General features: G+C 38.1%; 102 protein-coding genes and 1 tRNA gene (2 of these 103 cut by a window edge). 41 read left to right on the top strand and 62 right to left on the bottom strand.

Annotated elements, in window-relative coordinates:
• On the top strand, positions 1-271 hold the 3' end of the coding sequence (locus MKL38_RS06215; RefSeq protein ID WP_209831227.1) for a L,D-transpeptidase family protein. 971 nt of this gene lie to the left of the window's left edge; only the last 271 of its 1,242 coding nucleotides appear in the window; its start codon lies beyond the left edge, outside the window; the stop codon is at positions 269-271.
• A 188-nt stretch (positions 272-459) separates the two neighbouring features.
• On the top strand, positions 460-1,146 hold the full coding sequence (locus MKL38_RS06210; RefSeq protein WP_151743315.1) for a pirin family protein: 687 nt from the start codon (positions 460-462) through the stop codon (positions 1,144-1,146).
• Between the two features lie 34 nt (positions 1,147-1,180).
• Here the strand turns inward: MKL38_RS06210 and MKL38_RS06205 are convergent, their stop codons facing one another.
• Positions 1,181-1,420, bottom strand: coding sequence for a hypothetical protein (locus MKL38_RS06205; protein WP_270902882.1), 240 nt, complete (start codon positions 1,418-1,420; stop codon positions 1,181-1,183).
• Positions 1,421-1,467: 47 nt separating this feature from the next.
• Entirely contained in the window at positions 1,468-2,091 is a 624-nt protein-coding gene (locus tag MKL38_RS06200; RefSeq protein WP_198079685.1) for a helix-turn-helix transcriptional regulator, read from the bottom strand.
• A 255-nt stretch (positions 2,092-2,346) separates the two neighbouring features.
• On the opposite strand from MKL38_RS06200, the gene MKL38_RS06195 reads away from it, so the two are divergent.
• Positions 2,347-3,315: a threo-3-hydroxy-L-aspartate ammonia-lyase gene (locus MKL38_RS06195; RefSeq protein ID WP_270902821.1), complete on the top strand. Its 969-nt coding sequence runs from the start codon at positions 2,347-2,349 to the stop codon at positions 3,313-3,315.
• 113 nt (positions 3,316-3,428) lie between these two features.
• Entirely contained in the window at positions 3,429-4,340 is a 912-nt protein-coding gene (locus MKL38_RS06190) for an ornithine cyclodeaminase family protein (protein ID WP_270902820.1), read from the top strand.
• 95 nt (positions 4,341-4,435) lie between these two features.
• Here the strand turns inward: MKL38_RS06190 and MKL38_RS06185 are convergent, their stop codons facing one another.
• The 4 genes from MKL38_RS06185 to MKL38_RS06170 form a co-directional block, all read right to left on the bottom strand.
• Positions 4,436-5,050 carry a M17 family peptidase N-terminal domain-containing protein gene (locus tag MKL38_RS06185; RefSeq protein ID WP_270902819.1) on the bottom strand — a complete coding sequence of 205 codons (615 nt, stop codon included), beginning with the start codon at positions 5,048-5,050 and terminating at the stop codon, positions 4,436-4,438.
• A gap of 18 nt (positions 5,051-5,068) precedes the next feature.
• Positions 5,069-6,529, bottom strand: a complete 1,461-nt coding sequence (locus tag MKL38_RS06180) for an alginate export family protein (RefSeq protein ID WP_333724201.1) — start codon at positions 6,527-6,529, stop codon at positions 5,069-5,071.
• Positions 6,530-6,638: 109 nt separating this feature from the next.
• On the bottom strand, positions 6,639-7,553 hold the full coding sequence (locus tag MKL38_RS06175) for a glyoxalase (RefSeq protein ID WP_270902817.1): 915 nt from the start codon (positions 7,551-7,553) through the stop codon (positions 6,639-6,641).
• Positions 7,554-7,585: 32 nt separating this feature from the next.
• A complete protein-coding gene (locus MKL38_RS06170) occupies positions 7,586-8,017 on the bottom strand; it encodes a DoxX family protein (RefSeq protein ID WP_270902816.1) in 432 nt (143 codons plus the stop codon).
• A 333-nt stretch (positions 8,018-8,350) separates the two neighbouring features.
• On the opposite strand from MKL38_RS06170, the gene MKL38_RS06165 reads away from it, so the two are divergent.
• Positions 8,351-9,208, top strand: coding sequence for a LysR family transcriptional regulator (locus tag MKL38_RS06165; protein WP_270902815.1), 858 nt, complete (start codon positions 8,351-8,353; stop codon positions 9,206-9,208).
• Positions 9,209-9,241: 33 nt separating this feature from the next.
• On the opposite strand, the gene MKL38_RS06160 is transcribed toward MKL38_RS06165, so the two are convergent.
• The 10 genes from MKL38_RS06160 to efp all read right to left on the bottom strand — a co-directional run bounded on the left by MKL38_RS06160 (position 9,242) and on the right by efp (position 17,467).
• Positions 9,242-9,802, bottom strand: coding sequence for a TetR/AcrR family transcriptional regulator (locus MKL38_RS06160; RefSeq protein WP_270902814.1), 561 nt, complete (start codon positions 9,800-9,802; stop codon positions 9,242-9,244).
• 789 nt (positions 9,803-10,591) lie between these two features.
• The gene (locus MKL38_RS06155; protein WP_004643550.1) at positions 10,592-10,798 is read right to left on the bottom strand and encodes a hypothetical protein; all 207 of its coding nucleotides are present in this window, start codon (positions 10,796-10,798) and stop codon (positions 10,592-10,594) included.
• A 68-nt stretch (positions 10,799-10,866) separates the two neighbouring features.
• Positions 10,867-11,094: a hypothetical protein gene (locus MKL38_RS06150; RefSeq protein WP_003650533.1), complete on the bottom strand. Its 228-nt coding sequence runs from the start codon at positions 11,092-11,094 to the stop codon at positions 10,867-10,869.
• A gap of 107 nt (positions 11,095-11,201) precedes the next feature.
• Positions 11,202-11,417, bottom strand: coding sequence for a cold-shock protein (locus tag MKL38_RS06145; protein ID WP_003650532.1), 216 nt, complete (start codon positions 11,415-11,417; stop codon positions 11,202-11,204).
• A gap of 660 nt (positions 11,418-12,077) precedes the next feature.
• Positions 12,078-12,680 carry a DUF6714 family protein gene (locus MKL38_RS06140; protein ID WP_270902813.1) on the bottom strand — a complete coding sequence of 201 codons (603 nt, stop codon included), beginning with the start codon at positions 12,678-12,680 and terminating at the stop codon, positions 12,078-12,080.
• Position 12,681: 1 nt separating this feature from the next.
• Positions 12,682-13,851, bottom strand: a complete 1,170-nt coding sequence (locus tag MKL38_RS06135; RefSeq protein ID WP_270902812.1) for a hypothetical protein — start codon at positions 13,849-13,851, stop codon at positions 12,682-12,684.
• Between the two features lie 235 nt (positions 13,852-14,086).
• A tRNA-Val gene (locus tag MKL38_RS06130) sits at positions 14,087-14,163 on the bottom strand.
• A 168-nt stretch (positions 14,164-14,331) separates the two neighbouring features.
• Entirely contained in the window at positions 14,332-14,637 is a 306-nt protein-coding gene (locus tag MKL38_RS06125) for a YbdD/YjiX family protein (RefSeq protein WP_005045994.1), read from the bottom strand.
• Complete coding sequence (locus MKL38_RS06120; RefSeq protein ID WP_270902811.1) at positions 14,637-16,733, bottom strand: carbon starvation CstA family protein; 2,097 nt, start codon at positions 16,731-16,733, stop codon at positions 14,637-14,639. Before MKL38_RS06120 ends, MKL38_RS06125 begins: the two co-directional genes overlap by 1 nt.
• A 164-nt stretch (positions 16,734-16,897) precedes the next feature.
• Complete coding sequence (gene efp / locus MKL38_RS06115) at positions 16,898-17,467, bottom strand: elongation factor P (RefSeq protein ID WP_004643557.1); 570 nt, start codon at positions 17,465-17,467, stop codon at positions 16,898-16,900.
• A 73-nt stretch (positions 17,468-17,540) separates the two neighbouring features.
• Here efp and epmB point away from each other — a divergent pair, with 73 nt between their 5' ends.
• Genes epmB through MKL38_RS06100 form a run of 3 tightly spaced genes read left to right on the top strand, consistent with a single transcriptional unit; the run spans position 17,541 to position 22,426 of the window.
• Positions 17,541-18,557 carry an EF-P beta-lysylation protein EpmB gene (gene epmB / locus MKL38_RS06110; protein WP_270902810.1) on the top strand — a complete coding sequence of 339 codons (1,017 nt, stop codon included), beginning with the start codon at positions 17,541-17,543 and terminating at the stop codon, positions 18,555-18,557.
• 15 nt (positions 18,558-18,572) lie between these two features.
• A complete protein-coding gene (locus tag MKL38_RS06105; RefSeq protein ID WP_151744674.1) occupies positions 18,573-20,318 on the top strand; it encodes a GTPase in 1,746 nt (581 codons plus the stop codon).
• Positions 20,315-22,426: an EAL domain-containing protein gene (locus MKL38_RS06100; RefSeq protein WP_270902809.1), complete on the top strand. Its 2,112-nt coding sequence runs from the start codon at positions 20,315-20,317 to the stop codon at positions 22,424-22,426. The genes MKL38_RS06105 and MKL38_RS06100 overlap by 4 nt, the downstream gene beginning before the upstream one ends.
• Positions 22,427-22,489: 63 nt before the next feature.
• Here MKL38_RS06100 and rpmE read toward each other — a convergent pair whose 3' ends face one another.
• The 4 genes from rpmE to MKL38_RS06080 all read right to left on the bottom strand — a co-directional run bounded on the left by rpmE (position 22,490) and on the right by MKL38_RS06080 (position 26,604).
• The gene (rpmE, locus tag MKL38_RS06095) at positions 22,490-22,714 is read right to left on the bottom strand and encodes a 50S ribosomal protein L31 (RefSeq protein WP_003650476.1); all 225 of its coding nucleotides are present in this window, start codon (positions 22,712-22,714) and stop codon (positions 22,490-22,492) included.
• A 193-nt stretch (positions 22,715-22,907) separates the two neighbouring features.
• Positions 22,908-23,879 (bottom strand): bile acid:sodium symporter family protein, encoded by a 972-nt coding sequence (locus MKL38_RS06090; RefSeq protein WP_171252330.1) that lies wholly within the window; start codon positions 23,877-23,879, stop codon positions 22,908-22,910.
• Between the two features lie 134 nt (positions 23,880-24,013).
• Positions 24,014-24,415 carry a lactoylglutathione lyase gene (gloA, locus tag MKL38_RS06085; protein ID WP_003650472.1) on the bottom strand — a complete coding sequence of 134 codons (402 nt, stop codon included), beginning with the start codon at positions 24,413-24,415 and terminating at the stop codon, positions 24,014-24,016.
• A 2-nt stretch (positions 24,416-24,417) separates the two neighbouring features.
• Positions 24,418-26,604 carry an AmpG family muropeptide MFS transporter gene (locus MKL38_RS06080; RefSeq protein ID WP_270902808.1) on the bottom strand — a complete coding sequence of 729 codons (2,187 nt, stop codon included), beginning with the start codon at positions 26,602-26,604 and terminating at the stop codon, positions 24,418-24,420.
• 165 nt (positions 26,605-26,769) lie between these two features.
• On the opposite strand from MKL38_RS06080, the gene MKL38_RS06075 reads away from it, so the two are divergent.
• Positions 26,770-29,388, top strand: coding sequence for a Lon protease family protein (locus MKL38_RS06075; protein ID WP_270902807.1), 2,619 nt, complete (start codon positions 26,770-26,772; stop codon positions 29,386-29,388).
• 51 nt (positions 29,389-29,439) lie between these two features.
• Here MKL38_RS06075 and MKL38_RS06070 read toward each other — a convergent pair whose 3' ends face one another.
• The 3 genes from MKL38_RS06070 to surE all read right to left on the bottom strand — a co-directional run bounded on the left by MKL38_RS06070 (position 29,440) and on the right by surE (position 32,180).
• On the bottom strand, positions 29,440-30,369 hold the full coding sequence (locus tag MKL38_RS06070; protein ID WP_003650468.1) for a LysR family transcriptional regulator: 930 nt from the start codon (positions 30,367-30,369) through the stop codon (positions 29,440-29,442).
• 101 nt (positions 30,370-30,470) lie between these two features.
• Positions 30,471-31,298, bottom strand: coding sequence for a peptidoglycan DD-metalloendopeptidase family protein (locus tag MKL38_RS06065; RefSeq protein ID WP_017391904.1), 828 nt, complete (start codon positions 31,296-31,298; stop codon positions 30,471-30,473).
• A gap of 111 nt (positions 31,299-31,409) precedes the next feature.
• Complete coding sequence (gene surE / locus MKL38_RS06060) at positions 31,410-32,180, bottom strand: 5'/3'-nucleotidase SurE (RefSeq protein ID WP_004643567.1); 771 nt, start codon at positions 32,178-32,180, stop codon at positions 31,410-31,412.
• Positions 32,181-32,281: 101 nt separating this feature from the next.
• On the opposite strand from surE, the gene MKL38_RS06055 reads away from it, so the two are divergent.
• The 9 genes from MKL38_RS06055 (at position 32,282) to MKL38_RS06015 (ending at position 39,819) form a co-directional block, all read left to right on the top strand.
• On the top strand, positions 32,282-32,653 hold the full coding sequence (locus MKL38_RS06055; protein WP_270902806.1) for an MCR_0457 family protein: 372 nt from the start codon (positions 32,282-32,284) through the stop codon (positions 32,651-32,653).
• Between the two features lie 153 nt (positions 32,654-32,806).
• A complete protein-coding gene (locus MKL38_RS06050) occupies positions 32,807-33,229 on the top strand; it encodes an MCR_0457 family protein (RefSeq protein WP_270902805.1) in 423 nt (140 codons plus the stop codon).
• 126 nt (positions 33,230-33,355) lie between these two features.
• Complete coding sequence (gene dacC / locus MKL38_RS06045) at positions 33,356-34,504, top strand: D-alanyl-D-alanine carboxypeptidase PBP5/6 (protein ID WP_003650463.1); 1,149 nt, start codon at positions 33,356-33,358, stop codon at positions 34,502-34,504.
• 90 nt (positions 34,505-34,594) lie between these two features.
• Positions 34,595-35,137 carry a gamma carbonic anhydrase family protein gene (locus MKL38_RS06040; RefSeq protein ID WP_270902804.1) on the top strand — a complete coding sequence of 181 codons (543 nt, stop codon included), beginning with the start codon at positions 34,595-34,597 and terminating at the stop codon, positions 35,135-35,137.
• A 145-nt stretch (positions 35,138-35,282) separates the two neighbouring features.
• Complete coding sequence (locus MKL38_RS06035) at positions 35,283-35,771, top strand: NUDIX hydrolase (protein ID WP_003650461.1); 489 nt, start codon at positions 35,283-35,285, stop codon at positions 35,769-35,771.
• Between the two features lie 4 nt (positions 35,772-35,775).
• On the top strand, positions 35,776-36,909 hold the full coding sequence (mnmA, locus tag MKL38_RS06030; RefSeq protein ID WP_270902803.1) for a tRNA 2-thiouridine(34) synthase MnmA: 1,134 nt from the start codon (positions 35,776-35,778) through the stop codon (positions 36,907-36,909).
• A 13-nt stretch (positions 36,910-36,922) separates the two neighbouring features.
• The gene (gene hflD, locus MKL38_RS06025) at positions 36,923-37,654 is read left to right on the top strand and encodes a high frequency lysogenization protein HflD (protein ID WP_270902802.1); all 732 of its coding nucleotides are present in this window, start codon (positions 36,923-36,925) and stop codon (positions 37,652-37,654) included.
• 56 nt (positions 37,655-37,710) lie between these two features.
• A complete protein-coding gene (gene purB, locus MKL38_RS06020; protein WP_003650458.1) occupies positions 37,711-39,099 on the top strand; it encodes an adenylosuccinate lyase in 1,389 nt (462 codons plus the stop codon).
• Between the two features lie 81 nt (positions 39,100-39,180).
• Positions 39,181-39,819 carry a DUF2238 domain-containing protein gene (locus MKL38_RS06015; protein ID WP_080027556.1) on the top strand — a complete coding sequence of 213 codons (639 nt, stop codon included), beginning with the start codon at positions 39,181-39,183 and terminating at the stop codon, positions 39,817-39,819.
• 41 nt (positions 39,820-39,860) lie between these two features.
• Here the strand turns inward: MKL38_RS06015 and blp2 are convergent, their stop codons facing one another.
• The 8 genes from blp2 to MKL38_RS05975 all read right to left on the bottom strand — a co-directional run bounded on the left by blp2 (position 39,861) and on the right by MKL38_RS05975 (position 51,953).
• Positions 39,861-42,047, bottom strand: coding sequence for an Ig-like repeat protein Blp2 (gene blp2 / locus MKL38_RS06010; RefSeq protein ID WP_270902801.1), 2,187 nt, complete (start codon positions 42,045-42,047; stop codon positions 39,861-39,863).
• 254 nt (positions 42,048-42,301) lie between these two features.
• The gene (sohB, locus tag MKL38_RS06005) at positions 42,302-43,264 is read right to left on the bottom strand and encodes a protease SohB (RefSeq protein WP_270902800.1); all 963 of its coding nucleotides are present in this window, start codon (positions 43,262-43,264) and stop codon (positions 42,302-42,304) included.
• A gap of 148 nt (positions 43,265-43,412) precedes the next feature.
• Complete coding sequence (pstB, locus tag MKL38_RS06000; RefSeq protein ID WP_003650451.1) at positions 43,413-44,315, bottom strand: phosphate ABC transporter ATP-binding protein PstB; 903 nt, start codon at positions 44,313-44,315, stop codon at positions 43,413-43,415.
• Positions 44,316-44,328: 13 nt separating this feature from the next.
• Complete coding sequence (gene pstA / locus MKL38_RS05995; RefSeq protein WP_270902799.1) at positions 44,329-45,726, bottom strand: phosphate ABC transporter permease PstA; 1,398 nt, start codon at positions 45,724-45,726, stop codon at positions 44,329-44,331.
• Complete coding sequence (pstC, locus tag MKL38_RS05990; protein WP_209831251.1) at positions 45,723-47,102, bottom strand: phosphate ABC transporter permease subunit PstC; 1,380 nt, start codon at positions 47,100-47,102, stop codon at positions 45,723-45,725. The genes pstA and pstC overlap by 4 nt, the downstream gene beginning before the upstream one ends.
• A gap of 100 nt (positions 47,103-47,202) precedes the next feature.
• The gene (locus MKL38_RS05985; protein ID WP_209831252.1) at positions 47,203-48,234 is read right to left on the bottom strand and encodes a substrate-binding domain-containing protein; all 1,032 of its coding nucleotides are present in this window, start codon (positions 48,232-48,234) and stop codon (positions 47,203-47,205) included.
• Positions 48,235-48,710: 476 nt separating this feature from the next.
• On the bottom strand, positions 48,711-50,090 hold the full coding sequence (locus tag MKL38_RS05980) for an amino acid permease (protein ID WP_004643586.1): 1,380 nt from the start codon (positions 50,088-50,090) through the stop codon (positions 48,711-48,713).
• A gap of 141 nt (positions 50,091-50,231) precedes the next feature.
• Positions 50,232-51,953 (bottom strand): alpha-keto acid decarboxylase family protein, encoded by a 1,722-nt coding sequence (locus tag MKL38_RS05975; protein WP_270902798.1) that lies wholly within the window; start codon positions 51,951-51,953, stop codon positions 50,232-50,234.
• Positions 51,954-52,087: 134 nt separating this feature from the next.
• Between MKL38_RS05975 and MKL38_RS05970 the strand changes: the two genes are divergently transcribed.
• Positions 52,088-52,573, top strand: a complete 486-nt coding sequence (locus MKL38_RS05970) for an Lrp/AsnC family transcriptional regulator (RefSeq protein WP_004643588.1) — start codon at positions 52,088-52,090, stop codon at positions 52,571-52,573.
• A 69-nt stretch (positions 52,574-52,642) separates the two neighbouring features.
• Here the strand turns inward: MKL38_RS05970 and MKL38_RS05965 are convergent, their stop codons facing one another.
• The 3 genes from MKL38_RS05965 to MKL38_RS05955 all read right to left on the bottom strand — a co-directional run bounded on the left by MKL38_RS05965 (position 52,643) and on the right by MKL38_RS05955 (position 57,270).
• Positions 52,643-54,073: an aldehyde dehydrogenase family protein gene (locus MKL38_RS05965; protein WP_270902797.1), complete on the bottom strand. Its 1,431-nt coding sequence runs from the start codon at positions 54,071-54,073 to the stop codon at positions 52,643-52,645.
• A gap of 288 nt (positions 54,074-54,361) precedes the next feature.
• A complete protein-coding gene (locus MKL38_RS05960; protein ID WP_005039003.1) occupies positions 54,362-55,894 on the bottom strand; it encodes a pyridoxal phosphate-dependent decarboxylase family protein in 1,533 nt (510 codons plus the stop codon).
• 2 nt (positions 55,895-55,896) lie between these two features.
• Positions 55,897-57,270, bottom strand: a complete 1,374-nt coding sequence (locus MKL38_RS05955) for a diaminobutyrate--2-oxoglutarate transaminase (RefSeq protein WP_004643593.1) — start codon at positions 57,268-57,270, stop codon at positions 55,897-55,899.
• 466 nt (positions 57,271-57,736) lie between these two features.
• On the opposite strand from MKL38_RS05955, the gene MKL38_RS05950 reads away from it, so the two are divergent.
• Positions 57,737-58,438: an SIMPL domain-containing protein gene (locus tag MKL38_RS05950; protein ID WP_004643594.1), complete on the top strand. Its 702-nt coding sequence runs from the start codon at positions 57,737-57,739 to the stop codon at positions 58,436-58,438.
• A 61-nt stretch (positions 58,439-58,499) separates the two neighbouring features.
• Here MKL38_RS05950 and MKL38_RS05945 read toward each other — a convergent pair whose 3' ends face one another.
• The gene (locus MKL38_RS05945) at positions 58,500-59,123 is read right to left on the bottom strand and encodes a TetR/AcrR family transcriptional regulator (protein ID WP_004643595.1); all 624 of its coding nucleotides are present in this window, start codon (positions 59,121-59,123) and stop codon (positions 58,500-58,502) included.
• A 119-nt stretch (positions 59,124-59,242) separates the two neighbouring features.
• Here MKL38_RS05945 and MKL38_RS05940 point away from each other — a divergent pair, with 119 nt between their 5' ends.
• Positions 59,243-59,707, top strand: coding sequence for a hotdog fold domain-containing protein (locus MKL38_RS05940; protein WP_080027561.1), 465 nt, complete (start codon positions 59,243-59,245; stop codon positions 59,705-59,707).
• 35 nt (positions 59,708-59,742) lie between these two features.
• Here MKL38_RS05940 and MKL38_RS05935 read toward each other — a convergent pair whose 3' ends face one another.
• Together MKL38_RS05935 and MKL38_RS05930 are read right to left on the bottom strand one after the other, a co-directional pair.
• The gene (locus MKL38_RS05935; RefSeq protein WP_005038996.1) at positions 59,743-60,837 is read right to left on the bottom strand and encodes a fatty acid desaturase family protein; all 1,095 of its coding nucleotides are present in this window, start codon (positions 60,835-60,837) and stop codon (positions 59,743-59,745) included.
• Between the two features lie 12 nt (positions 60,838-60,849).
• A complete protein-coding gene (locus MKL38_RS05930) occupies positions 60,850-61,917 on the bottom strand; it encodes a ferredoxin reductase (protein ID WP_270902796.1) in 1,068 nt (355 codons plus the stop codon).
• A 141-nt stretch (positions 61,918-62,058) separates the two neighbouring features.
• On the opposite strand from MKL38_RS05930, the gene fabR reads away from it, so the two are divergent.
• Together fabR and MKL38_RS05920 are read left to right on the top strand one after the other, a co-directional pair.
• Positions 62,059-62,754, top strand: coding sequence for an HTH-type transcriptional repressor FabR (gene fabR, locus MKL38_RS05925; RefSeq protein WP_005038992.1), 696 nt, complete (start codon positions 62,059-62,061; stop codon positions 62,752-62,754).
• A gap of 166 nt (positions 62,755-62,920) precedes the next feature.
• The gene (locus MKL38_RS05920; RefSeq protein ID WP_005038990.1) at positions 62,921-63,937 is read left to right on the top strand and encodes an AI-2E family transporter; all 1,017 of its coding nucleotides are present in this window, start codon (positions 62,921-62,923) and stop codon (positions 63,935-63,937) included.
• Between the two features lie 58 nt (positions 63,938-63,995).
• Here MKL38_RS05920 and rapA read toward each other — a convergent pair whose 3' ends face one another.
• From rapA to MKL38_RS05890, 6 genes are all read right to left on the bottom strand, one after another.
• On the bottom strand, positions 63,996-66,833 hold the full coding sequence (gene rapA, locus MKL38_RS05915; RefSeq protein ID WP_270902795.1) for an RNA polymerase-associated protein RapA: 2,838 nt from the start codon (positions 66,831-66,833) through the stop codon (positions 63,996-63,998).
• Positions 66,834-66,978: 145 nt separating this feature from the next.
• The gene (locus MKL38_RS05910; protein WP_003650418.1) at positions 66,979-67,617 is read right to left on the bottom strand and encodes an RluA family pseudouridine synthase; all 639 of its coding nucleotides are present in this window, start codon (positions 67,615-67,617) and stop codon (positions 66,979-66,981) included.
• Between the two features lie 132 nt (positions 67,618-67,749).
• On the bottom strand, positions 67,750-68,454 hold the full coding sequence (locus MKL38_RS05905; protein ID WP_270902794.1) for an acyl carrier protein: 705 nt from the start codon (positions 68,452-68,454) through the stop codon (positions 67,750-67,752).
• A 61-nt stretch (positions 68,455-68,515) separates the two neighbouring features.
• Positions 68,516-69,814 (bottom strand): glutamate-1-semialdehyde 2,1-aminomutase, encoded by a 1,299-nt coding sequence (gene hemL / locus MKL38_RS05900; RefSeq protein WP_004643606.1) that lies wholly within the window; start codon positions 69,812-69,814, stop codon positions 68,516-68,518.
• A 42-nt stretch (positions 69,815-69,856) separates the two neighbouring features.
• Positions 69,857-70,468: a thiamine phosphate synthase gene (gene thiE, locus MKL38_RS05895; RefSeq protein WP_270902793.1), complete on the bottom strand. Its 612-nt coding sequence runs from the start codon at positions 70,466-70,468 to the stop codon at positions 69,857-69,859.
• Positions 70,469-70,584: 116 nt separating this feature from the next.
• The gene (locus MKL38_RS05890) at positions 70,585-70,968 is read right to left on the bottom strand and encodes a DUF962 domain-containing protein (protein WP_017387907.1); all 384 of its coding nucleotides are present in this window, start codon (positions 70,966-70,968) and stop codon (positions 70,585-70,587) included.
• 165 nt (positions 70,969-71,133) lie between these two features.
• Here MKL38_RS05890 and MKL38_RS05885 point away from each other — a divergent pair, with 165 nt between their 5' ends.
• Positions 71,134-72,597 carry a CYTH and CHAD domain-containing protein gene (locus tag MKL38_RS05885; RefSeq protein ID WP_270902792.1) on the top strand — a complete coding sequence of 488 codons (1,464 nt, stop codon included), beginning with the start codon at positions 71,134-71,136 and terminating at the stop codon, positions 72,595-72,597.
• A gap of 35 nt (positions 72,598-72,632) precedes the next feature.
• On the opposite strand, the gene MKL38_RS05880 is transcribed toward MKL38_RS05885, so the two are convergent.
• On the bottom strand, positions 72,633-73,265 hold the full coding sequence (locus MKL38_RS05880; protein WP_003650404.1) for a hypothetical protein: 633 nt from the start codon (positions 73,263-73,265) through the stop codon (positions 72,633-72,635).
• A 103-nt stretch (positions 73,266-73,368) separates the two neighbouring features.
• Here MKL38_RS05880 and MKL38_RS05875 point away from each other — a divergent pair, with 103 nt between their 5' ends.
• The gene (locus tag MKL38_RS05875; RefSeq protein WP_003650402.1) at positions 73,369-73,752 is read left to right on the top strand and encodes a DUF3144 domain-containing protein; all 384 of its coding nucleotides are present in this window, start codon (positions 73,369-73,371) and stop codon (positions 73,750-73,752) included.
• Positions 73,753-73,813: 61 nt separating this feature from the next.
• Here MKL38_RS05875 and MKL38_RS05870 read toward each other — a convergent pair whose 3' ends face one another.
• The 4 genes from MKL38_RS05870 to MKL38_RS05855 all read right to left on the bottom strand — a co-directional run bounded on the left by MKL38_RS05870 (position 73,814) and on the right by MKL38_RS05855 (position 80,146).
• Entirely contained in the window at positions 73,814-76,576 is a 2,763-nt protein-coding gene (locus MKL38_RS05870) for a M16 family metallopeptidase (RefSeq protein ID WP_270902791.1), read from the bottom strand.
• Between the two features lie 122 nt (positions 76,577-76,698).
• Entirely contained in the window at positions 76,699-77,517 is an 819-nt protein-coding gene (locus MKL38_RS05865) for a PhzF family phenazine biosynthesis protein (protein WP_270902790.1), read from the bottom strand.
• Between the two features lie 147 nt (positions 77,518-77,664).
• Complete coding sequence (locus tag MKL38_RS05860; protein ID WP_004643616.1) at positions 77,665-79,056, bottom strand: L-cystine transporter; 1,392 nt, start codon at positions 79,054-79,056, stop codon at positions 77,665-77,667.
• 208 nt (positions 79,057-79,264) lie between these two features.
• Positions 79,265-80,146, bottom strand: a complete 882-nt coding sequence (locus tag MKL38_RS05855) for a LysR family transcriptional regulator (protein WP_270902789.1) — start codon at positions 80,144-80,146, stop codon at positions 79,265-79,267.
• 95 nt (positions 80,147-80,241) lie between these two features.
• On the opposite strand from MKL38_RS05855, the gene MKL38_RS05850 reads away from it, so the two are divergent.
• On the top strand, positions 80,242-81,420 hold the full coding sequence (locus MKL38_RS05850) for a YbfB/YjiJ family MFS transporter (protein ID WP_270902788.1): 1,179 nt from the start codon (positions 80,242-80,244) through the stop codon (positions 81,418-81,420).
• Complete coding sequence (locus tag MKL38_RS05845) at positions 81,417-81,542, top strand: hypothetical protein (RefSeq protein ID WP_004643619.1); 126 nt, start codon at positions 81,417-81,419, stop codon at positions 81,540-81,542. Before MKL38_RS05850 ends, MKL38_RS05845 begins: the two co-directional genes overlap by 4 nt.
• 35 nt (positions 81,543-81,577) lie before the next feature.
• Here the strand turns inward: MKL38_RS05845 and icd are convergent, their stop codons facing one another.
• On the bottom strand, positions 81,578-82,834 hold the full coding sequence (gene icd, locus MKL38_RS05840) for an NADP-dependent isocitrate dehydrogenase (protein WP_270902787.1): 1,257 nt from the start codon (positions 82,832-82,834) through the stop codon (positions 81,578-81,580).
• Between the two features lie 196 nt (positions 82,835-83,030).
• On the opposite strand from icd, the gene MKL38_RS05835 reads away from it, so the two are divergent.
• Positions 83,031-83,819: an rRNA large subunit pseudouridine synthase E gene (locus tag MKL38_RS05835; RefSeq protein WP_005038961.1), complete on the top strand. Its 789-nt coding sequence runs from the start codon at positions 83,031-83,033 to the stop codon at positions 83,817-83,819.
• A 118-nt stretch (positions 83,820-83,937) separates the two neighbouring features.
• Here MKL38_RS05835 and MKL38_RS05830 read toward each other — a convergent pair whose 3' ends face one another.
• Together MKL38_RS05830 and MKL38_RS05825 are read right to left on the bottom strand one after the other, a co-directional pair.
• Positions 83,938-86,175 carry an NADP-dependent isocitrate dehydrogenase gene (locus MKL38_RS05830; protein ID WP_270902786.1) on the bottom strand — a complete coding sequence of 746 codons (2,238 nt, stop codon included), beginning with the start codon at positions 86,173-86,175 and terminating at the stop codon, positions 83,938-83,940.
• Positions 86,176-86,573: 398 nt separating this feature from the next.
• On the bottom strand, positions 86,574-88,277 hold the full coding sequence (locus tag MKL38_RS05825) for a M61 family metallopeptidase (RefSeq protein WP_270902785.1): 1,704 nt from the start codon (positions 88,275-88,277) through the stop codon (positions 86,574-86,576).
• Between the two features lie 171 nt (positions 88,278-88,448).
• Between MKL38_RS05825 and MKL38_RS05820 the strand changes: the two genes are divergently transcribed.
• From MKL38_RS05820 to MKL38_RS05780, 9 genes are all read left to right on the top strand, one after another.
• Complete coding sequence (locus MKL38_RS05820; protein ID WP_045429688.1) at positions 88,449-89,768, top strand: D-alanyl-D-alanine carboxypeptidase PBP6B; 1,320 nt, start codon at positions 88,449-88,451, stop codon at positions 89,766-89,768.
• A gap of 98 nt (positions 89,769-89,866) precedes the next feature.
• Positions 89,867-91,153, top strand: a complete 1,287-nt coding sequence (locus MKL38_RS05815) for an NAD(P)/FAD-dependent oxidoreductase (RefSeq protein WP_270902784.1) — start codon at positions 89,867-89,869, stop codon at positions 91,151-91,153.
• A gap of 136 nt (positions 91,154-91,289) precedes the next feature.
• Positions 91,290-91,772, top strand: a complete 483-nt coding sequence (locus MKL38_RS05810; protein ID WP_003650377.1) for an FKBP-type peptidyl-prolyl cis-trans isomerase — start codon at positions 91,290-91,292, stop codon at positions 91,770-91,772.
• A gap of 117 nt (positions 91,773-91,889) precedes the next feature.
• Complete coding sequence (locus MKL38_RS05805; RefSeq protein ID WP_270902783.1) at positions 91,890-93,332, top strand: cryptochrome/photolyase family protein; 1,443 nt, start codon at positions 91,890-91,892, stop codon at positions 93,330-93,332.
• 192 nt (positions 93,333-93,524) lie between these two features.
• On the top strand, positions 93,525-94,268 hold the full coding sequence (locus tag MKL38_RS05800; protein ID WP_270902782.1) for a hypothetical protein: 744 nt from the start codon (positions 93,525-93,527) through the stop codon (positions 94,266-94,268).
• Complete coding sequence (locus tag MKL38_RS05795) at positions 94,268-95,164, top strand: hypothetical protein (RefSeq protein ID WP_209831274.1); 897 nt, start codon at positions 94,268-94,270, stop codon at positions 95,162-95,164. Before MKL38_RS05800 ends, MKL38_RS05795 begins: the two co-directional genes overlap by 1 nt.
• Positions 95,151-96,404, top strand: a complete 1,254-nt coding sequence (locus MKL38_RS05790; protein ID WP_209831275.1) for a glycosyltransferase family 2 protein — start codon at positions 95,151-95,153, stop codon at positions 96,402-96,404. Before MKL38_RS05795 ends, MKL38_RS05790 begins: the two co-directional genes overlap by 14 nt.
• A complete protein-coding gene (locus MKL38_RS05785) occupies positions 96,401-98,245 on the top strand; it encodes a hypothetical protein (RefSeq protein WP_270902781.1) in 1,845 nt (614 codons plus the stop codon). The genes MKL38_RS05790 and MKL38_RS05785 overlap by 4 nt, the downstream gene beginning before the upstream one ends.
• Positions 98,223-99,143 (top strand): hypothetical protein, encoded by a 921-nt coding sequence (locus MKL38_RS05780; RefSeq protein ID WP_270902780.1) that lies wholly within the window; start codon positions 98,223-98,225, stop codon positions 99,141-99,143. Before MKL38_RS05785 ends, MKL38_RS05780 begins: the two co-directional genes overlap by 23 nt.
• Here the strand turns inward: MKL38_RS05780 and wecB are convergent.
• On the bottom strand, positions 99,128-100,270 hold the full coding sequence (gene wecB / locus MKL38_RS05775; RefSeq protein ID WP_270902779.1) for a non-hydrolyzing UDP-N-acetylglucosamine 2-epimerase: 1,143 nt from the start codon (positions 100,268-100,270) through the stop codon (positions 99,128-99,130). The genes MKL38_RS05780 and wecB overlap by 16 nt on opposite strands.
• A gap of 1 nt (position 100,271) precedes the next feature.
• Positions 100,272-101,492 (bottom strand): tetratricopeptide repeat protein, encoded by a 1,221-nt coding sequence (locus MKL38_RS05770; protein ID WP_270902778.1) that lies wholly within the window; start codon positions 101,490-101,492, stop codon positions 100,272-100,274.
• Positions 101,493-101,741: 249 nt separating this feature from the next.
• On the opposite strand from MKL38_RS05770, the gene MKL38_RS05765 reads away from it, so the two are divergent.
• Both MKL38_RS05765 and MKL38_RS05760 read left to right on the top strand, forming a co-directional pair.
• Positions 101,742-102,443, top strand: a complete 702-nt coding sequence (locus MKL38_RS05765; RefSeq protein WP_270902777.1) for a VIT1/CCC1 transporter family protein — start codon at positions 101,742-101,744, stop codon at positions 102,441-102,443.
• 117 nt (positions 102,444-102,560) lie between these two features.
• On the top strand, positions 102,561-103,607 hold the full coding sequence (locus MKL38_RS05760; protein WP_270902776.1) for an NAD(P)H-dependent flavin oxidoreductase: 1,047 nt from the start codon (positions 102,561-102,563) through the stop codon (positions 103,605-103,607).
• A 37-nt stretch (positions 103,608-103,644) separates the two neighbouring features.
• On the opposite strand, the gene dusB is transcribed toward MKL38_RS05760, so the two are convergent.
• Positions 103,645-104,670, bottom strand: coding sequence for a tRNA dihydrouridine synthase DusB (gene dusB, locus MKL38_RS05755; protein ID WP_209831281.1), 1,026 nt, complete (start codon positions 104,668-104,670; stop codon positions 103,645-103,647).
• Positions 104,671-104,753: 83 nt separating this feature from the next.
• Between dusB and MKL38_RS05750 the strand changes: the two genes are divergently transcribed.
• A complete protein-coding gene (locus MKL38_RS05750; protein ID WP_003650354.1) occupies positions 104,754-105,962 on the top strand; it encodes a DUF1615 domain-containing protein in 1,209 nt (402 codons plus the stop codon).
• Positions 105,929-106,585, top strand: coding sequence for an HAD-IB family hydrolase (locus MKL38_RS05745; protein ID WP_003650352.1), 657 nt, complete (start codon positions 105,929-105,931; stop codon positions 106,583-106,585). Before MKL38_RS05750 ends, MKL38_RS05745 begins: the two co-directional genes overlap by 34 nt.
• 27 nt (positions 106,586-106,612) lie before the next feature.
• Here the strand turns inward: MKL38_RS05745 and proB are convergent, their stop codons facing one another.
• The 8 genes from proB to uvrB all read right to left on the bottom strand — a co-directional run.
• A complete protein-coding gene (proB, locus tag MKL38_RS05740; RefSeq protein WP_005038923.1) occupies positions 106,613-107,746 on the bottom strand; it encodes a glutamate 5-kinase in 1,134 nt (377 codons plus the stop codon).
• A 15-nt stretch (positions 107,747-107,761) separates the two neighbouring features.
• Positions 107,762-108,985, bottom strand: coding sequence for an Obg family GTPase CgtA (cgtA, locus tag MKL38_RS05735; protein WP_004643642.1), 1,224 nt, complete (start codon positions 108,983-108,985; stop codon positions 107,762-107,764).
• A 182-nt stretch (positions 108,986-109,167) separates the two neighbouring features.
• Positions 109,168-109,842, bottom strand: coding sequence for a hypothetical protein (locus tag MKL38_RS05730; protein ID WP_004643643.1), 675 nt, complete (start codon positions 109,840-109,842; stop codon positions 109,168-109,170).
• 11 nt (positions 109,843-109,853) lie between these two features.
• On the bottom strand, positions 109,854-110,579 hold the full coding sequence (locus tag MKL38_RS05725; RefSeq protein ID WP_004643644.1) for a hypothetical protein: 726 nt from the start codon (positions 110,577-110,579) through the stop codon (positions 109,854-109,856).
• 149 nt (positions 110,580-110,728) lie between these two features.
• Complete coding sequence (locus tag MKL38_RS05720) at positions 110,729-112,186, bottom strand: glyceraldehyde-3-phosphate dehydrogenase (protein WP_003650341.1); 1,458 nt, start codon at positions 112,184-112,186, stop codon at positions 110,729-110,731.
• 216 nt (positions 112,187-112,402) lie between these two features.
• A complete protein-coding gene (gene rarD, locus MKL38_RS05715; protein WP_270902775.1) occupies positions 112,403-113,350 on the bottom strand; it encodes an EamA family transporter RarD in 948 nt (315 codons plus the stop codon).
• A 110-nt stretch (positions 113,351-113,460) separates the two neighbouring features.
• A complete protein-coding gene (locus MKL38_RS05710) occupies positions 113,461-114,048 on the bottom strand; it encodes a lipocalin family protein (protein WP_005038917.1) in 588 nt (195 codons plus the stop codon).
• A gap of 93 nt (positions 114,049-114,141) precedes the next feature.
• Positions 114,142-115,343, bottom strand: partial view of an excinuclease ABC subunit UvrB gene (gene uvrB, locus MKL38_RS05705; protein ID WP_005038916.1) — the 3' portion only. It continues 820 nt past the right edge of the window; only the last 1,202 of its 2,022 coding nucleotides appear in the window; its start codon lies off the right edge, out of view — the gene reads right to left on this strand; its stop codon occupies positions 114,142-114,144.

The raw sequence follows: 115,343 nt of genomic DNA, 5'->3' as shown, positions 1-115,343 counted from the left end.
TGTGGCTCGTAACCCATGGTACAGCTATTCACCTTCGAACTTCGTACAAGGTAAAAACTTAAAACCTCTTTCTTTACCACCTGGCCCGAATGCTCCAGTAGGTAATATCTGGATTGGTTTAAGTAAAAAATCATTCGGTATTCACGGAACACCAAATCCATCTTTGATTTCTAAAACAGCATCACACGGTTGTATCCGTTTAACAAACTGGGATGCAAACGATTTAGGAAATAAAGTACGTTCTGGCGTAACTGTTAAATTCCTTGAGTAATCAATATATTCTTTAAAAGACCTGCCTCTATGGCAGGTTTTTTATTATTAAAAATGCAACACTAAAATAAAAAACCCAAGAATCATATCAATTTTGAAACGACATGTTGCAGTAATCCTATTTTTCTCCCCCATATAGAGCGTTAATATATTTCTCAAGAGATAAATAAAAATTTGGGAGATTAGATCATGAATGCTTACGTACATCGTGGTGAAGATCGAGGTCATGTAAAAGCGGGTTGGTTAGAGTCATATCATAGCTTTTCATTTGGTAGCTGGTACAACCCTAAATATATGGGTGTCAGTGCTTTACGAGTCATTAATGACGACAGAATTGATGCGCATAATGGTTTCGGTACGCACTCGCATGACAATATGGAAATCTTAACCTGTGTGCTAGATGGTGCAATTTCACACCGTGACACGATGGGAAATGAAGGTCAAATTAAAGCAGGTGAATGGCAACTCATGAGTGCTGGCACAGGTGTTGCCCACAGTGAAGTTAACAACACTGATACGCCTGTACATTTATTACAGATCTGGATTATTCCAGATGTAAGAGATGCAGAGCCTAATTACCAACAAATTAGTCTTGACCCACGTAAAGATCCAAATAAATGGCATTTAATTGCAGGACCTGATGCAAATGCACCGATGCATATTCGCCAAAATGCAGAGATAAAGTCGGCTGTATTGGAAAAAGGACATGAATTAAGTGTTGATCCAGTTAAAAAAGTGAATTATATCCACGTTATTTCAGGTGTAATCCGCATCGGTGATCAAGAAGTTAAAGCAGGCGATGCTTTCGTATTTGAGGATAAAGCGACGATTCAGGCAAACGAAGATAGTCAATTTATTTGGTTCGATTTACCTTAAATTAATCAAAAGCCCTTTGAACAAAAGGGCTTTTTTAATCTCCACCACCACCGCCCCCATCACATCCTCCTGAATCTGAAGACGATGAACAGTCATTTGAATAACTAGAGCTATGATGACTAGGGCTATTATCGTGAAAATGATGTGTTGAAGAAGATGAATAATCATGCTCGCCAGATGACGAAGAATTTTTTAAATTTCTAAGCAGTGCAATTAAACAGATCAGACCAATACTGGAAAAAATTGCAATAAATACAATGATAAATAACTTCAAATAACGACCTCCTTGATCAATCTAAACACACATTAAAATAAACTATTTTAAGTTTCCTTCACATACAAATAGGCACTCGCTCTTGATATACCTAAATGTTGTGCAACAGTCTCTACAGCCTTTTTAATGTCTAATAAACCATTATTCTTTAACTCGTGTATTAATTGTTTTCGCTCATTGAGTTTTAACATACGCGGCGTAGTGGCATGTTTTGATGCAAATTGATCGATATATCTTCGAATTGCTTCAGACCCATTCGGTTCCAAATTTTCAATAATGTTGTCAGTTTCAATTTTAGTAAACTGGTCTAAAGCGCTTTGCATGCCCCTAAATAGGGTTAAATCAATATTCATACATAAAGCGGCCACATATTCGCCCTCTTCATCTTTAATACCAATCGAAGTGCTTTTTGCGGGGCGGCCATCTGCAAACTGGTTTGCATAGTTTGAAATAAGATTTGGAAATTCTGGAGACATAATTCTTGCCAGCCCTAACTCTGTTGCTGGATCTCCAATTTTTCGACCAGATAAATTATTGTGTATTGAGAGTATGGCATGTTCAGGATTTGTTAAGTCATGGACAACAACTTCACAAAAAGGAGATAGCGTTTCACTTAATCCTTTCGCGATTGTATCTAGTTGAGTGAGTAAATGTTTATCACGATTTCCCAATGTATTTCCTCCAAATGACTTAATTACTATTTCAAACCCTAGCGTGAAGTATGTAATAGTAATTTAGACTTTTTATCTAATTTTAAACTTAATGTAAATCAAAATCTTATATCTCATTGTTATAACATCAGAAAATAAAATTAGACATTTTATCTAAATATATATATTTTATCTAAACAAGGTCAATATATTGTGAATTGCTTGAGCAATACGAAATCTTGCATCCGAAAACATTGAATAGAATTAGGTTTAATTATGAAAAATTTAACCCTTCCAACTTATGAAGATGTCGCAGCCGCTGCTGAACGCATAAAAGGTTTTGCAAATAAAACCCCTGTTTTAACTTCACGTACTGTTAACAATGAATTTGAAGCAGAAGTATTCTTTAAATGTGAGAATTTTCAGCGTGTTGGCGCTTTCAAATTTCGTGGTGCAATGAATGCGCTTGCACAGTTCGATGAGGCTCAAAAAAAAGCTGGTGTGGTTGCTTTCTCTTCGGGAAATCATGCTCAAGCGATTGCACTGTCAGCAAAAATCCTTGGTATTCCTGCAACAATCATCATGCCCAAAGATGCTCCTGCTGCAAAAATGGCAGCGACGCGAGAATACGGCGGCAATATTGTTGAATTTGACCGTTATACAGAAGATCGAGAACAAATTGGAAAAGAGATTGCAGAAAAAAATGGTCTGACCTTAATTCCATCTTATGATCATCCGCATGTGATTGCAGGTCAAGGAACGGCTGCAAAAGAACTATTTGAAGAAGTTGGTGAGTTGGATTACCTCTTTGTATGTTTAGGTGGAGGAGGTTTATTAGCTGGCTCTGCCTTATCTGCCCGTCAACTCTCTCCGAACTGTAAAATATATGGTGTTGAACCTGCCCTAGGAAATGATGGGCAAATGTCCTTTAGAAAAGGAGAAATTGTTCATATTGATACGCCCCAAACGATTGCCGACGGTGCTCAAACTCAATATTTAGGCAAACTAACTTTTCCTATTATTCAAAAGAATGTAGATGACATTTTGACTGTAAAAGACGAAGAACTCGTGACTTCTATGAAGTTTTTTGCTGAAAGAATGAAGATGGTGGTTGAACCGACAGGATGTCTCGGATTTGCGGCTGCACGCAATTTAAAACATGAATTAAAAGGCAAACGTATAGGCATCATTATTAGTGGTGGGAATGTCGATATTTCTAAATATGTAGAGTTTTTATCAGCTTAATAAAAGTTGGTGTCTATCTATGATGTCAGTTAAAGCGTCATGGATAGACATTACAAGCTACTCGTCTCTCGACTTGCTCGTGTCTTAATTTAAATAAACTTTTGGAGATGGTTATGAGATTTATTTCTGAGTCTGAATCTTCTGCTCTCATCAATCATGAACTCGCTTATGATGCAATTTACGAAGCTTTAATTGCTGCTACTCAACCCGACACTAAAAGTTTTCCTGTGGTTCATGGTCAAGCGTCTGATACAAAAAATACCTTTAGTATTAAATCATCTGCTAATCAGCACTTAGCTGGTCTTAAAGTCGGTTCTTTTTGGGAAGACAACCCTAAAAATGGATTACCACGCCATAACGCACTCATTTTATTATTTAATCAAGCCAATGGAAAAATGGCAGCAGCCATCGAAGCAGGCAAAGTGAATGCCTTCCGTACAGCGGCTTCTAATGCTGTTGCAACCCATGTACTGGCAAGAAAAGATTCAAAAGTATTAGCCATATTTGGTACAGGAAATCAGGCCAAATATGAATGCGAGGCATTAGCGAGAATTAGAAATTTCGATCAGGTTTTGATTGTAGGACTCGACCAAAATAAAGCTGAAACAATGGCAGAAGACCTAAAACAATTAGGGATTAAGCTTAAAATTGCTGGTGCAAAAGAAGCCTGTGAACAAGCGGATATTATTGTGACTGCAACTTCCTCACACACTCCTCTTTTTAAAGCAGAATGGGTCAAAGCCGGTACTCATATTTCATCTATGGGTTCCGATAAAAAGGGTAAACAAGAACTTCCACCAGAGCTATTTTCACAGAGTGGTTTATTCTGTGATCTTAATACTCAGTCTAAAGTCATCGGTGAATTCCAACATGCGCCTGAATCTGCAATTTTAATGAATATCGGTGATGTGCTTTTAGCAAACACTAAAGGAAGACAGTCTCAGGAACAAATCACAATTTATGATAGTTCAGGGTTATCTATACAAGATTTATATATCGCCCAAAAAATTTTAGAAATTTCTTAATATTTATCATTTAACTGCATCATTCAGGTTGATGCAGTTAAGTTAAAACGTGTTTCTTTTATACCTCTTTACCGAATTCATTTTAAAAACAAGAATTAATCTTCAGTAAAAATTTTGGAAAAAGACGTTCTATATTGTTCAGCCTTAACGTCATAATTTTGAAAACCCGAATCAAATACCCACTTTTCAATTTCAGACTTTTTGACTAAATTTTGCAAATAAAGCTGATTATGTCGGTCTAATTCTTCTTTTAAGCTTCTTAGCATGAGTTCATTTAAACCAGCGGGAGGATTAAGACCTGTATCTAAAATACTAGGCGCAAATGCTACACTTTTGAGTTCCAATTGATGGGCTGTTTTTACAGCAGTTTTTATCGCAGCCCCTATTTTCTCTACAGTAAAATCTTCTGGCGCACCCATTCCTATCAATAAAACTTTAGAGGCTTGTATGGTTGATGGAGTTTGATTTATTAAAAGAGCATCATTCAGTTTTGCGCTGAACCAGTTATTTTTCCGTATTTCATTTAGTCTTCCATTTAGAGCATCATCTAAATGTGCCAAACCGCCCGAAAAAGGACGGTTATTCATTTCATGTTCAAAGATACAAGCACAAGAAAGATCAACCTCTGCCGTCGTGCAATCCCAAGTCACGAGTTCAATGCCTAGATTTTGATAATGTCCAATTTTAGTTTGCTTTAAATCTATGCTCATATTTTTACTCTTTTAGTTTTACCAGCCATATTTAAGTTCAAGACCTAGATAATTTGAGTCTTTGCCTCCTGCTCTCTTAATCGTATCTCCGACTTCAAAGTGAACACCTTCGGCAGCCACAGACAAATTAGAATTTATTTTTTGATCTGCTCTCAGTTGAATATATGCCCCCGTCCAGCTTGAACCTTGTCCTGCGGTGTTCGCCATGCTGTTATTACCTTGGAAATAAACTGCATCGTTAGTTGTTTCACGCCATTGAAAACCTAATGCACTTAATAGAGTGAGTTTATCGGAAGGCTTAAGTGTCAGAGACGGTTTGATATGAATAATATTGCTGTAGCCACTATAACCCGCCAAAGTAAAATATGAACCATTTGCAAACAGCTGGTTAAAGGTATTGAGTTCATTATCGTTGGCACTTTTATCGCCTGTGGCAATATCAAACTGGACGCCTAAACGCGGCGACCACGCTTGCTCAGCAAAAGTGTATCCTGTAATGCTACTAAGTCCCCATGCCTGAATAGATTGCGCTCCAATCCTTCCATGTTGAAGCATCCCCTCAACATCCCAATCGATATTGTTCTGTTTACCCATATGACGAACATCATATAAGTCTCGAATTTCATTACCCTTAACACTTGTAAAAGATGCATTATCTCGTTCATAACGTGAGTAATAACCAGATAACTCGCCTCCCCAGACATTTTGTTTATCTACGCGAAAACCGCTAAAACTTAAATTTCTTTTCGAGTGGTCATTAAAAGTTGAATCTTTTTCAATTTGAACAGGTCTGGTGAGATAGCCTAAAACTCTCCAATCGCCATATTCATAATTCGACCAAATGCCATCAAAGGCTTGTCTAACATTTGGACCTTCTCTGTTCGAAATAAAGCGTTGTAAGTCAAAAGCCATCTCTTGACGGCCCACTCTAAACTTAAAAGTTCCATTGTTTAAAGGGCTCACCCACGCAATGAAAGCTTGCTCTACATCGAGTCTATTTTGATCGGTACTTGCAATATTCTTTTTATCAAACGCTCGTGCATCACTGAACTGAGTAAAGAATTGTAAATGGTCACCAATACGAGCATCTGCATGAACTTGTAATCTTTGAATTAAATAGCGATCTGCTTGATTATTTCCGCTGCCAAATCTCGCATTATTATTGACTTCAAAACGCTCACGAATATTCGCTCCCAATGACAAATAATTATTATTGCCAAAAGGTATATATTTGAAGTCATCTCCTATTTTCTTTGGGACACACGGATTTTTTAAAACATCCCAATTTTCTTGCCAACGATTGTTTGAGATTTTTGGACGAGTTGGACATACATTTGTATTTGAAACTTCTTGTTCTGCATAAGCAAATTCATAAAGAAATAAACTACCCGTTAGCAATAAACTCATTTTAATTATTTTAAGGTAAGTTTCTGAGCACTTAATTCGACTGTTTCTATCATTAGAAATATGCGGGGCCATATTTTTATCCATGGTAATAAATAGATTATTGCAGAGACTTAATTTTTTACGCTCACATTGCCCTTGGACAATATGAACGTTGTTTTTTATCAACATTTAAGGCAATAAATTACTTTATGGGCGCATGAATTTCGGCAATATACCCACCAGGGAACTGTACCATCGCTGCCTCACGACCCTCTGATTTATAGGCATTGACCAGAACTTTCACACCTGCTTTTGTCGCTTTATCTAAAGTCTCAGATAAATTTTTGACTTCATAGCCCGTCATATCATGCCCATATGGATAAGGAAGATGACCATCGGTGACCAACACAGTCATTTTGCCGAAATCAGATTCGACGCGAATACGTCTATAGGTTTCATTTGGTCGTCCAATTTCTACACCAGCAGCCTTTGGATTATCTGAAACCACTTTACCGTGCGAGAAATTGACGAACTTTTTAACAAAAGAGTCTGCACTTTGTTTTGAAATATAAATACGATTTTCTGGAACAGTTTCTAACTTGCTATAGTTAGGTTTAGTCGTGTGCCAATAAAGCTGCATATTCACGCCGCCCGGCCACTGGATGACCGCATCACGCCCGATCGGGTCTGGAAATGCATCCACAATCACATCTGCACCGTTTGCTTTAGCTGACTGTACGGCTGCATCCATATCTTTGACTAAATAGCCTGTTCGCTCCAAACCAAAAGGATATGGAACCGGAGTTTTAAAACCAAATACAGACAGTGTTCCAACTGGAGTTAATACAAGCTGAGACATGGTCTGGCTTGGTGTTGGCGTCACCTGAAAAACACCCTGTTTAGATTTGGTTCCCCCAAATGTCGCCACTAAACTATCGGTAAATTTATCAAAGTCTTCGGGGTTCACATAAACATGCGTTGTATCGTATTGAGGGGCTACACCCGGCGCTTCACTTTTTACACTCGTTGTTGTTTTGGCTAAAACTTGAGGAACAAAGGCAACATTTATGCCCACTAGCATTGTGCTTAAAAGCAAGGCTGATAAGGATTTACGCATAAAAGACTCCTGTTTATTTTGGGTGCTATAACTTATTGTGACTTCGTTTTTTGATTAGAAAGAATGGTGACCATAACCAATGCAGCGATGAGACCAAGGTGTTCAAAGAAACTGTTAAACGTACTAAAGAATGCTGGACCTGTATGATTCCAAAAATCGTTTGCAACAAGCATCGCTATAGCGGTTAGACACCCTAAAGCCCCAGCTCCTAACCAGACAAATCGATTAAAAATAACCAAGAGCGAACCAACAATTTCAATAACAATCGCTGTAGCTGCCCAGAGCCAAGCAGGCTGTAAACCAAAACTTGCTTGCTCCTCAACCGCCAGATGAAACCCTATGAATTTATTAATACCCCCCACTAAATAAGCCGAAACTAATGCAACTCTTAGAAGTGGAAGTAAGCCATAAATTGATAAAATATTTTTTACCCAGACTGGATTATTATTAATCAAGTCACTCATTTGTGTACCTCATTGATATTCTATATTCCTGACATTTAAAAAAACATCCAATCCAGTATTAATAAAAATTATCTATTTAATATAAAAACCAAAATTTAAATTATCTCTCAAAAATTAGATAAAATATTTTTAATCTGAAAGTCATTATTCATATATTTTTATTAATCACCAGATAAAACAAAATCAAAGATGTTATATATAAAATCAAAAATAAACGTAAACTACTAGACACCTATTTAAATACAAACTGTATCCTTAAAAGATACAATGATTGATTAAGTAAAAAATCATAATATAGTTTAGCGACATGCCACCTTAGCCTTTAAAAATTTAATGGATAAACTAGACTGTATTAATACTTTTATCAGCGTTGTCGAAAGTGGAAATTTTAGTAATGCCTCTAGAAATTTAGGAATCAGCAGAGATCAGGTTTCTAAAAGAATTTTTTATTTAGAAAGTCTATTTAGTACATCATTTTTTACGCGTAATACCCGGAAAATGGACCTCACCCGCTCAGGAGAGAAGTTCTATCAACGTTGTAAAGTCATTGTTGAAGAATTAGATTTAGCCGCTAATGACTTTATATATGATCAAAAGTACCCTGAGGGTATATTAAAAATCAACGTTCCTCATGCTTTTATTCAAACTTGCTTTTCAGATATTATTTCTAATTTTCTAATTCAATATCCGAACATAGAAATTGACCTCTTATTTTCAGAAAAAACAATAGATATCAATGAAAGTAAATTTGATATTGTTTTAAAAGTTGAAGAAGACATTAAAGAAGAAAATATTTTTATTTTAGACAGCTATAAAATAAATTTTTATACAACATCTGCTTTTTTAAATAAGCATGGAAAACCTAAAAACATAGAAGAATTAAGAAAACATAATATATTATTATATTCAGGGTTGGATTTAAAAAACAAAATTATTAATTCACGCCCTCAACTGATCTGCAACAACATCGAAATCCTGTTAGATTTATGCAAAAAAAATCAAAGTATTTTATTTATGCCTGATTTTTTAGCAAAGAAATATGAAGATGATGGCGTTATTATTAATTGCTCACAAGACATCTTTTCATCAAAACTTCATTTTTATGCAACCACTCCTTATGGATCAAAAATTCCAAAAAAGGTTGAGCTTTTTTTAGACTCATTAAAGCAACATTTTTCTAACTATCACTGAAGCTTTATAATTTAGTTTTTCAATCACATAGTGCTATGCGTTTTTTACCCCCATCAAAAAACAATCCAGCACCTTCTCTCGCTCGATTGTTACATCTGAGCTTAAAAGCTGAATAATTGCGCCTTCAATCATATATAAAAATAGTTTGGCATCTTGAAATGAAACATCAGTTTTTAGCAATCTAAGCTGGCTATAGATTTCATTGATTAGCCAAGTTCTATACCTCACTGCGGTTTGGTAGGCTTTTGGATAGGTCAGTTTCGTTTCAAAAATTGCTTTAAATAATAAATAGTAGTGCCCCTCTAAATCGGTATGTAAGAAATAAAGTGCCTTGAGTTTATCAATCGCGCTCGTGTGGTTGGCGTACTCAGCAATTGAAATCACTTTTTCTTTTAGCCGTTCTTTTTGTACGGTCAAACAGATTTCAATAAACCGCTCTTTAGAGTGAAAATAATGATAAAAAGTCGCTTTTGGAATTTCAGACTCTTTCACAATTCTGTCGACCCCAACCGTATGAAATCCGTGATGATGAAATAAATGAATCGACGTATGAATGACTTGAATAGCACGCGTTGGGAGAACTAAATTTGGCATAGTTTTACCGTTATAAATTAAGTTTTTGTTGTATATAAATGAGATACAAAAGCCGCTGCCCTTTTTGGGAGAAAAAAAGGCATAGCAAAGCCGTAAAGACGGTACTTGGCACATCTCAAGTTTTATTGTTGAAATAAGTTTTTAGCCGTAATGACTTAAAGTCTGAAAAGCCGATGAGCCTTCAAACTGTTTAAAGATGAATTAAGTGGTGTCGTTATAGCTTTTGGCAAAGGCTGCCAAGAAATTAAGAATGTGCAAAGCCAACTCCTTTTTATTGGGAGTTCTGCCAGAGCATTAATAAGAATTATGGTGGCAGAACGAAAGAGGGTTGACAGACTGGCTCAAGACCCAGCACGCACGAAGGCGTCCCCCTTCCGTCCTACCGCAACAAAAGGGAGACGAACGGGTTTACATTAAAAAAACGAATTTTTTCAATGTACTTGAGCACGGCCTGTCAAAGCCGGCTGGCAATGTGGCCAGCAGGCAAAGGATAAGCTTCACATTTGTTGCAGTCAAGCACACAAAATGACATTTGCTTTAAATTAGATCATTAAAAAGTAATGTTAAATAATGAATAAGTTATTGTTAAATTGGGGTTTATAAAGTTGCGGAATTTTTAGATATAGCGGTTTAGGAAACTAGAAATGCGCTAGTATGGCTTTCACCACCTGCGCTTTATTATTAAAGTTATTGTTTAATTGAGTATTTGAAATGTGCCCTAAAGCTATGAGGTTTTTCTATTTTTAAAAGAACGCTATCCTGCAACGATAAATATACTGCGTTGATAGATTAATTTATTTTATCAATTTTAAAAATTTTACCACTTAGAGTACTTTGAAAAAACATTTCAAAACCCGGTCGTATATCTTCACCTTCAACTGTAATGTATTTTAAATTAGAAAAACATTGAGTATTAGCGAAATAATTATCTACTGTTGCCTGAATGACGTATTTAATTCCAAACTGGTCTTTAACACTGATATTTTGTTTAAGCATGACGATATCCTAATAAAATTATGGCAGAAATAATGGACCCGCCTAAATATCCAATAGTAAACTGAGTTTTAACTAACTCTATAATCTAATTTAAATAGTTGATTTATAGACGCATAAAAGGTGCGACCATCTAAATTTAAATCAACTTCAATTCCAGAGGAAAGAAGAACTCTTTTACCAACTTCAACAGTTTTAAAACCTTCACGTGTATTTTGTATTCTATTTAGAGGAATTAAAGACACTAAAATTTCTGTACCATTTTTAGATTTTGCAATTAAATCATTTATTTTTAACAATTTATATCCTAAATTAAAATTTACTTATAATCTTAAAATAACTTTAAAATTAATTTAAAGTGAAAAGCACTCATTAGTGCTTTTCATTTATGACTGCTTATAATTATTTATAGAGCAACAATATTTACAGCATTTGGGCCTTTTTGGCCTTGTGCAACACTGAATTCAACACGTTGACCTTCAGCAAGAGTTCTGAAACCTGAGTTAGCGATTTCGCTAAAATGAGCAAAAACGTCTGGTCCTGATTCTGGTTGGATAAAACCGAAACCTTTAGCTTCGTTAAACCACTTAACAGTACCTTTCATGATATTTGAATTAGACATAATACATCCTAGTTTTTTTAAAAATTTAAACCATTTTATTGGTTATGAGTAACATCGAAATAATAAAGAATGGAGCTGAAAATCTGAAAAAAACGAAGGATTATGACTAATACTGCGGTACTTAGAGAAGATTTACCAAACATGACTTTTTCTAGTTATGTTCATTGTATACGAAAAATAAAATTAATCAAGTTTTCTAATATATATATTTATTTTATTTATAAAATAAGGTGATGTTCTGGATTCTAAGTGTTTATAAGCGAGTTGTGCTCAATGTAGGCGGGCAAAGGACAGTGCTCTACCCTTTTGCAGTCAAGCAAATGACTTTCGCTTTAAATTAGATCATTAAAAAGTAAGGATAAATAATGAATAAGTGATTGTTAAAGTGGGGGTTTATAAAAGGGTGGGGTTTTAGAACCAGATATTTTTCATAACAGAGGAAGCTAATTTGCCAAAGCCATTTTATGAATAGCTTAATGACCTGCTTCTTGTCGTGATCATTTTTACAACTTGATCTTAATGAGGGCTGATTTGTATCTAGTCCACTACCCGCTTCAATCTTCGCTTTTGATTTTAATTCTAATGGGTTTAATGCAAAAATTAGGTATTAAAAAAGGGCTTACATGTTATTAAAACGATGTAAACCCTTTACCCTTACACTCAGAATCCTAATAAACTTATGTTATTTAAACACTTATCTATTCCTTCTTTTCCTTCTTTCATCTCTAGAGATAGAGTGGAAATAAATAACAGAAAGTCTTTTAACACTTCTATTTGTGCTTTGGTAAAACAATTTAATAACTTAGAAATTTCTTCAAAAGTATTTAAACTTCTTAAACGATAAAACCAAGATAAAAAACTAGGTGAAGATAGAACTTCTGTGTCTTTTAAAACAGAACTCATAATAGCTGGGGTATAAAATAGAAATCCCTGAGGTTCTAAAAAACCAAAACCCGTATGGTAGTTGTCTAAATATGAAACAGGTATTTCAAAAGGATTACTGTACCTATTATTCATTTTCCTCTTTTCTTTAATTGCATTTACAGCCTCCTTAAAGTCCTCTCTAAACCAATTACCAGTCTCAAGAAGGAAAAGTTCCTGCTTTACCCATTCTTCCTCAGTTAAGTTTAAATCGGTGCGCCTTTTATCGAAGTACCAATAACTTGTATCGGCATAGTCTTCCTCAGGTAAGGTATAAGCATCTCCCAGAGTAACATTTTTATACTCGAGTTCTATTTTCTTCTTTAAATTATCGATATTCATTTTATTGTCCTAAAGCACCTAGATAGCTTTTACAATCATTAGCGGTTGCTTTAGCCGCTCTTGCTTGAATTAAATGTTCTTGATCTTGTGGAGACCAGCACGCATTCTCTGCATCTCTAGCAGTTCCCAGCTCAGTATAAGCATTATATCTAGTGAGCAATTGACTAGAATTCATGCCAGCACTACATTTCCCTAGCCCATTAGTAACGCCTTTAGCATAGACTACTCTAGCCCTTATAGGTGTGTAAGACTCTCTAGAACAAACCCAGCAATCGCCCTTTCCATTAGTAAGTCCACTTGGACAGTTATTATTAGCATTATTCTCAAGCTCTTGAACAACAGGTTCTGCTTGTACAACATCATTTAAAATATTTTGCGTTGCAGCATTAGTTGCAACCTGAGCGTCTAAACTACCAGTATCTGCGTTGGAAATAACTTGTTCAGCTACGGCTTCAAGGGGTAAAGTGAACTCAGGTTTCGTAGGGTCATAATTTACATTCTGTACCAGTGAATATGGAATACCACCATCAGATTGAGTTCCACTTTGAGTATTAGTTACTTGATATGTGCATAAACCTACCGTATCACCGGTAATACCAGTAAACTTGAATTTGATAGTACTATATAAAGTATTTAAAATCGCAGTTGTTCTACTACAAAGTTGTTCTTTGTTTGCTGCATAAATTTGATAATTCGGAAGTCCCCCAGCCACTTTGTAGTAATAAGGGAAATTAGGTGGTTTTATTGGATCTTTTTTTTGATACCTAATTTGATTATTCGCTGAATCCATTACCCAATCAACTGCATCAAGTAACTGATCAACTGCAATAGCTAAGGCAACTCCAGCTACCCCGCCACGTAATACTTCTGCTACTTGCTTCGCATTAGGTGTTACTAATGCTGCAGAAACTCTAGTATCTTTAGCAGCATCAATTAATGTCGATGCGCCCATGACAGTTGAATTAGTAATAGACCATCCACCTAATGGTGCTATTGCCGAACTCATCATTAGTGAAGAAGCTGCTAAATTGTAATTAGATACAGTTGGTTTTGCTAATTCAGTCGTTTGTAATAAATCCGTGCGTGTATTAGATTGAGACGAATTACTCTCATTATTATCCCCACATCCCGACAACCCCAATAAAATTGCTAATAAAAATAGTTTTTTCATTTATTTCCCCTTATTTTATAATAGTTTATTTTAATTTTTAATGAAAAACTAGAATGAAATAATACAGCCCCCTAAATGGCTTTAAATTATCGATTACGTCTCGCAGTTGTATTCTCAGTCAAGGAATGACTAATAATCGAGTTTGGATTACTAATTCTGCCAAATATAAATGAAGAAAACAGGCATAAAAAAAGGGTTTACATGTATTGAAACTATGTAAACCCTTTATAAATCTTGGTAGGTATATCCAGACTCGAACTGGAGACCTCTACGATGTCAACGTAGCGCTCTAACCAACTGAGCTATACACCTAGAATGGAAAGCATCATATTCATTTTTCAAAAGCAAAACAAGTGATTTTCAATTGAAAAAAATACAAATGAGCAGACTTTAAGCAAACTTTTTTTCATTTCCCAAAAAAGAAAAACGGTACATGGTTTAACCACATACCGTTTTCATTAGCTGAATATCAAACCCAACTTAACAAGGGCATTTCTTTAAAGTACCGCCAGCCGATGGATAACGCGCATCGACACAATAGCGATAGAAAGTTTTAGCATCCATTGGTGTTAAATCAGAATGATGAGCCTTCATGTGTTCCAGATACGTTTGATAATCTGGCACTCCAACCATCAAGCGAAAGCTTTGCTGCAAACGCTGCCACAGTGTTGCAATGCGTGACCAGTTCTTTGGAGAGAGCAATAGCTCTTTTTGTGAGAGCACCGTCATTTTAATGATTTTCGCAATAATGACAGTTCCATTTTTTGCAAATTTAAAATTCATCATTACTCTCCTCGCGTGGTGATCACTTCAGGATCAGCATATACAGCTGGGGATTCATTTACAGTCGGTGTCGGACTTGCTAACGCACGGCGTACAATACCAATCGCAGCAATCACCATCACAATCGCAACGATCATGAAGAAGCCACAAAGTGCAGCATTGATTTGATTTGACATCACAATCGTCTGCATTTCTTCAAGTGTTTTGGCTGGTTTTAATATTTCACCACGAGCAATCGCATCTGAAAACCTATTCGCTTGCGCTAAGAAACCAATCTTTGGATTTTCGTGGAAAATCTTTTGCCAACCCGCAGTCATACATGTAATGAATAAGAAAATTGTTGGAATGATTGTCACCCATACATATTTTTCTTTTTTCATTTTAAACAGAATGACTGTACCCAAAATGAGTGCCATCGAAGCCAGCATTTGGTTACCAACACCAAATAAAGGCCACAATGAATTGATACCCCCTAATGGATCAATCACACCTTGATAGACGAAGAATCCCCATCCACCGACTGCAACTGCTGTACCCACTAAGTTACCCAAGAATGAACTAGAAGATTTAATCTTAGGAATAACAATACCCACTGTGTCTTGCACCATGAAACGACAAGCACGAGTTCCGGCATCTACAGCAGTTAAGATGAATAATGCTTCAAACAAAATAGCAAAGTGGTACCAAAATGCCATCATTGAACGGCTATTGAAAATTTCCGAAATGATATGTGCCATACCAATTGCAAATGTAGGTGCACCACCTGTACGCGATAAAATCGAAGTTTCTCCGACTTCCTGTGCCAACACTGTTAACATTTCAGGAGTAACGACAAATCCTAAATTACGAACCGCTTCTGCCGCTGATTCTACAGTTGTACCAAGTACAGCCGCGGGTGCATTAATTGCAAAGTACACGCCTGGGTCTAAGACAGTTGCACAGATCATCGCCATAATACCGACGAAAGACTCCATGAGCATGCCACCATAACCAATCACACGAATGTCAGCTTCATTATCAATGAGTTTTGGTGTCGTTCCACTCGATACAAGCGCATGGAAACCAGAAATCGCACCACAGGCAATGGTAATAAATAGGAATGGGAATAAGCTACCCGAGAAAACAGGACCAGTACCATCAATAAAATGAGTCACTGCTGGCATTTTTAATTCAGGTAATGCAATGATAATACCGACTGCTAAACCGAGAATGACACCAATTTTAAGGAAAGTTGATAAATAATCACGTGGCGCTAACAATAACCAGACAGGTAATACTGAAGCAATAAAGCCATAAATGATTAAGCACCATGTGAGCTGTGTTCCGGTTAAGGTAAAAAACTCACCCCAGTATGGATCTGCTGCAACATGTCCACCATAAACAATGGCAAGCATCATTAACACGAAGCCAATAATAGAAACTTCAGCAATACGTCCTGGGCGAATAAATCGCATGTAAACGCCCATAAATAATGCAATTGGAATAGTCGCTGCAATAGTAAAAACACCCCATGGACTATGGGCAAGTGCTTTAACCACAACTAAAGCCAATACCGCAAGGATAATAATCATTACCCCAAGCGCGCCAAGCATTACAACGATACCAGCAAAAGAACCCAGTTCCTGTTTTGCCATTTCACCAAGCGAACGACCGTCTCGACGCGTTGAAATAAATAAAACTAAGAAGTCTTGTACTGCACCTGCGACAACCACACCGACCAGTAGCCAGATTGTCCCTGGTAAAAAACCCATTTGTGCAGCTAAAATTGGCCCGACTAATGGTCCCGCTCCGGCAATTGCCGCAAAGTGATGACCAAAAAGTACGTATTTATTGGTGGGAACATAATCCAGACCATCGGCTAAACGATGTGCTGGGGTTAAACGTCTTGGGTTTAATTCAAATACTTTAGTTGCAATAAATAGACTATAAAATCGATATGCGATGCTATATACACATGCTGCAGCAAGTACAAGCCAAACCGCATTGACATGTTCACCACGACTGAGTGCCAGCATCCCAAAAGAAATTGCACCTATAATTGCCACTAGGCTCCAGACCAGCTTGGAGGGAAGCGTAGATTTCGCTTGCATTGTGTCCATTCTTAACCTCTCAATAAATAACTACAGCATTTTTATATTGTTATGTACTGTTCTATCAAATCCTTGTGACTGTACTCCTCCTTTAATTTTTTTCCTCTTATACTTTCGCATAAAAAAAGGGATGATTTACATCATCCCTTCGATAATAGTTTATTTTTTAACTATTATGCACGCTCTAAATAATCGCCAGTACGAGTATCTACACGAACGCTATCTTCTTGCTGAACAAATAACGGAACACGAACAACCGCACCTGTTTCAAGCTTAGCTGGTTTACCGCCACCGCCAGATGTATCACCGCGTACACCTGGATCAGTTTCAACAATTTTTAATACTACGAAGTTCGGTGCACTTACAGTTAAAGGCACACCGTTGAACAACATAATAGTACATTTTTCATTTGAATCGTCTTTTAACCATTTAGCAGCATCGCCCATTGCAGTTTTGTCTGCAGCGATTTGCTCAAAAGTTACAGGATCCATGAAGTTCCAAAGCTCGCCATCATTGTATAAGTAGTCCATTTCTACTTCTACGATGTCAGCCGCTTCTACAGTATCGCCAGACTTAAAAGTTTTTTCTAAAACTTTACCAGTTCTAAGGTTACGTAATTTTACGCGGTTGAACGCTTGACCTTTACCTGGTTTTACGTATTCATTTTCCATGATTGAACATGGGTTACTGTCAAGCATGACCTTAAGGCCCGGCTTGAAATCATTTGTAGAATAATTGGCCATGACTGGCACACTCCAAACTTAACAAGTCAACTATGCGATATAATGCGTTGTTGCATTATCTTAATCGTGTCAAATGATAAACTATTTATACCAAGAGCAAAACTGGCAATCGCAACTGAGTGACCTTATTACAGATCCTTTGGAGTTGCTAAACCTACTCGAGTTATCCACCGATCAGCTATTATCAGGTGCGATTCTGGCTTCTGAACAGTTTAAATTACGGGTTCCTCGCGCGTTCGTCGGAAAAATGAACGTTAAAAACCCTTTTGACCCGCTTTTACTACAGGTTTTACCTCATCATTTAGAACTTGAGGAACATCCTGAATTTGTAACTGACCCTTTAGGTGAAGAAGCAGCAAATCAATTACCCGGTGTATTACATAAATATCAATCACGTTTTTTACTGACTTTGACGGGTGCTTGCGCCGTACATTGCCGTTATTGTTTCCGTCGTCATTTTCCCTATCAAGAAAATTTACCGAAAAATGATGATTGGCTAAATATTAAAAATTACATTGAAGCGAATCCGCACATTAATGAAATCATTTTAAGTGGTGGAGACCCTCTTACGCTTTCTAACCGTAAATTAGCACTTTGGCTAGAACGTTTATCATCTCTCAAACAAATTAAGATTCTGAGAATTCATTCACGGGTTCCAATTGTTATTCCAAACCGTATCGACGAAGAGCTAATTTCTTTATTAAAAAACAGTAGGCTGCGTATTATTCTGGTGGTACACTCAAACCACGCTTCTGAACTCGATGACTTTACCTGTTCAAAATTGTTGCAGTTATCTGCCGAGCACATTACTGTACTTAATCAGGCAGTGTTGCTTAAAGGTGTTAATGATTCTGCGCAAACATTAATTGATTTAAGTTATCGTTTATTTGAAGCTCGCGTTATGCCTTATTACTTACATGTTTTAGATAAAGTAAAAGGTGCACAACATTTTGATTTAGTACCATCTGAGATAGATGATATATATCGTGATGTGTTAGCGAACCTACCGGGGTATTTGGTTCCTAAACTCGTCAGGGAAATTGCGGGCGAAAAGAATAAAACACCGCTTTTTGGGGCAACAACATTTTGAGTTATATAATAAGTGATGATGAATAATGCACTATCGGACATTTTTCACAATCAAACCGTACTCACTCGTGAACGGTTAAGCTTTTGTGAAGCCAATATTAAAGATCTTAATGAATGGGTCACTACCCTTTCTATTATGCAACTCGGCGATACGTCAAAAGCATTATTCACAGCCATTTTAGAGCTCAATGAATTAAAATGTAGTGAGACCTTACGTTTCGATCTCATACAAACGCTTCATCCCACCATTAATAACGTTCTTGCAAGCCTAGAAAAAAACTTTTTTAACCAAGGCGTTATTAGCACAGACCGTAATGAACACATTATTGAATTAGCAATGTTGCTCCGTTGCTATTTTGCCAGTATTTATTTAAATATTGCTAAAAATAGCCATGAGCAATTACAGCATCAAAAATTTTCACTGTTTGCCTATAAACAAAAAAAGAATTTGCAAACGGCACGTACTTTATCGACTTTCCATGCGCTGCAACAATTAACCAGTCTCTTATATCAGCAGCATATGCTCTATAGTGAACCGGTCAAAGGACAATGGTTAATTGCACATCAACTTTATGAAACTGCTGTTCAGCATAAATATCATCTGGTAAATATTAACCATATTCAGGGTGTACATCACCCTTTAGCAAATATTACTCAAGCTTATGCTCAGCTGATTTTGCTCGATATTTTAAATACGAACCAAATTCGTCAGTCAGAAATTCAGGCATTATTTCAATGTAGTTTTGATTGGGCAAGAATGATTCATATTTTGCCGAAAGACACAGCATTAACGAAATATGTGGTCGACCCAAATAAAGATCATCCGCCGGTTTATAACACCAAACGCAGCTCTAACTTTAGCCCAAACATTTTTATAGGCACACAGGCTTTACTTGAGCATGTCACTGCAACCATGCATAAAAATGCGCAATATATTTCCAAAAATGAAAAGTTTTATTTAAGTCCAGCTTTAAAGTTTCATGTTCAAACTATTTTAGGTACTACGGCTCAACGTCGTCATGAACGTTATGAATATAATGCAGAGCTACAAATTTGTTTCGGTTTAAGTACAGCTCATTTCTATCTCTCGAAAGCAAAAAACTTTGAAGAAACGCTACAACTTAACAATAACTACAACTTACAAAGTGAATCTAAAGTTCTATCCAATTTAGAGAAAAAAGAACAACAAACGACATCCTATCAACGCTTAAGTCGTGAAAGCAAAACCATTTATCAAACCACTGTTCTCGATATTAGTGTCAATGGATATCGTATTAAATGGTCTGGCGAGGCACCGAAAAATCTAAGAACCGGTGAATATATTTTAGTTAAAGAAACCTTGCATGGACAATGGCGTGGTGGAGTAATCCGCTGGATTAAGCAGTCGACAGAAAAAAGCCTAGAGTTAGGTTTAGAGATTTTGTCACAGGCCATGTTCCCTTGCGCAGTGCATATTCAAGCTGAGCGTCATACTCGCAATTATCATCCTGCACTATTACTACAAACACAAAACCTAGAAGAAATACAAAATACGCTGATTTTACCGGGGTCACAAATTTTTAGAGAGCAACAAACAATTCATTTACGATTGGGGACAGAAGAAATCAAAGTGTATCTACTCAAAGCACAACTCATTACTCAAAGTTTTATTCAATTTCATTTCGAACTTCTGAATGAGCAGCAACAAAATCTGCTTGATCAGTTCATGATGAAAAAGAATAGCAACTCTAGCAGTCAAGATTTATGGGAAGCACTAAAGTGAGAAACTCTTTATTATCTAAAAAGTTAAAACGTACTGAAACACGTTTACTCATTATTGATGACAACCAGCTACGTTATAACCAGATTTTAAATTTATTATTGGGGAATGATTATCAAGTTCAGGCATTATTGCTTGATGACCTAAAAAGTTTTGAAAAACAGTTAAATACGCCTTGGGATGCTATTATTTTTGGTCGTGCATATGACCTAAAAATTGAACAAACCCTCTCCCTTATTCAAGCATCTGAGCAGCCACATTTACCTGTTTTGTTATTGCAACCTGAAGACTATCAACCTCAGCAATATCAGGCTTATATTCATAAAGGTATTTATGATGTAGTTCCATTAGAACCATTAGATTATTTTTATATCACGCTTATTCGAACCTTGTCGTATAGCCATTTATTGCAAACTGAGCAACGCCTGACGAGTGAACTAGAGACTATTCACTCTCATACACAAACATTGGTCAATAACAGCCATAAAGCAGTTGCCCTTTTTCAAGAAGGCATGCACGTTAAGGCAAATACAGAATACCTCAAACTTTTTGGCTTTAAGCAAGAAGAAGAGATTATTGGCCTGCCGATATTAGATGTTTTACAACCCAATGATTTAAATATTTTTAAACAAAGGTTTAAGAAGATTTCATTAGGTCAATTTGATCAGGCGCGTTTTGAAATCCAGAGTCAGCATGCCGCAATTTCAGGTAATAATGCTTTAAAACTTGAATTTATTCCTAGTCAGGAAGAAGACGCCGTACAGTTAACCATTGACTATCAACTGGATTTGCAAACACCCGCAAATACAGTTTTTTCTGAAAAGAGCTATGGGTTAATTACGCCTTGGCAACAGATTAATCGACAGCTATCAACCCACCCTGCTCAAGCGAATGCATTGGTTTTATTTAGATTAAGTCAGTGCCCAGAACGTGTATTTCAACTCGATTGGCAAACTCCTGGACAATATTTTAATCAGCTGCAAAGTTTTCTGAAAGAACAAGCACAAATGCCGATTTTCAATCTTGAACTTGGAGCATATCTTGGCGTTTTGCAAGCCGAAAACAGTACAGTCCTTAACTCCCAATTGGCTAGTCTGCAAAGTTTGCAAAAAGAGCATTTATTACCGATTAATGAGCTTAACTACTCGATCCAGTTTAAGCTGAGTTATGCGCAAATTACTGAACCTTTAGATGAAGCTAGTTTTGCAAAGCTACTCGATCAAACAAGTCAGCAAGAGCTACCTAAGGCGAAATCAGAAATTGAGTTAGTGCCAACTATCGATATTATCTCTCCTGAGACTACTAGTTCTTCTATCTCACTTGATCTAAGCCTTCAGAATGTTGATGCTCCTGTGCAATCCTCTCTATTGCAACAATTAAAGCAACAGTTAGCACGGGGTGAAATCCATTTAAAATATCAGCAGATTTATGATAAGCATGATCAAGAAACCCATAACTATGAAGTTACTAGCGGTTTTATTGCAGATGAACAGTGGCACGACTTAAACGATTTAGCCACATTAAAAGATGATAGCGAACTTTCTATTCAATTAGACCGTTGGATCTTGGTTGAGGCTAGCAAGCAGCTACATAATTTTATTACGCAGTACCCGAAAGCTAAACTGATTATTAACTTGAATATTGATATCTTACTCAAAGATAAATCATTCCCTGAGCTGATTTCGAAATTACTCACCATTATTGGTAGTAAGCAAGAAAGCCCATTGGTTCTACAATTTTCAGAACAAGCGATTCAGCCACATCTTGCAATTGTGCAGCAACAAATAGCTCGCCTACGTCAACACGGCGCAGAAATTTCAATTCGGGATTTCACATCTTCTATTTATAGTGAATCGATATTGCAACAACTTGATGTTCAATATTTAAAATTGCAATCGAAGAAGACAGAGCTATTAAACTCAGATGCTGGTTTAGCGCAATTACAAGAAAAGGTTTTGAACTATTTGACTGTAAAACCAGTAGGGATTTTACTTGCCGATCTTGATGATATGAACTTATTTGCTAACGCTTGGAATGTGGAAGCACGTTTCTTACAAGGTCGTTATTTCCAGAAAAAACTTGATCGATTAACAGACGTACAAGACCAATAATGGTCTTGTCGTCCACAAACAAAAAACGGGCATAAAGCCCGTTTTTTGTTTCGTTTTGCAGTATTAACGCTTGATAGAGCGAGACATACCAGAAAAACGTTGTTTGAATTTGTCGATACGACCACCAGTGTCTACATTCTTTTGCTTACCAGTGTAGAATGGGTGGCAAGCTGAACATACGTCAAGGTAGATAGTGTCTTTACCTAAAGCAGAACGAGTTTCGATTACGTTACCGCAAGAACAAGTTGCTACTAGTGTTGCATATTTTGGGTGAATATCGGCGCGCATCGTCGATTACTCCTAATTTAGAAAGGCTTAAGCTGCCATCGCAATTGATCACTCTCAACTAAGTTGAGGACAGGCTCAAATGAGCAGATCAACACCACAACAGACCATTCTTTTGGCCCACCGAAACCTCTAGGGTTAGAGCTAAGCACAACAAGTGGACAAGATTATACGTCAAATAATTTTTATTTGCGAATTAATCTTTAGATTTAGCCCAGTAATTTGCAATTACCCCACAAACCATTAATTGGATTTGGTGAAAGATCATAATAGGTAACACAATCATGCCTAAAGGCTGACCAATAAATAAGATTTGCGCCATCGGCACACCACTTGCCAGTGTCTTTTTTGAGCTACAAAAGAAAACCGTGACTTGATCTGCTCGGTTAAATCCAAAAACACGTGGTAGATAAAGTGCTAATAGCATAATGATGGTTAAAAGAACTGAACAAGCAACCGTTAAAATAAGTAAGGTTTTCCAGCTCACCTGATGCCAAAGCCCTGCGACCACTGCCCCACTAAATGCACCATAGACCACCATCAAAATTGAGCCTTGATCGAAAGCTTTAACAATACTTGGTACTTTTGCCATATAGGGAAAAATATAAGGACGTAATATTTGTCCTAAAATAAATGGCACTAAAAGCAACAATGTAATTTGTATAATTGAAGCAGTCGGATCGAACCCATGTTGGCTTTGGCCTAAAATAAAAAAGCTAACCAAAACTGGTGTAATAAACATACCAATCAAATTTGAAAAAGATGCACTACAGACCGCTCCCGCCACATTCCCTTTTGCAACTGATGTAAATGCAATAGAAGATTGAACCGTAGAGGGTAGAAAGCACATAAACAGAAAACCCCAGTACAGCTGCTGACCTAGTAGAGGTAACAGAATCGGCTTAGCCAACAAACCAATCACTGGGAAAACAAAAAAAGTAAATGCGAATACAAGTAAATGCATTTTCCAATGCAAAATGCCTTCAATTACAGCCTCACGAGACAGCTTCGCACCATGCAAAAAAAATAATATTGCAATCGCGACCGTGGTGAGTGTATTGAAATATTGCGCTGCTTGACCACTGACTGGAAAAAATGTTGCTAGTAATACCATTCCAACCAACAAAATTGTAAATCGATCAAGTGCCAATAACTTCAACATAGCCACATCCTATGATTATTTTAGATAAATAAAAAACCCAGTTGATAAATTGACCATTCGGTCGGATATTCATCATACTGGGCTCTAAAAATAAAGCTAGACTTTTAAGACCTAAATCTTAAATCACCTAAGTCATTTATTTAGTTATTTCTGGCATCAGCATCTTGTTGAATCAACTCGATTTTATAACCATCTGGATCTTCAACAAATGCAATAACCGTTACGCCGCCTTTCATTGGGCCAGCTTCACGCACGACTTTACCACCACGTGCTTTAATTTCTTCACATGCTTTATAAGCATCATCAACGCCAATAGCGATATGGCCGTATGCATTGCCTAAATCATAACTTGAAGTATCCCAGTTATGTGTGAGTTCAAGCACAGTATTGGTTTCTTCATCACCATAACCAACAAATGCCAGTGTAAAGCGCCCTTCTTCATAATCACGCTTACGAAGTAACTTCATTCCTAATACTTCGGTATAGAACTTTAAAGATTGTTCTAAATTGCCTACTCGCAACATTGTATGAAGCATTCGCATGTTTATTCACCTGCCTTTTCTGATTCATGTGTTTGATGATCTTTTAGCAGTTTTCCAACCCAAACCACTAAAATCAAGATTGGAATACCAATAAGAGTGGTCATCAAAAAGAATTTTGGATATCCAATATTACTGACAATGGTACCTGAATATCCACCCAAAAGTTTTGGTGTAAGCGTCATGAGTGAACTAAAGATCGCATATTGAACAGCTGTGAACGACACACTCGTTAAACTTGAAAGGAATGCAATAAATGCTGCACCAGCCAAGCCAGAAGCCAAGTTGTCGACAATAATGGCAAAATAAAGCCATAAAGAACTATACGGTTTAATCACCTTACCGCTGATTTCAACTGATTGACCTGAAAGCGGGTCAACGTAAGCTAAGGGTTCAATATTTACATCTAATTCACTTGCTGCTTTTAGATTTGAGCTAACAGCATATGGATGAGATGCAGAAAGTATTTTCCGTTCACCGTCTACTACAGCTACATTGAGTTCTTTACTTGCCGATGAAGCTAATTTTTTCGCATCAATTGCTGCACTAAAAATACCTTTTTCATCTGACATTTTTGCATCAAAATTTTGCCCATCAAGACTAATTATGATTTTTTGTGTAGGGGTTAAAGCTTGCCCAAAGTATTGCCCTCGAATCACAATACTCCTTTCTCCCTCTTTCAAATAGATTTGATCATTACCCATGATCGGTAAAATTTGTAGAGGTGATTGGGTTAATTCAGTAGTGAGTAATGGCTGAGTACGAGTCACAGGTGCTACACCATTTTGTGTGGCATAAGCAGCTTTCACCTCAATTTGTTTCACTCCATTAAAGTTAGAACTTGGTACCGCAAGCTTCCACAAACCTACTTCATCGGGCTGAACTTTATAGCTTTGCTCACCAACTTTTACATCAACTGAATCTAATGGCTGTCCAGATTTTACCAATCCAATAAAAATTAAATTTGTAGAACTTGCCAAAACTGCACCGACAAACATAAGCTTCATAATGTTTATACGCTGTGCTAAAAGGCCACCTAAGAAGCCACCTATTAAACTAAATATCACCCCATAGATTTTGACTGCTTCAGCAATTTGTTCTTTGCTAAAGTTAAGGTCTTGATAAAAAACATTGGAAATAACACCCGCAATAATGTCTGAAATACGGAAGAAACCAATGAGGAGTAATAAGACTAATGCAAGTTTGACACCATAACGTTTAAAGAAATCTAAGATTGGTGCAATCCATGTCTCTTTAGCCATTTGTTGGTTAACTACACCAAATTTAACCAGTAAATAGCCCACAAAAATGGCACAAGCTGTCGCCGTTAAAAATCTTAAAGCTTCTAAACCAAATAATGCTGCGTTGTCTTTTATACTTCCAGCTTGCGAGATTGCATCTGTTATCTGTCCAGAATAAATATAGGTGACTACAAATGAAATAACGGCAACAAAAAACACGAACACCAAACGGTAATAATCACTACTTTTATAGTTTTTATAAACACGATTTACCTGAGGTTCACGAACGAGCAAAGTCGTTACAATACCGACCAACATAACCGCTGCCATGGTTAAGTAAGTCATTTTCCAAGCTTCGTAAATGTAATTACCTTTAGCTGTCCCCAAATGTGCAGCTAGAAATAATGCCCCCGCTCCAGCCACAATCATTCCGATTCGATAACCAGCATTATAGGTAGATGCCAACACTGTTTGCATTTCTGTTTCTGCTAATTCAATACGGTAAGCATCAATCACAATATCTTGTGTTGCTGCTGAAAAACCAAGCAACACCGCACCTACTGCCATTTGAACCAGATAACTCTGACCTAAAGCTGGATCAGAAAAAGCCATAATACAAATAGCAAGAACAATCAAACACTGTGCGATTAACAACCAAGCACGTCTTCGGCCTAACATTTTAGTTAAAACAGGTACAGGTAACTCATCAATGAGAGGAGCCCAAACAAACTTAAAAGAGTAACCTAGAGCCGCCCAACTAAAAAAAGTGACTGCACTTTTATCAATGCCTGCCTCTCCAAGCCATAAAGAGAGACTAGAAAAAATTAATAAAATTGGAATTCCAGCAGAAAAACCAAGGAACAGCATAATTAATGCACGGCGATCTAAAAATGCTTTAAAAGCCGAGACCCAACCCGAAGCTTGTGTGGTCATTCGTTTTTTATTTTCCATAAATTATAAATGTGCCTATTCAAACCCTTCTTACAATTGCTTTCAAGATTCTTTATGCAAACATTTTGGATTTGGCGATAAAAACCGCAAGTTTGCTTGATATTTTATGCTAAACCTGTATACCTTTAGCCTTCAACCTTCGTTTTCTTTTGCTGGATATCAACAGTGACACAAAAACTTGATCAAGTGACTATTTCAACTTTATCACTCGCTAAAACAACCACCACAAACGTCACAGTAAATGCATTTCCTTCAGCTTTTGAGCAACCTGATATAAAAATGACCTTAGACAAGACAGTTTTAAAACCTGAACAACTTACACATATCCCAGATTTTGAAAAAATTCCAGCTTCAACCAAACGCATCAAACCGCTTAATAACTTTTTGGGTCAAGATCGTGCCAAAGCATCTGTAGAGGCGGGAATTTCTTTACCCTACTCAGGCTATAATATTTTTGCCGTAGGAACTGCTGGTTTAGGCAAACGTACCATGATCAAACGTTTGTTACAGCAGCACGCCAAAACAATGCCAACGCCTGATGACTGGGTGTATGTCTATAATTTCAAACAAGCACGTCAACCTATTGCCCTACGTTTCCCAGCAGGTCAAGGGACTAAGTTTCAACAGGCACATGAACAAACTTGGCAAATAATTTTAAAACAACTTGAACGCCGTTTTAGTGCAGAGACTTATCATAACCGTATTGAGCGCATCCGTCAGGAAACAGGCGATGTGCAACAGCAAGCGCTTGTTGAACTGACCAAAGAAGGTGAAGAACTCGACTTAAAACTCATTTCTCGTAATGAGAAACATGGTTTTGTACCTGTACAAGTTAAAGATGATCAAGTTCAAGAACTTACCCAAAATGATATTGATGCTTTAAATAGTAAACAACGTGCTGAAATTGCGGCCAATATTCGCTATATGGATAAAAAGCTGGATCGCCTTGGTCTACATTTAGGTGATTTAGAAGATGACGCACGTGACAAAGTGTCTGTGTTAAATCGAGATATTGCAACGCAAGTCGTTATGCCAAGAATGGATCTTATTTTAAATAAATATGGTCAGGTTAAAGGTCTCGAAGATTACTTAAAACAATATGCTCAAGATATTATTGATAATGTTGAATTGATTTTAGAACAAGATGAAGATGATTATGCTCCATCAATGTTCAACCGTGTTCCTGCACGTTATCAAGCTAATGTTATTGTGGCTAATAAACCAAATAGCGGTGCTCCTGTTATTTTTGAAGACTTTCCAACGCACTATAATTTACTTGGTCACGTTGAACAGCTTACCCATAACGGCACAATTATCACAGATTTCACCTTAATTCGTCCGGGTTCTTTGCATCAAGCCAATGGCGGCTTTTTAATGCTTGAAGCTGAACAGTTACTAGAACAACCATATGCTTGGCAAGGTTTAAAACGCGCGCTTAAATCTGGGCAGCTTAAATTGTCTTCACTTGAACACATGCTGACTTTAACTGGCAGCATTTCGATTGAACCTGCTGCAATTCCGCTCGATATTAAAGTGATCTTAATGGCTGAGCCTGAAATTTATTATGAAATTTTAGAGATTGAACCAGAACTTGGCAGCGTCTTTAAAATTCGTGCAGATTTTACCGATACTCTGCAACGTAATGAAACGAATGAACAGGCTTATATGCAGTTGATTGCTGACTATGTACAAGCCGATAAATTACTACCATTTGATCGTAGCGCTTTAGCAGCTTTATTAACTGATTCTAGCCGCCAAGCAGAAGATCAAAGCTCGTTATCATTACATGCGTCTACTCTAGGTGACCTCATTCGGGAAGCGCACCACCATGCGTTTAAAGCCGAAGACAAGATCGTCACTGAACAGCATATCAATTTAGCTCTACAACATCGACAATACCGTTTGGGCTATTTAAGAGAGCTTTACTGGCAAGATCTTTCACGTGGTACACAATTAATCGAAACATCGGGATACCGTTTAGGTCAGATCAATGCCCTTTCCGTTATTCATTATGCGGATGTTGAGTTTGGTTTGCCTTCACGTTTGACAGCGTCTGTTTATCAAGGTGGTGGTGATATTCTTGATATTGAACGTAGTGTAGAACTTGGTGGTTCACTGCATGCCAAAGGCGTGTTGCTCATGTCTAGCTTCTTGAAAGCTCACTTTGGCCGTGAACAAATTTTACATTTCTCCGCTGCGCTTGCATTTGAACAGAGCTATGGTCAAGTCGATGGCGATAGTGCCACTGTTGCTGAGCTTTCAGCATTGATTTCTGCGATTAGCCAAATACCAATTGATCAATCATGGGCAATTACTGGCTCTATGAACCAATTAGGACAAGTCCAGCCAATTGGTGGCGTCAATGCAAAAATTGAAGGCTTTTATGATGCATGTAAATTACAAGGCTTCACAGGTAAGCAAGGTGTCATTATTCCTCGTCAAAACATGCAGCATTTAATGATACGTCAGGATGTTATTGATGCTGTTCGCAGCGGTCAATTCCATATTCATGCAATTGATACGATTGATCAGGCACTTGAAATCTTAATGGCTCGTCCAGTCGGTGCACTCGATAAAAAGGGTAAGTACAGCAAAAATTCAATTTATGCAGCAGTAATGGAACAACTTGAATATTGGCAAGCCATTGAGGATGGTGCTGAAATTGAAGAAGAGCCAAAAAAGAAAAAGAAAAATAAGAAAAAAATTAAGAAGCATGAAGAACTTACTGCTAACGATCTGCCACAAGAAAATGCAGAAGAAGTTGCCGCATTAAAACAGAAGTAATAAAAAAGGGCCTGTAAAATACAGGCCCTTTTTACTTTTAGACTTGCAAAATTAACGGACGATCTGAATCGCTCGCCCTCCTGCTAACTGGCTAAAATATTGTTTAAGTGCTTCAACACAACGTTGAATTTTCATTGGTTGTTGATCATGCTTGGCAACTTCTGCATACAATGTAAAAGCTGGTAATTTCCAATCTGGCATGAGTTCAATCAAAGAACCATTTTTTAATTCTTTCTGAGCATCCAAATATAAAATTCGTGCAATACCATGTCCTTGCTGACATAACGCTTTTGCAACTTGTAAATTATTGCTCTGCAAACGGCTTTGCATTTCAATATTAAGCGTTTCACCTGTTTTTACATGTTGAAAATTGAAATGGCGCGAGTCATTCATGACATTAATCGACAACAATTCATGATCTCTTAAATCATTAGGATGCACAATTGGACTAGATTGGTTCAGATAACTGGGAGAAGCTACCAAAATTTGATCTACAAAAGCCATCGGAATGATAGAGCTACTCTCTTCTACCGGAGTGGAACTCATGCGTACTGCGATATCAATTCGCTCTTCAATTAAATCGATATAACGATGCCCAACTTCGAAATGCACAGATAAACCGCGATGAGCTGACATCCAGTGAGATAATGCAGGAATGAGGTGTTGAACTGCTAAATCAGGAGTCGTTGCAATACGCAAATCTCCGATTAAATCATCCCTCAATTCATTAATTCTGATTTTTCCCCTTTCAGCAGCCGCCAACATCTCTTGACAGCTTGAAAAAAAAGCCTGTCCGGCTTCTGTTAAACTAAGTTTACGAGTGGAGCGATGTAATAAAATTACATCCATTTCATTCTCAAGGGAACGAATCTGTTGGCTCACCGCACTTGTTGTAATCCCTAATTCACGTGCCGCACCACTAAATGAACTTTTTTCGACCACACAAGCAAAAACACCCATCGCACGAAGCTGATCTAACATAGGTTTCCTCAAATCTAATTTTAAATTTATAAAAAATGCTTATTGTTGTAATGAAAGCAACCAATTACATTATACGAGGAAACCTAAGTTTTTTGCATTAGCTATTTTGGTAAAAGATTTATAGGATTAATCGGTTTTCCATCCAAACGAATCTGGAACTCGAGCATGACCTGAGACGCTCCAGTAGACCCCATTTCGGCAATTTTTTGCCCAGCAGTTATATTATCACCGCTTTTCACAAACATCTTGCTATTGTGGGCATACGCACTGATGTAACCGTCAATATGCTTAATTAAAACCAGATTTCCGTATTCTTTTAAGCCATCTGCTGCATACACAACTTGACCATCAGCTGCGGCATAAATAGGATCACCCTGATTTCCACCATAACGGATTCCCTTGACATTATTTGCCAAATTAAACCCTTGAATCACTGGCCCATTGGTCGGTTTTATCCAACGTAAGCTCGAATTTGGTGCAACCGAAGCTACTGTCGTATTTGTTGATGGTACGCTAGTTGCTGGCTGAGTTACTGGAGTAACAGGCTGTGTTGTTGGTAAAGCAATGGTTTGACGCTTAATTTGTTCAGGTTGCGCCATGACTTGCGTAGAAACTGTTCTTGGCGAAGAACCTTTCTTCAAACGCAACGATTGATTGACATAAATACGATATGGTGCGGGAATATCATTCATTTCGGCAATGCTGACATAGTCCAGACCATAACGCATTGCGATACCACTTAAAGTATCACCTGAACGAACTGTGTAATAGTTAGGAGCCATTGCATAGCGAGAACTATTATTAATTTGCGGTTTAGAAGCACATCCTGCCATAGCCACAGTAAAACCTACAGCTACAGACAACAGCATAATTTTCATTATTTTGTCTTTTTGGATATTCACTCTGCTTTGTTGCCCAATTAAATGCATTGATCTCCCTCACTAAATGCTACAAATCATTTCGGCTAAGAGTACCAAAAAAGTAAGAGGAAACACGTTCCTCTTTTTCTTTATTCACAAAGTTATAACATTCGAGGCAAATTATTGACTCAAACTTAGCTGTAGGTCTTCTAAAACAGCATAATTTGTTGCGTCCATCTGAATCGGGGTAACACTTACATATCCATTGGCCACTGCAAAAAAGTCAGACTGAATCTGGCTTAGATCACGCTGTGGATCTGTAACAGCCTCACCTGCTAGTCCAATCCAATAAACTTGACGTCCTCGTGGGTCGACATGACTCGTAATTGGCTTAGATTGGGCACGGCGTCCCTGATAAGTAATTTGTGCTCCTTTTAATTGTGGTACGTCTGGAATATTAATATTCAAGATATGTCTTGGAGGCAAAGATGGCAGTCCACTTGCAATAAAATCATGAACCCACTGAGCAGCCTGAGCATAATCTTCTTTATTGTTATAAGCGCGTACATCAGAACCAGCTAAAGACACAGCAATTGCGGGTTGCTTCATTAAACGGCCTTCAAACGCTGCGCCTACTGTTCCAGAATATAAAACATCATCACCTAAGTTTGCTCCGCTATTGATTCCACTCACGACCAAGTCAAATTCAAAATCGAACAAACCATTCATTGATAAATAAACACAATCTGCTGGCGTACCATTCACTGCCCAAACATCTTCGGCAATTTGAATTGGGCGTAATGGTCTATCTAATGTTAATGCACTTGAAAAACCACTTCTTTCGCTTTCTGGTGCAACTACAACCACGCGTCCAAGTGGTCTTAATGCTTCAGCTAAAGCCTGTATACCTGGCGCAAAAACACCGTCATCATTCGCAATTAAAATATTCACTAAAATCTTTCTCGACAAATAAACCTAAAGGTTTTCACAATTGAATTATTTGTTGAATTATATATATTTATGCCTCCATAGCATTATAAAATTGTGAAAAAATGAAAACTTTCGCTCCTTTTTTTCAAGTATTGGGGATCAGTATCACATTGTGTACGCAAGCAGTTTTTGCAGATGAGGATATTTCAACACAAGAGGCTGATAGCTTAATTAAAGATGACATTGCCGCAACGCAAGTTTTGCAGGAAATCTGCCCAGCTTTCGTGGGAACAAATAAAAAACTTGAGTCAAATACTCAAAAAATTATTGCGATGTATCTAAACGGTTATTCAAATAAATCAATGTCCTTAGCAAATCTGCAAAATGACACAGAATTTAAAACTTTATTAAATGAAGCACGTCAGGCTGCAAAACAAATGAACCATCATGAACAACATGAGCTCTGTGAAGAGATGGTTAATTATAAGGAATAGGTCTTAATCTTTTTAGAATAGAGATTTATTAATTTTTGGTTTTCTGTTTGGCATTAAGCAGAAAACCAACATAACAATACATTTTTTCCATTTTCTTAATCTACAAATTGGTTAAGCTATCGAGATATTTAAAATTTTTATTTCGGGTTATCGATGTTTATGAAGAAAAGCTTAGTTCAATCGCTCTCTTTGGTTTTACTTATGAGCATGGCAACAGTTGGTTTTGCTGCTAATAAGAAGAAAACAACTGAAAAGAAAACCGAAAATGAAAATGTTGTTGAAGTCACTCCACAACAAGGTATAACCCCTGAAGAATTAGCTGCGATTCAAGTACTTTCTGAAATTTGCCCAGATCTTATTGGCAAAAAAGATGCTGATTTTGCTCAAGGTTACGAACGTTTAGTTAAAGACTATCTACCAAATGAAACTGATGCTGTCTCTGCGTTAGAAAAACGTAGCAAAGACAAAGGCTTCAAAAAATACTTAAAAGAAGCACGTCAAGATGCGAAAGCAGCAGGCGATGACCAAAACACTTTAGTTTGCCAAGACGTGAAAGCATATCAATCGCAAAACTAAATTAGCAAAAAACTCTTGAGTTACAATACTGTTTGAAAAAGCCGACTTCCCCCATAGAAGTCGGCTTTGCTTTATCCTAAAATGCTAGGCTCTTCTGCTTCATACAAGATATTGGAATTACATAGAATGACTCGAAAAAGCGCTATTGCTGCACTACTCCTCTTGCCAAGCTTTTCTTATGCAGCAACTGTCTTATCAGCTCCGCCAGAATTAAATAATAAGTCTTATGTATTAATGGATTACGAGACAGGACAAATTCTTGCTTCTAAAAATGAAAACGAAAAGCTTGCACCTGCTTCTATGACAAAAATGATGACTAGTTACATCATTGAACAAAAATTATTAAAAGGTGATCTGACTGAAAATGAGCAGGTTCGTATGAACGAGTCTGCATGGTGTAAAGGAAGTAGCTCTGAATCATGTATGTATGTCCCTTTAAATGGTACAGCAACTGTTCTAGAAATGCTTCGCGGTATTATTATCCAGTCAGGTAATGATGCATCAAAAGCAATGGCTGAACATATTGCCGGAAATGAAGGCACTTTTGCTCACATGATGAATCAGGAAGCAAAACGTATCGGCATGGTAAATACCCAGTTTGTTAACTCGACTGGTATGCCAGCTGAAGGCCACTATTCAACTGCAAAAGATATGGCAGTTTTAGCGCAGCATATTATTAAAGATAGCTCAAAATATTACCCAATCTACTCTGAAAAAGAATTTACCTTTAATGGTATTAAACAAGGCAACCGTAATGCCTTGCTTTACACAGACCCAAGTGTAGATGGTTTAAAAACAGGCCACACAGATGAAGCTGGTTACTGCTTAACTACTTCAAGTAAACGCGGTCCAATGCGTTTAGTTTCGGTGATTTTTGGTACTCCAAGTATGGCTGAACGTGCAGACCAAACACGTGCTTTATTGGCTTGGGGCTTTGCAAACTTTGAAACAGCAAATGTTCAGCCAGCCAATCAGGTTCTTGCAAAAGCGAAAGTCTGGTTTGGTAAAGAAGATGAAGTTCAAGTGGGTTTAGCTGAAAACTTTAGTGTGACTATGCCTAAAGGTAAAGCTGACGGCATTAAAACTCAGTTAGTGGTTCAACCTAACTTAAATGCGCCACTTCAAAAAGGCCAAGTTGTGGGTAAACTCGTTGCTAGCCTAGACGGCAAAGTAATTGCTGAAAAGCCATTAGTTGCATTAAAGCCAGTTGAAGAAGCAGGATTCTTTGCACGCTTAATCGACCATGTTAAACAATTCTTCAGCAACTTATTCTAATTTTTGAATAGTTAAATTAAGCACTCATGCTATTTAGCCTGAGTGCTTTTTTATTTTATAATTCGACTAAATTTTATGTTGATACCTCTCATGGCAAAGAACATCCGTCCTTATCTTGAACACCGCCCTCAAGTTGATACAACGTGCTATATCGATGACATGGCTGTTGTAGTCGGTGAAGTGAGCTTAGCTGAAAATGTTTCTGTCTGGCCTTTTGCTGTGATTCGCGGCGACGTAAATAGTATTCAAATTGGTAAAAACAGTAACGTACAAGACCATTGTATGTTGCATGTTAGCCACAAAAATGATGCGAAACCTAATGGTTCACCTCTTATTATTGGTGAAAATGTGACTGTTGGCCACCATGTCACCTTGCATGGCTGCACCATCGGTAACCGTGTTTTAATCGGGATCAATACCGTTGTTCTAGATGACGTGATTATTGAGGATGATGTGATGATTGGCGCGGGAAGTTTGGTTCCACCGCGTAAAGTCTTAAAAAGTGGTTATTTGTATGTAGGAAGCCCTGTACAGCAAGTGCGCCCATTGACCGAAAAAGAATTAGCGTTCCTTCCTTATTCGGCAAGACATTATGTAAAAGTACAAAATAATCATAAAGCAGCCCAAGATTAATTAGCTTTATTAACTGCTAGTAATAAAATTCTGATTTTTTAAGCGATATGGTTTTGTAGATATTGCTCATATCGTTTAGCAGATCACCGTAGCCAAAAACCCCTAAATTTCGTATTATACGTCTTTTAAATAATGGTGCTTTTTTATGGCCGCATGGACTCCTCATGTCACCGTTGCTACAGTCGTAGAAAAAGACGGACGCTATCTTTTTGTAGAAGAACATAGCGAAGGTTTTGTACACACCGTATTTAACCAACCTGCTGGTCATGTAGAATGTGGTGAGTCATTAACACAAGCAGCCATTCGTGAAACACTTGAAGAAACGGGTCATCATGTTGAAATTGATGCCTTGCTCGGTATTTATACTTATACCCCGCCCATGTTTCCGGATCGTACCTATTACCGCTTCTGTTTTCTAGCACATGTGACTCAGGTTGAAAGCAATCCTCAACTCGATACAGATATCGTAGCTGCTGTGTGGATGACACCAGATGAGCTCAAAGAATCTGCTCGTGCTCGTAGTCCACTCGTACTTAAAGCAGTTGAAGATGCCATGAAAGGCCACCATTATCCTCTATCGCTTATTTATGAGCACCCTTTCTCTCCCTCATTAACTTCTCATTTGGATGCCTAGTCCTATGCAACAACGTGTCATCGTCGGTATGTCTGGTGGTGTAGACTCTTCTGTTTCTGCAGCACTTTTACTTCAACAAGGATATCAAGTTGAAGGTCTTTTCATGAAGAACTGGGAGGAAGACGACGGCACGGAATACTGTACAGCAATGGAAGATTTAGCCGATGCTCAAGCAGTAGCCGATAAAATAGGGATTAAGCTACACACAGCAAACTTTGCCATGGAATATTGGGATCGCGTATTTGAACTTTTCTTAGCTGAATATGCAGCTGGACGCACGCCAAACCCAGATATTTTATGTAATAAAGAAATTAAGTTCCGTGCATTTTTAGATCATGCCATGACTTTAGGTGCAAACTTTATCGCAACTGGTCATTATGCTCGCCGTGGTGAAACTGCATATAACTCGAAAGGCGAAGCATACGCACCATTATTACGTGGTGTAGACAATAACAAAGACCAAACTTATTTCTTACATGCTGTTCATGGTAAAGAAATTAACAAAACCCTATTTCCAGTGGGTGAGATTGAAAAGCCAGAAGTTCGCAGAATTGCTGAAGAGCTTGATCTTGCTACAGCCAAGAAAAAAGACTCTACTGGGATCTGTTTTATTGGCGAACGTCGATTTAATGACTTCCTTAAACAATATTTGCCCGCTCAACCTGGAAAAATTGTACTTGATACAGGTAAAGAAGTTGGTGAACATCACGGTCTGATGTACTATACGCTCGGTCAACGTGGCGGAATTGGTCTAGGTGGTTTGAAAGGTGCAGCTGAAGGTGCATGGTTCGTACTACACAAAGATATTGCCAATAACCGCCTAGTTATTGGTCAGGGACATGAACACCCACTCATGCAAAGCACACAGCTTTGGAGTGAGTCAATTGACTGGGTGGCGGGCGAACAGAATATTCCAGCTGAAGGTTTACGCTGTACAGCTAAAACACGCTATCGCCAACCTGATCAGGCGTGTACAGTTTTTAATGATGAAAATAGTGAACACGGTGTACGAGTTGAGTTTGATGAACCTCAGCGCGCTGTTACACCGGGTCAAAGCGTTGTATTTTATTCAGATGAAGTTTGCTTAGGCGGGGGTGTCATTCACCATACAAATGCCCCTACACCAAATTTTATTTAAGGGAATGAATGGCATGGTGGAGTTACCATTTCAACAATCACAAGCCTTGAATGTTCGCCAAAACCGTGCCCTTGCCTTGGCTGGGGTATTTCAGGCCACCCAGCTCACGCATATGACAGCCCTAACGGGTCAGCAGAGTATTGGTGAAAGTGGTAACTTCTATTTTGAGCTGTTAATCAAAGCGAGTTTAAATATTCGCCCTACAGTCAATAATGGTGTCCAAACATTAGATTTTTTTAATCAGTTGGCAGATATTTCTTTAGGGCTTAAAACACTCGAAAATTGTATTACCCAACCTTTTACAAATATGCCTAAATCTCGCCTTCCAAAAATGGGCACTGCCAAGCTTCCGATGTCATACGCTATGTCCCTTTTACAATTAGAAAAGAAGGTCTATGGCAACCCAGAATACGTCGCAATCATTGAAAAAGCTCAGCAAAAGATTTTAAAACAGCTTTCTTTTTTTGATAATAACTATTTACACCCAAGCATTTTAGCCAATTTGGCTCAAACTTATGTCGATACTGCTGGGCAGATTAACCCTCGCATTCTCGTTCGTGGTAATGCAGAAGCATTTAAAGATACCAACCATACTAACCGCATCCGTGCTTGTCTGTTTACTGGCTTGCAAATGGCCCATTTATGGCGACAACTCGGTGGTAGTTCGTGGAACATGATTTTTAGCAAGCGTAAATTGCTACAGGATATTCAGGCACTTGCTCGTTTACAGTACCAAGTCATCTAAGGCTGTAAAGAGATTATTTTTGGTTTTATGTTTTATTCCAACATTAAGGAATCGTTATGAACGCTTTAACCGCACTATCACCATTAGATGGACGTTATGCCAGCAAATGTGATGCGCTACGCCCTTTTCTTTCTGAGTTTGGTTTAATTCATGCTCGTGTCACTGTAGAAGTGCGTTGGTTACAAGCGCTTTCTAACCGTCCAGAAATTGTTGAAGTTGCTCCTTTTTCAAATGAAACAAATGCAGCTTTAGATGCCATTGTTAGCAACTTTTCTGAAGAAGATGCTAACCGCATTAAAGAAATTGAACGCACAACGAACCATGATGTAAAAGCTGTTGAGTATTTCTTAAAAGAGAAAATTGCAGGTATTACTGAATTACAAAATGCGGGTGAGTTCATTCACTTTGCTTGTACATCAGAAGACATTAACAACTTGTCTCATGCGCTTATGCTTAAAAACGGCCGCGAAGTTTTAGTATCAAGCATGAAGCAAATTTTAAATGCGATCTCTGCTTTAGCAACGACTCATGCTGAACAACCAATGTTGTCTCGTACACACGGTCAAACTGCAAGCCCAACAACTTTGGGTAAAGAAATGGCAAACGTTGCATACCGTTTAGCTCGCCAAATCAAGCAATTTGAAAATGTTGAGCTACTCGGCAAAATCAACGGCGCTGTAGGTAACTACAATGCTCACCTTTCTGCTTATCCAGATGTTGACTGGGCTGCGCATGCTCAAGCTTTTGTGGAATCTTTAGGTTTAGCATTCAACCCGTACACAACACAAATCGAGCCACATGACTACATGGCAGAGTTGTTTGATGCCCTACGTCGCTTCAACACGATTTTAATCGACTTTAACCGTGACGTATGGGGTTACATCTCTTTAGGTTACTTCAAACAAAGATTAAAAGATGGTGAAGTTGGTTCTTCAACTATGCCACACAAAGTTAACCCAATTGACTTTGAAAACTCTGAAGGTAACTTAGGTATTGCGAATGCTGTATTAGCGCACTTAGGCGAAAAATTACCAATTTCTCGCTGGCAGCGTGACTTAACTGACTCTACTGTACTTCGTAATATGGGTGTTGGTTTTGCGCAAAGTTTAATTGCTTTTGATGCGTGTTTAAAAGGTGTTGGTAAACTTGAGCTCAATGCAGCTCGTTTACTTGAAGATCTTGACCAAGCTCAAGAAGTTTTAGCAGAGCCAATCCAAACTGTTATGCGCCGTTATAACGTTGAAAAACCATATGAAAAGTTAAAAGCATTAACTCGTGGTCAAGCAATGACTCGCGACATGATGGTTAATTTCGTAAATGGTGAGGAACTTCTTCAAGTGCCAAGCGAAGAGCGTGCACGTTTAGCAGAGCTTACTCCTGCAACTTACACAGGTAATGCTGCTGAACAAGCAAAACAGATCAATGACTTAATTAGCAAAATCTAATTGAAAAGTTAAAAAAAGCGAAGCTTCGGCTTCGCTTTTTTATTACACTGATATAAAGCACAATAAAGTCCTATTTATAAAATGATCGAAAAACAATTCAAACTTAAACACTATGTTGCTCTAGTCCTCATATTTATTGCCATCTTACTATCAAGCATTCACCCCCTTGAATTTGAAGCTTATTTACTTCATCAGGTGGGGACTGTTTTTATGTTAGTTCTACTATTTATTATTTTTAAAAAGATTGGTCTCGATTTTTTAAGTTTTACTCTCTACTTACTATTTTTACTGATTCACATTATCGGTGCACATTACCTATATTCATATGTTCCTTACAATGACTGGATTCAACAGGTGTTTCATTTTAATCTAGATCAATACATGGGGTGGTCCCGTAATATGTATGATCGTTTAGTTCATCTTGCCTATGGTGTTTTACTCTACCCTCTTATTTATCGAGTTTTTCAAGTTTGGTTGCCTACAGCACGACCTTTTACTCTGTTTTTACTTGTGATCCAGTTCGTGATGGCATCTAGCGTTTTTTATGAACTCATTGAATGGGCGATTGCAATTGGTTTATCTCCAGAAGAAGCTGAGAATTATAATGGTCAACAAGGCGACATGTGGGATGCCCATAAAGATATGCTGTTAGCAACTATTGGGGCAATAATTTATGGAGTTGCTGCTCTTATAAAAAAACCTAAAATAAATAATTCATAAATAAAAAAAAGCGCTCAATGAGCGCTTTTTTTAAAGGTTCTTCAGACTACTGGATAAGTTTGATCTAAAAGATTTTGTAAAACTGAAGAAGTTGTATTTGGTAGAAGATGATCTAGATTGGTCGTGACTTCACTAACTGTATTATTTACATCACTCTGTTCATTCACCACTGGCTTAGACTCTGTTGCAGATAAAATTTTTGCGATCGGGTCTGAATCATTAGATGAAGAACTTTTTAACAACTCATCTAATTGCACAGATTTTTGCTGGCCACTATCCGTTTCATTCGTTGTGCTTTGTACTAGCTTTAATGTATTTAACCCAACACTATCAGCAACAGATACAGTTTCTGTATGAGCAGTATCAACTACTGCGTCACTTAAACTCGCAGTCTTTGGCGCGACTACATAAAAGGTAAATGGCGAACTGACTTCACTCGTAAGTCCTGCTGCATCTGTCTGAGTCAAAGTAATCGTATGCTTTCCAAGGGCTAAATCTTTATCAAGACTAAACGTCCACGATCTACCACTACTTACGGTCACAATTCCAATAGCAACGCCATTATCATAAATAGTGAGTGTGGCATTTGCCTCGCCTGATCCCGTAAATTTTGGTCTTGCATCATCAGTTTCAGAACCTGCTGTAATCGCACCTTTTAAAGCGCCTACATCATCATCCACACTATTTAAGACAGGTTTAATAGGAGGTGTAGTATCTTTAGTACCGATAATATCAAGAACATCAGATTTATTTCCAGCACTATCAATAGCTGATACAGAGGCATGTTTATTATCAGTTAAGGCTGGTGAAATAGAAATCGTAAATTTCCCATCTGCACCAGCGGTTCCACTGCCAATGACCTTGCCGCTTAAATCTTTAACTTCAATTTTTGCATTAGCTTCTGCTGTGCCTGTTACTGTTGTACCATCCGCATTAATTTGAGCAACGGGTTTATCAGGTGCAATAGAGTCATAATTTGGAGAAATTTCTAAAGGTTTAGAAGTATTTCCTGCTGCATCTTCAACAACAATAGTAGCCTTCTGTGCATCTTTTAATGCGGGAGAAAGCGTGATTTGAAACTCGCCTTGAGCATTTGCCGTACCAGTTCCAATCACCTTACCATCAGCATCTTTAATTTGAACCTTTGCATTAGCTTCAGTTTTACCTTCAACTGTTGTGCCTTCTTTATTCACTTCTACTAAAGGCACATCTGGAGCAAAGGTATCCTTTCCTGCAATTATTTTACTTGGCTCAGATTTATTGCCAGCCGCATCTTCTGCAACCACCTTACCACCAGCCTCACTCGTCAATGGCGGAGTAAGTTTTAAAGAAAAGATCCCATCTTTATTCGCAGTTACAGTTCCTAATACTTTATCAGCGGCATCATATACAGTAATTTTTGCATTCGCTTCAGCTTTACCTGTTACCAATGAACCATCATCGCTCAGCTGAACTTGCGGTGCATCTGGAGCTATTGTGTCTTTACTACCAGTAACAACGCCTGGTTTAGAGATATTTCCAGCAGCATCCTCAGCAAAAATATTTAATTTATTTCCATTTGCTAAAGGTTTATCAAGTTTAATGGTAAAATTACCGCTTGCATCTGCTACACCTGTTGCTATCGTATTTCCAGCAGCATCTTTAAGATAAATTTTTGCATTCGCTTCTGCTTTGCCTGTTACCGTAACAGTATCATCGCCAACAGTGGCAGTCGGTGCAGCTGGAGCTAGGTTATCTACAGGTCCTGAAGAATCATCTTTGTCATCGTTATCAAAAGCCCAAAGATATAAGCCTTCAGCAGCTAAAACTGCCAAACCTGCTTTTAGCACGTTACCCATCGAAAAAGTTGGGGAATCATCAACTGCCATTGTTGAAGCTGGTTGGCTAGTGCTTGTATAGGCTAAATCTGTGACATGGTTTAGACCTGTATAATCTATAACCTTACCTTGTGCGTCGAATTGGGCTTCAACAAATTTTCCATGTTCAGTTGGAAAAACAAGTGAATGGTCCGTTGTATTCGTTGCTTCCTTAAAGAAATTATCTAAGACAATGGTCTCTCCATTTTTTAAATGGATGACGAGACTTCCCCCTTGCTTTTCCATCGATGCTATATCTTTTTGACTTACACCAATTTGAATAATAGAAGGTTTACTTAATACTACCTTATTGAGCTGACCATCTTGCAGAACGTCCAAACCCTCTTTGGATGCCACAATTATTCTTGTCATTATTTCCTACCCTGAGTTTCAGTTATATTTTTTAAATGTTTAACTTTTTAAATGATTCATCTAAAAGCTATTTTATTGCTGTTTAAAATAGCAAAACCATGTGTTTATCACAATTCAAAAAGTATATTTATCAATAATTATTTTTGACTTTTTATTAAAAAGCTAAAGATATTTAAAAGGCTGGATTTATTTATTAATTCAATAAAAAACCAGCTTTTTAAGCTGGTTTTTATCAAAATATGAATCACAAAAACTTATAGTTTTGGATCACGCATCTGCACAAGCGTCGCATTTGCTTTTGCAAGGTTTTCCATCACTTTATTCATTACAGCTGGAATCAAACTATCTGCCATTTGTGCCGCTTGTAAACCCAACTTTTCACCTAATGTCGCTTTCTTACGAGTGTTAATCACATAGACATCATGCTGTGCTAATAAAGCTAATAGATACTCATCAGATGTTTGTAATTTATCAACAAGATTAAGATTAAGCGCATCTTCACCATACCAATGTTCACCTGTAGCGACTTTATCAACATTAAGCTGTGGTCGATACTTTTCTACAAAGTGCTTAAATAACACATGAGTCTGTTGAAGCTCTTCTTCGAACTTTGCTTTACCTTCGGGGGTGTTTTCGCCAAACATAGTCACAGTACGCTTATATTGCCCTGCTGTATAAAGCTCAAAGTCAACATTATGTTCTTTTAAAAGGCGATTAAAGTTTGGAACTTGAGCAACAACACCAATTGAACCCACAATAGCAAAAGGTGCAGTAATAATTTCATTTGCGATACATGCCATCATATAGCCGCCACTCGCTGCCACTTTGTCTACACAGATGGTCAGATGGAAACCTGCATCGCGTAAGCGCACCAATTGAGCTGCTGCTAGACCATAACCATGTACCATGCCTCCAGGGCTTTCAAGGCGAACGACAACGCGGTCACGCCCTGCTTTAGCAGTTGCTAAAATGAGAGTAATTTCTTCTCGTATGTTTTCAACTGCTGAAGCTTGAATATCACCTTTAAAATCCAACACAAAGATTTTCTGATTATTTTTACGGCGGATTTTAGCTTCTTTAGCAAGTTGTTGAGCCAATTGTAAAAGTTCTAAACGGCTTGCAGTAGTTTGTGCAATTTTTTTTCTCTGTTCATTTACACGTGCATTTAAATGACTAACACGTATTTCTGCAGGGAGTTTAGGCAAATGGAATAACATAAAATTCTAAGCTCATAAGTTATCTTTTATAGCCTTAAGATGTGGTCCTTTTGATTAAAATTCAATAGCGATTTTGCAAAATAGAGTCATTTTCATTTATAAAATAAAAAAAAGAGCGCATGGCTCTTTTTCTTATATCAATTACTAATTAACCGAAGCGTCCAGTAATATAGGCTTCCGTCAACTGATGGTCAGGTTGAGTAAAGACTTTTTCAGTTGAGTTGACTTCAATCAAATCACCTAAATGGAAATAGGCAGTACGATCTGAAACACGTGCTGCTTGTTGCATAGAGTGAGTCACAATTACAATTGTATATTGATTCGACAATTCAGAAATCAATTCTTCAATTTTTGCTGTGGCAATTGGGTCAAGTGCAGAACATGGCTCATCCATTAAAATGACTTCTGGACTTACTGCAATCGTACGTGCAATACATAAACGTTGCTGTTGACCACCTGACAAACCAGTACCCGGTTGATTCAAACGATCTTTCACTTCGTCCCATAAACCCGCTTTACGCAAGCTATTTTCAACAATTTCTTCAAGATCATATTTATCACGTGCTAGACCATGAAGTTTAGGGCCATAAGCCACGTTATCAAAAATAGTTTTAGGGAATGGATTTGGCTTCTGGAACACCATACCAACTTGAGCACGTAATAATACGACATCAAGGTTTGGGTCATAAATATTGTGGTTATCAAGTGTAATCTTACCGGTTACACGACAACCATCAATGGTGTCATTCATGCGGTTTATCGTACGAAGAAAGGTAGATTTACCACAACCTGACGGTCCAATAAAAGCAATAACTTCGTTTTGGTAAATATCAAGGTCAATACCCTTAATCGCTTCAAAATCACCATAATAAACATGGGCATCTTGTGCACTAATTTTGATTTCGGTTGAGTTCTGCTTTTTTGAAGTATGTGGTTCAAAATGCGAAACATACGAAGTGCCATGATTTTGCGATTTATCTGTAAATTGAGATTGTTCAGTGTTCACTAACTTATCCTTTTCTAAGGAATTCGTAATATCAATAGTATTCATCATTTATCCTCTATTACCAACGCACTTCGAACTTTTTACGTAACCAAATTGCAAGACTGTTTAAACCAATCATTAATGCAAGGAGTACGATAATCGCAGCGGCAGTACGGCCTTCGAAGAAGTTACGCAACTCATTACCTTGCCATAAATAAACTTGGACAGGTAAAGCTGTTGCTTGATCAAATGGAGTTGTTGGAATACTTGCAACGAATGCACTCATTCCAATTAAAAGTAAAGGTGCTGTTTCACCAAGTGCGTGAGCAACGCCAATAATTGCGCCAGTCATAATGCCTGGTAACGCTAATGGTAGAACATGGTGGAAAATGGTCTGAAATTTAGAAGCTCCCAAACCAAGTGCAGCTTGTCGAATAGAAGGTGGTACTGCTTTTAATGAAGCACGAGTAGTAATAATGACTGTTGGTAATGTCATCAAACTTAAAACTAAACCACCTACTAACGGAGCAGATAAAGGCAAATGCATCCAGCCAATAAAAATTGCTGCACCGAGTAAACCAAACACAATTGAAGGAACCGCAGCAAGGTTATTGATGTTGACTTCAATAATGTCTGTAATAAAATTCTTTGGAGCAAATTCTTCAAGATAGATTGCGCTGGCAACACCAATCGGAATTGCAATAATGATCACAATCAGCATCATGAATAATGAACCCATGAATGCACCTGCAAGACCACTAATTGCTGGTGAACTACGAGAGTCAGGGTTCTTAAATAAGTTCATATTAAATGTACTTTCAAGAACACCTTTTGCTTTTAGCTCATCTGCAAGTTTACGCACTTCCGGATCAAGCTGTTGCTGATCATCTGGTAATGAACGGTCAATATTACCTTTTAACCAGACATCGACATTGGCATCGCCCAAGAAATTAAGATTTTCTTTTTTACCAATGAGTGATGGGTCCGCAAAAACCATATCACGTAAACGATAAGCCTCTGAACTTGCATAAAGACTACTTAAGTAATCACGCTGGCTAGCAAGTGCAGGGTCTTTGGCAATCATTCCATTTACAATAATGCCATCCCAATCCACCATACCCATTTTGGTTTGCCAGTCGATATAACGCTCTTGATAATGTGCAGGTGTTTCCCCCTGCCCACGAACAGGTACCGGACCTGCATCAATCACTTTCGGATCAAAGTAAATTGGAACATTCATACTCGTTTGCCAAAAAGCAGGTAAACCTTTTGCCAAAATACTGCTAAACAATAGCGCAACGAATGCAAGTCCAATTACGACTGCCGAGAACCCAGCATAACGAAAAGCTTTTTCTTTACGATGACGTTTAGCCAAAGATTTTTCGATGACTTGTTTACGTCGTTCACTTAATTCAGCAGCAACTTTTGGATCAAATACGTTCTGATCCATAGGAGACGATGTATTTGATGTACTCATTCGTATTGCTCACGGTATTTACGCACAATGTACAGTGCAACAATGTTTAGACATAAGGTAATCACAAATAGTGTTAGACCTAACGCGAATGCAACCAAAGCTTGTGGGCTGGCAAAGTCAGTATCACCAGTTAACTGTTTTACGATCGTAACGGTCACTGTCGAAACAGCTTCAAATGGATTTGCATGTAAAAGTGGACTGTTCCCTGCGGCCAAAACCACGATCATGGTTTCCCCTACGGCACGAGAGACAGCTAATAAAAAGGCGCCCGTAATACCTGGTAACGCAGCGGGTAAAACGACTTGACGAATTGTTTCAGACTTAGTTGCTCCAAGTCCTAAAGAACCGTCACGTAATGCACGAGGTACTTGGGTAATAATGTCGTCTGATAAAGAAGAAACAAACGGGATAATCATAATCCCCATCACGAAACCAGCAGTTAAAGCACTGGTCGCGTTAATTTCAAGACCTACATAAGCACCAGCTGTCTTGAAAAATGGTCCAATAACCATCATGGCAAAAACACCATAAACAATTGTTGGAATACCCGCTAAAACTTCAATTGTTGGTTTTGCCCATGAACGTAACCATGGTGAAGCATATTCAGCTAAATAAATAGCAATCATGAGTCCTACAGGTACAGCAACCAATAAGGCGATACCGCTGACCATGAGTGTGCCCCAAAGTAATGGCAACAAACCATAACTGCCTTCAGCATTACCAGAGGTACTAAAGCCTGGGTTCCACTCTGTCCCAAAGAAGAAATCAAGTGGGCTTACAAAACGGAAGAAGTGCATCGCTTCGCCAAACATCGACATCACAATACCGATGGTTGTTAAAATCGCAACGCCAGAACATAAAATCAAAGCAACATTAATGGCACGTTCAACTTGGTTCCGCGCACGATATTGTTGATTAATTTTTTTCTTTGCCCAAACTAAACCTAATAAAGCTGCACAAACTACAACAGCAAACTTGGCAAAAGAGCCAATGGTTTGAAATTTTGCGAACTGTTGAGCAGCCGCTAACTCATAGGCTGCCGGTTTATCACTTACCCCAAAACCTGAAGCAATGGATTGAACACGATCAACCAGTACACTTCTGCCAGCCTCATCAAGTGAAGCACTTATAGACGCAGGAATATTATTAAAAATAATATGGTTTAAAATACTTGGTTCAACCAAGCTCCAAATGATCAGAATTAAAAAAGCAGGGATACCGCACCAAAGTCCAACCAGTGCACCATAATAACCAGGACGAGAATGTAACGTCGCCGAGTTGCTTCCCTTACCTGCTAGGCTACGGCTCTTTCTTAGCCCAAGTTGATATGCGATTGCCACAAGGGCTAACAACACACCGATAAGTAGCAGATTCATGTACTCTCCACTGTTTTCTCAATTGTCATAATTTGGAAAAAACAAGTTAGACAAAAAGGCTGATGAACTCTCGAGATCACCAGCCCTCATTCAAACTAACTTATTTAACAGTTTTACCTGCTTTAAAGTCAGCCAAAACTTTTGCACGTTCAGCATCAGACATTGCGATTAAGCCATCACGCTCAGCTTTAGAACCTTTACCTGTTGCTTTTTTGCTTACGAAATATTCTACATATTGCGGTAAGCCTTTAACTGATTTTAAGTGCTCGCCTTTCACGTAGAAGAACAATGGACGAGATACAGGGTATGTACCGTTCAATACTGTTTTCTCAGAAGGAATAACATTGTTTACTGTCGCTACACGTAACTTGTCACGGTTCATATCATAGAAACTTAAACCAAACACGCCTACTGCACTTGGAGAAGTCTTTAAACGAGCCAATGTTTCTGTGTAGTCACCAGCAATTTCAATTACACGACCATCTTTACGGAAAGTAGAACATGCTTTCTTCTGAGCATCTTTATCTAGATTCTTGAAGTATTCATACGATTCGCAACCAGCTTCAACCATTTTCTCTTGGAAAACTTCACGAGTACCATGGTTAGACGCAGGAATTACAAGTGTAATTGGTTCATTTGGAAGAGATTTATCAATCTGGTTCCAGTTTGTATATGGGTTTGGAACCAATTTACCCTTTGAAGGTAACTGTGCAGCTAAAGCAGCAAACACATGGTAAGGTTTTAATTTATAAGCTGCTTTGTTTGAGTTAGACGCGAATACAATACCGTCGTAACCAATTTTGATTTCTTGAATTTGTTTTACGCCAGCTTTGTTACAAGCTTCAATCTCAGTACTTTTAATTTTACGAGAAGAGTTTGCAACGTCGATTGTGTTATCGCCAACGCCTTGACAGAATTGTTTCAAACCAGCAGAAGAACCGCCAGAACCAACTACAGGAGTTTTAAATTGAGGGAATGTATTACCAAACTCTTCAGCTACAACGCTGGCAAATGGTAGTACAGTTGAAGAACCAGCAATTTGAATCGTATCACGAGCTGCATTTGCAGTCGTTGTTACAGCTGCCCCAGTTACTGCTAACGCAATTGCGATTTGACGTGGATTTAAGCGCATTCTGTTCTCTCTCATTAATGCAATAGGTTGTACGTCACTTTTTGTTGAGTGCTTGTACGCTCTTCGATAGCTGCATTGTGAATAGAAAATATGACAATTAAGTTACAGTATGATGACGCTTTAATGATTTCAATATTGTTAATTGTCACATTATTATTTTTTGCCTACTATCAAATATTTAATTCAATCCTAGTAGATATTTTACCTTGTATATTAGTCTGTATTATTACACTCGTTAAAAATATAAGATTTTTGTATTTATAAAATATAAAAAACAAAGGTGTTATAAATGTTTTAAAAAACGATAATTTAGTTATCTTTAGTTTAATGATTAAAATATTTTTTGATTAAGGAAGTTTTTATTAAAATATTTCTAAAAATAATAATTTCTTTGTAACATGAAAATAATATGACAAAAGATAAAGGGTTACCTGTTTTACGTCAGGTAACCGCAATATTATTGTCAATTTAAACGATCAACTCGATTGTACTTCTGGCATCGCAACCATTTTTTTACGATATTTTAAGAAATACGTAAGCGCTAAAACAGCCAACCAAATTGGACCTAAAATAACGGCAAGTCTCATATCTGGCGTCATTGCCATAATAATAAGAATAAAGCATACAAAGCTAATGGTTAAATAATTACTCCATGGGCTAAGAATGCTTTGGAATTTGGTTTGACGTTTTTGCAATTTCATTGCTTTAGTGAATTTCAAATGAGTCACTGAAATCATAAGCCAGTTAATGACAAGTGCAGCCACAACAAGCATCATAAAGAGCTGAAAAGCTTGACCTGGAATTAGGTAATTTACGACCACACATATTGCTGTAATCGATGCAGATACCACTGCTGCTGGAACTGGAATGCCACGACTGTTTACTTTCTTCAAGATAGCTGGGGCATTACCCTGCTCTGCTAAACCATGCAACATACGGCTATTACAGTAAATACAGCTATTATAAACTGAAATGGCAGCAATCAAGACCACAAAGTTTAAAACGTTCGCAACGCCATTACTATTTAATGACTGGAAAATCATTACAAATGGGCTACCGCCTTCTGCAACCATATTCCAAGGATAAAGGCATAGTAAAATTCCAATCGCACCAATATAGAAAATTAAAATACGGTAAACAATCTGGTTCACTGCTTTTGGAATAGTCGTTTCAGGTTTTTTAGTTTCAGCCGCAGCAATACCAATTAATTCTAAGCCACCAAATGCAAACATAATGACAGCCAAAGCCATGACAAAACCGTGAATTCCGTGCGGGAAGAAACCACCGTGTTGCCATAAATTTGCAATACCTGCTTGCGGACCAGCAGAACCTGTAAATAAGAGATAGGTACCAAAACCAATCATGCTTAAAATTGCAACAATCTTAATGCAGGAAAATAAGAATTCGGATTCCCCAAAAAAGCGGACATTTACCAAGTTAATGCCGTTAATTAAAATAAAGAAAAATAAAGCAGTCAGCCAAGTGGGAATTTCAGGCCACCAGAACTGAATGAAGGTTCCAATTGCACTGAGTTCAGCCATGCTTACCAGTACATACAACACCCAGTAATTCCAGCCAGACATAAAACCAGCCATTTTGCCCCAGTACTTATTGGCAAAATAACTGAATGAACCGCTTACTGGTTCTTCAACAACCATTTCACCTAAATGACGCATAATTAAGAAAGCGATAATTCCGGCAATTGCATATCCCAATAAAATTGAAGGACCTGCCAGTTTAATCGTTTGAGAAAGACCTAAGAATAACCCTGTTCCGATCGCCCCTCCGAGTGCGATGAGTTGAATATGCCGATTGGATAAGCCTTGTTTTAACTCGTGCTTATTGTTTGCATCCATAACATTATCTCCAATGTTGGTGTCACTTCCTGTACACCTTTATTCAGCACCATATCCGAAGGCCAGAAACCGACCTTCGGACATAAGTTTGCTTTAATATGAGTCCATTTAATTTTTGAGAAGACTTGTCCTGTCTTCTATTTAAAACGAGCTTGCATCCTTACATTTAATAGGCTGGGAACGCTCCTTTAAAATTTCATAACCGCGATCACCGTAGTCAAAACGGGCAATCACAGAAGCAAATTTTTTCAAACTCACCGGCGCATCCATTGCTGGTAGTTTTAATTCAATAAACGTTAATTGATCATTCTGATGAACATTGTCTAAAACACTCTTTAGCTGTCCAGCAGTTTCAACCACATAGGTGGTATGGCCTTTTTTACCGTTAAATACGGCTGGAATTTCAGTATATTTCCAGTTTTGTACATCGTTATAGGCAGCATTTTCGCCCATGATTAATCGCTCAATGGTGTAACCGCCATTGTTCAGCAAGAAAATAATGGGTTTTAAACCATGGCGAATAATTGTAGAGAGCTCTTGTACCGTAAGCTGGAATGAGCCATCACCAATAAATAGAATTTGACGGCGTTCAGGAGCAGCCAGCAAACTACCAAGTAAAGCCGGTAAGGTATAACCGATTGAACCCCAAAGTGGCTGAGCAATATATTTAGCTGTAGCAGGAAGTTTTAAACCAGACAAAGCTGAGTTTGATGTTCCCACCTCTCCAATAATCACATCATCTTCTTTTAAGAAACCTGCAATATAGTTCCAAAGTACATCTTGGCTTAGCTTTTGTTGTGCTGGGGCTTCAAAGACTTTTTGAGGTTGTTTTTCAAGAACAGGTTTAGTTGCTTTACGCGGTGCAACTTTTTTATTTAACTCAACAAGTAATTGTCCAATCTCAATGCCTGGAAAATCCTGACCAAAAATATTCAGACCATAAGATTTGATTTCGATATAGTTCTTAGTCGCAATTTGATGAGTAAATACAGCTGAACCTACGTCGGTAAAACGTGCGCCAATACCAATTAAGCAGTCAGATTGTTCAATGATATTTTTAACATGTGGCTGGCTTGCCCCACCCACATAAGTACCGATGTAACGCGGTGAGCCTTCATCCATAATATTTTTTGCAGTATTCATACCGGCAAATGGAATTGAGCACTTTTGAGATAAATCATTTAAAAGTGAAGTTACACCAAAAACTGAAGCTTCATTATCAATAAGAAGCGCTGGGCTTTGAGCATTCGCAATAATGTCACAGAGTTTGCTCACCACAGTTTGTAATAATTCAGGTTCAACAGCTGGATAACTTAGGTCGAGCGGACGCTCAGACACTTCAATTTTAACGTGAGTAATATCTCCAGGTAATTGAATGTGTACAGGGCGGCGATCAAGAAAACACTGACGTAATACACGGTCAATTTCAAAGGCTGCATTTGCCGGAGTTAAACGTGTTTGAGCAACTGTGAACTCTTTCATGCAGTTCATAATATTGTCGTAGTTACCATCAACCAACGTATGGTGAATCAAAGTACCTTTTTGCACTGCATGTAAAGGTGGAATACCAGAAATATGGATAAGAGGTACATTTTCTGCATAGGCACCAGCAATGCCATTAATCGCACTTAAGTCACCTACACCATATGTGGTTGCCAAGGCAGAAAAACCGTTAATTCGTGCATAACCATCTGCTGCATAGGCAGCATTTAATTCATTACAATTTCCAATAAATTCGAGTTCTGGATCTGCTTCAACTTGTTCTAGATATGAGAGGTTAAAATCACCAGGTACACCAAACAGATGTTGGATACCCATTTGTTTTAGACGAAGATTTAAAAAGTCACCGATTTCTATGAACATTGCTCTATATCCTTTGAGACCAATTTTTATTCCATAGAAAAATAATATTTCATCTACCTTTTAGATTTCGTGCATAATGAAAACGCATTTTAATAAAAATACATGATTTGTGTATCATAAAAGGATTTTATGCAATGGATAAGTTCGACTGGCAAATCATTCAGGCATTACAAAAGAATGGACGGCTCACCAATCAGGAAGTTGGAGATTTAATCGGTTTATCTGCGTCCCAATGTTCTAGAAGAAGACAGCTACTTGAGCAAAAAGGCATAATTTTAGGTTACACCGCCCGCATCCAGCAACAAGCGCTAGGACTGGAAGTCACAGCGATGATTCATATTAATTTAAGAACACACGAAGCAAAATCACAGCAGGCTTTTCAAGAGTTAATTGAAGCTGAAGATAACATTCAAGATGCATTTTCAATTAGTGGCGATGCTGATTTTATTTTAAAAGTCGTTGCTGAAAACTTAGAACAGCTTTCTCAATTTGTGACGGAAAGATTGCTTTCTTATAATTTTATAGGACATATAAAGTCTTACATCGTTCTGAAAAAAATTAAAGAACAGAATCATTTTTTGATCAAACCTAAAGGTCACGGTTACCATCACACGACTTAAGCAAATTAGTATTTAATAAGATAATTTAAAATAAAAAGGCGGATCTATCATCCGCCTTAAAATTAATATTTAGACTTTACTGATATGAACTGTTTGCCCAATCGTATTTTCAAGCAATCCTTCCAAACCAAACTCAGCACCTAAGCCTGACATTTTCCAGCCACCAAAAGGTGCATGAGGCAGAACCTCTGCATGTGTATTGACCCAAACCGTACCGCATTGAAGCTGAGTCGCATAAGTTTGAGCAGCTTTAATGTCAGAAGACCAAATTGATCCTCCTAAACCAAATTCACTATCATTGGCGCGAGCAATTGCATCGTTGATATCTGTATATTTTAAGACAGGCAACACTGGACCAAATTGCTCTTCTTGGACCACACGGCAAGATTCAGAAACTTCAGTCAAAATAGTAGGCGCAATAAAGTAGCCCTGCTCTGGTAATTGCTGTTGACCAGAAAGTGCTTTTGCACCTTGTTCAATTGCTTCTGCAATAAGAGTTTTCACCTTGTTATATTGCATTTGGTTTTGTACTGGACCAAATGTTGTAGAAGACTCCATTCCATCGCCCACAATTTGAGCATTGGCAATGTCAGCTAATTTTTGGGATAAAGCATCATATTGACTTTCATGCACATATAAACGCTTTAACGCAGCACACGTTTGACCCGCATTTAAAAATGCAGTATTGAAAATCTTAGCTGCAATTTCATCTATATTTGCATCAGGTAATACAATACCCGCATCATTACCACCAAGCTCTAAAGTTAAATGTTTTAGCTGTTGAGCTGCCCCCGTCATGATGTGTTGTCCAGTTCGAGTTGAACCCGTAAACACAACTTTTTCTACATCTGGATGGGAAGATAGTGCTTCGCCAATCTCGCCAGCACCCACCACAATTGAAATAACACCAGCCGGAACTTCTTGCTGAATGATTTCACATAAACGCAAAGTCGATAGTGGTGTGTATTCAGAAGGTTTGCTAATGACAACGTTACCGGCACGTAATGCAGGCATGATATGCCAGACCGCAATCATGAGTGGCCAGTTCCAAGGGGTAATTGAAGCCACTACACCTAATGGTTGACGATGACGTTCAATACGCTTGGCTTCACTGTCTTCGATAATTTCAACAGGTAAATCCATAGCAGCTGCATAACGAGTCCAACCAATTGCGCCCTGCACTTCCATTTGCGCGAGTGCCAATGGCTTACCCTGTTCAAGCACAACCAGCTCTGCGAGCATTTCAGCATGCTTTTCAATACCGTCAGCTATCTTGTTTAAAATTGATTTACGTTCATCGTGCGACACCATTTGCCATGCTTTAGATGCCTGTTTAGCCGCACTCACTGCTTGATTCACTTGCTCAACCGATGCTTTTGCACAATGTGCAGCCGTTAAGCCAGTAGCAGGGTTAATAATTTCTAGTTCACCTTGTTCACCTGAACAAAGTTGACCGCCAATAATGAGCTTAAATTCATTGAGCATATTCGCTTGTTGCATTTCTTCTTCCTTGTCTTAATTGTAATTACAGCCACTTACTTTATTTTCAGTTAAAGCAGGATTATTTAAAGTAAGTACGATATAGATATATCAATGCGACCAAAAATATCGGGAACATACCAATACAATAAGAAATTTGCTCCCCATAAATCATGCATAATTATTTTTGTTTTTTAAAAATATGCATGGTTTGTGCATATATCACTCTTCTGATACACACTTTTAATAAAAATAATATGTAATAAAAAAGCCCGGCAATAAACCGGGCTTTTTTTGTTATCAACTCAATTAGTCGATTGGTGGTACATAGTTACCAGAAGCAATCGCATCTTTAATGCGGTCAGCTTCAGCCAATACTTGACCTAAAAGGTTTTTAACGTTTTCGAATGTTACAACAGGGCTTAATGTTGTCATTTTCAATGACTGTACATTACCAACTTTTGTTACACCGATATTTGCTTCACCACGAGCAAACAATTCGTCCGCTACGTTTTGGTTTAAGCTATCGATCAACTCAGCTGGATAGCCTTGTGGTACAACACGGAACAATACAGAAGCAAATTGTGGTTCAACTAAAAGCTCTAAACCTGTCGTTGCCTTGATGTAATCTGCAACTTCACGAGTAAGTTTTACACCATGATCAATCATTGAACCATATAGGTCTTCACCAAGTGATTCGATTGTCATCCACAATTTCAATGCATCAAAACGACGAGTCGTTTGTAATGACTTAGAAACAAGGTTTGGTACACCATGTTCTTCGTCATAAGCAGAGTTCAAATATTCAGCTTCGTAGTGCATGAAACGATAGTTCGCTTCGTCTTTTAACAAGAACGCGCCACAGCTAATGCTTTGGAAATAGTGCTTATGGAAGTCGAGGGTAATCGAGTCAGACAACTCAATACCATCAAGCATTGCACGATAGTCATTTGACAGAATTAGTGCACCGCCCCATGCCGCATCGATATGCATCCATGAACCATATTTATTGGTAATTTCACGGATTTTCTTCAATGGATCAATTGCACCAGCATCAGTTGTACCTGCTGTCGCAACGACACAAGCAACTACTTTGCCTTCTGATTGCAAATGTGCCATTGTTTTTTCAAGCGCATCTACATCCATCTGTGCATTTTCATTCACAGGAACAGTAACAACTGACTGGAAGCCCATGCCCATCATTGCCATGTTCTTTTGCACAGAGAAATGCGCATTTTCAGAACAAATGACTTTGACGTTTTTCATTGCATCAGCTGGAATACCATCGCGCTGTACAGACCACGGATTACCGTTTTCGTCTTTCCAGTTTTTCGAAATGCACCAGTCACGAGCAAGCAATACACCCATTAAGTTAGATTGAGTGCCGCCAGAAGTGAAAACACCCGCCTGACCAGAACCATAACCTACTTTTTGGCGTAACCAATCAATGAGCTGAACTTCCATTAATGAACCGGCTGGGCTTTGATCCCATGAGTCCATAGACTGGTTAGTTGCATTGATTAGTACTTCCGCAATCTGACTCATTACCATTGTTGGACAATGCAAATGTGCCAATGAGTGCGGATGATGTACTTTTAAGCTTTTATTTAAGAAAAGCTCAATCATACGTTGAAGTGATTCTTGTACACCCATACCTTCTTTTGAAGGCTGGAAAGAAATCGCTGAACGCAATTCTTTAATGCTACCGCCTGTGTACATCTTTTCATTTTGCAACCATGCTGAAACGGCTTTTACCGCTTCGCCCATTGCTGACTCATAGTCAGCAATGGATTGTGCATCATTGCAGAGTAACGCTTTACGATGTTCTGCAAAATCCACCATACTTATGCGCCTCGTACTGCAACCAATGCTTCTGCAATTGCTTTCTTAAAGCGAGCAACTACTTCAACACACTCTTCTTGAGTGATGATAAGCGGGCAAAGTAAACGAATTACTGTACCGTTACGACCACCTTTTTCAAGCAATAGTTTATTGTTGAAACAAGCAGTTTGAATTGCAGCAGCTAATTGTGAATCCGCAGGAAGCGAACCAATACGGTCAGCTTGTTTACGCTCGTCAACAATCTCAACACCGATCATTAAACCGCGGCCACGCACGTTACCGATACATGGGAATTCTTGAGCCAATTTTTTAAATTCAGCTTGTAGATAGTCACCACGTTCTTGCGCATTTTGAGCAAGATTTTGTTCAGTAATCGTTTTTAATACGACAAGGCCTGTACCCATAGCAAGTTGGTTACCACGGAAAGTACCTGTGTGACCTGCAGGCTGCCAAGCATCAAATTTACGTTTAATACCTAATACTGCAAGTGGTAAACCACCACCTACTGCTTTAGACATTACAACAACATCAGGTTCAATACCTGCGTGTTCAAATGCAAACATTTTGCCTGAACGTGCAAAGCCAGCTTGAACTTCGTCTAAAATCAAAACGATGTTGTGCTTTTCAGTCACTTCACGGATTTTTTGCAACCATTTTACTGGAGCTGTAACTACGCCGCCTTCACCTTGAATCGCTTCAAGAATAACAGCAGCCGGTTTTGTTACACCGCTTTCAACATCTTCAATAAAGTTTTCGAAGTAGTAAGTTAAAGCGTCAACACCAGCTTCACCACCTAAACCAAGTGGGCAGCGGTATTCATGCGGATATGGCATGAATTGTACGCCTGGCATTAAACCGTTAACTGCATTTTTCGCACTTAAATTACCAGTCATAGCAAGTGCACCATGGGTCATACCATGATAACCGCCAGAGAAACTGATCACTGAACTACGGCCAGTGTAAGTCTTAGCAAGTTTAATTGCTGCTTCAGTTGCGTCTGCACCAGCAGGACCACAGAACTGCAAGCAATATTCTTCTTTACCACCAGGTAAATATGCTAACAATGCTTCAGTGAATGCATCTTTTAAAGGTGTGGTTAAGTCTAAAGTATGCAATGGCAAACCACTTGCCAATGTATCTTGAATACTTTGAATCACCGCAGGATGATTATGACCTAAAGCCAATGTACCTGCCCCAGCTAAACAATCAAGGTACTGTGTACCTTCAACATCAGTAACCCAGCATCCTTGTGCTTTCGCTATCGCTAACGGTAATTTACGTGGATAGCTACGAACATTTGATTCCATTTGACTTTGGCGAGTCAAATAATATTCGTTAGTAGCATTAGTGGCAGGGTTAACGGAAGTAACGCTCATATCGGATTACCATCTCTGATAGGGGTAGAAAGAAATAAGTCTGGTGACGATGGGTCCTTTGACTCGGTGCTTTATAGAACTAGTAAAGACACTTATTTTATATCTTGTAACTAGGAGCGCGATGATACCTAATTTTACAAGAAAAAAAACGTCTTTTATGTACTTTACTCATCTAATCTTATTGAAAAAATGTATCATCCCAATAGTTACGATGAATTATCATCATACTATGTGACAACCTAAAGAAAATATTCTTTTTTTATATTACTTTGATTTTTTAAGTTACATTGACACACTTTAATTTTAGGGCTTTGTTTTTAAAAGAATTTATATTTACCAAAATTTAAAAAAACTGATCTAAATATTACAAATACGCCACAAAATCTGCAAAAGTTATGCATAACTTATGTTTAACATTTCTTAATGAAAAAAATTAAATTTATATTAATTTTTAAAGGAAAAAATTATGCGTACTTTAGCTGTCTCAACCCTTCTTTTAGGTTCTCTCCTTAGCCCTTTAGTTTTTGCTCAGGATGATAACGCTTTGAACTATAATATTGTGAATGTACAAGCTGAAGCTTCTCGTCAAGTTTCTAATGATGAAATGCATGCAACTTTATATATTGAAAAAAGTAATAAACAACCAGCTGAACTTTCAAATCAAATTAATCAACTCATGAATCAGGCACTTGCCGTTTCTCGTAAATATCCGCAAGTAAAAGTGGAAACAGGTGCACAAAGTACTTATCCAATTTACGATAATGACAGTAACAAGCTAAAAGAATGGCGTGGTCGCGCTGAAATTCGTCTTGAAAGTAAAGACTTTAAAGCAGCAAGCCAGTTAGTAAATGAATTACAGCAAGGCTTCCAAACTCAATCAATTAATTTTACAGTTTCAGATGAACAACGTAAAAAAGTTGAAAACGAGTTGATGATCGAAGCTTCTAAAAACTTTCAACAACGTGCTCAAATGTTGACGCAAGCATGGAATAAAAGCCAATACACGCTCGTTAACTTAAACTTAAACACTAACAACTATTTCCCGCAGCCTGTAATGCGTGCCAGCATGGCTAAGTTTGCTACTGCCGAAGCGGCTCCTGCTCAAGACATGGCGGCTGGTGAATCTAAAATTACTGTAAATGCAAACGGTTCAATTCAATTTAAATAATTTCTTTTCATCAAAAAAGCCGCATCTTTCATGCGGCTTTTTTTATTACTGATCAAGATATTCAACTCAAATTTTGCAAAGAATCCCAAGCAGCTTTTGCCAAAATATCTTTATAGATTTTAGGGTTGGAAGGAACACGTTGTGATAACCACGCACGGCAATAATTTTCCGTAGACCCAATCACCAATGAAAGTAATAGCTCATGAGGTATAGATTTTAAAAACTCAGAATCTGCATAATTTGAAATTTCGCTAAAGATCTTTTGATTTCTTGATTTATTTTTCTGAACAAGACGTTCTTGATCTTCACCTTGCATCACACTAAAACGAGCAGATATTAAAAATTTAGCAAACTCTGGCTGTTCACTTACCCAATCAATGTAACTATGAATAAAAGCATATAAAACCTCTTGAAGGGATTCTGTGCCCTCCAGATAGTCATCTCTTCGTGCAGCTTGGTCATCTAAAGCTGCAAAGAATAAAGTCGCAACAATCCCTTCTTTATTTTTAAAGTGATGATAAATAGCCCCTACACTACTGTCAGACTTCGCACGAATCATCTCAATGCTTGTAGTTTCAATTCCATTTTCTAAGAAACAAGACAAAGCATCTAATAAAATCTGTCTTTTTAAAGCAGCCCTTCTGCCTGGATATAAACGTTCTAATAGCTCTTGTGCAGATTTCATCGTTTGTTCCCTAACCAGTTATCGGAGATATTCTGAATGACTTGACTCGCTTTTGTAAACAGAATTATATTCTTTAACAGAACAAAATTCTGTTTTTATTAATAATGGAGCTTTAAACCATGGCAACTACTTTAGAACTTTGGAACAAAGTGTCTACTTTCCCCAAAGGAAAATGGACTTTCTCACGCATGCTATGTTTAAAAGCACCTTATTTCGGCAGTATTTCACCGCTCTTTATCGATTTAAAACCTAATTATTGTGAAATAGCGATTAAGAAAAAGCGTTCTGTTCTCAACCATATTGGAACAGTTCATGCGATTGCGATGTGTAATATGGCTGAACTTGCAGGTGGCACAATGACAGAAGTTACGGTGCCTTCCACACATCGCTGGATTCCCAAAGGTATGACTGTCGAATATTTAAAAAAGGCAGAAACAGACTTAATTGCAGTTGCAACGCCTGTAGAAAAAAATTATGACTGGGATAAAGCTGGAGAATATTTAGTGAATGTAGAAGTCTTTGATTCTCAGAAAGAGAAAGTCTTCCAAGCTACGATTACCATGTGGATTTCTAAAAAGAAGTAATAAAAAAGCCCTGAACTGATCAGGGCTTTTTTTATTTATTTTTTAAATGGTAGGGCATATTTCAAGATACGGCCAACCACCTGACCAAACTGTTTGGTCAAACTAGCGTTGTTATAGTTCAGACCATATTTTTTACATACAGCTTCAACTTTTGGAGCCATCTGGCGATAACGGCGTGCTGGAACATCAGGATATAAATGATGCTCAATCTGATGGCTCAAATGTCCACTTAAGATATGTAGTGCTTCTGAACCTTTTAAGTTTGAAGAACCACGAATCTGGCGCATATACCAGTGGCCGCGGCTTTCATCCTGTAAAACAGACTTTGGAAATACTTCTGCATCTTTAGTAAAGTGACCACAGAAAATAATCGTAAATGTCCAAATATTACGAAGGCCATTCGCAACCAGATTTCCCGTAAATACAGGTAAAGCTGCTGGGCCTGCAATTAATGGAAAAAAAACGTAATCTTTGAAGAGCTGAGTACCAATCTTTTTATTTACTGGTTTTAACTCTTCTAAAAATTTTGCCATGCTCTTACGTTTATAAAGGACACGTCCAATTTCAAGATTCTGAATGGCTACGCCCCATTGGAACAACAAACAAAATGGAATGCTATAAACAGGTTGAAGTAAGAAACCTGGTTTCCAACGCTGTTCTGGAAATAAGCGAAGCAAACCATAACCAATGTCATCATCTATACCTTTAATGTTGGTATAAGTGTGATGTTTATAGTTATGAGTTTGACGCCAGTTATCAGAAGTACCGACGGTATCCCATTCGTAAGTTTGACCATTAAATTTAGGATCGTTCATCCAGTCATATTGGCCATGCATAACGTTATGACCAAGTTCCATGTTTTCCATAATTTTAGAAAAGCCTAACAGACCTGTTCCTAAAATCCATGCTGGCGGGAACCAACCTGCAAACAAGCATGCGCGCCCTAAAAAGCTACTGTAACGAATTGCAGCATAGACACGGCGGATATATTTAGCATCTTTCTCACCTAAATCATCCAATACTTCTTGTTTGATCTGATCGAGCTCTTTTGCAAATGCGTCAAGTTCTGCAGGCGTCAAATCTCGATTTTTAGGATTTTTAAAATATTCGACTTTCACTGGCATATTCATAAGAGTTCTCTCTTAAAGATCAATAACTAGATCGGATTGTGCTGAGTTCACACAAATTTTGAGTAATTGGCTTGGTTCGGTATTTTCGCTACCATTGAGTAAGTTACGTGTAGACCCTTGGGCTTTACTACAAACGCACTTATTACAAATTCCCATACGGCAACCATGTGTTGGCTTAAGGCCTTCATGTTCCAGACTCACCAGAATTGATTCGCCTTTTGGAATTGCAATGACCTTATTAGACTGGGTTAATGTGACATTTACATAACCAACTTCAGCCGTACTATCACGAGTTAAGCTAAAAGCTTCTGTTAATACAGTCGGTGCTTTTTCAAAAAGCTGTTCCACTGTCGAAACAAAACCTGAAGGCCCACACGCATATACGGTGCTATTTTCTAAATCGTCTACTAATGATAAATGCTCTGGATTTAAACGCTCATCATTTGGTGTTTCTTGTGTATAAAAAATCTGATAACTAAAATTTGGGAATTGCTGTGCAACTTGTTCAAAATATTCAATAAAAGCGACATCAGAACGCTGTTTCACCCAATATAGAAGTTGTACTTGAACTTTATCTAACTGCTGACTCTGTTTAATTGCAGTGATTAAGCTCAACATTGGGGTAATACCACTACCCGCAGCCAGCATAATTAATTTTGGCGTTTTGATATTTTGTTGCATGTCGCCATAAGGCTGACCAAGCTCAAAAACATCACCAATTTGGCTTTCAGTCATAAACCAGTTACTGACGATACCATCAGCCACTTTTTTAATCGTTAAACGTAAATGTTGTTCGTCAATTTGCGTCAAGCTATAAGTACGTTCATAACGACGACCTTCGATTTCAACAATGACAGGATGATGCTGACCAGCAACACCCATTTTTACTAAACGGTTGCATTTTAGCGTCAGGCTCACCATGTCATGAGCCACAAATTCTTTTTTTACAATTTGAACAAGTCCATGTTTTACGGACCATAAAGGATTAACTTTTTGTAGCCAGAAGTTAGCCGTATCTCTATCAAAGATGGCTTGTGTCAATGAATTGAATAGAGAATTTCTCTTTTCGATTACGTGCATAGCTGGAGGCTCTATCGCTCTTTTTTAATTATTATACACATGTATATATATTTGTATATACACCTGTACTTTTAATTACAATTTCACAAGTTCACCTTCTTAAGGCTATAATCCTGACAGTTTATAAATATATTGAACAGCATGACCCAATCTTCACTTTCTCAGAGCCTGAATGACACATCTCGACAACAAGATGTCATTGAAATTAAAACAGCTACGCGTTCTGTAGGAAGAAAAGCGACGATTACTAAAGAAGAACTTTTTCAGGCTGCTCTGAATCTTATTGGTCCACAAAAAAGTATTGCTTCATTAAGTTTACGTGAAGTAGCACGAGAAGCCGGAATTGCGCCAAATAGTTTCTATCGCCATTTTAAAGATATTGATGAGTTAGCGATTTCTTTAATTGACCGAGCTGGTATTGTCTTACGTAAAATTATTCGCCACGCTCGCCTACGCGCATCCTTACAAGAAAGTATTATTCGTAGTTCTGTCGATATTTTTCTTCAGCAGCTCGATGCTGATGAGGGTAACTTAAGTTTATTACTACGTGAAGGCTTTACAGGCTCTGCCTCTTATAAAGCCGCAGTTGAACGTCAATTAAACTTTTTTCAACAAGAGCTACAAGAAGATTTAATTCGGCTAGAACGCTTAAATAACAATCATCTCTACCACCCTGAACTTGTTGCAAAAGCAATTACTCAACTTGTATTTCACATGGGAGCAAAAGCGATTGACCTTCCTATTGAGCAAAGGTCAGAACTTGCCGAACAGACCATGATTATGATTCGAATGATTTTAGAGGGTGCACGTCATTTGGATGAAGCAAAAATTCGTTAAAATTATCTAATGAATGGCTTGTTGATGAACAGGCCATTTTTACATCTAACTCCTCTATTTTCCAATAAAAATATAATTCATCGATTGAAGCGAATAGCTTGCGAGAGTATAAATAATTACCCCATTTTTTCTTTCTCCTATATTCCCAACGATCTCAGGGATCAACATGCAAAATTTGAATAATCGTCAAAGCCTGATTGCAAGCTACATTCTTATGGGCATCTTTTTGCTTTCGGTTATCCCATTACACCTATTAGCAAGTTTTTTTGCAGGCTTTCTTATTTATGAAATTATTATTAGCTTAAGCTCGGTTGTAGAACGTTATATTGATGGTCAAAGAGCCCGTATTTTTATTAGTATTTTACTAAGTATTGTCACTATTTCACTTATTGGTTTTTTCATTACGAGTCTGATTAGCTTTGTTGTATATGATTTAAAAGGCGTCGGATTACATAGTATTAATACAAAAGTTGATCAAACCCTACTGCATTTACAAGCTGAAATTAGCAAATATCTTCCGGGTTATATTCCCGATAGCGTGACAGATTTAAAAGACGAAATCTTTGCATTTATGAAGAACAACGTGACCACATTAAAAAATGCCAGTTCAGATATTTTGCATAATTTCGTGACTATGGTTATGGGCCTCATTATCGGTATTTTGGTCGCTATACATGGTTTTCATCACCGTAGGCCCCAACCTGTTTTTAAATCTCTTCTGATTCAACGCATTCAAAAATTATCAATTTCATTTAAAAACGTTGTTTTTGCACAAATACAAATTTCAGCCATTAATACCCTGCTCTTTATTTTATTCGCTTTTATTTTATTACCGCTTTGGGGAGTCCACCTTCCTTTTGCCAAAACTCTCACTATTTTGACCTTTATGTTTGGACTGATTCCAATTTTAGGTAATCTTATTTCCAACACATTAACATTCATTGCCGCTCTTACTGTTTCACTCGGACTAGCAGGAGCAGCATTACTTTATCTCGTTCTGGTTCATAAACTTGAATATTTTGTTAACGCTAAAATTATTGGCCATAAAATCAATGCAAATGCATGGGAGATTTTATTGGCAATGCTGGTATTTGAGTCAATTTTTGGCTTAGGCGGTTTAATCGCGGCTCCAATTTTTTATGCATATTTAAAATTAGAACTAAAAGATGCTGGTCTCATCTAATTCAAAATCGATCTATAAAAAAAAGCGCCCTCTAGGCGCTTTTTTTACTTTGAGTTAATTATGGCTTAACCACAACTAATACTTGAATTGCTTCTGGTGTAACAGTTAAACCATCAAGCAAGCTCAAGCCTTCTTTTTGCAACTTTTGTAAGCGTTCAATTTCATCTTGACGAATACTTGGGTTGAACTGTTTTAGATAAGTTAAACGGTCAATTTCATATTGCCATTTATTACCATAGTGTTCTTTTGCTTGCTGCTGAAGCTGTGGCAAATCAACTTTCGCGATATCTAATGCTTGTTTATAACGTTCCTCAATGATATCACGGCGAGCTTTAACCACTTGACGACAGCTATTGCCATCTAAATGGTGTAAATATGGTTTTAAGATAGTCGGATCAATTTTCTCAGACAAATCTTGACCATTTTCGCTTAATAGCACACGAATTAATTGCTTAGGTAAGCTCGATGGTAGATTTAACGCCTTAGGTGCCACCACATCGACTTTAAACCACACTTCGATTAATACTGAACCCTGCTTTAACGCATTAGATTTGAGTACAGCAACATTGGTACTACCAAATGATTGTGTGCGGATCATTTCCATTACACTTTCAATGAATGGATGCTCTAAAGTTAAATATTGAGCATCTTCACGAAGCTGTGCTTGATCACGATAGAACGTTGCTGTCATGCCTTCTTCGTCTAATGCCAAACCTTGCACTTGCATTTGATCTGTTGGGCGAATAATCACAGTACCGTTGCTTTGCTCATCAAAGTCGATATTGGTTGATGACATGAAACGCTTCACAAACATCGGAAGCGTTGTGTTGTCATCATAATCTTCTAATGCCTGAACAATCTCTTGCGCCACGATTGGACGACATGAGTTATATTCAAGTAAACGATCTCGCCCTGCTTGAAGTTCAGCTTCCAAGGCCTGACGTTGAACATTTACTTCTTCAAGCAAATCTTCAAATGTTTGACCTTGGTCTGCAAGCAAACAGTCTTTTAATTCAACAATAAAGTTTTCTTGCAACGTTTGTGCTGTTGGCGAAATATTGCTGAAAATATTAAGTGCTTCATTGTACCAACGGAACATACGCTCTTGAGCTGTTCCCACAAGATATGGCACATGAATCTGGATTCGGTTTTCTTGACCAATACGGTCTAAACGTCCAATACGTTGCTCTAAAACGTCTGGGTTAGCTGGTAGATCAAATAAAATTAGATCACTGGCGAATTGGAAATTACGGCCTTCAGAACCAATTTCCGAACACAGTAAAATTTGTGCACCATAGCTTTCTTCAGCAAAATAAGCAGCTGCTTGGTCACGTTCAAGTAAGCTCATGCCTTCATGGAACATGGCTGTACGGATGCCTGCATGTAAACGCAACACATTTTCTAAAGCTTCGACAACTGGCCCACTACGCGCAATTAAAAGCACTTTTTTATGCTTGAGATCTTTGCGCAGAACTTCCATTACCCATAGTACACGTGGGTCATTTTGCATCCATGAACCATCAATTTGTGCTTCTTCAGGCCACATCTGCTCACGCAGTTTTCCATCTTTTGACCAATCTTCTGGTGCTGGTAATGGTGCTGGCTGACAATCACGCCCAGGGAAACCTTGAATTGCTTCACGCGTATTACGGAATAAAATACGTCCAGTACCGTGACGGTCTAATAATTCGTGAATTGCTCTAAAGCGCTGTTCAGGCTGGTCTTCAATACTATGCCCTAACAAGCCCTCTAAAGCAGATAAATGCTCAGGAGCTAAAGGTTGATCAGACATAAGCACTTCAGCAATTTTTGCAGTCTGCTGGTACTGAGTTTCTTCATCTAAGAAGCGCTCTAAACTACTAAAACGCTGCGGATCAAGTAAACGTAAACGTGCGAAATGACTTTCTACACCAAGCTGTTCAGGTGTTGCAGTAAGCAACAATACCCCAGCCGTATTTTCAGCGAGCTCTTCAATTAAATCGTAGCGATCATTACCGCCTTCTTCTTCGCTCCACATCAAATGATGTGCTTCGTCAACCACGAGCAAATCAAACCCAGCTTCGATCGCTTGCTCGCGTAAATCATCATGGTCAACCATTAAGTCAACGCTGGCAATAATGCATTGCTCAGTCAAGAACGGGTTAAGTTCTGGATCATGTTCTTTAATAGATGCGGTACGTGTTAAATCAAACAGAGAGAATTGCAAGTTAAAACGACGGCGCATTTCAATCATCCACTGATACTGTAGAGAATCAGGGACTAAAATAAGAATTCGTTCTGAACGACCGGTTTTAAGTTGTTGGTGGATAATTAAGCCAGCTTCAATTGTTTTACCCAAGCCCACTTCATCGGCAAGTAAAACACGAGGTGCAAAACGTTTACCAACTTCGTGTGCGATATAAAGCTGATGTGGAATTAAACCAACACGCGCTCCAACCATTCCACGTAGAGGGCTATTCTGCATTTGTGCTTGCATAAGCATCGCTTCAATACGCAGGTCATACCACTCTTTATAATCAACCTGACTTGCAAGCAAACGATCTAGAGGTTTCGACAACTGAATTTGCGCACCGATACGTGTTTCATTCAGCGCTTTACGATCTTGCTCGCCATTTTCTAAGGTACGAACAACGTTGTAACGCAAAACGCCATGTCGGTCTTCAACAGATTCAACAATCCACTTCTTGCCTTCTTGATCTTGAACTTCATCATTTGTGTTAAAGATGATACGAGATAGTGGAGCGTTATTACGTGCATATACACGTGTCTCATCACTTTTGGGGAATAAAATGCTGACAGATCTTTCATCTACATCAATAAGTACACCTAAACCGAGCTCAGTCTCTGTGTCTGATAGCCAACGTTGACCAATAGCATACTGCTGCAATTTTTCCACCTTTCTCTCAAGTTCGCACTACATATTGTACGATGCAAATTAGCTTATTTTTGCATCTTTTTATGTAGTCTTTAAAGCAAAATTTTGAAGCAAAAACCAATTAAATCGTTTTGCTACAAAAAATCACGCATTAAAATTTTTTACATTAAAACGGTACAGGACAGTCAAAAGTTAATGTTTCTGCTGTGACAGGATGATTAAAACTTAACTGTTTAGCATGCAAACACAAACGCGGAACAAGTTGCTGCTCCGGTGTTGCATACAGCGTGTCACCTACAATTGGATGCCCAAGATATTGCATGTGTACACGGAGTTGATGGGATCGACCCGTAATTGGTGTTAATTTCACACGCGTTACAGGTTGTCCCTGAATCTGAAAATTTTCTAGAACCTGCCAATGGGTTAAAGCAGGCTTATTGTGAGAAGCATCGACAATATGTAAAGGTGGTCGACTTGGATCATAGATAACAGGAATATCTACAGTCCCCTCACCCTCTAAATGACCAGCAACTAGTGCTTCATATATTTTTGAAGTCTGACGGTCTTGGAATTGGCGTGCAATCGCACTTTGGCCACGCTTAGATAAACCAAATACCAAAATACCTGAAGTGTCTCGATCTAGACGGTGAATGAGCAAAGTTTTAGGCTCAATCGCCACCAACCTTGTCAGAACGCTATCATGTAAATCACCTTTACCCGGAACACTCAAGATGTCCGAAGGTTTATGAATCACCATAAAATCATCATCACGATAGATCAGATGTTCACTTAGAAAATCACTCAAAGTTGTATTCCCAAGGTAAGATGAAAAACAAGCGGGCAATAATAAAAAGCTTACGTCCGAATTACAATGCCGTTCGGGTAAATTAACAGCATAATTTGCAAATATTATGGCGCACGTTGGGTCTATGGTGAGTCAATGCTTCAATAACTGCATAATATGTTGCAAGGTAGGTGCTTGCATCACCTCTTCAGCGCTCAGGCTTGCACCGTTCGCACGCCATAGGTCGACTAGATAATTCACAGCAGATTGATTTAATCCGTAGTTTCTTAGATCAATTTCAGGGTGAACTTCCATAGGATGTCGCCCAACCTGTTCAGCAATCGCCAATAGAATTCCTTTATACGACAAAATATATTCAGACGGTGCACTTAAAGACCATAAGCGCATTAAGGTCTGCGTATTTAAATGTTTTATATGGTCAAAACTGATCTTTTCAACCCATTGGATATGCTGCTCTAGATTAGCCGCCAAGATCGCATCATTTACAATAGCTACATAATCGGTAATAGATAAAACAAGCTGCATGACCTGTTTAAAAAGAGGTGACAAATTGCCTGCCATCACAACTTGGGCTTTACTATTTGCTGATAGTTGCTGACCAAGTTGCAACATGGTTTGCTGAAGCTGAGATGTCTCAATAAAAATAACTGGAATTTCGAGCGCCTGTGCTCTTTTACTTAGCAATTCTAAATGATCGGCTAATGACTGCCCTGCCCAATCAGGTAAAACTTTAAGTTCATTTAGTCCAATCATGAGCAAAATACTTTGCGTAGACTCAATTGACCAATTTGAAGTATTTGCTGCTAATTGGATTTTTCGAGGTAAAGGATAAAACATTGTTCTCTACAAATAAAAAATAGCTCAAATTAAAAAGCCCGTTTTAAACGGGCCTTTTTGCTTACTTCATTTCAGCGAATGTTTCTTTTGCAGCCTGAATCGTATATTCGATATCTTCATCAGAATGAGCAGATGAAATAAAACCTGCTTCAAATGCTGACGGTGCCAAGTTTACACCACGCTTTAACATACCATGGAAGAACTTTTTGAAAGCTTCAATATCACATGCCAACATAGAGTCGAAGCTTGTAATGTCTTCTTGATCGGTAAAGTAAAGACCGAACATTGCACCAGCTTGCTGAGTTTTAAATGGAATACCTGCTTCATCAGCCGCTGCTTGTAAACCTGCAAGTAACTTTTCAAGTTGAGCAGATAAATTGCTGTAAAAGTCTGGTTGACGTAAATGTTTGAACATCTCGATACCCGCACGCATAGCAAGTGGGTTTCCAGACAATGTACCTGCTTGGTATACGCCGCCTAAAGGTGCGATACATTCCATGATTTCACGTTTACCGCCAAATGCACCTACGGGTAAACCAGCACCAATAATTTTACCTAAGGTCGTTAAGTCTGGCTTAACGTTATAAACTGATTGAGCGCCACCCAAAGCGACACGGAAACCTGTCATGACTTCATCAATAATAAAGACAGATTTGTATTCATCACACACATCACGAATAGCTTGTAAGAAACCGTCGATTGGTTTCACCATATTCATGTTACCCGCGACAGGCTCAATAATGACGCCAGCAATTTCATGACCGAACTTGGCAAAGCACTCTTTTAAAGCGGCAATATCGTTGTATGGAAGCGTTAAAGTGTGTTTAGCAAAGTCAACTGGAACACCTTTTGAAGTTGGTTCACCTTCACCTAAAGTGAGTAAGCCCGAACCTGCTTTTACTAACAGCGAGTCAGAATGCCCATGGTAGCAACCTTCAAACTTCACAATTTTGTCACGACCAGTATAACCACGCGCTAAACGAATAGCCGTCATGGTCGCTTCTGTACCAGAGTTAGTCATACGCACCAATTCAATTGATGGCATGATTTCACAGATAATATCTGCCAACGTTGTTTCATGTACGGTTGGTGCACCAAAACTCAAACCATCTTCTGCGGCTGTTTGTACTGCTTTAATAATTTCTGGATGAGCATGACCCAAAATCATTGGCCCCCAAGAACCAACATAGTCAACATAACGCTTACCATCCACATCCCATAAATAAGCACCTTTGGCTTTCTCAATGAAAACAGGTGTTCCTCCAACGCCATTAAAGGCACGTACCGGAGAGTTCACACCACCTGGAATGTGTTTACTGGCTTGTTTAAATAACTGTTCTTGCTTTGGAGATAAACTCATGGAAATGCTCGTCTTAAATATCTAAAAAATAATTTTGAAAGCTTAAGAAAATAATTGTGCCCACGCCTGTACACGGGCAGGAATTTCAGCAGTTGATCGGCCTAATATATCACTAATGACGGCACACAGGTCAGCCCCAGCCTCAATCACAGGTTTTGAGTTTTCAACGGTTAAACCGCCAATAGCACAAATCGGTAGATCATATTGAATCGCTGCCTGCTTAATCACTTCAATACCCACATTACCTGCTTCAGGTTTTGTAGAGGTCGCATAGACCGCACCAAATGCAATATAAGTTGCACCATCTGCAATTGCTTTTTGGGCAAGCTCTAAAGAGTTCAAACAAGTACGACCAATGATGACATTTTGTGGTAACTGAGATTTGGCATCGGTAATTTCACCGTCACTTTGCCCTAAATGCACACCTAAACCAAATTGAGCAGCCAGTTCTAGGTCATCATTAATCACAAAAGGAACCTGATATTTTTCACATAAAAGTTTGATCTGTTCAACTTCAGCAGGCTGGTTGGATTTTTCTATTTTTTTACGGCGGTACTGTAAAATTGCGACCTGTTTAGTTGCGAGCGCGACATCTAGTTTTTCTAATAATAATTGGATTGGGTCATCATTGGTAATCAGATATAAACCGCGCATACTCTACTCTTGCTTTAAAAAACTTCGCTAGTATAACGGATTTATAGGTCATCATAAGTACCGATTGATATGGGCTTACCAGTACCAATCGGTATATTAAGAATAGAAATAAAAAATTAACTCGGAATCTTATCGTGTTTACGATCAATCAAACTCAAACGACCACGTGCAACATCAGACAACATTCGCCAATCAGAAATAAAGCTATAGAAAGGTTGTTTAAAACTCGCAGGTTTATTTTTTTCAAACACAAAATGTCCAACCCAAGCGTTTGCGTAACCCGCTACCAAACCATAGAGTACATATTTGGCTTGTTTTTTACGAATGGCTTTAGAAAAAAAGTATATACCAATGCTACTACCCACCACATGTAAGCGTCTGCTCATGATGTTACGGTGTTCGGTTAAGTAAAAACGATAAAATTCCTGATAATTTTTAATTGGTAATTCAAACTCTGGCTGAGCTTCATGATTAAAGTTTATGGGTGCATTCACGATCATCTTCCTGATTTTTATTTGATCAAAACGTCACCTGATTGTACACCGAAATAAAAGCTTGGCGTCATATGTTTGATTGTAACTTTCTCTATCAAAACCATTACTTTTAGTACTAAGCTATTATACTCATTCAAGATAGTTTAAATAACTGATTCAGGGAGATACATTATGGTTGAAGTTGAGCTTAAGTTTCAGTTACCTGAATCGAAGAAAAAATCTGTTCAACAATACTTAAAAAAGCATAAAGCACAGCAGATTCATCTACAGGCAAAATATTACGACACCCCCGATCGATTACTCGCAAAAAATGGCATGGCGCTACGTTTGCGTAAAGAAAATGATCTTTGGGTCCAAACATTTAAAGCTGCTGGTCAAAGCCATTTACACCGTGTTGAAGAAGAAGTTTTTTTAGGCAAATGTGACCAAGAACCTGATTTAAACCTTGAGTTATATCAAGACAATAAAGTAGTGACTGATTTACTTAATACAGCCCTAGGCAAAGAAGCTAAAAAATTAAGTTTGCAATTTGAGACTGATGTACAGCGCACTTACCATGTATTTGAAGCAGACAATACAGCGATTGAAGTTTGCCTTGATGACGGTGTAGTAAAAACCGCAACTGCTCAAAGCATAATTTGCGAAGTTGAATTTGAACTTAAACAAGGCGCAGTTAAAACACTTATTCAGTTTGCACAGCAATGGATTAATCGTTATACCCTTTGGCTCGATGTAAGAAGTAAAGCCGAGCGTGGTAATTTATTAGCGCTGGGGCAAGCGGCTTCACCCGCTGTTCATGCCAAAGCGCTAACATTAAATAAAGATATTAATGCTGAACAGGTCCTTAAAAAGATTGTCGAAAACTGTTTAGTACAATTTTTACCAAATATGGCTGCAATTGCTGATGGCGTTGCCGAAGCTGAACATATTCATCAGGCACGTGTAAGTTTGCGCCGTTTACGTAGCGCACTTAAACATTTTTCTAGCTGGTCAAACGAGGTAAATCCTCTTTGGGAAGAACAAATTGCTGAGCTTTTCCGTCAGCTTGGAGACACTCGTGATGAAGATGCTATTCGCTCAGAAGTGTTACCAATCATTAAGCAACACGGTTCACCTGAGCTTTTACTACCCGTTTCGGCACAGCCATTAAAAGAGCTCTCAATACTCTTTACATCTTCGGACACGATTAAACTATTACTCGATTTATTAGCATTTGCGTATTCAGAAGAAGATTCAAAGAACAAAACAGGTGGGTTAAAAAAACATATTAAAAAGAGTTTAGATAAGCTACATCATAAAGTGATCAGCAATGCTGAACATTTCTCTGAGCTTGAAGTCACTGAACAACACAAAATACGCAAGACGGCTAAGCAGTTACGTTATTGTGTTGAGTTTATTTCAAGTCTTTATTCTGACAAAAAAGTACAGCAATATTTAAAACAGCTACAACCTGTACAAAATACTTTAGGTCAATATAACGATTTATTTATTGCTGAAGGTATTTTTAATAAAGCTGTCGAAAATGACTCGTCTTTCTGGTTTGCATTAGGCTGGGTAAAAGCCAAACAACCTCACTTACAAAAGCGGTCCGCCAAAGCTTTACAAACTTTTAGTCAGGCTGAAACGTTCTGGTAATTTATAAAAAGTCGCTGTAAACGTGCAGCGACTTTTTATCGGTACTTACCAAATACTTTCCATACACCGTTATCTGCTAATGGGTCATTATAGCTATCACTACGTTGCTTTCTTGGCTTATCACGAGCATCAACCAATTTAAAATGCGGCTCAACCCCTAACACAATACCATTAGTATAAAAACGTGAACGGGTATATTCACTTTGGCCATGTTGGAATACATAGGTTCTTAAATCGATAAACTCACGATGAGCCACCAGTGCAGCAGTATCGTCACTCTGCAACCATTCTTGCATCGTAAAAATCTGGTCTGTTTCGAACTGCCCGCATTTTTCAATAAGACTTGCAACGCCGCGGAAAGTTTTAGACTCTTTCGCACGTGTTTTATTAATCCGAATTCGGTCTACATGAAAAAAGAACAAGGGTAAATTTAAATGACTTGGCAAATGAATGGCATCTGGTAATTCATCTTCCATAAAGGGCTGAAAAAGTTCTTGTGCCCTTTCAATTAGACCTTGCCATTGTTGGTAATAGATTTCGACTTCTTGTTGTAAACCATAATAGATTGGCAGCCCTTCCACATGTTCTAAATATTGAGGCGGGAAAATATGCTGTCGTAATAAAGCGATATCCGTTTTTAAACTTTGAATAGCAATTGCATCTTGCATATTAAACCTCCCGATACTTAGGCTATTTACAGACTAAGGCAAAGGTTTTGTTTCCGCAAGGCTTTGCCTATAATAAGCAACTCTATTTTTGCGGGAATAAGTCATGTCTCAAAAGATCAATGCAACAGATGTTACTGAAGAAGAAGCTTTAAATGCGGTTTTCTTTGAGCGTGCGGATGAATTCATTAAACAGGCCAATGATTTTTGTCGCCCGCCAAAAGGTGAAAAACCAGATCCAGCCGAGCTGCGTGGTCAAGTGAGTGCAGCAATGTTGTTTGCTAGCGCCCGTTTTAATACATGGGTAGCGGCAAATAATTTTAAAGATGGCAATGAAATGCGTGATGCTAAAGATCAAGTCATGTCTTATCTTGTTCAACAATTTCAAATGATGCTTGAAGATAACTTTGATGAGTACTGTGAACAGTTCGAAAATTATTTACGTTTCCGTAAAAATGAAGATTTTCACGCGCATAAACATGATCATTAAAATGATTTAACAACCCAAATAAAAAGCCACAATTGAGTGGCTTTTTATTTAAAAGAAGACTTTATTTTTTTGCTGCCTGACCATATTGATCAGCCATTACCTCAACTAAATGTTCAGGTTTAATATACTTTTTAATTACTGTATTTATGTCTGCAACAGTCAGTTTAGTCAGATTTTGATCGTGTTTTACACGGTCTTGTAATGTTTTACCTGACTCAAGCTGGAGATTTAACATTCCATGAATATTACGTTCATCTTCTAATGCTGTAACGCGTTTCTTCATGATATCTGCTTTTGCAGCTTCAAGCTCTTGCTCTGTCACACCATTTTTCAACAAGTCATTCAACACTTTATGTATTGAGGCAGAAACCTGCGCTGAGCGACCCGAAGTATAATTAGCGCTAATGCTTAAGGCCCCAACGTTAGTATCACGATCAAGTTGCAACCCACTTCCAAAACCATACACTAATGCATTTTTCTCACGAAGCTCTTGAGCCAAACGTGATGAAATTTGAGACTCACCTAAAATATAGTTAAGCAAAATGAGAGCAGATGCATCTGGATGGTTTTTCCCAACTGGCAGTGAAAGCACGCTTTGGTAGCTACCAAATTCGCGCTGCTCAGATAAAACATGAACTTGCTGAGCTGGAAAATCGACATGATTAATCAAGATTTTTTGATAAGGCTGTTTACCATTCCAACGACCAAATTCCTGATTAAGTAATTTCTGCATTTTTTTCGCATCAAACTTGCCCGTAATCGCGATTTGAGCATGGTTCATTGCAAAGAAACGCTCGTACAATTCTTTCACTTGTTCTTGAGTGGCATTTTTCAATTGCTGTTTTGCCAGTTCAGGTTCAAAGTGATAACGCAAATCGCCCGGTTGATACTCTTCAAGCAAACGTGAAAGTGTTAAGCCCGCTACTACATCTGGCTCGGTATAAGGACGATCAAGGCTTGATAAACTTTGTGATTTAATTAAATCAAATTGAGATTGTTCAAATTTTGGATTTTTCATCACATCCAGAACAAACTCGAAAAACTCATCAAATTTTTCTGATTTAGACTGAATATTAATGGTCATGCCATTGCCGTCAGCACTTGCATAAGCGGCCCCACCCGCATCAATCGATTTATCAGCAATATCCTGCAAACTGTATTTATCAGAACCACGAAGCAATAAGTATGAGGTTAAATCGACTACCGTACCTTTATTAAATAAAGATTTCTCTGTTCCGAAATCCATCGTAATTGTGGCATAAGTACGATCATCACGTGTTTCAACTGGGAATAGGGCATACTTCATTCCATTTTTCAGTTTTCCACGAATAATCTTTTTCTCATTACTTTCTACATACTGTTTTGAAGTTTTTAAAAACTCAGCGACTTCTTGTTGATAGGCTTTCGGGTCTTTTAGAGGTTCTGCCTTTGCTTCCACCTGATCTAAGGTTTTAGGCGCATCTTTTGAGTTTTGTTGTTGAGCTTTCTTCTGGTCTTCAGGTGTTGGCAAAATATCACCGTCAATACGATGCTCAGCCACAAGGAAGTGTTTTAAAGTTTGATTTACTTCATCTAGCTTAACGTTTTTTACCGAATCTAGGTCTTTAAAATATTGATCCCATTGCCCACCAGCGACCGTGTAATCACTCAAACGTGAACCAAGTGCTACCGCATCTTTAGTGATTAAGTCGCCTTGAGTTTTCATTAAACTCTTAACACGATTTAATTCAACTTCAGTAAAAGGCTTACCTTTCTCAATACCCGCTAGCAAAGAGCTTTCAACTTTTTTAGGATCATTACTTGGTGCATAAATAGCGCCTAGAAATACCACATTAAAATCTTGGTCTAACCACGTGCTGGCATCAACATTTGTGGTAATGCCAGTTTCAACCATGTTCTGATATAAATGACCACTTGGTTGCATGGTATATAACAAAGGAGCTAACGCTAATGTCGGCTGGATTTTGGTGTTTTTACCATTCATATAGATATGGAATTTAGCGAGATCGCTCCCCTTTTTCACCACAAACTGACGATTTTTTATTTTTGTGGAGTCGAGTACAGGAATCTGTACAGCCTTAGGAACTTCACGTGCCGCGATTGGACTAAAATATTGATCAATTGTTTTTAAGACATCTGTTTTATCGAATTTACCTGAAACAACCATGACTGCATTATTCGGTGCATACCAGCTACGATAAAAACGGTCTAGCTCAGGCATTTTAATAGATTTAAGCTCAGGCAAATCACCAATCGGTAAACGACCTAAATATTGATTGCCATAAGCCGATTTCCACATTTGGTCCATTAAAACAGCAAAAGGCTGATCCATACGAACTTCACGTTCACGCTTTACGATTTCAATTTCAGAAGGAACAAATTTTTCTTGTAAAACCAATTTATCCATACGCTCAGATTCAAGGTACAACACTTCATTGAGTGCAGTTTTTTCTGGACGAACAATATTGGTATATTTGGTTGAATAATAATCCGTACTCGCATTCGTCATTAACGTATATTGATCTAAACGACGCTGGAATTCTTCCCCTTTAACATTCTTTGTCCCCTTAAAAGCCAAGTGTTCAAGCAAGTGAGCTAAACCGCTTTTGCCTTGCGGATCATTTAATGAACCTGTTAAATAAATGGTATTAATAAAGATTTTATTTTCTTTGTCATTCGGTGCAAGTACAATCCGAAAACCATTATCTAATTTATATTCCTCAATATTTTGCTTGCTTTTTACTAGTGTGGTTTGTGCCCAAGACGCAGCACTTAAACTAAGGATACATAGGGAGAGAGTCAGTTGTTTAAACTGCATAAACATATAAATACCAATTAATTTGAATAATAAAAAATCAATAGTTGTGGGACTATAGTAGGAAATTTAAGCTGACTTTCATAGTAAAGTTTTGAAAAAAAAGCCGTTTATTTAAACGGCCTTATATTTTAAAGAAAAATTTCAGCTTGCATATAAAGTTTCCCATATCCTGAAATTTCAATACGTTCTTCAGACAGAATATTGCAATATAAAATGCCTCCGCGGCTAGAAGCCTGATAAGCCACAATATTATTTTTCCCAAGCTTTTCTGCCCATAACGGCGCTATTGCAGTATGAATTGAACCTGTTACAGGGTCTTCATCAATACCCGCGACAGGTGCAAAATAGCGAGAGACACAATCATATTGCTGGTCTGTTTTTGATGTTATTGCAACATCCACATCATTTGCTGTAACAGCAGTACGTAACTTACCTAATTTTTTTAGCAAATTCATGTCTGGTTTTTCATCTAATACATCTTGAACTGACTCATATTCAATGACGTAAGCGTAAGGATTTTGATAAACCGCTTTAAAAGGTTTGCTTAAAGCTTGACGTAAAATAGGCGGATAATCTTCAACTTGATGAGCTTTACAAATTGGAAAATTCATTCTAATTTTGCCGTCTTCATCTTGATGAACTATAAAAAGCCCTAAGTTTCGTACATGAAAATTAATCGTCTTTTTCTTAGTAAAATCTTTAAATATTACAAAAGCACTAGCAAGAGTGGCATGCCCACAAAAATCAGCTTCAACTGTTGGAGTAAACCAACGGATTTCATAATTTTCAGAGTCTATGATTTTGACAAAAGCAGTTTCAGACAAGTTATTTTCAAATGCTATCTTCTGCATTAAATCTGCATCTAGCCATTCTTTTTCAACAACCACAGCAGCCGGATTTCCACGAAATAACTCTTTTGTAAAAGCATCGACTTGATACATTTTCATGATATTCAACTCTTTTAAATTAATTCATTGTCTTCAATTTTTTTAAATATAAACAGACACAGATTTTTAAAAATTAGCATTACAGCAATCATTCACACATAAAAAAACGACCCAATCCAATGAGATTGAGTCGTCTCTTACAGTTTATTAGTGATGTGTTAGTTCAATTTCATCTTCACTGTTTAATATTTCTTTATCTGTCTGGCCCATAAATTGACTGGTAACGACACCCGCAGTCATTGAACCATTTACGTTTAACGCAGTACGTCCCATATCAATTAATGGTTCAATTGAAATAAGAAGCGCAACCAAAGTTACAGGTAAGCCCATTGCAGGAAGTACGATCAGTGCAGCAAAAGTCGCACCACCACCTACTCCAGCCACCCCAATTGAACTTAAAGTCACAATACCGACTAACGATGCAATCCACATTGGGTCTAGCGTGTTAATTCCCATCGTTGGCGCAACCATTACCGCTAGCATTGCTGGATACAAACCCGCACAGCCATTTTGGCCAATTGTCGCACCAAAAGAAGCAGAGAAACTTGCAATAGATTCAGGAATACCTAAACGACGAGTTTGCGCTTCGATACTTAGTGGAATGCTGGCAGCACTTGAACGGCTGGTAAATGCAAACGTTAAAACTGGAGCAACTTTCTTAAAGAATTTAAGTGGAGAAACACCGGTAAGCGTCAAAATAATGGCATGTACGACAAACATAATCGCCAAGCCTAAATAAGACGCCACCAAGAAACCGCCTAAGTTTAAGATATCTGCTACGTTAGAACTTGCCACAACTTTAGTCATGAGCGCAAAAACACCATAAGGAGTAAGCGTCATCACTAAACGAACAAGCTTCATTACCCAAGACTGTAAAGTCTGGATTGCAGTTAAAATACGCTGACCTTTTTCTTCATCATCTTTCATTAGGTTGAGTGCTGCTATACCTAAGAACACGGCAAAGATAACCACACTAATAATTGAAGTTGGGTTGGCACCAGTTAATTCAGCAAATGGATTACTTGGAATAAAGGAAAGAATAAATTGCGGCACACTTAAATCGGTAACTTTGCCTACATAATCTGTATTAATGGCAGTTAAGCGTGCAGTTTCAGCAGCACCTTGCACCAAGCCTTTTGCAGTTAAGCCAAACAGGTTAGTAACAAATACCCCTACGAGTGCAGCAATCAGCGTTGTAAATAGTAAAGTACCAATCGTGTAAAAACTGATTTTGCCTAAAGACGATGCTTGGTGTAATTTTGCAACAGCTCCCAAAATAGACACAAATACCAAAGGCATGACGACCATTTGTAAAAGTTTTACATAGCCATTTCCAACGATATTAAACCAGCTAATAGATTCAGCAAGAATCGGATGGCCACCGCCATAAATCAAATGTAGTCCTAAGCCAAACACCACACCTAGAATTAAGCCAGCCAGAACTTTTTTCGATAAGCTCCAGTCCGTTTTACGTGTTTGGGCGAGTAAAAATATTAACCCGACAAAAACCACAATATTGATGATTAAGGGTATATTCATTCCCAAACTCCAAATTATTGCTTGTGTCATCTTTCAAGGGGGCATATTTGACCATAGCCGGCCTATATAAACTACCCTTTTCAACAATTTTATAGCATCAAGATGATTACAAACCTGCGTGAGAATATAAAATGACTTTTAAATACATATATATCACTTTTAATTTATAAATTACGTAAGATATTTATGTATAAAAATCAGCCTCCACCTAAGCAACCTTTAATTCAAATTGTTGCTCAATAAAATAAATAAATTGCTTTAAATTGGTTCCCCATGTTTCGGGTAACTGGGCAACTAAATATGTAGTGAAAAAAGCAGACTCCGTATTTAGTCCAAAACAATTGACGGACACTTTATCCGCAACTTTTGCCAGATAAGACTTAGGTAATAAAGCAAAACCAACACCCAATTCTACACAACTCACAATACCGTCCAGACTTCCCATTTCCATAATTTGCGAAGGTGGAATACTAAAGTCATTCAAGAAAAGCTCTATTGCATGTCGATATGAGCAACCTTGCCGAAATGCAATAAATCTGGTTTTTGCAAGGGTCGCCATGTCTGGAAAGCTCTCTTGTTGCTTAGGGCAAACCAGAACCAGCTCTTCATGCCACACAGGAAAACTATATAACTCAGGAATGGAATGTTTAGATGCTACAAAAGCACAGTCCAATTCACCCTGATGTACAGCATTTAATAAATAACGTGTCGGATGAGTTTGGAGCTCAATGGGTAAAGTAGGATATTGCTGCATACATTGATTGAGCAACTGTGGCAAACGTATCGCAGCAGTGGTCTCCATACTTCCAAGCCGGATTGATTCAGCAGGATCAACTCCACCTTCTTGAAAGATTTTTTTAGCTTTATGGTGTAGTGCAAGCATTTGAACGGCATAACTATGTAGCTGTTGTCCTGCATTGGTTAGCGTCACTGGGTTATGGCGATTTAATAAAATCACCCCCAACTCTTCTTCAAGTTTTTTTATATGGCTCGTGATATTCGATTGAACGGTATACATTTTTTGTGCAGCCAATGAAAAACTTCCACTCTCTGCGACCGCCAAGAAAAACTCTAGTGACTTTAATAACATTACACTATCTCAAAACAAGATAACTACCATCTTATTAAATCATTTTTAATGATCACAAAACTAGCTTTTAATAATAAAAAATTGAGAGTCTTCTCATGTCTACGTTTTATCGAATGAGCTTACTTGTCTTTTTGGCAACGTGTTTGGGTATTGGAGTGTTCAGATTTTCCTATACTGCGCTAATGCCCATCATGATTAAGCAATATCACTGGACCCATGATTTTGCCAGCTTCTTAGGAAGTGCAAATTTATTGGGATATCTCATGGGTGCCTTATTGGCGTTATTGGGTATTAAAGAAAAGTACATCCCATCCATGATCGTACTCTCAACTATTGCCGGTAGCCTCAGCCTCCTATGCTGCTCATTCATGGATATGCCTCTGGCATGGTTCATTTTCTGGCGTACGGTTTCTGGTATTGCTGGCGGCTTACTTATGATTTTAGCCCCGAGCTTTGCCATGAAATACATTCCCACCACGCAAAGATTGAAAGTTAATTTCTTAGGATTTAGCGGGATTGGCGTGGGTGTGTTATCTGCCACCATTATTATTCCTGTACTTAAAAATATACCTGTGCATTATGTTTGGGATATTTTTGCGGGCATCTCCATATTAGGAAGCGTACTGCTTTATCAATTATTAAGTCGTAATACGGCTCAGATGATTAAGCCGTATTCTACAAACCTGCAAGCCTCACAAAAATCACGTTTAGGTCTTGTCATTATTATTGCCTATATGTGCAGTGCCTTTGCTTATATTCCTCACTCTCTATTCTGGATGGATTATTTATCTGGAACTTTGCATTTTTCATTAGAGCAAAGGAATTTATTTTGGGTTCTCTATGGTTCAGGGAGCTGCATTGGTGCATTTGTCGCTTATTGCTTAAGCAGAATAATAGGATATTTACACACCATTAAATGGTTATATGCCATTTACTGTCTAGCTGTTGTTTTACCTTTCTTTTCCCAGGCCACTTCTTTGCTCGCTTTATCTTCCCTTCTTACAGGATTGCTGACTCCCGCAACGGTATTTATTAGCTCTTATAGTCTGCTACAAATTTATGAACAGCGTTATCAAAAGCTATGGAGTCTGGCCACGATTGGGTTTGCTAGCACTCAGCTTTTAGGTGGTGTCGTCATTAGTACTTTGCATCATTTGCATTGGTCTTATGCACATCTCTTTCTTTTGGGTGGAATCGTTCTACTCTTTGCAGTTTGCCTTTTACTTCCTGTACGTCCTACTTACATCTCAACTCTCGGAGAAACCGAATCATGAAATCTCTGTTCTTCCCGCTATTTTTAATTGCCTTTGTTCTTTTTATTCAGGCCCTAGATCAGAGTTATCAAAAGAAAGTCGGTATCACGAAGACCACTAAGCACCCTGAATTTTTGCAATAAAAAAAGCCCTCAACCGAGGGCTTTTTTATAGAAGATTACTCTCCCATATGTTTTATAATCGCATCACCAAATTCAGAACAACGTAACAAGGTTGCACCCGGCATTAAACGCTCAAAATCGTAAGTTACGGTTTTAGCGGCAATCGCTCCTGAAATTCCTTTAATGATCAGATTAGCAGCTTCTGTCCAGCCCATATCACGTAGCATCATTTCCGCAGACAAAATAATAGAACCTGGGTTTACTTTATCTTGACCAGCATATTTAGGTGCAGTGCCATGAGTTGCTTCATAAACTGCAATTGCACCACCAATATTTGCACCCGGTGCAATACCAATGCCGCCTACTTCTGCTGCGAGCGCATCGGAAATATAGTCACCATTTAAATTAAGGGTTGCGATAACAGAGTAATCAGCTGGGCGCATTAAAATTTGTTGTAAGAAAGCATCTGCAATCACATCTTTAATGATGATGTCTTTACCAGTTCTTGGGTTTTTAATTTTAACCCATGGGCCGCCATCAATCAGTTCTCCACCAAAACGATCTAGAGCCAGCTCATAGCCCCACTCTTTGAACGCCCCTTCGGTATATTTCATGATATTACCCTTGTGAACAAGCGTCACCGAAGGCTTATCATTTTCGATTGCAAACTGAATGGCTTTGCGTACTAAACGCTGTGAACCTTCTTTCGATACAGGTTTAATTCCAATACCGCAGCCTTCTGGGAAACGGATTTTTGTCACACCCATTTCTTCTTGAAGGAATCTAATGACTTTCTTAGCCTCTTCAGAATCGGCTTTCCATTCAATCCCTGCATAGATATCTTCCGAATTCTCACGGAAAATGACCATGTCCGTTAATTCTGGGTGTTGAACTGGTGAAGGTACGCCTTCAAACCAACGCACTGGACGTACACAAACATATAAATCTAATTCTTGGCGTAAGGCAACGTTTAATGAACGAATACCGCCGCCAACGGGCGTGGTTAAAGGACCTTTGATTGAGACAACGAACTCACGAAGTGCTTCAAAAGTTTCTTCCGGCATATAGCTGCCATAAATTTTATTGGCTTTTTCACCGCAATACACTTCCATCCATTCTATTGAGCGCTTGCCTCCGTAAGCTTTTAAAATAGCAGCATCTACGACTGCTTTCATGGTTGGTGTAATATCCACACCAATACCATCACCTTCAATGAAAGGAATAATTGGATGATTTGGTACATTCAGTGACAGGTCTGCATTTACTTTAATTTTGTCGCCATCTGCAGGAACCACGATCTTCTGATAACCCATTATGTGAATTCTCCCTTTTATAATACTTAATTAACTAAAAATAATTATCGATACACAATACTTTCAACTCTTCTTAACGCATAATAGCTTAATTGAAATTAATCATTTTTGGGATTTATATGAGAAATAATAAGATTTCTCACTTAAATAAACCTCAATGTTTTCTCTAGTTATTTGAAAGAAGAAGTCATTTTTTATGAAAATTGTCATTCTCAACAAACCATATGACGTTCTCTCCCAGTTTCGTAAAGACGAAGCGCATATGACCGTCTCTGACTTTGTTGATGACCCGACTTTGCGTTTGGCAGGCCGTCTTGATATGGACTCTGAGGGTTTAGTTTTTTTAACTGATCATGGTGGTCTGAATCAGTTCATTACTAACCCTGCAAATAAAAAATACAAAACGTATTTAGTTCAAGTTGATGGCGATGTAACTGAAGAAGCGCTTGAGCAGCTTCGTAAAGGTGTAGAACTTAACGATGGTATGACGCTTCCTGCGACAGCCATTAAAGTCAGTGAACCTGAATGGTTATGGGAACGTAACCCGCCTGTACGTTTTCGTGCAAATATTCCAACATCTTGGATCGAAATTTCAATTTGTGAAGGCCGTAACCGTCAAGTTCGTCGTATGACTTCTGCGGTAGGTTTTCCAACTTTACGTTTAATTCGTACTAAAATTGGTTCAATTGATTTAGTTCAACTCGGTTTAAAACCTGGTGATGTTAAAGAAATTGAGCCTTTGCTTTACCCTGACTTTAAAGATGTTCCAGCTGAAGAACCTTATCGTTCACGTTCATATGTGAAAAAACCAGGTGGTACTGGCGGAAAACCAATGGTTCGTAAGAATAAAGACGGTTCTACGAAAAAGTCTGGTACGAAACGTATTTGGCAAATGGATGAAGGTGAAAAACCTCGTCGTAAAACCAATGGTACAACTCGTCCAAATGCTAAAGCACCACGTGGTCGTGGCCGTAATAGTCGATAAGATTTAAACTTTTAAAAGCTCACATCAGTGGGCTTTTTTAATGCCCTTTATTTTTCTAAAAATAAAAAAGCCGGTGCATATGCACCGGCCCTTAAGTTATTTACTAACGAATTAGTAATTAAGCCTCAACAGTTGCAAGAGCTGCATTGAATGTAGCACTTGGACGCATTACAGCATCTACTTTTGCTTTATCAATTGCATAGTAACCACCGATGTCGGCAGGTTTACCTTGCACTTGAGCAAGTTCAGCAACAATCTTCGGTTCTTCTTCAGCTAAAGTTTTTGCAAGAGGAGCAAATTTAGCTTTCAACTCAGCATCTTCGTCCTGTGCAGCAAGCGCTTGAGCCCAGTAAAGTGATAAGTAGAAATGGCTACCACGGTTGTCAATCTCACCCGTACGGCGTGATGGTGACTTAGCATTGTCAAGTAACTTGTCAGTCGCTTCATCAAGCGTCTTCGCAAGTAACTTAGCACGAGCATTATTTTCTTTAATACCCATTTCTTCTAAAGAAGCTGCTAAAGCAAGGAACTCACCAAGCGAATCCCAACGCAAGTGGTTTTCTTCAACAAGTTGCTGTACGTGTTTTGGCGCTGAACCACCCGCACCAGTTTCGTACATACCACCACCCGCCATAAGCGGAACGATAGACAACATTTTCGCAGAAGTACCAAGTTCCATAATTGGGAACAAGTCTGTTAAGTAGTCACGTAAGATGTTACCAGTCACAGAAATAGTATCTAGACCACGTACTACACGCTCAAGTGTGTAACGCATTGCACGAACTTGAGACATGATCTCAATATCCAAGCCATTCGTGTCATGATCTTTTAAGTACTTTTGTACTTTCTTGATCAATTCATTTTCGTGTGGACGGTACGGGTCAAGCCAGAAGATCGCAGGCATGCCTGAGTTACGTGCACGAGTTACTGCAAGTTTTACCCAGTCACGAATCGGAGCATCTTTAACCTGACACATGCGCCAGATATCGCCTTCTTCAACATTTTGAGTCAATAACACTTCACCAGTGTCAAGATCGGTAATGTTTGCAATACCAGCTTCTGAAATTTCAAAAGTCTTGTCGTGAGAACCGTATTCTTCAGCTTTTTGAGCCATCAAACCAACGTTCGGTACAGTACCCATAGTCTTCGGATCGAAGTTACCATGCCACTTACAGAAGTTGATCATTTCTTGGTAAATACGAGCAAATGTTGATTCAGGCATAACAGCTTTAGCATCATATTGCTTACCATCAGCACCCCACATTTTACCACCAGCACGGATCATAGCTGGCATAGAAGCGTCAACGATGATGTCGTTTGGTGAGTGGAAGTTTGTGATGCCTTTTGCCGAGTCAACCATTGCAAGTGCAGGACGGTGTTCTTGACAAGCATGTAAATCTTCAATGATTTCTTCACGTAATGATGTTGGAAGAGTTTCGATTTTCTCGTATAACCCAGCCATACCGTTATTGACGTTAATACCTAATTCGTCAAATAACTTACCGTGTTTTTCGAAAGCTTCTTTGTAATAGATTTTCACACAGTGACCGAAAACGATCGGGTGTGAAACTTTCATCATTGTCGCTTTTACGTGTAGCGAGAACAAAATACCCGCTTCTTTACAATCATCAAGTTCTTTTTCATAGAAATCACAAAGTGCTTTCTTGCTCATGAACATTGAATCAATGATTTCGCCGTCTTGTAGCGCAACTTTTGGCTTAAGAACAATGCTCTTACCACTGTTTGTGATAAGTTCCATTTTCACATTACGTGCGCGATCAAGTGTCATTGATTTTTCACCATGGTAGAAGTCACCTTCTTCCATATGTGAAACATGAGTTTGTGACCACTGTTTCCACTCGCTCATTGAATGAGGGTGTTTTTTTGCGTAATTTTTAACTGCTGCTGGAGCACGACGGTCAGAGTTACCTTCACGAAGGACAGGGTTTACTGCTGAACCAAGGCACTTGCCATAACGAGCTTTGATTGATTTTTCTTCTTCGGTTGCAGGATTTTCCGGATAATCAGGAATTGCATAACCTTTTGATTGAAGCTCTTTGATACATGCAGTTAATTGCGCAACAGACGCACTGATATTCGGGAGTTTGATAATGTTAGTATCTGGATCTTGTGTAAGACGACCTAGCTCTGCAAGGTTGTCGGATACCTTTTGCTCTTCACTTAGGTATTCAGTGAATTCTGCGAGCACACGTGCAGCTACAGAGATGTCACTTTTAATAATCTCGATGCCAGCTGGCTTAGTAAAGGTCTCAATGATCGGCAGTAGCGAATAGGTCGCCAATAGTGGCGCCTCGTCAGTCAGTGTGTAAATAATAGTTGACTTTTCACCAGCCATATATAGCCCCTTCCGTTTGATTGAGTGTTGAGGACCGAGCTTTTGGCCCAGTGCCTACGAACCGATATGCTTAAATAAAACCCTGAGAGTATCGGCTCTCATTGCCTTCCAGTCAACGAAATATCCAGTGATAACGACATTTCGTAGCGAAATAATACATAATTCAAATGTATAGATAATTTTCTGATATCTAAGTCATTGTAATACGCACATTCAGATCACTTTTCAGGCATTAAACATGATTAACTTACATGAGATATCTTTCAGTGTTCTGACAATTATTATACTTTTCATTCAAAATAAACTCAAAGGTAAAACGGATTTCACCATTTGGACGTACTTAAAAGTAAAAACCGATGTGCAAAACATCGGTTTTTTATAAACTATTTAGCTTTAATCTATGCTTTTAACCATTTTTCAGTTTTAGCTTGATCTTCAACGACAAGTTCAACTTCGGTTAAATCAGTTGTAGCACAATCGACTGCAAAAGATATTAACTCATCACGACGGAAAGCAAATATAGTATAAGAGCCACCCTGTTTTGCATACTTCTCGATAAGCTTAGTGGATGCTTTTAAACCATCAATTGCAATAATCACATCATTGGCAGAAATACCTGCTTTTGCTCCAGCGCTCTCACGGCGAGCACTTTGCACGAGTACGCCTTCTGGCTTATCGACAAGTTTCAAGCCTAATGGCAAAGATTTGTCAGTTTTAACTCTATAGCTTAAGCCAAATTCAGGAAGCAACTGATCAAGTGGTAATTCATCAGTCGTGTTAATCAAATGATTAATCTGTTCAATCCAGTTATCACCCGTCAGTTCTTTACATAAATCAAAAATGGTTCGCTCATTTACTTGCATACCATTTTGAGTATTTTCATATAACCGGCGCATTAAAGCATCAAGACTAGAACCACGTAGGCGTAAACCTAAATCTAGGCACAATGCAACCAAAGCACCTTTATTGTAATAACTGGTACCCGCATTATTTGAGTTTTCATCTTGACGATAAAATTTAATCCAAGCATCAAAACTTGATTCGGCCACTGTTTGAACAAAACGACCTGGGTTTTGCAAATAGCGATCAATTTGTGCTTTGAGTAAATCAAGATAAGACTTCTGAGAAATTACACCACTACGCAATAAAATCAGGTCATCGTAATATGAAGTAAAACCTTCAAATATCCACAATAAAGAAGTGTAGCCTTCTTGGTGCAAATTATAATTTGCAAAGTTTTCAGGACGGATAAACTTTACTAACCATGAATGAAAATATTCATGACTACATAAGCCTAAAAAGCGTTGATAATCTTTAGAAGGTTCAGTTGGTTCATTCGATTTTGGCAAATCATCGCGTGGTGTAATCAGACTTGTACTATTGCAATGTTCTAATCCACCATAACTATTCCCTGTTGCCATCGTCATAAAGGTATAGTTTTTAAATGGCGCTGAACCAAACATATTTATTTCAGCTGCACAAATTTTTTCAATATCGGCTTTTAAGCGATCAACATTGGCATTTTGTGGGCCAGAAATTACAAACTCATGTTCAATGCCATGTGTTTCGAAGCCAAAGCGCGTTTGATCAGCCAGTTCAAATGGACTATCAATCAATTGATCATAATGATCGGCTTTTAAAGTAAAGCGCCCTTTGACTAAACTTTTTGAAGCTAAGCCGGTTGCTAACTGAAAATGCTTTAACTCATCTGGCAAGAAAACTTCGACTTCACAAGCAGACTGTTCTTGACCTTCCAAAGCCAAACATACACACGCTGGATTAATATATAGACGCGTCTGGTCTACATATGCGCCACGTACAGACAAATCATATGCATAGACATCATATTCAATCGTCATTAATTCGTGATCTGTATTAAATAAACGCCAGCGATTCTTGCTCGTTTTTTTAATGTCCAGCATACGTCCAGCTTCATCATAAGCTTTAACGGATTCAATATGTTTTGAAAACTCTCGAATTAGATAACTACCCGGAATCCACGTTGGTAGCCAAAGTTCCTGATTCGGATTGGCTAAAAAACGAATTGTCACGTGAACAAGGTGTTGTTTGTAATCATCGAACTCAATTTGATAATGCAACATAAATTCTTCAATTTAAAAATAAGAACGGCTTCACATTAGATTATCACTTTTTTGTATCGTCTTGCGTACATGTATTTTTTGGCAACAATTTCCACTAGCCTTCAATTAAAAAAAGGCATAGCATGCTTTGCATCTGTGTCCCGTATTTGCCAGTAAAAGTTAAGGTCATCCGTGAAATTTTTTCTATCTCTTTTTACCCTCTTCAGTATTTTCTGCACTACCCTAACCAATGCTGCGTTACTCAATATTGCACCTGAAAGTGTTGAGGCCGCCGCATGGACTATTGTAGATACTCAATCGGGTCAAATTATTGCTGAGCACAATAGCCATGTGCAGCGCGCACCAGCATCTTTAACCAAAATGATGGTTGCTTATATTGCCTTAAAAGAGATTAAAGCTGGAAAGCTGAAAAAAGAAGAAATCATTACTGCAACACCGGTAGTAAGTGTCGTGCAGTGGGATGAATCACAAATGTATCTTAAAGCTGGTGAACAAATTTCAGTTGATCAGCTATTGGCAGGTTTAATTGTGATGTCTGCGAATGATGCAGCCGTGACTTTAGCTGAAAAAATTTCTGGTGATGTTCCTCACTTTGTACAACGTATGAATCAGGAAGCTCAAGCTTTGGGTATGAAAGATACTCATTTTAGTAATCCTCCCGGGATTACGATGCCTGATCATTACACTACGGCTCATGATTTAAGTTTATTAGGTCAGGCTTTAATTAAACAAACTCCTGAATATTTACATTATTCAAAAATGCCAAGCTTTAGCTACAACCAACGCTTCCATCATGCGACCAACCTTGCATTGAAATATGACCCATCTGTTGACGGTCTAAAAACTGGTTACACTAAAGCCGCTGGTTATAATTTGGCATTAACAGCTTCACGTCCTTCATTTTCATCTGACTTAGCTCAAAGACGTTTATTAGTAATCGTTTTAGGTACACCAAGTGCGGTAAAACGAGCTGAGATTGCAGATAAGTTAATGAACCTTGCTTATGCTTACACACGCGATGAAGTCATTATTCCTGAGCAGAAATTAATTGCCGAACTGCCTGTTGTAAAATCGACTTTAAAAATGTTTAAGGTCGCAACAAAGCAGCCGACGATTGTAACGACGTCGCTATATGCAGACCCAGCACCAATTGACTTAAATACTTTTGACAATGTGACTCAACGCATTCAAGTACTTGATAGCAATTTACAGCCAAAAGTGATTGCGCCACTCGAAAAGACTCAAACACATGTAAATATTGAACTAAATGAAAAACAATTAACCGCGCCATTAATGAAAGTCATGAGTTTGGCAACAGTATCTATTTATCAAAACAACCAGCTGATCCGTAGTCTTCAAATTGAAGATAACGTACATATTGAAGAAGCTAATATTTTCCAAAGAATCATGATGTGGTTTTCTAGCCTCTTCTCTATTTTTTCATCGAGTGAACATAGTGCCGCAAAACTCTACCCTTTAGATTCGCACTAAAAACATCAAATTGTGCACAGATGCACAATAAATTTTATAAATAAAAGATGGCATAATTCAGCCATCTTTTTTTTATAGAAAAATAATTAGGTGATAAAATGACCCAAAATTTACATCATATTGTAATTGTTGGTGGTGGTGCTGGAGGCTTAGAGCTTGCGACACAACTCGGTGAAACTTTTGGGAAAACTCATAAAGCGAAGATTACGTTAATTGACCAAAACCTGACGCATATATGGAAACCTTTACTTCATGAAATTGCTGCCGGATCTTTAAATCCACACGAAGAACAAACTAACTATTTTGCCCATGCAGAAAAGCATCACTATGAATTTGTGCTTGGAACATTAGTTGGAGTTAATAAAGATAAAAAAATAATTGAGTTAATTCCCCCTCAAGTTTCTAAGGATCAACAAACTCATCTACAAGAGCTGAGTTATGACACGCTTATTTTAGCGCTCGGTTCTGTGTCAAATGACTTTAATACAGCAGGCGTACGTGAAAACTGTCATTTCCTCGACAGCAGAAAACAAGCTGATATTTTCCAGCAAGATTTATTACATCTGTATATTGAAGCTCAAAATCAGCCAAATCAGCGGACTTTAAATATTGGAATCGTTGGTGCAGGTGCAACAGGTGTAGAACTTGCTGCCGAGTTAATTGAAACGACTAAAAACTTTTATCGATATGGTTTAAAAAAGATTCACCCAAACCAAGTTAAAATTACCCTAATTGAGGCTTCTGAGCGCATTTTACCTGCTCTAAGTGAAAAAACGGCTGAGCATAGTGCAAAACAGCTCAAAAAAATGGGCATTGAAGTTTTAACCAAACATCGCGTTGAAAAAATTGATAAGCATTCCATCTATTTTAGTAATGGTGATCAATTAAAAAGTGATATTACTGTCTGGGCTGCTGGTGTAAAAGCACCTAAAGTTTTAGAAAGCTTTACAGATTTTGAACGCGATAATATTAACCGCCTCATGGTCTACGCAACATTACAAACCTATTCCGATCCAAATGTGTTTGCGTTTGGTGATTGCGCCCGTTGCCAACTTGATGCAAGACATCCCCCACTTGGACCACGTGCTCAAGTTGCAAGCCAACAAGCGAGCTTTTTAGTCGATGCTATGGCTGCTCGCCTAAACAATCGTTCACAACCCATGTTTAGCTTTAACGACAAAGGTTCGCTTGTATCTTTAAGCCGTAATAAAGCAGTTGGAGAATTACTTGGCGATGTAAGTGTGCAAGGCTATATTGCCAAAACCATGTATGTCTCTTTATATCGTTTACATCAAGCAACGATTCACGGGTACACACAGGCTGGACTACTCACAATGAAAGATTTACTTACAAGACGTGTACGTCCAAAAATTAAACTATATTGAGTTGAATTTTTTAAGTTCATCCCTATTTAGATAAAAACGCATTATATAAAAGTGTTAAAGATTCAAATTTTGTAGTCTACAAAATTTATTTTTCACTTTATGATGTACGCTTTAATTGATTGAATGGATCAAAAACATGACTGCTATTGCAAATAACCACGTGGTTTCATTCCACTACAAATTAACAAACGCTGAGGGTGAAACACTTGATCAATCTCAAGGTGAACCACTTGCCTATTTGCACGGTGCAGGCAATATCATTCCTGGTTTAGAAAATGCATTAACAGGTAAAACTGTTGGTGAAAAATTTACTGTTAATGTACCAGCAGCTGAAGGTTATGGCGAATACAACCCAGACCTAGTTCAAGAAGTTCCAGCTCAAATGTTCCAAGGTGTTGAGAACATTCAACCTGGTATGCAATTCCAAGCGCAAACAGATGACGGCGTTCAGATCGTAACTGTTAAAGCGGTTGAAGGCGACAACATTGTTGTTGATGCTAACTTCCCACTTGCTGGTCAAGATTTAACTTTTGAAGTTGAAATCGTAGAAATCCGTGAAGCTTCTGAAGAAGAATTAGATCACGGTCACGTACACGGTGCTGGTGGTCATCACCACTAATTCATCTTTAAAGATGATAAGAGCAAAGCTTCGGCTTTGCTTTTTTTATGTATTTATTTTTATATAATATCTGGATAACAAACCTCTAACTCACTCAACTTTATAAGGGTATCTTTCATGTCAAACGTAAATCAGCTTATTTGGTTTCGTCAGGATTTGAGAGTTCGGGATCATGCTGCATTATGGCATGCCTGCCAGCAAGGCCCTTCGATTGGGTTAATTATTTTGTCGCCTGAACAGTGGAAAATACATCACGATGCGCCTATAAAAATTAATTTCTATTTACGTCAGCTTCAACAACTTAAAAAAGAATTAGAACAGCTTAATATTCCACTTATCATTCAAGTCATTCCCTACTGGAAAGATATTGCAGACTATATTTCTAAGCTCGCTCAACAACTGCATATCGAAAATGTTTACTCAAATATAGAAGTAGGCGTGAATGAGTTGAAAAGAGATAAAACTGTACAACAAGCTTTAAATCAGCAGAGTAAAGAGCTTTTTTTATTTCATGACCGCACGATTTTCCCTTTACGTTCCATTCGCAATCAGTCACAGCAACCGTATCAAGTTTTTAGCGCATTTAAAAAAGCATGTTATTCAAAACTAGATATAAGTGGTTTGCCTCAGTGCTATCCAATTCCTGAGAAACAAAATGCCTATCCGCAGTCTTTTTCAAATATAAAAAGTTTAGATCTAGAAGATGTTGAAGCTTTTTTTGACTCATCAATTTCGAAAGAGCAACAAGACTTATGGCCTACTGGAGAAGATTTTGCTCTGGATAAGCTCGATTTATTTATTGAAGATCATTTATCTACTTATAAATTAGAACGTGACTTTCCAAATGTAAAAGGAACTAGCCAACTTTCTCCCTATTTAAATCTTGGAATTTTATCTATCCGTCAATGTTTACAAGCCCTTTTTCGAGCCGAACATGGCAACTTTCATCTGACAAACGAAGGCCAGCAAACATGGTTAGATGAGCTTCTTTGGCGCGAATTTTATCAACATATTTCATTTGATTTCCCGCATGTTTCTAAACACTATCCTTTTAAGAAAAATACTCAAAATATTAAGTGGGAAAATAATCAAGAGCATTTGGTCGCATGGCAAAATGGTCAAACAGGCATACCGATTATTGATGCTGGCATGCGTCAGCTACAAAAAACGGGATGGATGCATAATCGTGTTCGCATGATTACCGCTATGTTTTTGTGTAAAAACTTACTCATCGATTGGCGAGTAGGTGAACAGTGGTTTATGCAGCATTTAATCGATGGTGATTTAGCTGCGAATAATGGTGGCTGGCAATGGTGTGCATCGACAGGAACTGATGCTGTACCCTATTTCCGAATTTTTAACCCTATTGCTCAATCTAAAAAATTTGACCCAAATGGAGATTATATTCGTCAATGGGTGAATGAATTAGCTCATCTAGACAATAAAATGATTCATGAACCATACCCAACTAAAACTCATCTTCAATTGAATTATCCAAAACCAATTGTTGATTTAAAAGAAACTCGTATTAAAGCAATTGAAACATTCAAGAACATTTAGACGCTACTTCTGTCTTTTGTGTTTATTTTTGATTAAAAAAAAACTAGAAATTTGACTATATTGTGACTTTACTCTAAAAATAATTCTAAAGGGATTTATAAAAGGACAAACACAACAATAAATTCAAAAAACATCACAGTTCATTAAAAAAGTATAAAAATTAACATTACAAAAAAGGTAGCCAGAGCGCACATGCAACAAAAGAACCCAGGAAGAACACTCGTCTTATGGATTATCGCAGCTCACCTCTTTATGGGAATGGTGGCATATGAGTGGTTGCCTGTAAGTTTTAGAGGAAGCTGGATTTTTATTCTTATTCTCTTAATTTCTGGTGCTTTTTTAGAAGTCGGCGCATCTTTAATTGTTGGTTTAATCGCTTTCGTAGGTGTTGCAGTATATTTTCTACTCGACCTAGGGGGGCAAACACATATTGAACGTCAGCTCCTTTTACTTTTTATTATTCCCCTTATTCCACTTTTCCTGAGTGCTGTACGCCACAATATTGAAATTAACGTTCAAAAATATCGTGATATACAGAGTTATGATCGAAATTATCGCCGTGATATTTTCCCGCTTAGTGCACTCAAGTATTTTCAACGTAGTTTCTTTAAGCTTCTTGATCATCATCACATACAGGACTATGAAGTCTTTGAAATTAGAATTCTCAACCGAAGCTTAATTAAAGAAATGTTAGGCGATGATGTATGGAAAACCACTCAAAATGAAATGATTAAAATTTTGAGCCAGCATCATCCCCAAGAAATTGTTTTCCAGTTTGCTGATGATGATCTAGAAACGATATACAGCATTGTTATTCGCAAGCAAAAAACTGAAGAAGACCCTGAATTTATTAAAAAGCTAAAAGAAATTATGACTTTGCGGCTTGAAGTCGAATATAAAATTATTCAGATTCCACCTGAAGAGGAGATTACTTAATGTCTAATCTTCTTAATATTTGTGGAATTATTATTGCATCTAGCCAATATCCAGATGGCACTTTGCAGCAGTTCTATCGTCAATATTATCATTGTGAAATTAAAGCTGAACAAACAAAAACCGAAGTTCAGAGTATTAATGACCTTTCCATGTTTTTCCCATCACAGGACACATGGTGGCCTGTCTTTACAATTGACCAGATCAGTTCGGATAGTTTTCAAAAGCTTATTCATAAAGGGATAAAGCCCGGCATCATATTACCAGATGAAGTTTTTAGCTTTTCTCATTATTTCTTATTAAAAGAAGCTGTCACCCAAGGTGCGATTCCGATTGCACTTTTCAAACCAGAACAGCCTAAATATTTTGCAGCAAAAGCGACATTTTCGACCGCAATTGGATTACGACCAATGGCTGCTTTTGTTCCAAAAGGTTGGGATGAAAACCTAATTTCACAAACTGCGGGCAGCTATATTGTTCAGTTCAATCCTTCGATACTTCCCCTGCCCTCTAGAGAGATTAGACAAAAACAGCATTTATTTTATTCGGCTAAAAGTTTTGATGGTCATATTTCCGGTTATGAAATTATTATCAATCCTCCTGCTGATTTACCAACCACAAATATTCGATATCCTCAACTCGGAATATCATGGCGATTTAATCATATCAATTACATAAGTACGCCCGAACATGTAAAAACTAGTTTAATTGGATACATTTTTATTGGTTTAAGTACAGTCGTAGTTCCACTCGATTTGATTTTGACAAGTACCTACCCAGACCTTCTTGGTACCTTCGGCAGCTATATTTCATGGATCTCCTTGGTCGTTGGGCTGATTTTATTGTTATTGCTGATCTCGTCTATTATTAGGAGGGTTAAATCAAATGGCTCCCATTGATATTCTCTTCCTATTTGGTTTTTTGGGAATCTGGATTCCGCAAGCGTTTTGGGCATGGTTAAGCTATCAGGCTTGGAAATATTCAAAAACGGCGGAAAAAGAGTTACAGAATCTTCCCATACCAGACAGATGGCCAGTATTGAGTGTTTTGATTCCTGCCTACAATGAAGGCGTAGTGATTGAAGATACTTTACATGCAATCGCTCAGCAGGACTATCCTGCGGAATCTTATGAAGTATTACTCATCAATGATGGTTCTAAAGACAACACCCTAGAAATTGCCGAAAAACTAGCACAGATTTATCCGTGCATAAAAATTGTTAATGTTCCCAAAGGCATGGGGGGTAAAGGTAAATCTAGAACGCTTAATAATGGCTTACCGCATGCGACGGGTGAACTGATTGTTGTCTATGATGCAGATAGTACACCTGAACCAGATTGTGTTCGCCTCTTAGCTCAAACCTTACTTGCCGATAAAAAATTAGTAGCTGTAAATGGCAAAGTCAGAACCCGTAATTGGCAAGATAGTATTTTGACTCGCTTTATTGCCATTGAGTTCATCTTTTTCCAATGGATTTTTCAAGGCGGACGTTGGCAACGTTTTGAACTATCCACATTGATGGGTACCAACTATGTCATTTGGCGTGATGCGTTAGAAACCTTGGGTGGTTTTGATGAAAAGTCATTGGTCGATGACACTGAAATGAGTTTTAGGATTTTTATCGGCCAAAAAAGAATTAAATGGGTACCCTACGCAATTGGTTGGCAGCAAGATCCACCATCTTTGAGTGTATTTATTAAACAGCGCTCACGTTGGACTCAAGGTAATTTTTATGTGACTCGTAAATATTTACCTGTAGCGTTAAGAACGCCTTTTCCTATTGGAATTGAAATTCTGAATAACATTATGTGCTACATACTTTTCGTACCCGCGTTATTTTGGAGTCATATCACCTTAACCCTTGGGTTATTAGGTATCGCAGGTATCTCGGTTCCTGGTCCATTCACATTACTGTGGGGCCTCTCATTTTGCCTGTACGTTGCACAAATGTGGTTTACCCTATCTTTAGAAAGAGCCAAACCAGAACTCTATTTTTACTCTGTTTTATCTTATGTAAGTTACTCACAAATATTTCTATTTATTGTATTTAAAGCGGCATATGACATGCTTAAAAATAAAATACAGGGCAATTCCCTTCAATGGTACAAAACGGAACGTAGCAAGGAGAAAAAAAAATGAAATACTCTTCTAATTTCTACAAAATGGTTCAAGCACTCCTTGCCAGCACCAGCTTCATGTTTGTGGCTTCTAGTTATGCAAACACATGGGAACTAGATGATATTAGTACCTCCACTAAATATACGGTTGAGTCACATTTTTTCTATATTGGAAAAGGTGCCCAATGGCAAAATGTTCAATTTTCAAGTAACTACTCTACTGAAAGTGATACAGCGTTACTCGTAAAATATGATGATAAGCTCATCTATAACACCACTTTAAGCGGTAATGGACTACTGAAGTTTGATATTCCACCAAGTCAAAATGGCTTCCATCGCTTAGATTTCATTATTCAGCAATATGCGAAACCCACCACTCTAAATCAAACTAAAGATTCTTTTTGCTCTGAAGATATTGATCATTTAACGTACTTCAATAATTCCCAGCTCGACTTCACACCTATTAGAAAAGACTATCAGCTAAAGTACTTACCAGATGCTTTATTTAACCCACAGGCTCGACGCCCTACACCATTTGTAGGGATTTTAAAATATAACCGTAAAGAAATTGTAGAAGCTTCTATGCTTGCACGACTAGCAAGCTCATGGGGCTCTGTAACACCAGTTGAATGGGTCGATTCAGGTCAAATAAACTTAAACCCTGAAACAAATTTTATTATTGAAGTTATTCACTCACCCTCTCCACTTAAAGGAGGTGCCTTAGTACAAATTGCAAAACCAGCAGAAGGCGTGCCGACTCTTTCAATTACCTATCACACTCCACAAGAACTCACTGCGGCCATAAATGGACTCATTAATCCGTATTATGTACAACAACTGAATACAGGAAGTGCTGCTTTCCCCACCACGATCTCTAATCCAGCTTGGGCCCAATTTAAAAAAATTAATACACTTGCAGACTTAGGCATTGAAGATTTCAGATTGAACCATGCTGAAAAAAACTTATTTCTTGATTTTCCAGCTGTATGGCAACCCACTGATATTTTGCAAGGACAGATTGCTCTTCGCATTCAAAGTGGTTTATTACAAGGTTCAAATATTACAGCTTGGATTGATGGAGGGCTCGCAGGAAGTATGAAAACAGCAGACCTTGCTTCAGATCCAGTAAACCGACAATTCAATATTTTTGCAAAAGCGATTTCAAATACGACCAATTTCAGCCTAAAACTTGAAAACTCAGTAATTGCTAATTCTGAGTGTCTACCTAATGCTCATGGTTCACTCTGGATTGATACAGCCAAATCTACTGTAAAACTACCGCATAAACTCAAAAATGGCGTAGCTGCAATTTCCATGACTTTGGCAACAACCCCAACCATTGCGATTGATGATCAATCTGGTGCTTTAAATATTGCTATTATTATGGGTCAAGTTGCTAAAAAAATGTTATTAACACAAGCCCCTATTCCTCTAAATCTAGTTCGCTATACACCGAGTGCACCTCAATCAATAAATGTTCGTGTGAATAAAGATATTTACCAACAACAGGTATTAATGCATCAAGATACTATTTATGCGCCTGCTGCTGTTAATGGTTTTATTGTGAGTTATAACAATAACCGTTTTGATGTGATTACCGACTCAGAAGGTGGTGCACAAAGCTTTATGCATCTTTGGGGAAAAATACAGCATAAAATTCCAAATAACGTGACAAAAATGTTGGTTTCAGAAAATGGAAATATTTATGTTTTACAAAAACTCATTGTCGGAAATCAAAAAGCACCTTTAGTCCAACAATCTTCTTTCTTCTTATTAGTTGTGATTATATCTGCAATTATGATAATAATTATCTTTTTGTGGTACTGGTTAAGACGAAATAATGAAAAAACAGATACCAATTAAAATAGCTGCTTTTATTATTTTAATTATATGTAGTGTTATAGCTTATGCCGGGTTGTTCAAACATCAAGGGCAAGCCCCGCGTATTGAAGGAATTTTCTGGCAGCCCGACAATAACACGACCCCACCAGAGGGAAACTGGCACTATTTGGGTGTTAACACATTTGTCCCTCAGTGGTCTGTTGTTGAGTCTAAATCATGGTGGAAAGAATCAAACTTTCCTCAATGGGAAAAAGCAATTAATTTAGAAAAAATTAAACAAGAACCTTGGGCTAAAAATCTAATCTTGGGCTTAGCAGGTGAATATAATGAACCTAAAGCCCGGGCAAATGTAACTGAGTTAGGGGAAAAATCTGCCGAAATTATAAAAGAGCAAAAAACGGTGCCTAAAGGTTATTATTTTCCGGTGGAAGCAGATCCAACGTGGTTGAGAGTAAGTGCTTTAGGTCAGGTTTTAACCAAACTTCCAGTACCAGTCTGGGTGAGTATTTATAGTGGTGAAAGCGAGCCCGAACATTATGATTTATGGGTTAAAAGCTGGTTACCGGAACATAACGGTGTTTTCTTCCAAGACGGGGTTGGCGTAGGTGTAAGGTCCCCTCAGCAAGCCAAACATATTTTAGACCAGCTTGAACAAAAGCTTGGAAAAGATAAAGTAATTATAGTGCTAGAAGCTTTTAGAGTTAAAAAGAATGGACAATTTAGAGCTGCCTATCCTTGGGAAATTATTTCTCAACTGAAAGCATATGAAGGAAAAACCGTCTATATTTTTGATGGTCCTCATTATATGAACCGTTGGTGCGTCAATATTGTGAGCTTGTGGTATCGCCTCACTTATGGTGGTAAGAATACCTCCGTAAGTGAGAATAAACCTTTAACTTACAATTATGCTAATTCATAAGATTTAGCAATTTGATCAAGAATACGCCGAGCTGCTTGCCCGTCACCAAATGGATTCTCTACATGTGCCATTTTTTCATAATGCTGTTGGTCGGTGAGTAGCTTTTCAGCTTCTTCAATAATTCTTTGTTGGCTGGTCCCGACCAAAACACCTGCTCCAACTTCAACAACTTCAGGTCTTTCTGTGGTGTCTCGCAAGATTAAAACGGGCTTATTAAATGATGGGCTCTCTTCTTGCAAGCCACCCGAATCGGTCAAAATAAATGTAGATCGGTCTATGACTGCCAATAAGCTTGGGTAGTCTAGCGGTTTAACAAGATGAATTTGAGAATGATCTTTAAATTTATCATGTACTACATCATGTACAGCTGGGTTTAAATGCACGGGCCAAATAAAATGTAAGTCAGGATGTCCCTTCGCTAAATGCTCAACTGCATTACAAATATTTTTAATTCCTTCACCAAAGTTTTCACGGCGATGAGCCGTAATCAGCACAACTTTGTCATCTTGCTTTAATTGAATTCCATAAGGTTCAAGCTGATTCTTTAAACCCGATTTTTCAGAAATTAATTTACGTCCTAAATACACCGCATCTACAACCGTATTGCCTGTAACAGTAATCAGTTCTGGCGATATTTGTTCATTGAGTAAGTTCCGTCTTGATTGTTCAGTTGGAGCAAAATGCCATTTTGTAATACGAGAAACTAACTGGCGATTTCCTTCTTCTGGAAAAGGATGGTCTAAATCATAAGAACGTAAACCAGCCTCGACATGTGCAACTGGAATCTTCATTGAAAATGCGACTAAGCCAGCAGCTAAAACAGTCGTTGTATCGCCCTGAATAACAATTGCATCTCTTTTCTGACCATCGGTATATACCTGCTCGATTTGGCTCAAACCATGTATTAATAACTGATTAAGACTTTGTCCAGCATTCATAATTTTAAGGCGGTGGTCAATTTCAACCCCAAAGAAATCTATTGCATCCCTTACCAATTCATCATGCTGCCCCGTAAAAATAACCTCAACTTGAAAGCGCGGATCTTGTTTTGCCAATAAAATAACAGGGGCAAGTTTGATTAATTCAGGACGGGTTCCAAATACAATAGATATAAAAATTTTCTTCATTTTAAAAATCCTTATAAAAAACGAGTTCTACGCGCGTATTGTTGTAATGATCTTTCGTATCTATTGGCACATCTTTAAAGTAATTGCCATATAGTCGTTCGACCCGTAATTTTATAGGTTGATAATTAAAAGGCTGCCACGAAATACCGGGGCCATATTCAAATAAATTATTGTAATATTCATCTTTACTATCGGCTAAGCCATGCAATTTCACATAAGCTTGGACAGTTCCATTCTCGCCTTTATAGACATTTAAGCCTGTGCGTAGGCGTAAATCCCCAATAACATTATAATCTTCTCTAGAATACGTCGCAGCATTGCCATATAAATCAGTGAAGTAATCATTAAAGCAAAGTGAATTATTACAATTATTTTGAGAATTCCACTCTTGGTAACCCGTAACGCCACCCACTACACTTTCACGAAATTTATCTCTATTACGGTCAATCAGATCGTAACTTCCGCCAACTTCTAGATATGCACGCACAGGGATTGAAGTCCAAGGTTGATAATTAGCACCTATCCCTAGCGTCACTGCGTTTTCATCAATAATTTCAGGACGTACCCCGCCTTGAGATTGAGTGTCACGGTTTAAGTTTAAAAAGCCATACACTTGTGCTCGACCATTATCAAAGTTCTTACCATAACGAGCTTTAAGTGGGAAAATTACATCGTCATAACGTGACTCATATGAAGGCGCAAAATAAACATCACGGAAGTAAGTTTTCACCTCTCCTCCACTTAGGTTTTTTACGGCTTGTGTGGCTTTATTGGCAATATCAGCATCTTTAGATTGTGTAAGTTCTTTAAAAACTACCAAAGCTTCTTTATTATTTTTCTGAGAATTAAGCAGATATGCTTCTTGTAATTTTAAAGTGTCATCTGCTGGATCTAATGCCTCTGCTTTTCTTAGACTTTGTAAAGCAGCCTCTTGCTTACCTAATCTAATCTGTAAATAGGTTAAGCTTTTCCATACCTTAATATCTTGTGGTGTCATCTCTCCGAGTTCTAATAATAACTTCTCCGCATTTTCAGGTTGAGTCTTCTCAATTTTATAAAATTGGTCCCATTTATCATAAATCGGGTTACCAGGTTTATATTCTTGATTAACGATTTCTTGGGCAAATGCAGTTTCAATAGTTAAGAACCCTAAAGTTGGACAAAGCGAACCGATAACGATAAAGGAACGAGTTAGAAATTTTATTGTTTTGCTATTTTTCATTTTCACCTCTACAGTAAATTAGAGTTATTAGGGGTAGTTTTTTTAAATGATCAATAAATATCATAATTAAAAATAATGAGTTACATCGTTAATTTAGGTTAACGATGTTTTATATAAATAACTTAGTCTCCATTTTTTGTTATTAATCTATTCTGTCTTATCCCTAGATTCCCTATAATAATGACATATTTTTTGATCAATAAATTGTAAAATTTCATAGCATCTATAAAGAATTTATAAGGAAAAATTATGGCTTTTCCACATCATGTAGAACATCATGCTATTCACCGTTCAGGCTGGTTAAGAGCTTCCGTATTAGGGGCCAATGATGGAATTATTTCTGTTACTAGCTTAATTATGGGAATGGCAGCTAGTGGAGCCAACTCACACACTCTATTAATTACATGTATTGCTGGATTAATTTCTGGGGCTACATCAATGGCTGCCGGAGAATATATTTCAGTAAAATCTCAACAAGATATTGAAAAAGCAGATCTAGCTGTTGAAGCAAAAGAACTCACAAAACACCCTCAAAAAGAATTAGATGAACTCACCCAAATTTATATTTCTAGGGGTCTTTCTAAAGAATTAGCACAGGAAGTTGCCGTTCAGCTGACAACTCATGATGCTTTAGGTGCGCATGCTCGTGATGAAATAGGTATTCATGAAAATACAGCTGCAAATCCAATTCAAGCCGCTCTTTCATCCGCCGCATCGTTTTCTTTTGGCGCTTTTTTTCCGATGCTCGCAATCTTATTCACTCCTGAACATTTAATTATGCAAAGTGTTCTCGTTACAGGGATTTTTGCTTTGGCTATCTTAGGTGCCCTCTCAAGTTATTTTGCAGGCACATCTAAACTTAAAGGCAGTTTACGCATTACATTGTGGGGTATTCTAGCAATGGCTTTTTCAAGTTGGATTGGCTCATTATTTAATGTTACTCCACTTTAAAAAAATAGAACTTATGAACGTTCAATAATTAAATATTTAAAAACTAAATAGCCAATATTATTTGCTCTTGATTCAAATTCCACGTTATGGTGAACATAAAGAAATGAGGTGAATAAAATGACCCTGTTACAACAACTTGAAATTAAACATCCAATTTTTCTTGCGCCCATGGCAGGTGTATCTACCCCCGAACTTGCCGCGGAAGTTTCTAATCAAGGTGGACTTGGGTCATTAGGACTCGGAGCAAACACGGCACAAAGTGCGCGGGCACAGATTTTAAAAACCCAAACACTTACAGAGAAATCCTTTCAGGTTAATTTTTTCTGCCATCAACCAGAGCAACTTAATCCTCAAACTTCAGCACAATGGATTGAATATTTACGTCCACAATTTGAAAAATTTGGTGAGCAACCTCCTCAAAATTTGAACTGCATTTATCCAAGTTTTCTTGATAATGATGACTTTTTAAATGTCGTATTAGACACAAAACCTAAAGCTGTCAGTTTTCATTTTGGTATTCCCCATCCACATCAAATTCAGGCTTTAAAAAATGCCGGAATTATCACTATGGTTTCTGCTACCAATTTAGTTGAAGCACAAGCCATTGAAGCAGCTGGCATAGATATTATTATTGCTCAAGGTATTGAAGCAGGTGGTCATCGTGGAATCTTTAATAAGACCTTTGATGCAGCAATTAAAACCAGCGATTTAGTACAGCTTATTGTAAAACACTGTAATTTGCCTGTCGTAGCTGCTGGTGGGATTATGAATGGAGCACAAGCGCGGCATATGTTGAGCTTAGGAGCTTCGGCTGTTCAACTCGGGACCGCTTTTGTTCAATGTCGATCATCCAATGCATCTACTGAATATCGTAAAGCTTTATTTAATGAACCAGTAACACAAATCAGTGCGAGTCTTTCCGGTCGTCCAGCCCGTGGTCTATTGAACCACTGGCATACACAAATTGATTTACCCAATCGCCCTCCTCAACCAGAATATCCATATGCCTATGATTTAGCGAAACAGTTAAATGCGATTGCAAGCAAACATCAAGACTATGGATATGGTGCTTTTTGGGCAGGTAGTAATGTATCGCAAATAAGAGAACTAGATGCTGCTGACCTGATTAACCAGTTAGTGGTAGAAATATTAGAAGATGAGTAAGACCTTAAAAAGCCAGTAAAGATACTGGCTTTTTTATTTAATGAGTTTGCAATAAATTAACCTGCTCAACTTGAACATCGCTCATCAAATGACCTTGAGCCAATAACTGATTAAAATAGTTTTCAACCACTATTGCTTGCTCGGCAGTACTTTCAACTTTATACATATTTTGACGGAATTCGTTACTTGAACGTAATCCTTTTGTGTACCAAGCAATGTGTTTACGGGCAATACGGCACCCTGAATATTCACCATAAAATTGATAAAGTTCTGATAAATGTCCCAATAACACCTGCTTCACTTCTTCAATATTAGGTGCTGCTAAATGCTCTCCAGTTTTCAAATAATGAGCAATTTCACGAAAAATCCATGGTCGGCCTTGAGCGGCACGGCCAATCATAATCGCGTCAGCACCTGTATAGTCCAGCACATATTTAGCTTTTTCAGGACTATCAATATCCCCATTCGCAATAAGTGGAATATTGATTAATTCTTTAACGTGTTTGATCAAATCATAGCGTGCTGTATTTAAATACATATCTTCACGAGTACGACCATGTAAGGCTAGTGCAGCAATTCCCGCCTCTTCTGCTCTTTTTGCTACTCTTAAAATATTTTCTTGACCATTTAAAAAGCCCAATCGGGTTTTTAAGGTAACAGGAACATCAACAGCAGCGACCACCGTATCAAGAATTCGTGCCACCAAATCTTCATCTTGTAATAAAGCTGAACCTGCGAGTTTATTACATACTTTTTTGGCAGGACATCCCATATTAATATCAACAATTTGGGCACCATTTGCCACTTGATGACGTGCGGCCTCAGCTAACTGCTCAGGATCAGAACCAGCAATTTGTGCAGAAATCGGAGCAAGTTCCCCATCAAAATTTGCACGGTAGAGGCTTTTTTTGCTCATCTGCAAAGTCTTATCGGCAGTCATCATTTCACTGACTGCATGGCCTGCGCCAAAATACTTACAGAGCGTTCTAAATGGACGGTCAGTGACCCCAGCCATAGGAGCAACGATTAAATTATTTGACAGTTGATAGGGACCAATATACATATATATTCATACAATTGATGATCAACATAGTATACTTCATCCGCTTGATCGGCTCATCTTTTTATGCAGGTGCTTTCCTCGCCATGAACAAACCGTTGTCTTCCCGTTTTTTATTAAAATCATTCGGTATGGTCGCCGTGTGCATGAGTTTAGCTGCTTGTGGTGATAAAGCTTGGTGGTCAAACAATGATGAGCCTGAACTAGAAAGCAAACAGATTAAACGTCTAATTCCATCACGTGTAAATGACCGTGAATCATGGGCAAAAGATATTAATGACATTATGCAAGAGCTAGATATAGCTCAAACTAAAACAAATGTATGCAGTATTATTGCTGTGGTCGATCAAGAATCAAATTTTGTAGCTGACCCATCAGTTCCGGGTCTAGGCACGAAAGCAGTTCAAGAAGTAAATACGCGTTTACAAGAAAAATTTGAAGCAAAACTGGGTCAAAAAATTGGTGGAACAGTTGCTGGTTACTTCGAAGAAGTTCTTAAAACACAGCCTTCACCAGATGACAATTATATGAGTCGGATGCGTAAAGTTAAAACCGAACGTGAACTAGACTTACTCTATCGAGAAATTTTCGATTTCATGGCGAAGCATTATCATGTCAGTGCTCTAACAGGTGCAGCCAAACTGGTCGGACAAGATATTGGTGAAAAAATGAACCCAATTACCACTTTGGGTTCTATGCAAGTTCACATTAACTACGCCAAAGCCAACAAACGCTCTAGCATGAATATCGCTGAGCTTCGTGATGACTTATATACTGAATATGGCGGTTTATATTACGGCATCCACCGTTTAATGGTTTATCCAGCAAATTATGATAAAGCTATTTATCGATTTGCAGACTATAACTCAGGTATGTATTCTAGCCGTAATGCTGCTTTTCAAAGTATGCTCAATGACTTAACCGATACAGAAATCAGTCTTGATGGTGATCTACTTCTTTACACAAAAGATGGTGATCCGCGTCCGACTCAAAGCCAGTCAGAGAAAGAACTGATTACTGTATTTGCAAAAAATAATGTATTAGTTACGCCAAGACAAATTCGTGATGATCTTAAATTAGAAAAAGAGAAAAAGTTTGAAAGTACACAAACCTATATTGCTCTGACGAAACTTTATAAAGCGAAGACAGGTAAAGAACCTATCTATGCAATTATGCCGCAAGTTATTATTTCTGGGCCAAAATTAAGTCGTGACTATAATACCAACTGGTTTGCAACCCGAGTAAACGGACGATATGAAACATGTATGCAAAGAGCGAAACGAATAAGACTATAAAAAGTCTCGCCCTGTTCGATTTTGATGGAACCTTGTGCAGTAAAGACAGTTTTACAGGGTTCATCTTTTATGCTTTGTCTAAGCGCCACATCGTTAAACAAGGCTTGAAAATTCTGCCATGGATTCAAGCCTACTATCTTAACTTTTATCCAGCCCATGCAATGCGTGCCAAGTTATTTCGCAGCATGTTCAAAGATACCTCCGCAATTGAACTGCAAAGATTAGGTGAAGAATACGCACAAGAGCTAGTCTCTGCGCTCTCACCTGAACTTTTCGCACAGTTACAACACCACCAGTTACGTGGTGATCGGGTGGTACTGGTTTCTGCTTCAATCGATGTCTACCTTGCCCCACTGTGCAAGTTACTAAATATCGAATTAATTTGTACTGAAACTCAAATTAAAAATGGCATGGTGACGGGTTATTACTCCACCCCAGATTGTAGTAGTGAACAAAAGAAATTAAGAGTACATCAGCAATATACGCTACAGCATTATCATCAAATTTATGCTTACGGTAATAGCTCGGAAGACCGAGATATGTTGAGTCTCGCCACACATCCGTACATGGTGGGTGAAGATCGTGTTTTACCTCGTTTAACACCAGAAAAAAAGCTCGCATAAAGCGAGCTTTTTTAATTTTACAACAATCTAGTAAATCGCCATATGATCACGATGAATCATTTCAAGTGAACGGGCTTCACCAAGTACTTGATAAACCTTATCAGAGGCTAAGCCTTTAATAATCTCAGCAGATCGCGAGCTAAAATTCACTCGACCCACTGCAATACGCTTACCTTGTTTATCGACACATTCAACCACATCACCACGATCAAAATGTCCTTCAACAGTTTTAACCCCAACAGGGAGTAAACTGCGATGTTTCAATTTAATCGCTTCAATAGCACCATCATCAATTACAAGACGGCCTGCTGTCTGTAAATGAGCAGCGAGCCACTGTTGATGAGCAGTCATACGGTCTTTATCTGTCGTAAACAACGTACCTAGCATTTCACCCGCCATCGCACGTGACAAGACATTATCACTTTCACCGCTTGCGATGAGCGTTGGACAACCCGACTTAGCAGCTAAACGTGCGGCACGAACCTTAGTCACCATACCACCTCTGCCAAGTACACCGCCACCGCCAGCCATTTCGAATAAAACATCGTCCATGGCACGAACAGTAGAGAGTAATTTAGCATCAGGGTTATGACGTGGGTCTGAGTCAAACATACCCTGCTGATCCGTTAAAATGATCAGCAATTCTGCATGAACCTGACCTGCAACCATCGCAGCTAGAGTATCGTTATCACCAAAGCGGATCTCATCGGTAGATACCGTATCATTTTCATTAATGACCGGAATCACACGCCAATCAATCAAGTTTTGCAAAGCATCACATGAGTTTAAATAACGACGGCGGTCCGCCAGATCATCATGTGTCAGTAAAACCTGAGCAGTACGAATACCATGTTCTTCAAGCACACTAGACCAAGTATGAATTAAACCCATCTGCCCAATCGCAGCACAGGCTTGTAGACTGGGTAGATCGGTGGGTCGACTCGCAAGCTTCATACGAACCATACCTTCTGCCACAGCTCCAGAAGACACTAAAATAATTTCGTGTCCGGCATTGTGTAGATCTGCAATCTGTTTCGCCCAATGCGAAATAGCATCCAAATCTAAACCTTGCCCATTGGCTGTGAGTAAAGATGATCCGATTTTAACAACGATTCGTTTACACTCACTGAGCTGACGTTGCCCATCGACCACTTCTATCATGTTTTCCTCGGTTTTCTAGTCACGAACGTAGACGCTTTCTACATCATTGTCGTCTTCATCATCGTCAAAATCATCATCATCATCGCCTAACATGCCTTCAAGACGTTGTGCTCGACGCATAGCGCGATATGCTTCTTTTGCCGCAATGGTTTGTTCACGTGTTTCAACTTCTAGTTGTTCACGGAAAGCTTTTACTTCTGCTGCATATTCAGGATCTTCAACTTCGCGTTCACGTTGTTGTTCAAGCTGATCCATTAGGTAATACACAACCTCTTTCGTTCCTTCACTTAATAAGCCCGATGTCTTAAAGACAGGTCCAGTCCACTCTAGTTCATCTAGAATATGCTGACACCATTCTTCACGACTTTCTTCAGCAATCTGATCAAGTTTATTCAGTACTAAAACAACTGGTAGTTTAGCCAAAGTAGGTGAAAACTTAACTAACTCGTTCATAATTGCTTTTGCATTATGCGCCGGATCTGAACCATCAATTGGCTGCACATCAATAATGTGTAAAAGGATACGCGTACGTGCCAGATGTTTAAGGAACCGAATTCCCAAACCTGCACCTTCTGCTGCACCTTCAATCAACCCAGGAATATCGGCCATTACAAATGAACGATGACGGTCAGCATCTACTACACCTAGGTTTGGAACCATGGTTGTAAATGGATAATCTGCCACTTTTGGTTTTGCAGCACTTACAGCACGAATAAAGGTTGATTTACCAGCATTTGGCATGCCCAATAAACCAACATCTGCCAATACTTTTAATTCAAGGCGAATTTCACGAAACTCACCTTTTATACCTGTCGTACATTTACGCGGAGCACGGTTAGTTGATGATTTAAAGTGGGTATTCCCCAAACCACCATCACCACCACCTGCAACCAGAATTCTTTGGCCATCTTCAACCAAATCGCCAATAATATCGCCTGAATCTGTATCAACAATTGTTGTACCAACGGGTACTTTTAAAACCACATCTTCACCACCACGTCCGGTACAGTTAGCACCTGCACCATTCTTTCCGCGCTCAGCACGGAACTTACGTGTGTAACGGTAATCGACTAGCGTACTCGTATCATCATCAGCTTGAATATAGATACTTCCACCACGTCCGCCATCACCACCATCTGGGCCACCAAATGGGACAAATTTTTCACGGCGAAAACTGGCTACGCCATTGCCACCGTCGCCAGCCTCTACGGTAATGACTGCTTCATCAACAAAGCGCATCTGCCAATCCTCTAAAAACTCTAAAACCGCCTATTCTGCCATATTTTCATAAAATTCTCGAATATAAAATGGGACAATTCCTATTTATAACGATCTGTTTTTATATTTAAGTCATCAGAAGCATTTTAGATCCACAAATACAGCCGATATTGAAAATAAAATGCAGGATGACTATTTAATTTTTAAGGATGAACATTCCGTAGAGGTAAGGTCATTTGCATATCAAGATTTGCTTTTGTTTTTGGAACCGAATTATACATAATGGCATTAAATGAAGAGACATTCCCCATTTCCATAGGATCATTCACTTGTAGACTTGGTTTAAACTGATGTTTAACCGATAAATTTACTGGCTCATCGAATTCAAAATAAACAGGACCATCAAAAACAATTTTAATCGGAATGGTATAACTACGCTTTAACTGAAAAGGCACATCTAACTTTATGGGAATATCAAGTTTAAGTGGAAATTTAGGCAAAAACTTATTTTGATAAATTAAATCTGTCGTTGTTTCAAGAGGCATAACCTGATCAATTTTTAGAGTCGTTGTGTAATCAACATTTACTGTAACTGGTGTTTCTATAGCAAAACTGATATCTGCTAAATATTTCCCTTTTAGCGGTAAAGTCAGTTGGCGGTCTATATCCAATGTTGTATCGAGTTTACCAATAGATTGAACTTGCAAAGTGTTGCCAACTTGAATCTTTGTTTCTAAAGAGTCAGGTAAACTAATATCTGCGTTATGAGCCGAAACCACTACATTTGCCTGAATATTGAGATATACCCAAAACATAACAGCGGCAAGTATCATCATTAAAATGAAACTGATGAGCATACTCTTGAGTGAACGAAACATTACCATCCACCCTATTGATCAGCTGTCGTCTGCGACGTTTCTGAACCTAATACCCGATTTAATCGCATACTGGACAGAGGAATTTTTAACTCACCATTTGCAATCTTCACAGGTAAAGTATTTTTAACATCAACCGAAGCATTTAGCGCTGTTTTAACAGGGACACTCAAATTACCCTCAATTGGAATATTTGTATCTAATCTTGCTTTTAGAGGAATATGTAAGTTTTCTTTTAATACTGTCCGCACTGGCGCATCAAATTTCAAATGAACCTTTTGCTCTAGCGGAACATTAATATCAATCGGAACATCAAGTTTTAATGGAATTGATCCCTTTAACGGTAAGGTAATATCACGCCCCAAAACTCTGACTTGAACCTTCGTATCAATTGGTAAATTTTGCTCAACTTTTAATACTTCTTTGACAGGAATTGTTGTGCTAATGGGCACCATATTATCGAAATAAACACGTGGAGTTAACGTTTGTGTTAATGGAATATTTAATTGCTCATCAATTGGAATACTGGCATTTACCCGTCCTTTTACATCCACATTTAAAGCATCTTGTACTTTAACTTTAACCTGTAGGGGTTCTTGCAAGTCAATAGCAACTGCCTGATTCTTCAGCGGAATATAAATATTAAAATGCTTAAAGACCCATATTGCAATGAGTACACCACATAAATTGGCAATAATGATGAATATAAAAACGACCAACAAACGTTTAAACTGCGACAATTCCAATCCCTTACTATTTTCTTTTTTTCCTTAATTCATATTCTCATTTATTTACAAAAAATAGTCAGCATATATTTTGTACGGTTGTAAAAAAACCCAGTCTAAACTGGGTCTTTTTGTGAAAATCTTTTATAGATCGTTAAATGATCTTAAGCATTCAATTCTGCTGGGATTTTTTTGTAGCTTACGCCGCACATTTGTTCAGCGATACGTAATACCTGACAGCTATAACCTACTTCGTTATCGTACCAAACATAAGCAGTTAAACGGTTACCAGAAGTAATCGTTGCTTGAGCGTCATATACACCAGCAGTACGAGAACCGATAAAGTCACTCGATACAACTTCAGTCGAGTTGGTATAACCAATTTGACCTTGAAGGCTAGAGTTAATTGAAATTTGACGAATGTATTCGTTCACTTCTTCACGATCAATTTCTTTATCAAGCGTTAAGTTCAAGATAGCAAGAGATACGTTTGGTGTAGGAACACGTACAGAGTTACCAGTTAATTTACCTTTTAATGCAGGTAATGCTTTAGCAACTGCTTTAGCTGCACCAGTTTCTGTAATTACCATGTTTAAAGTAGCAGCACGACCACGACGATCTGCTTTATGGTAGTTATCAATCAAGTTCTGGTCATTTGTAAATGAGTGAACAGTTTCAACATGACCATTAAGAACTTTATATTTGTCATCCAATACTTTAAGAATTGGAGTAATTGCATTTGTTGTACAACTTGCAGCAGAGATGATTTTGTCTTCATCTAAGATGTCTGTGTTGTTTACGCCAAATACAACGTTTTTCATTTCGCCTTTACTTGGTGCAGTCAATACAACACGTGCAACGCCTGGGCATTTCAAGTGTTGGCTTAGACCTTCAGCATCACGCCATTTACCAGTATTGTCGATTAAAAGTGCGTTTGAAATACCATATTCAGTATAGTCAACTTCACTTGGGCTAGACGCATAAATCACTTTAATGAAGTTACCATTAGCAATGATTGCTTCGTTTTCTTCATCAACAGCGATTGTGCCAGCGAAAGTACCGTGAATAGAGTCACGACGAAGTAAAGAAGCACGTTTTGCTAAATCGCCATCAGAAGATTTACGCACAACAATTGCTTTAAGGCTTAAACCACGACCTAGACCTGATTGACTAATAATTAAACGAGCCAAGATGCGGCCAATACGACCAAAACCATAAAGAACGACATCTTTAGGTTGTTCAGAAGTTGCGCTACCTTTGATTGACTCAACTGCTTGAGCAACAAAAGCATCAACATCACCACCTTTTTCTTTATATTCAACAGCAAGTTTACCGATATCAACTTCTGCAGAACCAATATTTTCAAGCTTAGCTAAAGCTTCTAAAATTGGGAATGTATTTACAACAGAAAGCTCAACGTCTACAACACGTGTACGACGGTGAGTTTTCAAAATTTGGATAACAGAACGGTTAATTAAAGAGCGACCGTAAACAGATACGACAATATTTTTTTCACGGTATAATTGTCCGATTAATGCAATCATACGTTCCGCGATTTCTTCACGGTTTTTCCAACGGCCTTGGTGTTCAGCATGCAGGGCGATGATAGTGTCTTTGCTCACAGATACGTCCTCTAATTAATTATATCTAGGCGTGATTTTTTAAACCCCGTAATTGTAATGGAATTATTGGCAAGAATGAATCAAAAGCTGACGTTAGTGATTAGATTTTCCTAAAATTCATCATAAATTCATAAAATACCTATAATTATTTTTTATTATTTTATTGTTTAAAGCAGCTAAATTTTTGCTTTTTCTTACTTTTTAGATTCTTACCCTCTAATCAAACTCATCATTTTTTAATCTTTTTTGATATTTCGCGATGTTAAGCTGCAAATTTTTGGCTTTTTGACGTTGCTGATAAAGGTGAACTGCACCTTCTAAAACGAGTACAAATACTGCACACCAAATCGGAATATAAGTAAACCATTCTTCTTGGCCAATACTCTCCCCCAAAACTAAAGAAGCAAGAGCAAGTAATACAGGTTCCAAATATCCTAAAAGTCCAAACACAACTAACGGTAAAAAGCGACTTGCCAGAATATAACTTCCTAAACCAATAGCACTTAAAATTCCAAGCCCAACAATGACCAAAGCAAGACTCGGTTGGTCTATAAATTTGCTATAAGGGAGTAAACCTGTATGGGTCAAATAAATCGCAATCGGCAGAATAATGACTAAATCCCACCAAAAGCCGCCTAAATTGTCTGTTTTAATGGTCTTACGTAATAAAAAGTAGGCGGAATAACCAACTGCAACCAGTGCAGTTTCCCAAGCAATACTTCCTAAACGCCAGATCTCATGACCTACTCCAATGACTGCAAGAATAATTGCGACCCATTGAAATTTTGATATTTTTTCGCCATACAGCACACTTCCGGCCAAGACAAGAACAAGCGGCAATAGAAAGTAGCCTAAAGATACTTGTAAGCCACGCCCATGCATAGGCCCCCATAAAAACAGCCAAAGTTGTACTGAAGTTAAAACAGAGGTTGTGATTAACAACAATAATAAAGACGGCTTTGCCAAAATACGCTGGTAGATATTTTTTATATATCCTAAATCACCACTCCACCACATAAACAAAGTTAAAAATGGTATTGTTGCAATAATCCGCCATCCAAAAGTCTGTTCACTATCAAGCTGACTTAACAACTGAGTATAAAAATAAAGTACACCAAAAGTGATAGATGCCATGACAGACAAGCTCACGCCCTTAAACATCATCACCCTCTAATACTTTAATAAAAACAGCTCACCACAATACTTGATTTATCCACTATAAAAAAGAAAAAACCATGTAAAAACATGGTTTTTTATTAATCAGACATCTACAGCTATTCTTTATGTTCTGTATGAATAATATCGCGAATATCAAAACCTAATGTTTTTGCATAATTTAGATATTCATCAACCACTTCTTGTTCAGGATGAGGTGTTCTTGATAATACCCAAAGATATTTACGAGAAGGTTCTCCTACTAAAACAGTTTGATAGTCTTCATCTATTTTTAAAATCCAGTAATCTCCACGAATGACTGGAATCCATCTCACAGCTTCCGGTAAGAAACTTACCTTCAATTTCGTGTTATATGGCGGATTTACGACAAAGGCTTCGCCAATAGATTGCTGTAATTGTTTTCTATTGTCATAACAGCGATTATCTACAACCACATTTCCATTTTCATTTAAGGTATAAGTTGCAGATACGTTATAAGCACATTTTTTTTGAAAAAACGCAGGCTTACGGGCGACTTCATACCAGACACCTAAATATCGGTCCAGTTCAACTTTATAAACGGTTTGCAAAGGTTTCGGCTGAGCATAGACATACGTTCCAACAGCTAAACCAGCCAAAACAACACCGCCCAACGCAATTTTAGCCAAACGCCAACTGGCTTGCGGAACATTATTTCGAAATGCCATTGTTGCCCTCAACGATTAGTTGTGAATACAAAAGAACCCAAACATCTACAGTAGCTTGTTTTTTAAACACATTATGTAGCGTTATGTATTCGTTTATTGCAACATTTGCGCTTTTAATCGAATAATTTCATCACGTATCCGCGCTGCTTGCTCGAACTGCAAATCTTTCGAGGCCTTTAACATATCTTTTTCAAGCTTAGTAATATGTTTACTAAACAATTTTGGATCTGAAAGAATATGTCTTTCGTCGGCACTCAATGCTTGTGCTTGTTCAAGTACTTTTTCATCAATCTCATCGTCTGAAAGTACCTCACCCGAGTCAATTTCTTTGACAACTTGACGAACAGCACTACGTGGCGTAATACCATGCAGCTCATTAAATTCAATTTGTTTGGCTCTACGACGATCAGTCTCATCTATTGCTTTTTGCATAGAATCGGTAATTCGGTCAGCATATAAAATTGCTTTACCTTTCACATTACGCGCAGCACGACCAATCGTCTGAATAAGTGAACGTTCTGAACGTAAGAAACCCTCTTTATCTGCATCTAAAATAGCAACCAAAGAGACTTCTGGCATATCCAGACCTTCACGTAGCAGGTTAATACCGACTAAAACATCGAATACGCCTGTACGTAATTCATGAATAATTTTGACACGTTCAACCGTATCAATATCTGAGTGGAGATAAGCGACCTTAACGCCATATTCTTTCAAATAAGAAGTCAGATCTTCTGCCATACGCTTTGTTAAAGTTGTAATTAATACCCGTTCATTCAAGTTTTTACGAATATTAATTTCAGAAAGAACATCATCTACTTGGGTTAAGACAGGACGAATCTCAATTTCAGGATCGATTAGACCTGTTGGACGTACCACCTGTTCAACGATTTGATCTGACTTTTCTAATTCATATTTAGCAGGTGTTGCACTTACAAAAATGGTCGTCGGTACAATACGCTCCCACTCTTCAAATTTCATCGGACGGTTATCAAGCGCACTTGGCAAACGGAACCCATAATTCACTAAGTTTTCTTTACGTGACCGGTCACCTTTATACATCGCTCCAATTTGCGGAACAGTAACGTGTGATTCGTCAATAATGAGCAAAGCATCTTCTGGAATATAGTCGAATAAAGTCGGCGGTGCTTCACCAGACGGACGTCCTGACAAATGACGCGAATAGTTTTCGATACCATTGGTATAACCCAACTGTTGCATCATTTCCAGATCGTAACGTGTCCGTTGCTCAATACGTTGTGCTTCAAGCAATTTGTCATGTTCACGGAAGAATT

This window comes from Acinetobacter sp. AOR14_HL (assembly GCF_027855175.1).
GTDB lineage: Bacteria > Pseudomonadota > Gammaproteobacteria > Pseudomonadales > Moraxellaceae > Acinetobacter > Acinetobacter calcoaceticus.
This window is presented reverse-complemented; position numbering and strand designations above follow the sequence as displayed.

Excerpts from the sequence above, each read along its gene's own strand:
- MKL38_RS06210 (WP_151743315.1), top strand. The coding sequence starts at position 460 with ATGAATGCTTACGTACATCGTGGTGAAGATCGAGGTCATGTAAAAGCG.
- MKL38_RS06195 (WP_270902821.1), top strand. The coding sequence starts at position 2,347 with ATGAAAAATTTAACCCTTCCAACTTATGAAGATGTCGCAGCCGCTGCT.
- MKL38_RS06190 (WP_270902820.1), top strand. The coding sequence starts at position 3,429 with ATGAGATTTATTTCTGAGTCTGAATCTTCTGCTCTCATCAATCATGAA.
- MKL38_RS06185 (WP_270902819.1), bottom strand. The coding sequence starts at position 5,050 with ATGAGCATAGATTTAAAGCAAACTAAAATTGGACATTATCAAAATCTA.
- MKL38_RS06180 (WP_333724201.1), bottom strand. The coding sequence starts at position 6,529 with ATGGCCCCGCATATTTCTAATGATAGAAACAGTCGAATTAAGTGCTCA.
- MKL38_RS06175 (WP_270902817.1), bottom strand. The coding sequence starts at position 7,553 with ATGCGTAAATCCTTATCAGCCTTGCTTTTAAGCACAATGCTAGTGGGC.
- MKL38_RS06170 (WP_270902816.1), bottom strand. The coding sequence starts at position 8,017 with ATGAGTGACTTGATTAATAATAATCCAGTCTGGGTAAAAAATATTTTA.
- MKL38_RS06165 (WP_270902815.1), top strand. The coding sequence starts at position 8,351 with ATGGATAAACTAGACTGTATTAATACTTTTATCAGCGTTGTCGAAAGT.
- MKL38_RS06160 (WP_270902814.1), bottom strand. The coding sequence starts at position 9,802 with ATGCCAAATTTAGTTCTCCCAACGCGTGCTATTCAAGTCATTCATACG.
- MKL38_RS06155 (WP_004643550.1), bottom strand. The coding sequence starts at position 10,798 with ATGCTTAAACAAAATATCAGTGTTAAAGACCAGTTTGGAATTAAATAC.
- MKL38_RS06145 (WP_003650532.1), bottom strand. The coding sequence starts at position 11,417 with ATGTCTAATTCAAATATCATGAAAGGTACTGTTAAGTGGTTTAACGAA.
- MKL38_RS06140 (WP_270902813.1), bottom strand. The coding sequence starts at position 12,680 with ATGAATATCGATAATTTAAAGAAGAAAATAGAACTCGAGTATAAAAAT.
- MKL38_RS06135 (WP_270902812.1), bottom strand. The coding sequence starts at position 13,851 with ATGAAAAAACTATTTTTATTAGCAATTTTATTGGGGTTGTCGGGATGT.
- MKL38_RS06125 (WP_005045994.1), bottom strand. The coding sequence starts at position 14,637 with ATGATGAATTTTAAATTTGCAAAAAATGGAACTGTCATTATTGCGAAA.
- MKL38_RS06120 (WP_270902811.1), bottom strand. The coding sequence starts at position 16,733 with ATGGACACAATGCAAGCGAAATCTACGCTTCCCTCCAAGCTGGTCTGG.
- efp (WP_004643557.1), bottom strand. The coding sequence starts at position 17,467 with ATGGCCAATTATTCTACAAATGATTTCAAGCCGGGCCTTAAGGTCATG.
- epmB (WP_270902810.1), top strand. The coding sequence starts at position 17,541 with ATGATAAACTATTTATACCAAGAGCAAAACTGGCAATCGCAACTGAGT.
- MKL38_RS06105 (WP_151744674.1), top strand. The coding sequence starts at position 18,573 with ATGATGAATAATGCACTATCGGACATTTTTCACAATCAAACCGTACTC.
- rpmE (WP_003650476.1), bottom strand. The coding sequence starts at position 22,714 with ATGCGCGCCGATATTCACCCAAAATATGCAACACTAGTAGCAACTTGT.
- gloA (WP_003650472.1), bottom strand. The coding sequence starts at position 24,415 with ATGCGAATGCTTCATACAATGTTGCGAGTAGGCAATTTAGAACAATCT.
- MKL38_RS06080 (WP_270902808.1), bottom strand. The coding sequence starts at position 26,604 with ATGGAAAATAAAAAACGAATGACCACACAAGCTTCGGGTTGGGTCTCG.
- MKL38_RS06070 (WP_003650468.1), bottom strand. The coding sequence starts at position 30,369 with ATGTTAGATCAGCTTCGTGCGATGGGTGTTTTTGCTTGTGTGGTCGAA.
- MKL38_RS06065 (WP_017391904.1), bottom strand. The coding sequence starts at position 31,298 with ATGCATTTAATTGGGCAACAAAGCAGAGTGAATATCCAAAAAGACAAA.
- MKL38_RS06055 (WP_270902806.1), top strand. The coding sequence starts at position 32,282 with ATGAAAACTTTCGCTCCTTTTTTTCAAGTATTGGGGATCAGTATCACA.
- MKL38_RS06050 (WP_270902805.1), top strand. The coding sequence starts at position 32,807 with ATGTTTATGAAGAAAAGCTTAGTTCAATCGCTCTCTTTGGTTTTACTT.
- dacC (WP_003650463.1), top strand. The coding sequence starts at position 33,356 with ATGACTCGAAAAAGCGCTATTGCTGCACTACTCCTCTTGCCAAGCTTT.
- MKL38_RS06040 (WP_270902804.1), top strand. The coding sequence starts at position 34,595 with ATGGCAAAGAACATCCGTCCTTATCTTGAACACCGCCCTCAAGTTGAT.
- MKL38_RS06035 (WP_003650461.1), top strand. The coding sequence starts at position 35,283 with ATGGCCGCATGGACTCCTCATGTCACCGTTGCTACAGTCGTAGAAAAA.
- mnmA (WP_270902803.1), top strand. The coding sequence starts at position 35,776 with ATGCAACAACGTGTCATCGTCGGTATGTCTGGTGGTGTAGACTCTTCT.
- hflD (WP_270902802.1), top strand. The coding sequence starts at position 36,923 with ATGGTGGAGTTACCATTTCAACAATCACAAGCCTTGAATGTTCGCCAA.
- purB (WP_003650458.1), top strand. The coding sequence starts at position 37,711 with ATGAACGCTTTAACCGCACTATCACCATTAGATGGACGTTATGCCAGC.
- MKL38_RS06015 (WP_080027556.1), top strand. The coding sequence starts at position 39,181 with ATGATCGAAAAACAATTCAAACTTAAACACTATGTTGCTCTAGTCCTC.
- blp2 (WP_270902801.1), bottom strand. The coding sequence starts at position 42,047 with ATGACAAGAATAATTGTGGCATCCAAAGAGGGTTTGGACGTTCTGCAA.
- sohB (WP_270902800.1), bottom strand. The coding sequence starts at position 43,264 with ATGTTATTCCATTTGCCTAAACTCCCTGCAGAAATACGTGTTAGTCAT.
- pstB (WP_003650451.1), bottom strand. The coding sequence starts at position 44,315 with ATGAATACTATTGATATTACGAATTCCTTAGAAAAGGATAAGTTAGTG.
- pstA (WP_270902799.1), bottom strand. The coding sequence starts at position 45,726 with ATGAGTACATCAAATACATCGTCTCCTATGGATCAGAACGTATTTGAT.
- pstC (WP_209831251.1), bottom strand. The coding sequence starts at position 47,102 with ATGAATCTGCTACTTATCGGTGTGTTGTTAGCCCTTGTGGCAATCGCA.
- MKL38_RS05985 (WP_209831252.1), bottom strand. The coding sequence starts at position 48,234 with ATGCGCTTAAATCCACGTCAAATCGCAATTGCGTTAGCAGTAACTGGG.
- MKL38_RS05980 (WP_004643586.1), bottom strand. The coding sequence starts at position 50,090 with ATGGATGCAAACAATAAGCACGAGTTAAAACAAGGCTTATCCAATCGG.
- MKL38_RS05975 (WP_270902798.1), bottom strand. The coding sequence starts at position 51,953 with ATGTTCATAGAAATCGGTGACTTTTTAAATCTTCGTCTAAAACAAATG.
- MKL38_RS05970 (WP_004643588.1), top strand. The coding sequence starts at position 52,088 with ATGGATAAGTTCGACTGGCAAATCATTCAGGCATTACAAAAGAATGGA.
- MKL38_RS05965 (WP_270902797.1), bottom strand. The coding sequence starts at position 54,073 with ATGCAACAAGCGAATATGCTCAATGAATTTAAGCTCATTATTGGCGGT.
- MKL38_RS05960 (WP_005039003.1), bottom strand. The coding sequence starts at position 55,894 with ATGGTGGATTTTGCAGAACATCGTAAAGCGTTACTCTGCAATGATGCA.
- MKL38_RS05955 (WP_004643593.1), bottom strand. The coding sequence starts at position 57,270 with ATGAGCGTTACTTCCGTTAACCCTGCCACTAATGCTACTAACGAATAT.
- MKL38_RS05950 (WP_004643594.1), top strand. The coding sequence starts at position 57,737 with ATGCGTACTTTAGCTGTCTCAACCCTTCTTTTAGGTTCTCTCCTTAGC.
- MKL38_RS05945 (WP_004643595.1), bottom strand. The coding sequence starts at position 59,123 with ATGAAATCTGCACAAGAGCTATTAGAACGTTTATATCCAGGCAGAAGG.
- MKL38_RS05940 (WP_080027561.1), top strand. The coding sequence starts at position 59,243 with ATGGCAACTACTTTAGAACTTTGGAACAAAGTGTCTACTTTCCCCAAA.
- MKL38_RS05935 (WP_005038996.1), bottom strand. The coding sequence starts at position 60,837 with ATGAATATGCCAGTGAAAGTCGAATATTTTAAAAATCCTAAAAATCGA.
- MKL38_RS05930 (WP_270902796.1), bottom strand. The coding sequence starts at position 61,917 with ATGCACGTAATCGAAAAGAGAAATTCTCTATTCAATTCATTGACACAA.
- fabR (WP_005038992.1), top strand. The coding sequence starts at position 62,059 with ATGACCCAATCTTCACTTTCTCAGAGCCTGAATGACACATCTCGACAA.
- MKL38_RS05920 (WP_005038990.1), top strand. The coding sequence starts at position 62,921 with ATGCAAAATTTGAATAATCGTCAAAGCCTGATTGCAAGCTACATTCTT.
- MKL38_RS05905 (WP_270902794.1), bottom strand. The coding sequence starts at position 68,454 with ATGTTTTATCCTTTACCTCGAAAAATCCAATTAGCAGCAAATACTTCA.
- hemL (WP_004643606.1), bottom strand. The coding sequence starts at position 69,814 with ATGAGTTTATCTCCAAAGCAAGAACAGTTATTTAAACAAGCCAGTAAA.
- thiE (WP_270902793.1), bottom strand. The coding sequence starts at position 70,468 with ATGCGCGGTTTATATCTGATTACCAATGATGACCCAATCCAATTATTA.
- MKL38_RS05890 (WP_017387907.1), bottom strand. The coding sequence starts at position 70,968 with ATGATCGTGAATGCACCCATAAACTTTAATCATGAAGCTCAGCCAGAG.
- MKL38_RS05885 (WP_270902792.1), top strand. The coding sequence starts at position 71,134 with ATGGTTGAAGTTGAGCTTAAGTTTCAGTTACCTGAATCGAAGAAAAAA.
- MKL38_RS05880 (WP_003650404.1), bottom strand. The coding sequence starts at position 73,265 with ATGCAAGATGCAATTGCTATTCAAAGTTTAAAAACGGATATCGCTTTA.
- MKL38_RS05875 (WP_003650402.1), top strand. The coding sequence starts at position 73,369 with ATGTCTCAAAAGATCAATGCAACAGATGTTACTGAAGAAGAAGCTTTA.
- MKL38_RS05870 (WP_270902791.1), bottom strand. The coding sequence starts at position 76,576 with ATGTTTATGCAGTTTAAACAACTGACTCTCTCCCTATGTATCCTTAGT.
- MKL38_RS05865 (WP_270902790.1), bottom strand. The coding sequence starts at position 77,517 with ATGAAAATGTATCAAGTCGATGCTTTTACAAAAGAGTTATTTCGTGGA.
- MKL38_RS05860 (WP_004643616.1), bottom strand. The coding sequence starts at position 79,056 with ATGAATATACCCTTAATCATCAATATTGTGGTTTTTGTCGGGTTAATA.
- MKL38_RS05855 (WP_270902789.1), bottom strand. The coding sequence starts at position 80,146 with ATGTTATTAAAGTCACTAGAGTTTTTCTTGGCGGTCGCAGAGAGTGGA.
- MKL38_RS05850 (WP_270902788.1), top strand. The coding sequence starts at position 80,242 with ATGTCTACGTTTTATCGAATGAGCTTACTTGTCTTTTTGGCAACGTGT.
- MKL38_RS05845 (WP_004643619.1), top strand. The coding sequence starts at position 81,417 with ATGAAATCTCTGTTCTTCCCGCTATTTTTAATTGCCTTTGTTCTTTTT.
- icd (WP_270902787.1), bottom strand. The coding sequence starts at position 82,834 with ATGGGTTATCAGAAGATCGTGGTTCCTGCAGATGGCGACAAAATTAAA.
- MKL38_RS05835 (WP_005038961.1), top strand. The coding sequence starts at position 83,031 with ATGAAAATTGTCATTCTCAACAAACCATATGACGTTCTCTCCCAGTTT.
- MKL38_RS05830 (WP_270902786.1), bottom strand. The coding sequence starts at position 86,175 with ATGGCTGGTGAAAAGTCAACTATTATTTACACACTGACTGACGAGGCG.
- MKL38_RS05825 (WP_270902785.1), bottom strand. The coding sequence starts at position 88,277 with ATGTTGCATTATCAAATTGAGTTCGATGATTACAAACAACACCTTGTT.
- MKL38_RS05815 (WP_270902784.1), top strand. The coding sequence starts at position 89,867 with ATGACCCAAAATTTACATCATATTGTAATTGTTGGTGGTGGTGCTGGA.
- MKL38_RS05810 (WP_003650377.1), top strand. The coding sequence starts at position 91,290 with ATGACTGCTATTGCAAATAACCACGTGGTTTCATTCCACTACAAATTA.
- MKL38_RS05805 (WP_270902783.1), top strand. The coding sequence starts at position 91,890 with ATGTCAAACGTAAATCAGCTTATTTGGTTTCGTCAGGATTTGAGAGTT.
- MKL38_RS05800 (WP_270902782.1), top strand. The coding sequence starts at position 93,525 with ATGCAACAAAAGAACCCAGGAAGAACACTCGTCTTATGGATTATCGCA.
- MKL38_RS05795 (WP_209831274.1), top strand. The coding sequence starts at position 94,268 with ATGTCTAATCTTCTTAATATTTGTGGAATTATTATTGCATCTAGCCAA.
- MKL38_RS05790 (WP_209831275.1), top strand. The coding sequence starts at position 95,151 with ATGGCTCCCATTGATATTCTCTTCCTATTTGGTTTTTTGGGAATCTGG.
- MKL38_RS05785 (WP_270902781.1), top strand. The coding sequence starts at position 96,401 with ATGAAATACTCTTCTAATTTCTACAAAATGGTTCAAGCACTCCTTGCC.
- MKL38_RS05780 (WP_270902780.1), top strand. The coding sequence starts at position 98,223 with ATGAAAAAACAGATACCAATTAAAATAGCTGCTTTTATTATTTTAATT.
- wecB (WP_270902779.1), bottom strand. The coding sequence starts at position 100,270 with ATGAAGAAAATTTTTATATCTATTGTATTTGGAACCCGTCCTGAATTA.
- MKL38_RS05770 (WP_270902778.1), bottom strand. The coding sequence starts at position 101,492 with ATGAAAAATAGCAAAACAATAAAATTTCTAACTCGTTCCTTTATCGTT.
- MKL38_RS05765 (WP_270902777.1), top strand. The coding sequence starts at position 101,742 with ATGGCTTTTCCACATCATGTAGAACATCATGCTATTCACCGTTCAGGC.
- MKL38_RS05760 (WP_270902776.1), top strand. The coding sequence starts at position 102,561 with ATGACCCTGTTACAACAACTTGAAATTAAACATCCAATTTTTCTTGCG.
- dusB (WP_209831281.1), bottom strand. The coding sequence starts at position 104,670 with ATGTATATTGGTCCCTATCAACTGTCAAATAATTTAATCGTTGCTCCT.
- MKL38_RS05750 (WP_003650354.1), top strand. The coding sequence starts at position 104,754 with ATGAACAAACCGTTGTCTTCCCGTTTTTTATTAAAATCATTCGGTATG.
- MKL38_RS05745 (WP_003650352.1), top strand. The coding sequence starts at position 105,929 with ATGTATGCAAAGAGCGAAACGAATAAGACTATAAAAAGTCTCGCCCTG.
- proB (WP_005038923.1), bottom strand. The coding sequence starts at position 107,746 with ATGATAGAAGTGGTCGATGGGCAACGTCAGCTCAGTGAGTGTAAACGA.
- cgtA (WP_004643642.1), bottom strand. The coding sequence starts at position 108,985 with ATGCGCTTTGTTGATGAAGCAGTCATTACCGTAGAGGCTGGCGACGGT.
- MKL38_RS05730 (WP_004643643.1), bottom strand. The coding sequence starts at position 109,842 with ATGTTTCGTTCACTCAAGAGTATGCTCATCAGTTTCATTTTAATGATG.
- rarD (WP_270902775.1), bottom strand. The coding sequence starts at position 113,350 with ATGATGTTTAAGGGCGTGAGCTTGTCTGTCATGGCATCTATCACTTTT.
- MKL38_RS05710 (WP_005038917.1), bottom strand. The coding sequence starts at position 114,048 with ATGGCATTTCGAAATAATGTTCCGCAAGCCAGTTGGCGTTTGGCTAAA.